The organism is Ruminococcus sp. YE71, assembly GCF_900119155.1.
GTDB lineage: Bacteria > Bacillota > Clostridia > Oscillospirales > Ruminococcaceae > YE71.
On sequence record NZ_FPIR01000003.1, the window covers coordinates 57,672 to 173,014 of the forward strand.

At 54.5% G+C, this 115,343-nt stretch carries 94 protein-coding genes and 1 tRNA gene (2 of these 95 cut by a window edge); 41 read left to right on the plus strand and 54 right to left on the minus strand.

Features of this window, described 5'->3' with window-relative positions; genetic code table 11:
• The 5 genes in view from BT142_RS03395 to BT142_RS03415 are tightly spaced (at most 18 nt apart) and all read right to left on the minus strand, a layout consistent with a single transcriptional unit that may run on beyond the window.
• Positions 1–608, minus strand: the 5' end (the start) of a protein-coding gene (locus BT142_RS03395) for a glycoside hydrolase family 3 protein (protein ID WP_072416803.1). It extends 2,131 nt beyond the left edge of the window; only the first 608 of its 2,739 coding nucleotides appear in the window; the start codon lies at positions 606–608; its stop codon lies off the left edge, out of view.
• Positions 609–626: 18 nt separating this feature from the next.
• Positions 627–1,403, minus strand: coding sequence for an EAL domain-containing protein (locus BT142_RS03400; protein ID WP_347497631.1), 777 nt, complete (start codon positions 1,401–1,403; stop codon positions 627–629).
• 15 nt (positions 1,404–1,418) lie between these two features.
• Positions 1,419–2,561, minus strand: coding sequence for a hypothetical protein (locus BT142_RS03405; RefSeq protein WP_207647520.1), 1,143 nt, complete (start codon positions 2,559–2,561; stop codon positions 1,419–1,421).
• An 11-nt stretch (positions 2,562–2,572) separates the two neighbouring features.
• Positions 2,573–5,239, minus strand: coding sequence for a DegV family protein (locus BT142_RS03410; RefSeq protein WP_072416806.1), 2,667 nt, complete (start codon positions 5,237–5,239; stop codon positions 2,573–2,575).
• Between the two features lie 3 nt (positions 5,240–5,242).
• Positions 5,243–7,720: a hybrid sensor histidine kinase/response regulator gene (locus tag BT142_RS03415; RefSeq protein ID WP_072416807.1), complete on the minus strand. Its 2,478-nt coding sequence runs from the start codon at positions 7,718–7,720 to the stop codon at positions 5,243–5,245.
• 224 nt (positions 7,721–7,944) lie between these two features.
• Between BT142_RS03415 and BT142_RS03420 the strand changes: the two genes are divergently transcribed.
• Positions 7,945–9,171: a UTP--glucose-1-phosphate uridylyltransferase gene (locus BT142_RS03420; RefSeq protein WP_072416808.1), complete on the plus strand. Its 1,227-nt coding sequence runs from the start codon at positions 7,945–7,947 to the stop codon at positions 9,169–9,171.
• 330 nt (positions 9,172–9,501) lie between these two features.
• On the opposite strand, the gene ptsP is transcribed toward BT142_RS03420, so the two are convergent.
• The 6 genes from ptsP to BT142_RS03450 all read right to left on the minus strand — a co-directional run bounded on the left by ptsP (position 9,502) and on the right by BT142_RS03450 (position 16,973).
• Complete coding sequence (ptsP, locus tag BT142_RS03425; protein ID WP_072416809.1) at positions 9,502–11,136, minus strand: phosphoenolpyruvate--protein phosphotransferase; 1,635 nt, start codon at positions 11,134–11,136, stop codon at positions 9,502–9,504.
• Between the two features lie 21 nt (positions 11,137–11,157).
• Entirely contained in the window at positions 11,158–11,418 is a 261-nt protein-coding gene (locus BT142_RS03430; protein WP_072416810.1) for an HPr family phosphocarrier protein, read from the minus strand.
• Between the two features lie 47 nt (positions 11,419–11,465).
• Complete coding sequence (locus tag BT142_RS03435; protein ID WP_072416811.1) at positions 11,466–12,428, minus strand: carbohydrate kinase family protein; 963 nt, start codon at positions 12,426–12,428, stop codon at positions 11,466–11,468.
• Positions 12,421–13,776: a glycoside hydrolase family 32 protein gene (locus BT142_RS03440; RefSeq protein WP_072416812.1), complete on the minus strand. Its 1,356-nt coding sequence runs from the start codon at positions 13,774–13,776 to the stop codon at positions 12,421–12,423. Before BT142_RS03440 ends, BT142_RS03435 begins: the two co-directional genes overlap by 8 nt.
• Before the next feature lie 158 nt (positions 13,777–13,934).
• Entirely contained in the window at positions 13,935–15,809 is a 1,875-nt protein-coding gene (locus BT142_RS03445) for a PTS sucrose transporter subunit IIABC (RefSeq protein ID WP_072416813.1), read from the minus strand.
• A 168-nt stretch (positions 15,810–15,977) separates the two neighbouring features.
• Positions 15,978–16,973, minus strand: a complete 996-nt coding sequence (locus BT142_RS03450; RefSeq protein WP_072416814.1) for a LacI family DNA-binding transcriptional regulator — start codon at positions 16,971–16,973, stop codon at positions 15,978–15,980.
• A 259-nt stretch (positions 16,974–17,232) separates the two neighbouring features.
• On the opposite strand from BT142_RS03450, the gene BT142_RS03455 reads away from it, so the two are divergent.
• The gene (locus tag BT142_RS03455; RefSeq protein ID WP_084659309.1) at positions 17,233–17,946 is read left to right on the plus strand and encodes a sugar transferase; all 714 of its coding nucleotides are present in this window, start codon (positions 17,233–17,235) and stop codon (positions 17,944–17,946) included.
• An 805-nt stretch (positions 17,947–18,751) separates the two neighbouring features.
• Here the strand turns inward: BT142_RS03455 and BT142_RS03465 are convergent.
• The 25 genes from BT142_RS03465 to BT142_RS03585 all read right to left on the minus strand — a co-directional run bounded on the left by BT142_RS03465 (position 18,752) and on the right by BT142_RS03585 (position 45,214).
• A complete protein-coding gene (locus tag BT142_RS03465; protein WP_072416816.1) occupies positions 18,752–20,347 on the minus strand; it encodes a peptide chain release factor 3 in 1,596 nt (531 codons plus the stop codon).
• 254 nt (positions 20,348–20,601) lie between these two features.
• Positions 20,602–20,832, minus strand: a complete 231-nt coding sequence (locus BT142_RS03470) for a hypothetical protein (protein WP_072416817.1) — start codon at positions 20,830–20,832, stop codon at positions 20,602–20,604.
• Positions 20,833–20,915: 83 nt separating this feature from the next.
• Complete coding sequence (locus BT142_RS03475; RefSeq protein WP_072416818.1) at positions 20,916–21,908, minus strand: HD domain-containing protein; 993 nt, start codon at positions 21,906–21,908, stop codon at positions 20,916–20,918.
• A 24-nt stretch (positions 21,909–21,932) separates the two neighbouring features.
• Complete coding sequence (locus tag BT142_RS03480; protein ID WP_242871908.1) at positions 21,933–24,419, minus strand: LTA synthase family protein; 2,487 nt, start codon at positions 24,417–24,419, stop codon at positions 21,933–21,935.
• A 176-nt stretch (positions 24,420–24,595) separates the two neighbouring features.
• Complete coding sequence (locus BT142_RS03485) at positions 24,596–25,108, minus strand: hypothetical protein (protein WP_072416819.1); 513 nt, start codon at positions 25,106–25,108, stop codon at positions 24,596–24,598.
• 75 nt (positions 25,109–25,183) lie between these two features.
• Positions 25,184–25,801, minus strand: coding sequence for a sporulation protein YunB (locus BT142_RS03490; RefSeq protein WP_072416820.1), 618 nt, complete (start codon positions 25,799–25,801; stop codon positions 25,184–25,186).
• A gap of 102 nt (positions 25,802–25,903) precedes the next feature.
• Positions 25,904–26,845 (minus strand): transketolase family protein, encoded by a 942-nt coding sequence (locus BT142_RS03495; RefSeq protein ID WP_072416821.1) that lies wholly within the window; start codon positions 26,843–26,845, stop codon positions 25,904–25,906.
• A gap of 20 nt (positions 26,846–26,865) precedes the next feature.
• Positions 26,866–27,705, minus strand: coding sequence for a transketolase (locus tag BT142_RS03500; RefSeq protein WP_072416822.1), 840 nt, complete (start codon positions 27,703–27,705; stop codon positions 26,866–26,868).
• 145 nt (positions 27,706–27,850) lie between these two features.
• A complete protein-coding gene (locus BT142_RS03505; RefSeq protein ID WP_072416823.1) occupies positions 27,851–28,687 on the minus strand; it encodes an HAD-IIB family hydrolase in 837 nt (278 codons plus the stop codon).
• A gap of 1 nt (position 28,688) precedes the next feature.
• On the minus strand, positions 28,689–29,600 hold the full coding sequence (locus tag BT142_RS03510) for an RluA family pseudouridine synthase (protein WP_072416824.1): 912 nt from the start codon (positions 29,598–29,600) through the stop codon (positions 28,689–28,691).
• Positions 29,590–30,078 (minus strand): signal peptidase II, encoded by a 489-nt coding sequence (gene lspA / locus BT142_RS03515; protein ID WP_072416825.1) that lies wholly within the window; start codon positions 30,076–30,078, stop codon positions 29,590–29,592. The genes BT142_RS03510 and lspA overlap by 11 nt, the downstream gene beginning before the upstream one ends.
• Positions 30,078–30,860, minus strand: coding sequence for a DivIVA domain-containing protein (locus BT142_RS03520; protein ID WP_072416826.1), 783 nt, complete (start codon positions 30,858–30,860; stop codon positions 30,078–30,080). The genes lspA and BT142_RS03520 overlap by 1 nt, the downstream gene beginning before the upstream one ends.
• 13 nt (positions 30,861–30,873) lie before the next feature.
• Positions 30,874–31,656, minus strand: a complete 783-nt coding sequence (locus BT142_RS03525) for a YlmH/Sll1252 family protein (protein WP_084659310.1) — start codon at positions 31,654–31,656, stop codon at positions 30,874–30,876.
• Positions 31,656–32,348 (minus strand): cell division protein SepF, encoded by a 693-nt coding sequence (gene sepF / locus BT142_RS19510; protein ID WP_072416827.1) that lies wholly within the window; start codon positions 32,346–32,348, stop codon positions 31,656–31,658. The genes BT142_RS03525 and sepF overlap by 1 nt, the downstream gene beginning before the upstream one ends.
• A 58-nt stretch (positions 32,349–32,406) precedes the next feature.
• Complete coding sequence (locus BT142_RS03535) at positions 32,407–33,114, minus strand: YggS family pyridoxal phosphate-dependent enzyme (protein WP_072416828.1); 708 nt, start codon at positions 33,112–33,114, stop codon at positions 32,407–32,409.
• Complete coding sequence (locus BT142_RS03540) at positions 33,056–34,357, minus strand: biotin/lipoyl attachment domain-containing protein (RefSeq protein ID WP_072416829.1); 1,302 nt, start codon at positions 34,355–34,357, stop codon at positions 33,056–33,058. Before BT142_RS03540 ends, BT142_RS03535 begins: the two co-directional genes overlap by 59 nt.
• Positions 34,358–34,400: 43 nt before the next feature.
• On the minus strand, positions 34,401–34,637 hold the full coding sequence (gene hfq / locus BT142_RS03545; RefSeq protein ID WP_072416830.1) for an RNA chaperone Hfq: 237 nt from the start codon (positions 34,635–34,637) through the stop codon (positions 34,401–34,403).
• A gap of 91 nt (positions 34,638–34,728) precedes the next feature.
• Positions 34,729–35,691 (minus strand): tRNA (adenosine(37)-N6)-dimethylallyltransferase MiaA, encoded by a 963-nt coding sequence (gene miaA, locus BT142_RS03550; RefSeq protein WP_072416831.1) that lies wholly within the window; start codon positions 35,689–35,691, stop codon positions 34,729–34,731.
• 387 nt (positions 35,692–36,078) lie between these two features.
• Entirely contained in the window at positions 36,079–38,220 is a 2,142-nt protein-coding gene (gene mutL, locus BT142_RS03555) for a DNA mismatch repair endonuclease MutL (protein WP_072416832.1), read from the minus strand.
• 21 nt (positions 38,221–38,241) lie between these two features.
• Positions 38,242–40,845 (minus strand): DNA mismatch repair protein MutS, encoded by a 2,604-nt coding sequence (gene mutS, locus BT142_RS03560; protein WP_242871909.1) that lies wholly within the window; start codon positions 40,843–40,845, stop codon positions 38,242–38,244.
• 225 nt (positions 40,846–41,070) lie between these two features.
• A complete protein-coding gene (locus BT142_RS03565; RefSeq protein WP_072416833.1) occupies positions 41,071–41,478 on the minus strand; it encodes a YlbF/YmcA family competence regulator in 408 nt (135 codons plus the stop codon).
• A gap of 23 nt (positions 41,479–41,501) precedes the next feature.
• Positions 41,502–41,924 (minus strand): GNAT family N-acetyltransferase, encoded by a 423-nt coding sequence (locus tag BT142_RS03570; RefSeq protein WP_072416834.1) that lies wholly within the window; start codon positions 41,922–41,924, stop codon positions 41,502–41,504.
• Positions 41,924–42,583 (minus strand): hypothetical protein, encoded by a 660-nt coding sequence (locus BT142_RS03575; RefSeq protein WP_072416835.1) that lies wholly within the window; start codon positions 42,581–42,583, stop codon positions 41,924–41,926. The genes BT142_RS03570 and BT142_RS03575 overlap by 1 nt, the downstream gene beginning before the upstream one ends.
• Entirely contained in the window at positions 42,584–43,978 is a 1,395-nt protein-coding gene (gene miaB, locus BT142_RS03580; protein WP_072416836.1) for a tRNA (N6-isopentenyl adenosine(37)-C2)-methylthiotransferase MiaB, read from the minus strand.
• Positions 43,979–44,179: 201 nt separating this feature from the next.
• Positions 44,180–45,214 carry a fibronectin type III domain-containing protein gene (locus BT142_RS03585; protein ID WP_072416837.1) on the minus strand — a complete coding sequence of 345 codons (1,035 nt, stop codon included), beginning with the start codon at positions 45,212–45,214 and terminating at the stop codon, positions 44,180–44,182.
• Positions 45,215–45,988: 774 nt separating this feature from the next.
• On the opposite strand from BT142_RS03585, the gene BT142_RS03590 reads away from it, so the two are divergent.
• Positions 45,989–46,909 (plus strand): S1 RNA-binding domain-containing protein, encoded by a 921-nt coding sequence (locus BT142_RS03590; protein WP_072416838.1) that lies wholly within the window; start codon positions 45,989–45,991, stop codon positions 46,907–46,909.
• 169 nt (positions 46,910–47,078) lie between these two features.
• Here BT142_RS03590 and BT142_RS03595 read toward each other — a convergent pair whose 3' ends face one another.
• The 3 genes from BT142_RS03595 to BT142_RS03605 all read right to left on the minus strand — a co-directional run bounded on the left by BT142_RS03595 (position 47,079) and on the right by BT142_RS03605 (position 50,242).
• Positions 47,079–47,924, minus strand: coding sequence for a hypothetical protein (locus tag BT142_RS03595; RefSeq protein WP_072416839.1), 846 nt, complete (start codon positions 47,922–47,924; stop codon positions 47,079–47,081).
• Between the two features lie 45 nt (positions 47,925–47,969).
• The gene (locus tag BT142_RS03600; RefSeq protein WP_072416840.1) at positions 47,970–49,235 is read right to left on the minus strand and encodes a replication-associated recombination protein A; all 1,266 of its coding nucleotides are present in this window, start codon (positions 49,233–49,235) and stop codon (positions 47,970–47,972) included.
• A gap of 164 nt (positions 49,236–49,399) precedes the next feature.
• Positions 49,400–50,242: a ComEC/Rec2 family competence protein gene (locus BT142_RS03605; protein WP_072416841.1), complete on the minus strand. Its 843-nt coding sequence runs from the start codon at positions 50,240–50,242 to the stop codon at positions 49,400–49,402.
• A 515-nt stretch (positions 50,243–50,757) separates the two neighbouring features.
• Here BT142_RS03605 and BT142_RS03610 point away from each other — a divergent pair.
• The 5 genes from BT142_RS03610 (at position 50,758) to BT142_RS03630 (ending at position 56,105) form a co-directional block, all read left to right on the plus strand.
• On the plus strand, positions 50,758–51,213 hold the full coding sequence (locus BT142_RS03610) for a hypothetical protein (protein ID WP_072416842.1): 456 nt from the start codon (positions 50,758–50,760) through the stop codon (positions 51,211–51,213).
• Positions 51,214–51,355: 142 nt separating this feature from the next.
• Positions 51,356–52,300: a 1-phosphofructokinase gene (gene pfkB, locus BT142_RS03615; protein WP_072416843.1), complete on the plus strand. Its 945-nt coding sequence runs from the start codon at positions 51,356–51,358 to the stop codon at positions 52,298–52,300.
• Positions 52,297–53,265 carry a glycosyl hydrolase gene (locus BT142_RS03620; RefSeq protein WP_072416844.1) on the plus strand — a complete coding sequence of 323 codons (969 nt, stop codon included), beginning with the start codon at positions 52,297–52,299 and terminating at the stop codon, positions 53,263–53,265. The genes pfkB and BT142_RS03620 overlap by 4 nt, the downstream gene beginning before the upstream one ends.
• Positions 53,266–53,548: 283 nt before the next feature.
• A complete protein-coding gene (gene feoB, locus BT142_RS03625) occupies positions 53,549–55,897 on the plus strand; it encodes a ferrous iron transport protein B (protein WP_072416845.1) in 2,349 nt (782 codons plus the stop codon).
• Position 55,898: 1 nt separating this feature from the next.
• Positions 55,899–56,105 (plus strand): FeoB-associated Cys-rich membrane protein, encoded by a 207-nt coding sequence (locus BT142_RS03630; protein ID WP_072416846.1) that lies wholly within the window; start codon positions 55,899–55,901, stop codon positions 56,103–56,105.
• A 229-nt stretch (positions 56,106–56,334) separates the two neighbouring features.
• Here BT142_RS03630 and BT142_RS03635 read toward each other — a convergent pair whose 3' ends face one another.
• On the minus strand, positions 56,335–57,624 hold the full coding sequence (locus BT142_RS03635; protein ID WP_347497628.1) for a 2-hydroxyglutaryl-CoA dehydratase: 1,290 nt from the start codon (positions 57,622–57,624) through the stop codon (positions 56,335–56,337).
• Positions 57,621–60,590, minus strand: coding sequence for an acyl-CoA dehydratase activase (locus BT142_RS03640; protein WP_072416847.1), 2,970 nt, complete (start codon positions 60,588–60,590; stop codon positions 57,621–57,623). The genes BT142_RS03635 and BT142_RS03640 overlap by 4 nt, the downstream gene beginning before the upstream one ends.
• Positions 60,591–60,821: 231 nt before the next feature.
• Between BT142_RS03640 and BT142_RS03645 the strand changes: the two genes are divergently transcribed.
• A tRNA-Leu gene (locus BT142_RS03645) sits at positions 60,822–60,905 on the plus strand.
• Between the two features lie 46 nt (positions 60,906–60,951).
• Here the strand turns inward: BT142_RS03645 and BT142_RS03650 are convergent.
• From BT142_RS03650 to fucO, 3 genes are all read right to left on the minus strand, one after another.
• Complete coding sequence (locus tag BT142_RS03650; protein ID WP_242871910.1) at positions 60,952–63,210, minus strand: ABC transporter permease; 2,259 nt, start codon at positions 63,208–63,210, stop codon at positions 60,952–60,954.
• Positions 63,211–63,222: 12 nt separating this feature from the next.
• Complete coding sequence (locus BT142_RS03655; RefSeq protein ID WP_072416848.1) at positions 63,223–63,921, minus strand: ABC transporter ATP-binding protein; 699 nt, start codon at positions 63,919–63,921, stop codon at positions 63,223–63,225.
• Positions 63,922–64,532: 611 nt separating this feature from the next.
• A complete protein-coding gene (gene fucO, locus BT142_RS03660) occupies positions 64,533–65,681 on the minus strand; it encodes a lactaldehyde reductase (protein WP_072416849.1) in 1,149 nt (382 codons plus the stop codon).
• 570 nt (positions 65,682–66,251) lie between these two features.
• Here fucO and prmA point away from each other — a divergent pair.
• Together prmA and BT142_RS03670 are read left to right on the plus strand one after the other, a co-directional pair.
• On the plus strand, positions 66,252–67,220 hold the full coding sequence (gene prmA, locus BT142_RS03665) for a 50S ribosomal protein L11 methyltransferase (protein WP_072416850.1): 969 nt from the start codon (positions 66,252–66,254) through the stop codon (positions 67,218–67,220).
• A gap of 132 nt (positions 67,221–67,352) precedes the next feature.
• The gene (locus BT142_RS03670) at positions 67,353–67,703 is read left to right on the plus strand and encodes a P-II family nitrogen regulator (protein ID WP_072416851.1); all 351 of its coding nucleotides are present in this window, start codon (positions 67,353–67,355) and stop codon (positions 67,701–67,703) included.
• Positions 67,704–68,562: 859 nt separating this feature from the next.
• On the opposite strand, the gene BT142_RS03675 is transcribed toward BT142_RS03670, so the two are convergent.
• Positions 68,563–70,095, minus strand: coding sequence for a C40 family peptidase (locus BT142_RS03675; RefSeq protein ID WP_072416852.1), 1,533 nt, complete (start codon positions 70,093–70,095; stop codon positions 68,563–68,565).
• A 340-nt stretch (positions 70,096–70,435) separates the two neighbouring features.
• Between BT142_RS03675 and coaBC the strand changes: the two genes are divergently transcribed.
• The 6 genes from coaBC to BT142_RS03705 all read left to right on the plus strand — a co-directional run bounded on the left by coaBC (position 70,436) and on the right by BT142_RS03705 (position 79,170).
• A complete protein-coding gene (coaBC, locus tag BT142_RS03680; protein WP_072416853.1) occupies positions 70,436–71,638 on the plus strand; it encodes a bifunctional phosphopantothenoylcysteine decarboxylase/phosphopantothenate--cysteine ligase CoaBC in 1,203 nt (400 codons plus the stop codon).
• Positions 71,635–72,453 (plus strand): RluA family pseudouridine synthase, encoded by an 819-nt coding sequence (locus BT142_RS03685; RefSeq protein ID WP_072416854.1) that lies wholly within the window; start codon positions 71,635–71,637, stop codon positions 72,451–72,453. Before coaBC ends, BT142_RS03685 begins: the two co-directional genes overlap by 4 nt.
• A 238-nt stretch (positions 72,454–72,691) precedes the next feature.
• Entirely contained in the window at positions 72,692–74,758 is a 2,067-nt protein-coding gene (locus BT142_RS03690) for a dynamin family protein (RefSeq protein ID WP_072416855.1), read from the plus strand.
• A 21-nt stretch (positions 74,759–74,779) separates the two neighbouring features.
• Complete coding sequence (locus BT142_RS03695; RefSeq protein ID WP_072416856.1) at positions 74,780–75,760, plus strand: M48 family metalloprotease; 981 nt, start codon at positions 74,780–74,782, stop codon at positions 75,758–75,760.
• Positions 75,757–77,526, plus strand: coding sequence for a dynamin family protein (locus BT142_RS03700; RefSeq protein ID WP_072416857.1), 1,770 nt, complete (start codon positions 75,757–75,759; stop codon positions 77,524–77,526). Before BT142_RS03695 ends, BT142_RS03700 begins: the two co-directional genes overlap by 4 nt.
• A 45-nt stretch (positions 77,527–77,571) precedes the next feature.
• Entirely contained in the window at positions 77,572–79,170 is a 1,599-nt protein-coding gene (locus BT142_RS03705) for a cellulase family glycosylhydrolase (protein WP_084659311.1), read from the plus strand.
• 73 nt (positions 79,171–79,243) lie between these two features.
• Here BT142_RS03705 and BT142_RS03710 read toward each other — a convergent pair whose 3' ends face one another.
• Positions 79,244–80,074, minus strand: coding sequence for a VanW family protein (locus tag BT142_RS03710; protein WP_072416859.1), 831 nt, complete (start codon positions 80,072–80,074; stop codon positions 79,244–79,246).
• Between the two features lie 313 nt (positions 80,075–80,387).
• Here BT142_RS03710 and BT142_RS03715 point away from each other — a divergent pair, with 313 nt between their 5' ends.
• Together BT142_RS03715 and BT142_RS03720 are read left to right on the plus strand one after the other, a co-directional pair.
• On the plus strand, positions 80,388–80,900 hold the full coding sequence (locus BT142_RS03715) for an SH3 domain-containing protein (protein ID WP_072416860.1): 513 nt from the start codon (positions 80,388–80,390) through the stop codon (positions 80,898–80,900).
• Positions 80,900–81,586, plus strand: a complete 687-nt coding sequence (locus BT142_RS03720) for a M48 family metallopeptidase (protein WP_084659312.1) — start codon at positions 80,900–80,902, stop codon at positions 81,584–81,586. The genes BT142_RS03715 and BT142_RS03720 overlap by 1 nt, the downstream gene beginning before the upstream one ends.
• A gap of 44 nt (positions 81,587–81,630) precedes the next feature.
• On the opposite strand, the gene BT142_RS03725 is transcribed toward BT142_RS03720, so the two are convergent.
• On the minus strand, positions 81,631–82,005 hold the full coding sequence (locus tag BT142_RS03725) for a metal-dependent transcriptional regulator (RefSeq protein WP_072416861.1): 375 nt from the start codon (positions 82,003–82,005) through the stop codon (positions 81,631–81,633).
• A gap of 57 nt (positions 82,006–82,062) precedes the next feature.
• On the minus strand, positions 82,063–82,857 hold the full coding sequence (locus tag BT142_RS03730) for a helix-turn-helix transcriptional regulator (protein ID WP_072416862.1): 795 nt from the start codon (positions 82,855–82,857) through the stop codon (positions 82,063–82,065).
• A 137-nt stretch (positions 82,858–82,994) separates the two neighbouring features.
• Between BT142_RS03730 and BT142_RS03735 the strand changes: the two genes are divergently transcribed.
• The 12 genes from BT142_RS03735 (at position 82,995) to BT142_RS03790 (ending at position 99,272) form a co-directional block, all read left to right on the plus strand.
• Positions 82,995–83,798 carry a hypothetical protein gene (locus tag BT142_RS03735; protein ID WP_072416863.1) on the plus strand — a complete coding sequence of 268 codons (804 nt, stop codon included), beginning with the start codon at positions 82,995–82,997 and terminating at the stop codon, positions 83,796–83,798.
• Positions 83,799–83,840: 42 nt separating this feature from the next.
• A complete protein-coding gene (locus BT142_RS03740; protein WP_072416864.1) occupies positions 83,841–85,319 on the plus strand; it encodes an alpha-N-arabinofuranosidase in 1,479 nt (492 codons plus the stop codon).
• 718 nt (positions 85,320–86,037) lie between these two features.
• Positions 86,038–86,808, plus strand: coding sequence for a polyphosphate polymerase domain-containing protein (locus tag BT142_RS03745; RefSeq protein WP_072416865.1), 771 nt, complete (start codon positions 86,038–86,040; stop codon positions 86,806–86,808).
• A gap of 73 nt (positions 86,809–86,881) precedes the next feature.
• Positions 86,882–87,568 carry a DUF4956 domain-containing protein gene (locus BT142_RS03750; protein WP_072416866.1) on the plus strand — a complete coding sequence of 229 codons (687 nt, stop codon included), beginning with the start codon at positions 86,882–86,884 and terminating at the stop codon, positions 87,566–87,568.
• A 119-nt stretch (positions 87,569–87,687) separates the two neighbouring features.
• Positions 87,688–89,739 carry a carbohydrate-binding domain-containing protein gene (locus tag BT142_RS03755; RefSeq protein ID WP_072416867.1) on the plus strand — a complete coding sequence of 684 codons (2,052 nt, stop codon included), beginning with the start codon at positions 87,688–87,690 and terminating at the stop codon, positions 89,737–89,739.
• Positions 89,740–90,273: 534 nt separating this feature from the next.
• Positions 90,274–90,693, plus strand: coding sequence for a 30S ribosomal protein S12 (gene rpsL, locus BT142_RS03760; RefSeq protein ID WP_072416868.1), 420 nt, complete (start codon positions 90,274–90,276; stop codon positions 90,691–90,693).
• A gap of 204 nt (positions 90,694–90,897) precedes the next feature.
• Positions 90,898–91,368, plus strand: a complete 471-nt coding sequence (rpsG, locus tag BT142_RS03765) for a 30S ribosomal protein S7 (RefSeq protein ID WP_072416869.1) — start codon at positions 90,898–90,900, stop codon at positions 91,366–91,368.
• 18 nt (positions 91,369–91,386) lie between these two features.
• Positions 91,387–93,495 carry an elongation factor G gene (fusA, locus tag BT142_RS03770; protein WP_072416870.1) on the plus strand — a complete coding sequence of 703 codons (2,109 nt, stop codon included), beginning with the start codon at positions 91,387–91,389 and terminating at the stop codon, positions 93,493–93,495.
• A gap of 162 nt (positions 93,496–93,657) precedes the next feature.
• Positions 93,658–94,857, plus strand: a complete 1,200-nt coding sequence (gene tuf / locus BT142_RS03775) for an elongation factor Tu (RefSeq protein ID WP_072416871.1) — start codon at positions 93,658–93,660, stop codon at positions 94,855–94,857.
• Between the two features lie 130 nt (positions 94,858–94,987).
• A complete protein-coding gene (gene cobT / locus BT142_RS03780; protein ID WP_072416872.1) occupies positions 94,988–96,037 on the plus strand; it encodes a nicotinate-nucleotide--dimethylbenzimidazole phosphoribosyltransferase in 1,050 nt (349 codons plus the stop codon).
• Between the two features lie 24 nt (positions 96,038–96,061).
• On the plus strand, positions 96,062–98,530 hold the full coding sequence (locus BT142_RS03785; protein WP_072416873.1) for a heavy metal translocating P-type ATPase: 2,469 nt from the start codon (positions 96,062–96,064) through the stop codon (positions 98,528–98,530).
• A 181-nt stretch (positions 98,531–98,711) separates the two neighbouring features.
• Positions 98,712–99,272 carry a type II secretion system protein gene (locus BT142_RS03790; protein WP_072416874.1) on the plus strand — a complete coding sequence of 187 codons (561 nt, stop codon included), beginning with the start codon at positions 98,712–98,714 and terminating at the stop codon, positions 99,270–99,272.
• 55 nt (positions 99,273–99,327) lie between these two features.
• On the opposite strand, the gene BT142_RS03795 is transcribed toward BT142_RS03790, so the two are convergent.
• The 4 genes from BT142_RS03795 to BT142_RS03810 form a co-directional block, all read right to left on the minus strand.
• Positions 99,328–99,843 carry an NUDIX hydrolase gene (locus BT142_RS03795; protein WP_072416875.1) on the minus strand — a complete coding sequence of 172 codons (516 nt, stop codon included), beginning with the start codon at positions 99,841–99,843 and terminating at the stop codon, positions 99,328–99,330.
• On the minus strand, positions 99,836–100,327 hold the full coding sequence (tadA, locus tag BT142_RS03800; protein ID WP_072416876.1) for a tRNA adenosine(34) deaminase TadA: 492 nt from the start codon (positions 100,325–100,327) through the stop codon (positions 99,836–99,838). The genes BT142_RS03795 and tadA overlap by 8 nt, the downstream gene beginning before the upstream one ends.
• Positions 100,324–101,472 (minus strand): CPBP family intramembrane glutamic endopeptidase, encoded by a 1,149-nt coding sequence (locus BT142_RS03805; RefSeq protein WP_072416877.1) that lies wholly within the window; start codon positions 101,470–101,472, stop codon positions 100,324–100,326. The genes tadA and BT142_RS03805 overlap by 4 nt, the downstream gene beginning before the upstream one ends.
• Before the next feature lie 788 nt (positions 101,473–102,260).
• Complete coding sequence (locus tag BT142_RS03810; protein WP_072416878.1) at positions 102,261–103,541, minus strand: O-acetylhomoserine aminocarboxypropyltransferase/cysteine synthase family protein; 1,281 nt, start codon at positions 103,539–103,541, stop codon at positions 102,261–102,263.
• Positions 103,542–103,991: 450 nt separating this feature from the next.
• On the opposite strand from BT142_RS03810, the gene BT142_RS03815 reads away from it, so the two are divergent.
• The 10 genes from BT142_RS03815 (at position 103,992) to pyrF (ending at position 112,167) form a co-directional block, all read left to right on the plus strand.
• Entirely contained in the window at positions 103,992–105,008 is a 1,017-nt protein-coding gene (locus tag BT142_RS03815; RefSeq protein WP_072416879.1) for a type I phosphomannose isomerase catalytic subunit, read from the plus strand.
• Positions 105,009–105,012: 4 nt separating this feature from the next.
• Positions 105,013–105,198, plus strand: a complete 186-nt coding sequence (locus tag BT142_RS03820) for a hypothetical protein (RefSeq protein ID WP_072416880.1) — start codon at positions 105,013–105,015, stop codon at positions 105,196–105,198.
• 3 nt (positions 105,199–105,201) lie between these two features.
• The gene (locus BT142_RS03825) at positions 105,202–106,155 is read left to right on the plus strand and encodes an ROK family protein (RefSeq protein WP_072416881.1); all 954 of its coding nucleotides are present in this window, start codon (positions 105,202–105,204) and stop codon (positions 106,153–106,155) included.
• 73 nt (positions 106,156–106,228) lie between these two features.
• The gene (locus BT142_RS03830; RefSeq protein WP_072416882.1) at positions 106,229–106,762 is read left to right on the plus strand and encodes a nucleoside/nucleotide kinase family protein; all 534 of its coding nucleotides are present in this window, start codon (positions 106,229–106,231) and stop codon (positions 106,760–106,762) included.
• A 124-nt stretch (positions 106,763–106,886) separates the two neighbouring features.
• Positions 106,887–107,372, plus strand: coding sequence for a hypothetical protein (locus tag BT142_RS03835; RefSeq protein WP_072416883.1), 486 nt, complete (start codon positions 106,887–106,889; stop codon positions 107,370–107,372).
• Positions 107,373–107,439: 67 nt separating this feature from the next.
• Positions 107,440–109,113, plus strand: a complete 1,674-nt coding sequence (ilvD, locus tag BT142_RS03840; RefSeq protein WP_072416884.1) for a dihydroxy-acid dehydratase — start codon at positions 107,440–107,442, stop codon at positions 109,111–109,113.
• A gap of 36 nt (positions 109,114–109,149) precedes the next feature.
• On the plus strand, positions 109,150–109,713 hold the full coding sequence (locus tag BT142_RS03845; protein WP_072416885.1) for a hypothetical protein: 564 nt from the start codon (positions 109,150–109,152) through the stop codon (positions 109,711–109,713).
• Complete coding sequence (locus tag BT142_RS03850; protein WP_072416886.1) at positions 109,713–110,984, plus strand: dihydroorotase; 1,272 nt, start codon at positions 109,713–109,715, stop codon at positions 110,982–110,984. The genes BT142_RS03845 and BT142_RS03850 overlap by 1 nt, the downstream gene beginning before the upstream one ends.
• 1 nt (position 110,985) lies before the next feature.
• Positions 110,986–111,225, plus strand: coding sequence for a hypothetical protein (locus BT142_RS03855; protein ID WP_072416887.1), 240 nt, complete (start codon positions 110,986–110,988; stop codon positions 111,223–111,225).
• A gap of 3 nt (positions 111,226–111,228) precedes the next feature.
• Positions 111,229–112,167 carry an orotidine-5'-phosphate decarboxylase gene (gene pyrF / locus BT142_RS03860; RefSeq protein ID WP_072416888.1) on the plus strand — a complete coding sequence of 313 codons (939 nt, stop codon included), beginning with the start codon at positions 111,229–111,231 and terminating at the stop codon, positions 112,165–112,167.
• Positions 112,168–112,386: 219 nt separating this feature from the next.
• Here the strand turns inward: pyrF and BT142_RS03865 are convergent, their stop codons facing one another.
• A complete protein-coding gene (locus BT142_RS03865) occupies positions 112,387–113,652 on the minus strand; it encodes an O-acetylhomoserine aminocarboxypropyltransferase/cysteine synthase family protein (RefSeq protein ID WP_072416889.1) in 1,266 nt (421 codons plus the stop codon).
• Positions 113,653–113,678: 26 nt separating this feature from the next.
• Positions 113,679–115,343: the 3' portion of an Hsp70 family protein gene (locus tag BT142_RS03870; RefSeq protein ID WP_072416890.1), read on the minus strand. Its footprint extends 456 nt past the window's final position; only the last 1,665 of its 2,121 coding nucleotides appear in the window; the start codon falls outside the window, past its right edge; it ends in the stop codon at positions 113,679–113,681.

Genomic DNA, 115,343 nt, shown 5'->3' on the forward strand with positions numbered 1-115,343 from the left:
ATGCCGCCCTGCCAGATGTACAGCACCGCGTCGGGGCTGTAGTCGTCCACAAAGCTCATATCTATAGTATTGCCCACGTTGAGCAGAACAGTCATGGTCCTGAAGTGCTTTCTCACGGCGGCGAGCATATCCCGCTCCCCCTGCGACAGCAGGAACGAACCTTCGTCGGCGGTGTTGTCCTGTTCCTCGCCTGCCGTGCGCCCGATGATGACCACCGCCGTATCCGAACGCGAAGCGGCGGCGCTCACAAGCTCGTCGGTCAGGGGCATCTCCTTCTGCGACCAGGGCTCGCCGCCCCAGCTCTCACCCAGCTCGAAGGGATTCTCTGCCGTCCAGCTGCGGTAGGTCTCAAGAAGCTCGGTGTCGAGCTTCGCGCCGAGTTCTTCGAGCCCGTCGATGACACCCGTCACCTTTGAAACATTCACCATGCCGCCCGAACCCGTTCCGCTCTTGTAGTAATCGAGCTGTATGCGCCCGAACACCGCGATGGTATCATCCCGCGAAACAGGCAGTGCGCCGTTGTCGTTTTTTAGCATTACGATGCCGTCTGCGCAGACCTCGGCAGCCTTTTCGATATATTTGTCCCAGTCAAGTATTCTTTCAGCCATTTATTTCATCCTTTCAGGTCAGTCGTTATGTCTGTGACCTACTGTTATTTCTTCAAGCTCATCCTTCGTGAGCGGCCCCGAATAGAACTGCCCCTGTATCAGACCGCAGTCCATTTCCGAGAGCATATTTGCGGTATCTTCATCGTCGGCGCCCTGCGCCATCACTTCGAGGGGGATGTCCTTCACCATCTCTATCATGCCGCGAAGTATCGCTCTGCCGCCGCCCGAACCTGCCGAACGCACGATGTTCTTATCGAGCCTCGCCACCCTGACAGGCATATCCAGCAGCCGCTGGACGTTCGAGTAGCCGTGTCCGAAACCATCCAGCACAAGGGTGTAGCCCTGCGCGGACAGCTTTTTCAGGTTCTCGTTGAACACACGGCTCATGTTCTCGTATGAGGATTCCCTTATAATGAACGCGATGTGCTGGGGCGCAGTCATCGAGCGTTCGCGGAGATTCCAGATTATATCGGTCAGCTCCATTCGCATACACTGGGTGACCGACAGCCCCACGTATATCTGCGAAAGTCCCGTCCTCCTGAAGGTCTCGCTCCCTGCGAACCCGAACACCTCTTCGAGCACGCGGCTGCCGAGACAGACGCTCAGACCGCGCTCCTCCGCCGCCGTTATCAGCAGCTCCGAGTCGATGTCGCCGTACACCTCGTCGGAAAGGGCGATGACGGCTTCCGCCGAAACGAACCGCCCCTCGCTCACCGACCGTATGGGCTGATACCTGACGCTCAGTCCGCCCGAAGTCATGGCGCGGTTGAGTATCTCGTCAAGGTGTGCCTCTATCTGGTAGGAGCGCTTTTAGGTGATGTCAGTAGCGCGGCTGAACACGCGGCTGTAATCGGCAAACCTTGAGAAGTTGTGTCCGAACCGCAGCAGCTCGTCAAGGCTGTCTATCTCCTTCGGGAAGGTCACCGTCACCACGCGGGTGTTCGGGGTCGCGCCCAGCTCGAAGATCTCGTTGCTGTTCTTCCTAACACGGTCGCGCAGTTCGGGGACAGCCTGCACGGGGTTGTACTTCTCGTCGTCGAGTATGATGTAGAAGGTGCCCGGCTCTTCAAAGTACAGCTCATACGGCACCTTCTCGCGCCGCGCAAAGACGCGTATCTCGCCGTCGATAACGTGCAGATAGGCGTAGTAGGCTTCCTTCAGGTAACTTCTCATCTCGGCGGCGTTCCGGATATTCACTATGACTATCTGCGTGTCGTGACCCGTGACCTTTATCTTTCCCATCTCGTTGCAGAACGCCCTGTAGGCAGGCAGTCCCGAACTCATGTCCACCTGCAATTCGGGACGCTGTACGAACAGCACCACGAACAGCACCGTCAGCGAGGTCGCAAAGGACTCGATGAGATAGTGGGGATAGACAAGCTGGAACATTACTGAACCCACATTTATAAAGTACATCGCCATCAGCGAGTACCACGCTCCCCTGTCGAGGGTGTACCTGTGCAGGACAAGGTAGGTCGTTCCCACCAGAAGATAGCAGGCAGCCATAGCGTACACCAGCAGTATCAGCGAACCTCTCACATAGCCGTCCTCATCGTTCACCGTGAACACACAGCCCGTAGCCTCGTTCATGGCGAGCATCGAGATCACCACAAGGTAGGGCAGCAGAAGCAGCAGCTTCTTCCAGAAGGGCTTTATCTTGTACCAGGTCTTTGTCATGGAGATAACAAAGAAAAGATAGGCGACGTTCACGGCGTTGCGCGTGATGAAGTAAAGGTACTCCGACATCTTCACCCAGACGACGAAACCCATATTCAGCGTGTAGCCGTAAAACGCGAACTGCTCCACAAGCTCGCACAGGTCGGCGGCGAAGGAAAGGCTCGCCACCGCAAGGTACAGCCTGTTCGACCTGCCCTTCGTCATGCCGCGGAAAAGCGTCGTGACGATTATTATAAGGTACACAGGTACGGCGCATATATCAAAATACAGTATCATACCTTTCATGGCTATTTCCTCGCAAACATCAGTCCGAAGGTGCCTGCGCCGCAGTTGGCGCATATCGCAGGCGACGCCTTCTGCAAATACACGTTGTCAAAGCTCACGTATTCCGAGACCATGTCCCTTATCTCTTCTATCTCATCCGTCCTCATGCCCGCGTAGGTTATGAAGAGGGTGTCCCTGCTGATGCTGCCCGAACGCCTGAGCGTGCGCCTGATGTACTTTCGGTGAGACCTCTTGCGGCTGCCGAAAATGACGCGCCCTACGTTCATGGAGCTGTCCTTCATGACGATGACGGGATGCACCATGAACGCGTTGCAAAGCCTGTTCATCCGCTCCGACAGTCTTCCGCTGCGGCAGATATACTCGGTATCCCGCAGGATGAAGCTGGTCTGTATCGTGCCGCGCATCAGCTCGATGCTGTTTTTCAGCTCCTCGGCGTCGGCGAAGGGGGTCTGCTTCATCTGCATGACCGCATCCAGCACCAGCAGACCAGTACCGCTCGACAGATGCCCCGAATCCACCACGTTCACGTTGTAGAACGCCAGCGCCGCTTCGCAGGCGTTGGCGAAACCGCCGCTGGCACGCTTGGAGATGGTTATATGTATGATGTGCTGAGCACGTGAGAGCTGCTCGGCGAAGAATTCCTCATAGTCCTGCACCGAAGGGCAGTCGCTCCTGACGACCGTCTTTTCCTCTTCCATACAGCGGATGAGCACATCGCCGTCGGTCTCAAGATTGTCGTCGAACAGACCTGTGTCCGTGTATACTTTATAAGGTATCACAGGTATGTCGTAGGTGTCCAGCAGTTTTTTCGGCAGATCCGCAACGCTGTCGGTGGTGATGAGAAGCGGGACTTTCCGCTTAGAGCTGCGTATGAACTCCCCTGTCTCATACCGCGTGACGCCCACGCCCTTTATCTTCACGAGCTCATCGGGCAGGACGTTCAGCAGCGTTTCTTCGAGGACGGCGGCATCTATGGGCTTGAGCAGATACGCATCGAACCCCGACCGCTGATAGAGCAGCCTGTCCTCACTGCCCGCATTCGCGGTCAGCACCACCATCGGCGTTTCTCGGCATAGACCGCCCGACTGCGCCCTCACCGCGTTCATACATTCGATGCCGTCCATGACGGGCATCATGTGATCCATGAATATAGCGTCGTAATGGTTTATCAGCGTGAGCCGCAGACATTCCTCGCCGCTCTCGGCGGTATCGGTCTGCACCTTCGTCCTGCGCAGCAGCTTTTCCGCCACCATGAGATTTGCGCGGTTGTCGTCCACTATGAGCACTCTCGCTCTCGGGGCTTCAAAGCTCTCACCGCCGAGGACGGAACTTCCCGACGTCCTGAAACGTCCCGTGCTGAACACGCCCAGCTCTTTGTCGTCCACCGTCTCCTGTTCCAGCGTGACCGCAAATGCCGAGCCTTTTGTGTAGATACTGTTGACGGAGATCTCGCCGCCCAGCAGGTCTACCAGCTGCTTCACTATCGACAGTCCGAGACCCGTGCCTTCGATCGACCTGTTCTTTTCCTCGTCCACACGCCTGAAGGCGTCGAAAAGGTGGGGAATGTTCTCCTTGCGGATACCGATGCCCGTGTCCTCCACCGAGTAGGTCACGAGCGCCTTGCCCGTGCCCGTCCTGCGGCAGTGTACCGAGAATTTCACGCTGCCTGCCCGAGTGTATTTCACCGCGTTGTTCAGCAGGTTTATGACTATCTGCTTTATGCGCACCTCGTCCGACAGCAGCTGTGAGGGCATGGTGGGGTCAACGTCCACGATAAAGCGCAGACCCTTCGCGTCCGCCATTACCGAGACCATGTTCACGATGTCGGTGAGCATTTTTCCCACGTCGTATACAACGGGGACGATCTCCATCCTGCCCGACTCCATCTTCGACATATCGAGGATGTCGTTTATCAGCGAGAGCAGTATCTTCGACGCCGAACGGATGTTCTTCGCGTCGTCGGCTACCTCCTCGGAGATATCCTCGCGCAGTATCATCTCGTTGAGTCCTATTATCGTGTTTATCGGCGTGCGTATCTCGTGGCTCATGCTGGAGAAGAAGCGGTTCTGAGCCTTGTTCAGTTCCTCTATCTTCCTGCTCTGTTCCTCCGAACGCTCCTTTTCGCGGCGGAGAGTGTGTATCTCGAACCCGACGATGAAGCTCAGCATCGTGCCGACAAACACCATCGAGATGAAAGAGTCGATGAACGCCGTCTTGTCGTTGTGCTCGGTCATCAGCGAGGGCACTTCGTAGGCGACGATGTAGCAGGCTGCCGCGACTATCGCGTTGGTGATGAGCAGGAAATACTTGAACCTGCCCTCCATTATCATGCTGATAAACAGCGTGCAGAACACGAACCACAGCGGCGAGCCGCCGTATATGCCGCCGCCCGAGAAAAAGGTCAGCGGCAGCAGCAGGATTATCATGAACACCGAGATAACGCCCGAAATGACGTTGTACTTCCGCGTCCTGATGCCGATGAACATGAGAAGCACGAATATAACGAAGCTCACCACAAGGGTCAGCAGGTCGTACTGATCCTCACGGGTGAGTATGCCCACCACGATTATGGCGAGCATCGCCGTCAGCCCGAGAGTTCCGAGCAGCAGGAAAATACGCTCATTCATCGAGCGCTTTTCATCAAGTACCGCATTGATGAGCTTTCTCATAAGTCAAGCCTCCTTGCTGTCTCCCGTCAGTTCGTTTATTAGCTGCAAGAGCCTGCCGTAGTCCTTTGCAAACGCCTCATGGTTCTCCGCGATGAAGCGTTCGTCTCCCGACTTCGCCGCCGCTTCGAGCCGCTTTGCCGACTCGGACAGCGCGTCCGCGCCGATGGTCTTGGCTGTGCTCTTTATCGAATGAACACGGATGGCGTAGTCTTTCAGCGCCTTGTCCGCAAAATAACCGTTCAGTTTGCCGAGCTTTTCCTCTCTCCTGTCCGCAAATTCCGCGAGTATCTCGCGGTAGAAACCCTCATCGTTCTGACAGTAGCCCATGCCCTCTCCGATGTCCACCCCGAACTCCCGAAGCGCACGGTAGGGGTCGGCAGGGACAGGCGGTTCGGTATCATCGCCGCTGTCAGCCGAAAGCGGGTCGTAAACTATCGCCGAGCGCGGCAGCACACGTTTCAGCACCCTGTCGAGCTCCATCAGGTCGATGGGCTTCGGCAGGAACGCGTCGAACCCCTCGGACAGGAACATATCCTTAGCCGAACTGCTCACGTTGGCGGTGAGCGCGACTATGCAGATGTCCCTGCCGAGCCTGCCTGCGCTCTGCCGTATGCGCTTCGCGGTCTCGACGCCGTCCATCTCGGGCATCATGTGATCCATGAAGATGATGTCGAAATCGTCCGCCATGCACATCTCTATTGCTTCCGCGCCGCTGAGCGCTGTGGAAACGCGCATACAGTAAGTCTCGAATATGCCCTTTGCGACGTGCAGGTTCATGGGTTCGTCATCCACCGCCAGAACCCTGATGTCGGGGCAGAACATACGCTCCTTCTCCGCCTTCGGACTGCTGACGTAGGTCATCTCCAGATAGTTCGCCAGCTGTGCGCCGCTGAATGGCTTTCTCAGCACGGCGATGTTTTCGCCGACCTCGCCTCGGAAATCCCTGTCCTCGATGAGAACCACGTTCATCTCCGCCGCGAGCAGGTCGATATAGTCCTTGTTCTCGATATACTCCCCCGTGCCGACGAACAGGTGTGTGATACTGCTGTTCACCACGAGCCTTTCGAGTTCGCCGAGAGAGCTGACCCTGCGGAAGGACACGTCGGTCTTAGTGACGAAGTTGGTTATCATCTCCATGTAGAACTCCTTGACGCGGGGTTCTTTCGTGGTCAGAAATCCGAAGAAGCCTGCCGCCAGCACGCTGTCCCTGTTGGCGACGGTGATGCAGGGCGAGCCGTCAGAGATCTCCTGCGGTATGCTGACCCTCACGACCGTTCCCTCCTCGGGAGCGCTCTCGATATGCACGAAGCCGTCCATCGCCCTCGCAAGGCCGTTCACGATGGGTATGCCGAGACCGAGACCGCCCGCAGTCCTCGAACGTCCCGAATCCGCCTGATAGAATTTCTCGTAGATGTGCTCTATCTCACTGCCCGACATCCCGATGCCCGTATCCGTCACCTCAAGGATGAGGTTGATGCCGTAATCGCGCTTCTTGGTGCAGATACGCACCCTCACGCCGCCCGACCTCGTGAACTTGAAGCCGTTCGTGATGAGGTGTCGGAGGATCTTCTTTATCTTGCCGCAGTCGCCGATAAGCTCGGCAGGCACGTCGGGGGAAAGGTCTACCACAAGGTCGAGCCCGTAGTCCTCGGTGAACCTAAGCTGTGTGATTATATCGCCCACCACCGAGTTTATCGTGTACCGTTCCCTGCTGACCGCCAGCTTCTTCATGTCTATCTCGGTGTAGTCCATGATGTCGCCCACCTGGTCGGCGACGCGGTGGCCTGCCTCTGCGATAGCCGAAACGTTCCCCCTGAAACGCTCGGGAACATCCTCTTTTTCCATGATGGACGCAAGACCCATCACGGCGTTGACGGGCGTGCGTATCTCGTGGGAAACGTTGGCGAGGAAGTTGTTCGCCCTCTCGTTCTCTTCGAGGATGTCGTCTATCCTGTGTCGGTACTGCTTTTCGGTGTTGAACCATGCCGAGGACATCCTGTCCGCAAGCACTGCCCCCAGCACTATGAGCAGGAACTGCCACGCCGACCTGACGATGTTCGACGCGTCGAGTTTCAGTTTGCCCTCACCGCCTGCTATCAGCAGATGAAGTATCATGCCCGCAAGTCCGCCGCAGGTAGTGACCGCCACAAGGAACCGTTCCCCCGACATGGAGAAAATGAACACCATTATCACGATCAGCGCGGTGCTGTCGTAGAGGGTGTTGATGCTCACGGCATAGTAAAACGTCTCGAAAATGAGGAACACCGCGTAGCAGTATATCCGCGTCCTGCCCGAGCCTTTGCCCGAGATGTGTACACTGAGACACAGCAGCAGGCCTGCGATTATAACGGGTATCATCCATTTTTCCCAGTCAAGGATGATGTCCAGCAGGATAAGCACCCCCGAAAAGACCGTCATGGTGATTATTGTCACAAGGTGAGATAAAAAGTGCATCTCCTTGTCGATACCGCTGTCTTTCATTGTATCACCATCCTTTTGCCTTAAATGAACGTTCACAAGAATTTCTTATATTCTTTATTATTATACCATAATATACGATACAAATCAATAGTTTCTGACAAATATCATGAATTTAAAGCACTTTTCATTCATACCGTGCATATTTTATTCAAAACCGCTTGAAATCCGCGTTAAAATATGATATAATAGAATATGTTCACACGCAAAAAAAGGAGGATAACACTATGACACTTGAAAACGCACAGAAAAAACTCGCAGACTTCGGTCAGGAGCACCTGCTGAAATACTATGACACCCTCTCCGACGAGAGCAAGTCTGCACTTCTCGCACAGATCGAAAAGACCGACTTCGGCATGATCTCCCATATCGCCGACTTCGGCAAGAACGACGGCAGAGGTGTGTTCTCTCCCCTCGCCGCTATGCAGCGCGATGAGATAGTCCGCCGCGAGGACGAGTTCCGCACAGAAGGCATTAAGGCCATCAAGGAAGGCAAGACCGCCGCTCTCCTGCTGGCAGGCGGCATGGGCACACGTCTCGGCTCGGACAACCCCAAGGGTATGTACGACATCGGCGAGACAAAGCACGTCTACATCTTCCAGCGCATAATCGAGAACCTGCTGGACGTCGTTAAGGAAACAGGCACCTGGATCAGACTTTTCATCATGACCAGCGAGAAGAACAACGATGCCAGCGTCAAGTTCCTCAAGGAACACGATTTCTTCGGCTACCGCGAGGACAAGATCAGCTTCTTCACACAGGATATGGCTCCTGCCTGCGACCGTAACGGCAAGATCTACCTCGAAGCTCCCGACCACCTCTCCACCTCGCCCAACGGCAACGCGGGCTGGTACTCCTCGCTCCTGAAAGCAGGCCTCGGACACCTGTTCAAGGACGAGGGCATCGAGTGGATAAACATCTTCGGCGTGGACAACGTTCTCCAGCGCATCTGCGACCCCGCATTCATCGGCGCGACTATCCTCGCTGACGTTTCGGTGGGCGCGAAGGTCGTCCGCAAGGCTGCCCCCGACGAGCGCGTGGGCGTTATGTGTCTCGAAGACGGCAAGCCCTCTATCGTTGAGTACTACGAGCTCTCCGATGAGATGATGAACGCTAAGGACGCAAACGGCGACCCTGCCTACAACTACGGAGTTATCCTGAACTATCTCTTCCGCGTGTCGGCGCTCGAAGCTGTCGCTGACGACAAAATGCCCCTCCATGTGGTCGAGAAGAAGATACCCTACATCGACGAAAACGGCGACCTCGTTAAGCCCGAAGCCCCCAACGGCTTCAAGTTCGAGCAGCTCGTGCTCGACATGATACACCAGCTCGACACCTGCCTGCCTTACGAGGTCATCCGCGAACACGAGTTCGCACCCATCAAAAACGCTACAGGCGTTGACTCCGTCGAGACCGCTCGCGCCCTCTGCAAACTCAACGGGATAGTGCTTTGATTTTTCATTAGTGCAGGTCTTGTCTTGGGGGAAACCTTTCTGAAGAAAGGTTATCCCCCAAACCCATTTCCAAAGACTTTTAATGCTTTTTGGCTTGTGGTGCTTCTTCACTATTTTGTATTGATTGGGAAGATCGTGGTTCTACTGTTATATAGTTCGCACTTGCCAAAAAGACGTTCGATAGTGGATAACGCTTCAATTGCGGAATTTATCAGATAGTCACTCTTGAAGCGGTGATAGTCTATCTTTCCGACTACAAACCCGCACTCCCACCGAAAAAGCCCCCCGCCGCGGCAAGAGACTGCCGCGGCGGGGCTTTTGGTTTGTGTATTATTTGGAGAGGTCAATATTTCTTACTTGTTCTCTGAGGGGGAGGACAAACGGGGCGGAGACGCTGAGTTCGTCGATGCCCATTCTGAGGAACGCTTCGGTCAGCGAGGTATCGGCTGCGAGTTCGCCGCAGATGCCGATCCATGCGCCGTGCGCGTGGGCGTTCTTTGCCGCCATCTCAATGAGTCGCAGAATCGCTTCGTGGTGGGTATCCACGAAGGCTTCGAGCTTTGCGTTCTGGCGGTCGCAGGCGAGGGTGTACTGGGTGAGGTCGTTGGTGCCCACCGAGAAGAAGTCCACCATCGGTGCGAGCCTGTCGCTTATCACGGCGGCGGCGGGGGTCTCGATCATGATGCCCACCTCAACCTTATCGCTGAACGGGATGCCCTCAGCCGCGAGTTCCTTCTTCGCTTCCTCGCAGGCAGCGAGGCACTTCTCGACTTCGGGAACGCCGGTTATCATCGGGAACATGATGCCGAGGTCGCCGTATGCCGACGCGCGGTAGAGGGCTCTCAGCTGCGTTTTGAATATCTCGGGTCGGGTCAGGCAGATGCGTATCGCGCGGAAACCGAGGGCGGGATTGTCCTCCTTGTCCAGCTTGAAGTAGTCGATCTGCTTGTCCGCGCCGATGTCGAGGGTGCGGATGATGACCTTCTTGCCTGCCATGCTTTCGAGCACCCGCTTGTAAGCCGCGAACTGCTGTTCCTCGTCGGGGTAGTCGCTGCTTTCAAGATAGAGGAACTCGCTTCGGAAAAGTCCGATGCCGCCCGCGTCGTTCGCAAGCACCGCGCCGATGCCGTCAACGCCGCCGATGTTCGCGAATATCTTGATGTGAGTGCCGTCCTTTGTGACGTTTTCCTTGCCCTTGAGCTCCTGTAGGAGAGCTTTCTTGCGGGCGTCCTGTGCCTGCCTGTCGAGGCAGGTCTTTACGGTCTCATCGTCGGGGTCGAGGATGACCGTGCCCGTGTGACCGTCAACTATCATCCTGTCGCCGTCCTTTATCTGCGCGAGGAAATCCTCGCCGACGCTGATGACCGCAGGAATGTTCATGTTTCTCGCCAGTATCGCCGTGTGGGAGTTGGACGAACCGAACGCCGTCACGAACGCCAGCACCTTGTCCTTATCGAGGGACACTGTCTCGCTGGGAGCGAGGTCGTCGGCGCACACGATCATCTTGTCGAATGCCGCCGCACCGCCTGCGCCGCCGCCCGAAAGACACGCGATAACGCGGTTCGAGATGTCGCGCACGTCAGCAGAACGCGCCTGCATATAGGCGTCGTCCATCGAAGCAAACATATCGGCGAAGTTGTCGGAAGTCACAGCCACCGCGTACTCCGCGTTGACCGACTGGGTCTCGATGATGCTCTTTATCGAGTCGTTGTAGTCGTCGTCCTCGATCATCATCATGTGTATCTCGAAGATCTGCGCGTGGGTCTCGCCCACTTCTTTCAGCGCCTTCTCGTATATCTCCGAGAGCTGTGATATCGCCTGTGCCTTGGCGTTTTCGAGCCGTTCAAGCTCGGCAGCGGTATCATCGATATGAACGCGGCGGACCTGAGCCTCCTGCCGCTTGAACACAGAAACGCTGCCTACAGCTATCGCACCGTAAACGCCCTTGCCCTGAAACTTTTTCATAAGTCCGCCGCCTCCTTTATATCAAAGATTTGCCGACATGAACTCCTCGACCGCTCTTGCAGCCGCGACCTCATCGCCGCCCTCGATGTTGAAAGTAACGGTATCGCCGCACTTTACGCCGAGTCCCATGAGCATCATGAGCTTCGTTACGTCAACGGTCTTTTCGCCCTTTGTGACGGTGACCTTGGTGTCCGCGAAGCCTTTTACGAGCTTGCCGAGATTGCCTGCGGGTCTTGCGTGGATGCCGTTTGCGTCCTTGATAGTGTAGGTGAATGTTTTCATGATACATCTTCCTTTCGTGTATAAAATATCTGCTCTCTGATGAACAGTTATGGTTCGTAGTCTCTGATGTCGGGGTAGGATGCTATCGCCCCTGCCGACTGCACGCTTATCGAGCAGAACTCGTTCGAGAAGCCGAGTGCTGTCCTCAGCTGAGCGTCGCTCACGTCCGCGAGCTTTTCGCTGCCGATACCCATCTGACAGAGCTTCCACAGGAACGACCCGATGAAGCCGTCGCCTGCGCCCGTGGTATCGACTGCCCTGACCTTTTTGCCCTCCGCGAACGCCGACGCCTTCTTCGTGAACGCATAAGCGCCGCCGCTGCCGCAGGTGTAGACCACCAGCTTCACGCTGCCCGTGAACAGCTTCGGGAGCGCGTCCTCGACAGCCGTTTTTCCCGTGATGAATTCAAGCTCCTCGTCCGAGACCTTGACTATATCCGCCAGCGGGATGAAGCTCGTGACCGTCTGTTTCAGCGCCTCGCGGCTGTCCCACAGCTGAAAGCGCAGGTTCGGGTCGAAGCTGACCAGCGCTCCCCTGCTGCGTGCGGCGGTTATCGCCGCCATGTGCGCCTCCCTCATGGGGAAGTCACCCAGGTCAACGCTGCAAAAATGCAGGGCGTATGCGCCGTCGAAGTATTCCCCGCGCACCTTTTCGGGGGCGTAGAGCATATCCGCCGACGGCTTGCGGTAGAAGGAAAAAGTCCTGCCGCCGTCCGCTTCAAGGCTCACGAACGCCAGCGCGGTGTTCGCCTTGTCGGTAAGGCTCACGCAGCTGATGTCGATGCCGCAGCCTTCCAGCTCGCGGAGTATCTTGTGGCCGAAGGGGTCGTCGCCCAGCTGGGTCAGGAGCCTTGCCCTGCCGCCGAGCCTTGCGAAAGCTCCGCATACATTGGTCGGTGCTCCGCCGACCTTCGGCGAAAACGCGCCGACCTCATCGAACGAACATCCCGTCTTGTCGGGTATGAAGTCGATGAGGGCTTCGCCTATCGCCACTATCATATCATTAGACATCGGCTTTCACCTCCATAGCTGCAAGCGGATAAACGCTTCCGCCTGTTCCCTGCGCCGTCAGCGCGAGTGCGGTCTCACGCGGATAGAACCGCGTGCTCATTACCTTTTCGCCGCCGTTCAGATAGACCTCCACTGAGGACATATCCGCTATCATCTCCATGCCCGTGAACTTTCCGAGCTTCACACGGCGGACATCTCTGCCGCCGCTGACTTCCATGTCGGTGAACCGCATCGTGAAGATGCCGTCCCCGTAGGAAAGTTTCAGCACACCGCCAAGGTCGAGTGTGAACCTCTCACACGGCGAGAGCGACGCGAAGTAGAACGGAAGCTCTGTCGTGACCATTCCGCCGTCCTTCAGTTCGGCGGGGCTGCCTTTTCTGCCGTTCAGCTCCCATACGGGGCGCTGACAGATGCCGCCGTCCTCACGGAGCGTCAGCTCTCTCGGGAAGGTCAGGCAGTGCTGCCACCCGAGTTCGGCAGTCGGGTTCGAGTAGGGGATGTCGCCGATGCCCATCCAGCCGATGAGCAGCACCCTGCTGCCCTGCCCCCTGCCGTCGGGAGCGATGAAGCTCTGGGGCGCGTAGAAGTCGAAACCGTAGTCCCACTCCTCGAAGTCACGGAGAGTGTCGTCGTATCTGAAATAGCCCGAGCTGTAGACGTTCTGGTGTTCGGTCTCGCCGTGGGGCATACCTTGGGGCGAGATGCCGAGGAAGCGTTTTCCGCCGACGTCGATGACATCGGGGCACTCCCACATATAGCCGAAGTCGGGGACGGACAGCTCGTAGTCAAATGACCAGTCAGTCAGGTCGTCCGAGCGGTAGAACAGCACGCAGCCCTTGTCGTCAAGAGTCCTCGCGCCGAGCACCATGCGGTAAACTCCGTCCTCTTCCCAGACCTTCGGGTCGCGGACATGGCAGGAGCAGTAGTCGGGGTAGTCGGCGTTTCTGAGGAGCGTCTGTTTTTCGCTCATGGTCACGCCGTCGGCAGTGGTGACGCGGATAACGTTCGCGCCGCGCCCCGAGGTGATATAGTCGTGGTCGCCCTCTTCCTTGACGTTGCCCGTATAGAAGAGGTTCAGCAGCCCGTCCTTTACGAAACCGCAGCCCGAGTAAACTCCGCTGCGGTCATCGGGATGGTCGGGACGCATCACTGCTCCCGTGAAGCGCAGGTGAATCAGGTCTTTGCCCGACCAGTGGCCCCAGCATTTGCCGCCGCTGCCGTATGCGCTTTCGGGAGAGTACTGGAAGTAAATGTGATATTCGCCGTTAAAGAAGCTCAGACCGTTGGGGTCGTTGAGCCATCCGCTTTTCGGTTCTAAATGGAGCTTTTGTCTCCAGTCATTTTTCATGGGGCATCAGTCCTTTAGCTGTTGTGACCCCTGCGGCGGCGGAAGTTTCGCTTCACTGCTTCCGCCTGTTCAGAGGTTTGTCCGCGGCTGCCGTTATTATTCAAGAATCGGTATTACATTTTGCGTATTGAAGCTGGTTTACGGCCTGCCGCAGATGTTCACTTGGTGGTGCTGATAAGTTCGTCGAGCAGATCAACGTGTCCGTCTGCCATGAGCGAAATATCCGAATAATCGTCTGCATTGGTGATGATAACGGGAGTGATGGTCTTATAGCCCTTGCTCTCGATGAGATCCTTGTCGAAGCTGATGAGAGTCTGACCTCTCTTGAAGCGTTCGCCGTCGCCAACGTGAGCAGTGTAGCCTTCGCCGTTGAGTTCAACGGTATTGATGCCGATGTGTATGAGCATCTCCATGCCGTTGTCAAGGGTGAGGCCTACAGCGTGGTGAGTATCGAACAGCATTGTAACTATGCCGTCAGCGGGAGCAACTACCTTACCGTCGATAGGCTCAACTGCTGCGCCCTTTCCGAGAACTTCGGTCGCGAAGGTCTCATCGGGAACGTCTGCCATAGCGATAGCCTTGCCGCAAAGCGGAGAGTATACGATAGTGTCGTCAAATTGTCTGCCTGCGGTATAAGCCGCGTTCTTTTCTATCTTGTGGTCAACGTCGTCCTCTTCGTCCTGATACAGGAAATAAGAGATCACGAAAGCTACTACAGCCGCGATGATGAAGGTGAGCAGATAGCCGACGAAAGTCTCGGTAGTGATAAGGAATCCGAATACGCCTGTAACGCCGTTAGCGGTAGCGTAAACGCCTGTCAGCGAAGCCGCAGCCGCGCCGCACGCGCCGCCTATCATACCAGCGATAAGGGGCTTTACGAAACGAACGTTTACACCGAAGATTGCGGGCTCGGTGATGCCGAGGAATGCGGAAAGGGATGCGGGAAGTGCCAGCGACTTGATCTTCTGCTGCTTGGTCTTGAATGCTACTGCGAGTGCAGCCGCGCCCTGTGCAACGTTTGCAGCGGTAGCGATAGGCATCCAGGTGTTCTTTCCGTCGTCAGCGAGCATCGCAAGCTCGATGGCATTGTACATATGGTGAACGCCTGCAACAACGGTAGGTGCGTAAGCGCCGCCCATGAGGAATGCGCCGACGCCGAAGGGGATAGCGATAAGTGCCTTTGCTCCGCTGAGTACCCATGTCTCAAGCTGCGAGAATACAGGACCGATAACGGTCATGGTAAAGAAGCCTGTAACGAGTACGGTAACGAGCGGAGTAACGAACAGGTCGATGACCTCGGGAACTCTCTTGTGAAGCCATTTTTCCAGCTTCGACATGAGGAGGACAGAGATGACTACGGGGATAACGTGACCCTGATAGCCCGTGTTCTGTATATTCCAGAGACCGAACCAGGACCAGAGGGTCGAGGTCTCAGCGCCTGCTGCCGACCATGCATTGATGAGACTCGGGTGGATCATTATCATACCGATGACCGCGCCGAGGTAGATGTTGCCGCCGAATATCTTCGCCGCGCTGACCGCGATGAGTATCGGGAGGAATGTGAGAGCTGCATTGGAGAAGATGTCCAGCAGCCCGAAGAGATGCGAACCTGCCATTTCCGGGAAAGCCTTCGACAGACCGCCCAGCAGTCCGCAGAGAAGACCCGTAGCCACGATGGCGGGGATGATAGGAACGAAGATGTCGCCGATGGTCTTTATCGCACGCTTGTAGAACGGACCTTTTGCCGCAGCTACAGCCGATGCGTCATCCTTCGAGGCAGCTTCCACGCCCGAGAGCTTGATGAACTCGTCATAGACCTTGTTTACCGTGCCGGTGCCGATGATGACCTGAAGCTGACCCGCAGCCTCGAAGACACCCTTAACGCCTTCAACGTTATCGAGCGCTTTTTTCTGCACCTTGCTGTTGTCTGCAATAACGAGTCTCAGTCTCGTTGCACAATGGGCTGCGCTTACAATATTGGTCTTGCCGCCTATAGCGGTAAGTATCTCATACGCGCACTTGTTGTAATCCATAAAATCAACTCCTTAAAAAGGTCGCGGTCTCGATGCGGTCTTACGCCCAGCATCGGATTTGTATCTTAAATAGATTATAACACACTATTCCTGAAATGTCTATTGACGGACTGCGAGAATTTCACACTTTCATTCAGTTGGTTTCACACAGTTTCATACTCACTTTTGTCAAAAGTCGCTAAATAGCGTACTTTCTCTCTCGATAACAGTATAGTCGAGCCGAAGCGTCCTGCTCACCCCGTCGCCGTGGCGCAGGTCTCTCAGCAGAAGCTCCGCGGCATTGATGCCCGAAGTCTTGTAGTGAAAGTGCGCCGTGGTCAGCGAGGGGGCGGACACCCTGCCGAACTTGCTGTCGCCCACCGAGCACATCATGATATCCTCTGGTATCCTGATGCCCGACTCACGGCAGTAGAGGACTGCACCCAGCGCGATGGTATCGGTGGCGCAGAAGATGCAGTCGGGTCTGCTCCTGCCCGAAAGCAGGTGCTTCGCCTTTTCGTAGCCCGAGTCCATGTTGAACTGTGCGGTCTCAAAGAAGTGCGGATCGACCGTGAGACCTGCATCCCTCACAGCCGCGTCGAAGCCGTCACGCCGAGCCTTCCCTGCCGCGAGGTCTTCAAGCGTAACGCCGATAAATGCAGGCTTTTTCGCGCCTTTCCCGAGCATGAGCGAAGTCAGTGCGTAAGCCGCGCCGTAGTCGTTGTGGCACACGCAGTTGAAACCGCTCAGCTCCTGGCCGACTATCACCACGGGCACCCTCATCTTTTTCAGCACCGACATATGCAGTTCGGTGAATATGGTCGCCAACAGGATAACGCCGTCAACGCGGTTGTTGTGGAACAGGTCGAGCGACGCCACCTCACGCTTGTAGTCGTTGGCAGTGTTGACCAGCAGCAGCTCGTAGCCCTCGGCTTCGAGCACATCGCTGATGCCCTCGACCACCCTCGCGCAGCTCTCGCTCGACAGCTTCGGGATGATGACCCCGACCAGCTTTGTCACGCGCTTTTTCGACGATCTGGCGGTGATATTCGGGGCGTAGCCCGTCTGTTCAATGGCTTTTTCGATAAGTTCGCGTTTGTCGTCACTGAGGTAGCCGTTATTGAAGTATCTGCTGACAGCCGACCTGGAGACACCCGCGATCTCTGCGAACTCTGATATGTTCATATGAAACCCCCTTATGAAACCGATTCCCATAATCACATTATACCACATCCCGTGCAAAAAATCAAGCCCAAAAAGCACGACATTCTGTATAATTTCCCAATCACTTTTTTGTTGACATTTCTTTTGCTATATGATATAATAAAAAGGTAAGCACTGTAACGCAGGGTTTACGTGACTGTCGAACCGTTTACGGCAAGACACGACAGCAATTCTTTGGTGTACAGGACAAGCAGCGAAGTGTTTTTTTGAGGTGATACCAATGCCGCAGACAGCCATAAGACGCCTGCCCGAGACCGAGCAGCGCGCCGAGATACTCATGACGAGGGCGAAGAAGCATGATGATACAGTTCCTCCGCTCGATTTCGTGTATGAAGAAAAGCCGCTTTACGAAGGCGCGAAGAGACTTTTCGACATCATCCTGTCGCTGACGGCGCTGATACTGCTGTCGCCTGTTATAATGATAACGGCGGCTATGATAATGATCCGCGACCCCGGCAACCCGTTCTTCTCGCAGGACAGAGTCGGCAAAAACGGCAAGCATTTCCGCATTTACAAGATGCGTTCGATGTACAAGAATGCGGAGAGTGCGAAAGCGGCGCTGATGGCGCGTAACGAATCTGAGGGCTGCAACTTCAAGATCAGGCAGGATCCGAGGGTGCTGGGCAAGCTGGGCAAGTTCATCCGCAGTTCTTCGATCGACGAGCTGCCGCAGCTGCTGAACATACTGAAAGGCGAGATGTCGTTTATCGGGCCGCGTCCGTTCATCCCGAGGGAGCAGGAGCAGCTGACAGCTGACAGACTGCTGGTAAAGCCCGGGCTTTCGTGTTACTGGCAGGTAAACGGAAAGAATTCGCTTTCGACAGAGATGAGCGAGTATTGTGACAGGAAGTACATTATGGACAGGTCTATCATCACCGACCTTGGAATCGTGATGAAGACGCTGTATATAGTAATGAACAACAGAAATACGTAAAACCAAGCGGTGTTCGTAAAGAGCACCGCTTTTTTTGCAAAAAGCAACAACGTCCCGACCTCGCCAGAGACTCAAAAAGTTTAGGAGGGGTCTGGGGAGACCCTTTTCAAAGGGTCCCCCAGCAGGGGCTCGGGGACGGCGTCCCCGCCAAGGGAATAAGGCTTTGAAGCCAAAGCGCACCAACATCCCCCCACCAACATAAAATCGGCAAATCCCGAACCAAACATCCAAAAAGGCGCAGACCCAAAAGTCCGCGCCTTTCTCTAAAGAACAATAGATTTGCCGATTTTATTTTCGCGAGAGAGCGCAAGCGATTCGAGTGAAACACCCCATCGCACCGAAGGTGCGACAAAGCTACATCTCAAAGCACTCGGTTTGTGCAGTTCGGAGAAATCGCTGGCGCGATTTTGGGGGCTTTGCCAAAAGTCGCTTCGCTCTTTTGGCAAAATAAAATCGGCATTTCACGCTTCGAGGGTTTGTTTGAACTCGTCTTTCATGTTGAGTTCTTTTCCTCGGGTTTTCGGGAAATGCCGATTTTATTTTTGGTCGGGGCGTTTGTGCGCTTTGGCTTCAAAGCTATGTTCCCAGGGCGGGGACGCTGTCCCCGAGCCCCTGCTGGGGGACCCTTTGAAAAGGGTCTCCCCAGACCCCTCCTAAACTTTTTGAGTCTCTGGCGAGGACGGGACGGAGACTCTGTCCCTGAGTCACTGTTTTGGGAGCCTTTGTAGCCGTGCGCAGCTAAGGCGGGGGTCTCCCTCCCTCCTAAACTTTTTTCTGCCCTGGCGAGGACGGGACGTGGGTTGGGTTACTGTAATTCTCCTCTGCTGAATTCGCTCAGCTCAAGTCCCTCATTTCTCTCAAGCGCCCAGCGGATGTTCCACTCGCTCGTGAAAAGTAACAACGGACGCTCCCTCATGTCATTCACTACCTTCGTGTCGGAACTCAGCTTCAGATCCTTCGGCTCGGCAGGCGACTTGTCTATCCATCTGATGTACGAATATCCCAAGCCTTCCTTTATCATGTCCACACCGTACTCGTTCTTCATGCGGTACTCAAATACGTCGAACTGGAGCACGCCGACAACGCCGACAATGACTTCCTCCATGCCCAGCAGCGGCTCGCGGAAGATCTGTATCGCACCTTCCTGCGCTATCTGCGTGATGCCCTTCACAAACTGCTTGCGCTTCATCGTGTCCTTCGAGCGGTAACGCATGAAATGCTCGGGCGCAAACGTCGGGATGCCCTCGAACATGAACTTCTTCGATGGTGCGCAGACCGTGTCGCCGATCGAGAAAATGCCGGGGTCGAACACGCCGATGATGTCGCCTGCATACGCTTCGTCAATGATCTCACGCTCCTGAGCCATGATCTGCTGCGGCTGCGACAGACGCATCTTCTTGCCGCCCTGAACGTGCAGTACGTCCATCTCCTTGTCGAACTTGCCCGAGCAGACACGCAGGAACGTGATGCGGTCGCGGTGCGCCTTGTTCATGTTCGCCTGTATCTTGAACACGAACGCCGAAAAATCGGGCGAGAACGGGTCGATGACTCCCTCGGTAGAGGTTCGCGGCATCGGCGGCGGCGTCATTTGCAGGAACTTTTCGAGGAACGGCTCAACACCGAAATTCGTCAGCGCCGAACCGAAGAACACGGGCGAAAGTCTTCCGCTGTGTACCGCTTCGAGGTCGAGCTCGTCCGACGCGCCGTCGAGAAGCTCGATGTCGTCGCGCAGAGTCTCGTAGTTGGTGTCGCCTAGTATGTCAGCGAGTGCGGGGTCGGACAGGTCAGCCTCGTTCGCGCTGACCTTGTGGCTGCCGCCCGTCGGGTCGAACCATATAACGCGGCGGCTGTTTCTGTCGAACACGCCCTTGAAATCCTTGCCCGAGCCGATCGGCCAGTTGATGGGGCAGGTGGGCATACCAAGCTCGTTCTCGATCTCGTCGATGAGGTCGAAGGGGTTCCTCGCCTCACGGTCGAGCTTGTTGATGAACGTGAATATCGGGATGTGTCTCATGGCGCAGACCTTGAACAGCTTTCTGGTCTGGTTCTCGACACCCTTTGAAGCGTCGATGACCATGACCGCCGAGTCAGCCGCCATAAGTGTACGGTAGGTATCCTCCGAGAAGTCCTGATGACCGGGAGTGTCGAGGATGTTGATAACGTGGTCGGCGTACTTGAACTGCATTACCGAGGACGTTACCGAGATACCTCTCTGCTTTTCTATCTCCATCCAGTCGGAAACTGCGTGACGGGAGTTTTTCTTGCCCTTTACAGCGCCTGCCTGTGCGATAGCACCGCCGTACAGCAGGAACTTCTCGGTAAGTGTCGTCTTACCTGCGTCAGGGTGAGAGATGATGGCGAAGGTTCGCCGTCTGTTTATTTCTTTTTCGAGTTCTGTCATATTTTCCTCCGTTTATTTCGTGAATACATACATTGCTATTATAGCACGCTATCCTCGGGAAATCAATGGATATTGTGTAAATATGAGCCATAGCGCAGCCCGAAAACACCGTGATACCGCGAAAACAAACGCAGTCCTCAGGGCGGCGTACACCCTGTCATCCCGACATTATCCCCGTACATGATCTTTTCCGCTCCTTTTCGCCGCACTTTTCGTTTCAGATAAAAACCTCTCCGACGGGGAGAGGTTTTCTATCATACGATCTTTGAACTTGTCTGAGTCAGCAGGAGCTGCTTCGAGAATCCTGTGTCGTCAATGATCTCAAATCTGCCCATAGCGATATCTGCGATCGAAATGGTCAGCAGAGACAATCCCTTGCGGAAGATCACACAGATGTGGCTGTAGATCTTCACCTCGTCAAAATCAGTCAGGATCGGTGCGCCGTTCTTCAGAAGCTGACCGTTCTCAAGATTAAAATGCTGCATTGTAAATTCACCTCCGAACGAGTGTCCTTTACTATTATATCACACTCTCCCGAAAAACGCAATAGCTTTCAGAGAAAAATCCCTCAGCCGCGGTCGGGTCTGTAGAAGCTCGTACCTATCAGGCGGTTCTTATCCGAGATAGCACCCGGCTCAAGCTGTGCGATATTCTTTTCATACATATACATTTTCGCGTCGAGGTCGTCTATCATGCTCAGCACCAGCGCTTCGGGAACAGCGGGCAGCGTTATCGCGTCGAATTCCTTCTTGCCGTGGTGTGAAGCTATCAGGTGTTTGAGCAGCCTGTACGCTTCCTCTTCAAGCTCGCCCTCGTAGGTCAGCCTGAACTCGTTGAGCATCTCGATACCGAGCAGCAGGTGCTCGAACAGCACCCCGTCGGAGGTGTAAGCCGCCATCCCCAGCTCGCTTGTGGTCATCGAGCGGAGCTTGCCGATGTCGTGTATCGCAGCCGCGCTCACAAGAAGCTCGGCATCCAGTGCGCTGTAGACCTTCGTCATGCAGATGGCAGCCATCGCCATGCGGAAGCTGTGATAAACGAGACCGCTGCGGAGGTCGTGGTGCATCTTCAGCGCCGCGGAGGACTTTATGTAATCCGCCTTGTTCGCTTCAAGAAACGCGCAGACGAACTCGCCGAGGCCGCTCCTTGCACCGCATCTCTGTTCGGCGGTCTTGTCGGCGGAGTGGCGTATCATCTTCAGTATCTCGGCGTACATTTTCTCGGGGTCGTGAGGGGGCATCGGCACCAGCTGAACGAGTGCCGAGCTGTCGTTGCTTTCGAGCCTTATGTCCGAGAAGGTGTAGCTCCTGCCGTTGAAATCCGATACCTCGACCTTCGCGCTTATGACCGAGCCCTCGCGCACCGAAATGCCCTCAAGCTCCTCTGCCGTAATGCTGAACGCCTTGCCGCTGACCATAGCCTCGCCGTCCATCACCGTGATGTCGATGTAGGGCTTGCCGTTCTTCGCGACGCCGCAGTTCTTGTAGGACGCAACCGCCAGCGTCACCTCTGTGGTGCTCCCCTTCGCGATGGGGAGCGTGGATAATTTCACTTTGTTCATATCATCACCGCTGTGAGTTTCCCGTCATGCCGCCATCGGCCGTTTTCTGTCGGCAACAGTCGGCGGAGTAAAGGGTATATCGGCAGCCGAGCTGGACTCGTCGGTAGGTATCTGCTCTCGGAAGCTGCCGTCCTGTATCTTGTCGATAAGGTCGTAGTAGATTATCGAGTTCGATACCTCGATGCAGTCGGAAGCGTATTCCGCCCTGACCCTGATATACTGGTCGTCAACGACTCCGTCGTTCTTATGGAGCGCGGCGTTCGCGGCTGAGTAATCATTCTCCGCAAACTTGTACAGACCGTGTTTCTCGTCGTTGTACATGGGTATCGGGTCGTCCTTGTATTCCTGATTGCAGGAAGCCACCGCCGCAACGTTCACGTAATCCTTATGGTCGAAGTAGGTCTCCTTCTGAGCGTCGTAGTAAACGCTGTCGGTCATGAAGTTGCCGTTCGGGAAGATAACGATATTCTCTTCGCCCTCGGCTATCGAGAAGATGTCGTGACCGAGCGCGTAGTTGTTCGACCATCCGAACATATTTCCGATAGTCGGCTGGATATCGTACATACCCATCACGGTCTTTATCTCCTTCGGCTCATAGCCGCCGTCCTTCGACCAGATGATGAAGGGGGTCTTGCGGTTGAGGTTGTAGTAGAAGTCGTCAACGGGGATGTAACCGGGGTCGTCCTCGGTCAGCACCTCATCGGTGAAGGGGTTGTAGTTGAAGTAGTATTCGTACTGGTCTTCCTTGATCTTCGCGTCGTGGTCGCCGTAGAGCACCAGAACGGTATTGTCCAGCAGACCTGCCGCGTCAAGGTCGGTCATCAGCTGACCGAGAGCCTCGTCGGCGTAGTGGGCGCTCTTGAAGTAGCTGCCCAGCTTCTTGCCGTTGAGGAAGCTGCGGCGTACCTCTTCGTACATACCCGTTTCCTCGTTGTACTGCTTGAAGCGGAAGCTGACGTCGAAGTCGCTCACGCGCTCGATATCGGTGAAGGGGGTGTGGTTGGTGAGCATCAGCAGTGCGCCGTACCAGTTGCTGTAGGCGCCGTTGATCTCCTTTATCTTCGGAACGAGCTGACGGAAGAAGGACTTATCGGAAAGTCCGAGGCCTATCGTCTCGTCTATCTCGAAGTCGGTGGTGTAGTTATAGAGCCTGTCGTATCCGAGGGACGAGTGCAGGTTGAGTCTGTTCCAGTAGGAACCGTTGTTGCCGTGCATGGAGAAAACGTAGTAGCCCTGCTCCTTGAACTTCTTCTGCATGGTCACGTAGTCTCTGTCCCAGTAGTTTACGGCTACCGTACCGCTCGACGCGGGCATCAGCGAAGTCGCGAGGGTGAACTCACTGTCCGAGCTCGTGCCCACCGACTCCTGTGCGTAGAAGTTCGAGAAGTACAGGCCTTCCTTGGCCAGCTTCTGAAGATTCGGCGCAACGGGCTCGCCGTTGAAGTAGGTGTCGAGACAGAACTGCTGCATACTCTCACAGTGGATGACCAGTACGTTCTTGCCCTTGAATATATCGGAGTATTCGTTAGCCTTTTCCTTGGTCTTTTTCTTCTCCTTGACGGGAGTTACCTTGCCCGTGTTCTCGGAGTCGTTCTTCGATTCAAAGAACTCGTCGAACTTCTTCTTGCTCTCCTCGTAGCCGAACATCATGTTGACCTTAGCGTGTACCGAGCTGACAGCGTCGCTTATCTGGTAAACGTACATACCGAAGCTGGACATTACCGACTCTCTGTTCCACTGCTTCACAAGTCTTGAACAGTCGGTCTTTGTGAGCATGGTGGAGAAGACGAGTCCGCTTCCCAGCGCGAGTATCAGCGCCGAGCCTGCGTAGCCCGAGAGCACAGCCTTGCTCTGTTTCTGCATGGTGTAAGCCTTGCCGCGCTTTTTCTTGAGAAGTATGTAAGTCAGCGCAACGAATACCATCGGCAGCAGCAGCAGGAAGTCCTTGGGTCTGACGATGTTCGCAACAGCGTCCATAACGCCGCCCAGCTGTGACGCGGTCGAAGCCTGCGACACCGAAAGGAACGACTTGTAGTTGCGGTAGAATATCGAGTTGCCCGTGGCGAGTATCGAGAATATCACCGTCCAGGTCATGAGATACGCGAATCGCGCCTTCTGCTTCCTGAACAGGAATCCTACGGTGCCAATGACGATGACGGCCGTGAAGTCCGCGAGCATCGGCTTTACGACAGCCTTCACCATGTCGGCGGTGTTTGCGGCGTCGCCGAAGCGCACCGTGAACAGCCTGAGCACCAGCGAGTCGATAACGAGCGTTATGACGAACACCAGGAATACGGAATTGTTCACGATGAGATCCTTTATCCTGCCGAAAAATCCCGGCTTTTTCGCCGCCGCCGAGGTGTTATCTGTCTTCTCCGCCACGGCTTCGGACGAGGCCTTTTCAGCAGTCTCCGCCTTCTCTTCCGCTGTGTTTTCAACAGTTTCGGCGGCGGTCGTTTCTGTTTTCTCCACATCAGCGGAGAGCTTTTTCTTTTTGTTCTTCTTGCTCAATTTATGTTCTCCTTTTTGTATAATTCATCTAAACAACGTACTAATTATATTTTACTACAAACCGCCGAAAAGTCAAGGCAAAATGCCTGTTTTTCAGAACGATTTCACATTCGTAACAAAAAAATCACACACGTATCGCAAAGTTTTCTGCAATATACCGTACTTTCTGCCGACTCTCACGCACTGCTCTGCTGTTTCATTTTTCCGCATAGAAAGTCGAGGACGCCGTCTGGCATATCCGCTCTGTTCATGAACACCCGTGCGCGGTTGCCTGCGACTATGGTAACGAGGTCGTCCAGCTCGGGGACCTTCTGAACGTTCGGATAAGTTATCGTCTCGTTCCTGCCGCCCCCGTCCGAGAACACTATCCTGTCCTCATAGAATCGTATGCTTTGCCGAAGCTCTTTATCACCAGACCCGAACACCTCGGAGCATATCTGATTTTCCTGCCGCCTGCCTGCGGTGAATGCAGGGTAAGCCGCGAATCCGCCCACCAGCAGGCAGACTATCCATATGTACATATCGTCGAAACTGTCGAGGGTGAATATCTTATACAGCGCGAATGCCGCGGCACAAAGGCACACCGCCGCGAACACCCACGCCGCCCATCGGCGCTGTCCCGTGCGTATCCCTCGCCGAAGCTGTTCTTCTGTCACGCGGGAATCGACTTTAAATCTCGGTCTTTCCATGCCGCTGTCACATCCTCTCACCTTATATTATATCATATTTTTTTCATAATTTCAAGATGGAATTTTAATTTTCCGTCAGTTTCCCGCCCCGAAAAGCGGTCTGCCGACTATCACCGTATCCGACACGATATACTCGTCAGTGACCGTCACCGTCTGCGGTCTGCCGCCCAGCACCGCCAGTATCTCGACGTTTATCGCCAGCGTCAGCCGACATCGGGTCTGGTTCACGCCTGCGGTGGAGAACTCGCTTTCGAGCTTCACGTCCGCCGTCCCGTGCTGTTCGAGCCCTATCCTGAGCCTGTGACCCTTTCCGACCAGCGGCGCAAAACCCGTCAGCGTCCCGACTGGCACGCCGACCTCGCTGTTGTACAGCTCCGAGAGCGCGGCGTTTATCTCGCTTTTGAGTCTGTTCTCAAGGATGTTCACCGCGGCAGCGTCGGTCTCGGCGGAAGTGACGTTACCTTCTCTGTCGCGGCTGATGACGATACATTCTCCCGCGTCATCTCCCACCGCCCTGTTCACCGCCTCGGCGATGACCCTGTTGGCGTCCTGCCTGACCTCGAACCCGAGGACTTCCCGAGTGTGTGCGAGCATCTGCGCGTACACCGCCGCGCACAGCAGCGCTGCCGCCGCCACCGCTCCGCAAAGTATGTAAGACACCGTCACCGACCTGCTGCATCTGTCCGTCCGCATAGCATCGCCTCCCTTTACATGATAAGCGGCTGCCTGCGAATGCGTGAAAAAAATCGGCAGCGTCCGAAAACACTGCCGATGGATGCTTATCAGCTAAAGAGCTTACTTCACGAAGTCCTCAACGGTCTTTACGATGTTGTCAGCGCACAGACCGAACTCCTTGAGCAGGTCAACTGCGGGACCCGAGTGACCGAACTCGTCGTTCACGCCGATCTTCCTGACCTTGGTGGGGCAGGTCTCTGCGAGCACGTCGCAAACTGCCGAACCGAGTCCGCCGATGATGCTGTGCTCCTCAACGGTGACTACCTTGCCAGTCTTCTGAGCGGTAGCAGCGATGAGTTCAGCGTCGATAGGCTTGATGGTGTGGATGTTGATGACCTCAGCGTCGATGCCCTTGTCGGCAAGTGTCTTTGCAGCCTCGATAGCCTCAGCTACCATCAGACCGCTTGCGATGATGGTAACGTCCTTGCCGTCCCTGAGCTTGACGCCCTTGCCGATCTCGAACTTATAGGTAGCAGCGTCATTGAAAACGGGCACTGCCAGTCTGCCGAATCTCATGTAAACGGGACCCACATACTTGATAGCAGCCTCAACTGCGGCTCTTGCCTCAACGTCGTCAGCGGGGTTGATAACGGTCATACCCGGGATGGTGCGCATCAGAGCGATATCCTCGCAGCACTGGTGGGTAGCGCCGTCCTCACCAACGGAGATACCTGCGTGGGTAGCGCCGATCTTGACGTTCAGGTGGGGATAACCGATAGAGTTGCGCACGATCTCGAAAGCGCGTCCTGCCGCGAACATCGCAAAGGTGGAAGCGAAGGGTATCTTGCCGGTAGCCGCAAGACCTGCCGCAACGCCCATCATGTTAGCCTCAGCGATACCGCAGTCGAAGTGGCGCTCGGGGAACTTCTTCTTGAAGATGCCTGTCTTGGTAGCGGCAGCAAGGTCTGCGTCGAGAACGTACAGGTTTTCATACTTATCACCCAGCTCGGCAAGAGCGTTGCCGTAGCTTTCACGGGTAGCTATCTTCTTTACATCAGCCATTTTTACTCACCGTTCCTTTCTCACGCTTCAAGTGCGGCGAGCTGTGCTTCGAGCTCGCTCTTTGCCTGTGCGTACTGCTCAGCGTTGGGTGCAGCGCCGTGCCACGATACGTTGTCCTCCATGAAGGAAACGCCCTTACCCTTGATGCTCTTCTGAATGATAGCCACAGGCTTGCCGGAGATGCTTGCAGCCTCGGCAAAAGCCTTGTCGATAGCGTCAAAGTCGTGAGCGTCGCACTCGATAACGTGCCAGCCGAACGCCTTGAACTTGTCAACGATAGGATACGGGGACATAACATCGGAAACTCTGCCGTCGATCTGGAGACCGTTGTTGTCAACGACTGCGGTCAGGTTATCGAGCTTATAGTGAGCTGCGAACATAGCAGCCTCCCATACCTGACCCTCCTGGATCTCGCCGTCACCGAGAACGGTGTATACCTTGTAGTTTTCGTTCGATATCTTAGCCGAAAGAGCCATACCGCAGGCAACAGAGATACCCTGTCCCAGCGAACCCGAGGACATATCCACACCGGGGATGTGGATGCAGGGGTGACCCTGGAGCATAGCACCGATGTGGCGCAGGCTCTTGAGCTCCTCAGTGCTGAAATATCCCTTCTGGGCAAGTACGGAATATAAAGCGGGAGCGGTGTGACCCTTGGAAAGAACGAAGCGGTCTCTCTTGGGATCGTCGGGGTTCTTCGGGTCAACGTTCATTTTGTTGTAGTAAAGATAGGTAAGCGTATCTGCGATCGAAAGTGAGCCGCCCGGGTGTCCCGACTTGGCGTTGAACACGCCTTCGAGAATGCCCAGTCTTACCTTGCAGGCTGTGATCTCAAGCTGTTTTTTCAGCGTAGCATCCATAGGTTTTATACCTCCAAATATTATATTGAATTTGTTACCGTAAACTTTTAATGGGAGATCGTTTTCGGGTCGCAAATTGTTGGCTTGGTTTGTTTTTGTGTGATGGTGGGGAGTTGCGCCTTTGGCGCTCACGAGACTATTGTGGTTATTTTTTCTTCGTTTCAGTTACTTTTTGGAATATATATTCTACTGCTGCGGCTATCGCACTTTCCTCACAGGATACGTCCAATTCTATATCGGCAGCAGCTTTTACGTCCGCGGCGGCATTCGACGGGCATATGCCCACATCCGCCTCTCGGAGCATCTCGATGTCATTATTATAATCGCCTGCCGCTACGACTGTGAAGTCTTCCATACCGCAGGCCTTTTTCAGCTCTTTTAACGCATACCCCTTTGAAATATTCTTCGGGAGCATCTCATAGTACATCGGCGCCGAAATGACAAAATCTATCTCGGGATAATACTCGCGCACCTTGTCCACACTGCCGATTATCTCATGCAGATGCTCGGGCTCACGCGCAAACAGCACCTTATACCAGTTCTTCGGTATCTCGTCCACAGGGCACTCCACAGGCGTCACCTGACAGATGCCGCAGTGCGCACGCTCCATCTCGGTCATCTGCGGAACGTACACGCCCTCTATCGGCAGGCACTCGCACCCGACCTCAGGATGCATGGCGAGAAGCTGTTTCGTCAGCTCCCTTGCGCTGTCGGGAAGATACACGTCAAATATCTGTTTTTTCTCGGCAAGGTCGTATACCATGCCGCCGTTGCACATGATTATCGGGCAGTTCACCCTCACCATGTCAAAATAAAGCATAGAAGCCTGCAAGCTCCTGCCCGTCGCTATCGAAAACCTGCCGCCGGCGTTCATCAGACGCTCGACAGCCGCGATGTTTTCGGGAGAGGGTATCTTGCTCGCAGGGAGAAAGGTGCCGTCCATATCGGTTATGAGCAGTACCTTTGAGATATCTTCAAACAAATTATTTCCTCAATTCCTCAAGAATCTTCTGAAAATACTGCGGCAGTTCGGAGTCGAACTCCATATACCTGCCGTCGGGGTGGACAAAGCCTATCTTCTTTGCGTGAAGGCACTGTCCCTCGATGCCTTTATAGGGTTTGCCGTACACGTCATCGCCGAGGACTGCGTGTCCCTTGTAGGCGCTGTGTACTCTTATCTGGTGAGTCCTGCCCGTTTCCAGCGTGAACTTCACCCAAGAATAGCCCTTGAAGCGTTCTATAGTTTCGTAGTGCGTAACGGCGTTTTTTGAGTTCTGCTCGGTGACGCACATTTTTTTCCTGTCGTATCTGCTTCTTCCGATGGGCGCGTCGATAGTGCCGTTTTCGGGGGCGAAAGCGCCGCAGACTATCGCGTTGTATTCCCTCGTGAAGCTGTGTTCTTTTATCTGCTCTGCGAGACAGCGGTGAGCCTCATCGGTCTTTGCGACCATGAGAAGTCCGCTGGTCAGCTTGTCGATGCGGTGAACTATCCCGGGGCGCACCACGCCGTTTATCGACGACAGCCGTCCCTTGCAGTGGAACATCAGCGCGTTGACAAGTGTGCCGTCGGGGTTTCCTGCGGCGGGATGCACCACCATTCCCTTCGGCTTGTTTACCACGAGGAGCTGTTCGTCCTCGTACACTATCTCGACGGGTATATCCTGGGGTTCGGCGGTAAGCTCCTGTGGTTCGGGTATCTCGCCCGTGACCGTGTCATCGCGTCTGAGCTTCATGCTTTTTGACGCTTTGCCGCCGTTGACCGTGACCGCCCCCTCAGCTATAAGCCCTTCTATCCGCGAACGCGAAAGTTCGGGCAGCTGCAAAGCGAGCCATTTGTCGAGCCGCATCCCTGCGCTCTGTTCATCCGCGAGCAGTTCAAAACGCTCACTCGCCATCGCTCTTCTCCGTTTTCTTCTCCTTCTTCGGCGATTCGTCGAAGAAGAACATATACACGCAGAACAGGACTGCCCCGATGACCACGCAGATATCCGCGAAGTTGAATATCGGGAAGTTGAACAGTTCGCATTTCAGGTAATCTATGACCTCGTGCATCCTCACGCGGTCAATAAGGTTGCCGATACCGCCGCCGAGTATGAGACCCAGCGAGATAAGGCAGAGTTTCGAGCCGTGACGGTTGCGGTACATATACCACACCGCCAGCGCTATGACGACGCAGGGCAGCGCGATAAGGAACCATGTCTTGCCCGCCATCATGCTCCATGCCGCACCCGTGTTGCGGATGTGGGTTATGCTGAGCACATGGGGGATGAACTTTTTGACCTCATTCAGCCCGAAATTCGAGTTGATATACAGCTTTATCAGCTGGTCGATGACCACCGATACAGCCGCAATAATGAGCGATGCTATGAACATCAGCGCTTTTCATCGGCGGAGTTTCTGCCAAAGCGCAGCTCCGACGTATTGGTGGGCAGATTTATAACGGGAGTGAAGGAAGCGGTATTGATGACCTCATCGTAGTGCTTCTGCTTCTCGGCTTCCTCGTCGAGAGCCGCCTGCTCCTCGTCGTAGTATTCCTCGTCGTCCTCGTAGTACTCTTCATCATCGTAGTACTCGCCGTACTGTGTCTCATACTCATCGAGCTCCTCATCGGACATCTCGGGCACTTCGGTGATGAGCTTTATCTGCTGAGTATACAGGTCGAGCAGGGTGCTCTTGAAGTATGTGGTCTCAGCCTTTGCTCTTGCGAGCTCTATCTGCTCAGCGGTAAGTTCAGCCTTGATGCTCTCGATCTCGGCAGAAGTCTCTTCCTTGAGCTGTTTGAGAAGAGCGTCAACGTTGGCGTGATGCTCTTTCTTGATGCGTTCGATCTCTTCGGAGTTGGTCTCCTGAAGTCTCACCTGTTCGGTCTTAGCCGAGTCGATAAGGTCTCTCGCCTTGGCCTTGGCGTCGTTTATCAGCTTGTTCGATTCCTTCTGGGCGTGTATCATCGCCGACTTGATAGCTTCCTCGTCGTCGCGGTACTCGTTGATCTTCTCAACAAGCTTTCTTATCTTCTCTTCATTCTCGGCATTCTGCGCTCTCAAACGCTCTATCTCATCCGCACAATCCGCCAGAAACTCTGTAACGTCAACGGGATTAAGACCGTTCTTGGCAGTCCCGAAGCGTTTGTTTCTGATCTTATCGGGTTCAAGCATCGTAAATAGCCTCCTAAACAAATTTCTTGATAGTGATGAATAATCTTTCCTTTTTCGTACTTCCCCCGATGCTGTCGAGGATGAATTTCCCCGAACCGCGCACCGTAAAAGTATCTCCCTCGGCGAGCTTTTTCGCACCCGAGGCAAGCTCGTTTCCTCTGACGGCGACCGCTCCCTGAGCTATCAGCTGTTCGGCGCGTGTGCGTGAGCACCGCACTGCCAGCGCCAGCACGCAGTCAGCCCTCAGCGATGAGACCGTACCCTTTATCTCGGCGAACTCTCTTTTCGGCAGGCACTCGGGGTCGAAGCCCTGTGTGATGCCGATGCCTGCTCTGCCGATCTTTGCAAGTTCACGCTCTGCGGTCTCAGCGGCGATCTCTGTCAGGAACACCACCGCCCTGTCCTCGCTCACGAGGATATCGCCGACGCTGTCTCTTGTCAGTCCGAGACCCATCAGCGAGCCGAGCACATCCCTGTGGGTCAGCCTGTCCTGCTTTCTGAAGCTGAAAGTCAGCGCCCGTATGGGAAAGCTCTCCGCATCGGGCTCTTCGTAATCCGAAAACGCGCCGAGCATCACCCGATCCGCGTCCCCGTATCCTCCCCAGAGCAAATATCTGCCGAAGCGGTATGAAGCCGCGATCTTCACCGCGAGCTCTGCCCTGCCCTCCGAGAGAAAGCAGGTGAATCCGCTCCTGTCCTTATGTACAGCCGCCTCTATCCTGTCGGCGATACTGCCTGCAATAAAGCTGTCCTCTTCACTGAGTCCGTGAAGAAAGGAAAGCTCTGTCCGTGACATCAGAAGCTGTAGCCGTTGTTCTCAAGCTCGCTCACGAGGTCAACGCCCGAGAAGTTCACCGAGCCGGGGATGATAGCGTAGGTCTTCTGAGCCATCATCTTGATCTCGCACTGATTTGCGAAAGCCACGCCCCAGATAAAGTCGAGTATTCTGGTAGCGTCCTCGCTCTTAACGAGTTCGAGGTTAAGTATAACGGTCCTGCCGTTGTTGATGTCGTTGCCTATCTTCTCAACTTCCTTGAAGTTGTTCGGTCTTGCGAGTACAAGGTCGAACGAGGACTGATCTGTGGTTGCCATATGGATATCACTCTCTCTTTCGTTATTTCTTCTCTGACTGCCGTAAGCGTCATTTCTGCCGCCGGCATTATTGAAGCCGTCTCCGCGGTTAGCGCCCATGCCTGTGCCTGTGCCTGTACCCGCGCCTGTGCCGCTGCCGCGCTCGTTCCTTGCAGCCGACTGATAAGCGGTCTGCTGCTGTCTGCGGGATGAAGCGCCGCCCTGAGCCTGCGATCTTCTTGCCGAAGCCGCCTCGTCCCTCACGGCCCTCTCCTGGTCAGCCCTTTCGGACTGCGGAGGCGGAGCCTGTTCGGGCTGCGGTGCAGCCGCCGACTTGGGCGTATAATTAGAGTAGATCTCTTCGTCTATCTCATCGTCTCCGACAAACATACTTTTAAAGCCCTGCCATAATCCCATTTCTGATACCCCTCCGTATCTGTTATTTTTCAGGTGGACCGTACAGTGGTGTGCGGTATCACCTCGAATAATCTCTTGCTCCGAAGAGCCCTGTTCCTATCCTTACGAGTGTCGAGCCATGCTTTATAGCCATCTCATAGTCGCCCGACATTCCCATCGACAGCACCGAGATATCGGTGTTCGGCAGTTTCTTTGCCGCGAGAGCCTCATATAGCTCTCTCATCTGAGCGAACACTTCCTCGCCGCAGCCTATAGGCGGTATCGCCATCAGACCTCTCAGGCGTATGTTCTCCAGAGCCGCAGCCTGTTCGGCAAGTTCAAAAAGAGCGCCGCGGTCAACACCGCTCTTGCTCTCCTCACCGCCGATATTGACTTCGAGCAGCACATCCATGACCCTGCCGTTTTTAGCGGCGAGCCTGTTTATCTCATTTGCGAGCTTCAGGCTGTCCACCGACTGTATCATGGTAACGTCATTAATGATATACTTGACCTTATTGGTTTGCAGGTGACCTATGAACTGCACCTCGGCGCGTTTGTCATAGCTGTCCTTTTTGGACATGAATTCCTGCACTCTGTTTTCTCCGAGCAGCGTGATGCCGCATTCAACGGCGAAGTTTATCTTATCAGGCTCGACCGTTTTGGTCACTGCCATGATCTGTACCGTTTCATCGGAACTGCGGTACTTAGCCGCCGCTTCTCCTGCCCTTTCAGCTATCTCCCTCAGATTGTCCGCTGTCTGCGGATATCTCGGATCCGTCGGGATCATCAGCTTCGGGAATCGATTCTGACTGTACATCTTCTTCACTCACCACCTCCAGCAGGATCTGGTCATACAGCAGCAGGTGATCCTCCTCGGCGGTGTTTCTCGAGATAACGAAACCGTCGCCGTTGTAGATCTCATCGATCTTCTTGAAGGTGATATTCTCGCCGAGTATGACGTAAACGCCCTTCTGTCCGTCCTTGAACCTTATCGCGGACGAGGGCACCATTATGCCGCTGTACTCATCGAATATCAGCTGCATAGCCTGCACACGCTGTGTGCAGATATTTTCGTCAAGGCTGTCGCAGGACAGTATCACGACGGATTTGCCCTCTTCGTCAGCCTTTCTTACCGACACGACCTTAACGGAATAAGTCTTATTGGACGCATCGAGCATCAGTTCGAGCTTTGCGTCCTCCGTCACTCTCTTGTCGTCGTCGATGACGCCTGCTATCAGGCAGGTATAGTCATCGAACATTTTGCCTATCGCGTTTTTCGAGACACCCTGACGCACGGCAGGTGCGCCGTTGATTATCTCTTCTATCTCACCCTGAGTGAGCGTCATGGCTTTATTCTTGTCAAGTCTCGACTCATAGCCGTCGCAGAAGGAAACGAAATACCCCGTCTCGTTTGCCGTAATGCTGTCCCTGACCTTATTTGCCTGTGCCTGAAGATATTCCGCATCCTTGTTCAGAAGAGCTATCCTTCCGTCGTAATTCGCGGATATCCCCGAGATTATGTTATAGATATTGAGCACCAGCGAGATGTTTTGCTTCTGCTCGGCAAAGCCCTCGTAATCGCCGCTGTTCGAGCAGACGATGAGCTGTTTGTAATACTCGTCGATCTTCTTGTTTATGGATTCGGGCTGAACGTAGTCGATAGTGCCCGGGCTCTGAGCCTTTTCGAGCTGAGCTATCTCGTTCGTGACCTTTTCGAGCTTCCTTTCGGCGTAAGCCTCATCGGTATTTGAAAAGATCTTCGCCACAACATCCCCCTTCGAGACCTTGCTCCCGTCGGGGTAGGTATAGCTGATAACGCCCTCGCCGCCGTAGTCGATCTCGCGCTCGTTCCTGATGATGACGCCCTCAAAGGAAATGTCCTCATTGATGGTGCAGAGCGCAGCCTCCATAGTATCGTGACGGTCGTTCACATAGCGGTACACCTGTCCGCCTATGATAAGAACAAACAGCACCGTGATAAGCAGTATAAGAACTCTCGTGGTGATCTTATTGAACAGACCCGATCTCATACGCTTTTATACTTTCCCTTCTTTCCTGTCGGAACGCTCTCTGTCAGCCCTTGTCCGCGCTGTCGAGGATGTTTATCGCACGGGTCGGGACGATGGTGGAGATAGCGTGCTTGTATACCACGTTCTGCTTACCCTCGCAGTCGAGGATAACGACGTAGCTGTCAAAGCCCTTTACAACGCCCTTGAACTGGTAACCGTTCACGAGTATCATCGTAACGAGCACCTTTTCTTTTCTTGCCTGATTCAGAAAAATGTCCTGTAAATTGAGATTCTTGTTCATCCTTAGTCACTCCTTAAGAAATTACCTTTTCTTGAAATGTTTGCTTCTTATATTTTTTATTTTTTTATACAATATCCGACTTTTCGGATATTCATCTTTTATTATAACACAAAAAAACCGATTTGGCTATAGATTTTTCCACATTTTCATAAAAAATTTTATTATCCCCGTCCTTCGGGAAGAAAACCGTCGTAATACCGTCGATCCTGCGGAACCATGTGAGCTGTCTTTTGGCGTAGTGCCGTGTTCCGAGGCGGATATTTTCGGCACATTCTTCCAGCGGCTTCTCTCCTCTAAGGTAGGGGATGAGCTCCTTGTAGCCTATCGCCTGATAAGCGGTGGCAGGGTCGCTGTTCTCATAGACCCGTCTTGCCTCGTCCACCATGCCCTCTTCGAGCATGACCCCGACGCGCCTGTTCACGCGGTCGTAGAGATCGCCTCTGTCCTCAAAGCCTATCGTCAGCACAAAAGCGTCATAGGGACTGTCGCCCTTCAGGTTCTGACGTCTCTGTTCGTAGAATCCCCGACCCGTGCTCTCACAGACCTCTATGGCTCTCACCACACGCTTGACGTTGTTCTCATGTATCTCGGCGGCGGCTTCGGGGTCGAGAGCGCTGAGCTTTTCCCAGAGCGCGTGCCGTCCGTTCTCCTCGGCGAATTTTTCCAGCTGTCCGCGGCGCTCGGGGTCGGCGCCCCTGTCCTCGAACACGATGTTGTCGAGAAGCGTGCTGATGTACAGCCCCGTCCCTCCGCAGACTATCGGCAGTTTCCCACGCGAATGTATGTCCGCGATGCAGGCTCTTGCCATGTCAGCCCACTCTGCCACCGAAAAGCTCTTCTCCAGCGGCAAAAATCCTGTCAGATGATGCGGGACTCCCTGCATCTCCTCCTCGGTGACCCTCGCCGTGATTATCTGAAAATCCTTATACACCTGCATCGAGTCGGCACAGACCACCTCGCCGCCGAGCTTCTTTGCAAGCTCCACCGAAAGCGCAGTCTTGCCCGAAGCCGTAGGCCCGCCGATCACAAGCAGGGGTATTTTTCTTTCTGCCATGTTCACGTCCTTATCTCTCTCTTTATAAAACCGCGGGTGCTCTTGGGGGAAACCCTTTTGAAAAAGGGTTATCCCCCAAACCCCTTTCCTAAAACTTTTAATACTTTTTGGCTTTTGGGTGATTCTTTCTTAGTTCGTGTTGGTCGGGAAGATGGTGATTCTACTCTTCAATTGTGCGTCCCTTGCCAAAAAGACGTTCGATAGTGTTTTACGCCTCATTTGCGGAATTTTTTCAGATAGTCACTTTTGAAGCGGTGATAGTCTATCTTCCCGACCACACCCAACAAACGACATATTAAAAGTCTTTGGAAGGGGGTCTGGGGGAGAACCTTTCTTCAGAAAGGTTTCCCCCAGTAAAACCGCAGTCAGCACCGTCCGCAGTCTGCGTCACACTATTCGTCTGAAGTGTTTTTCTATCTCGTACTCGCTCATTTCGAGGCGCACGGGTCTGCCGTGGGGGCAGTAGCGCAGGTCTTCTTCGTAGACCAGCTCTGCCAGGTGCTGCAATTCCTCGATAGTGTTGTCGTCGTGGGCTTTGACGGCCGCCTTGCACGCCATCGAGCGGTATATGTCATCGTAAAGCTGGGGCATAGCACTTCCGCCTGTTATCAGCTTCTGGGCTATCTCGACTATCATCTCGGTGGGGTTGTACTGTTTGAGCAGCTGAGGCAGAGCCTTCACCGCCACCGCAGGCGCGACGTCGGGCTCGATAACGAAGCCGAGCTTTTCGATGCGCTCTAAGTTCGCCGACACCGCGTCGTACTCATCAAATGACAGCATAACCATTATCGGTTCGAGGAGCATCTGCGCCGTGACCGTCCTTGCGTCGAAGCGTATCTGCTCGTAGATGTGGCGTTCGTGGGCGGCGTGCTTGTCGATGAGCACCATCTGATCGCCCACCTGCGTCACGATGTAGGTCTTGAAAAGCTCGCCTATCACGCGGGGCTTTTCCTTCGGCTTCGGCTGTTCGCTCTCGGGGATGGGGTCTATCCTGACGGGGCGGCGCTGTTTCATGTCCTCCGCCGTCACGAAGCTGAAATTCTCAAGCAGCGTTTCCTGCTGAACAGGCTCGTCCGCGCTGACGGGCTTGTCGAGCATATCCGCCGAGTCCGAAGCGCCTTCGTCAGCCGTTTCGGGCACGTCCGCCGCCTGCGGCACGCTCTCCTGCGGCTCGTCCGTAACGGGCGGCAGGGGGAGCTCTTCCTCCTCGGCAGCCTTTGCCGCGGCGTTCAGCCCGTCGAGCATTTTCACGAATTCATCGTCGTCAAGACTGCCACCCTTGGGCTGTTCGGAAAAGCCTATCTCGTCGTAGGGGATCGGCTTGACCGCGCTGACCTGCTTTGTGTCAAGCGATTTCAGGAACAGGTCATCGCCCGAGGTGTCGGGCTTTGCGGCTGCGGGCTGATTGTAAACGGGCACCGCTATCTCGGGCTCCTCGGGAACGGAAAAGACCATCTGCTCCGCCTTCGGGGTGTTGTCAGCGTAAAGCTCGCTGTCCGAGAAGCGCTTCTGCCTGTCGATGGTCAGCCGCGTGGGCTTGTCCTGCTCTTCGAGAGCCTGCCGCGCCGCGAAGTACACCGAGTCGTACACGAACCTGTTGTCCGAGAACCTCACCTCTGTCTTGGCAGGGTGAACGTTGACGTCCAGCATATCGGGCGGAAGCGTGAGCTTCATCACGCACATTGGGAACCTGCCTATCATGATGCGGCTCTTGTAGGCTTCTTCAAGCGCCTGTGAGCAGACCTCCGAGTGGACATATCTGCCGTTGACATAGAACACCTGAAATTTCCTGTTGGTGCGTGCGTCGAGGGGTTTCGAGACATAGCCCTCGGCGCTGAAACTGCCCCTCTCGTAGCTGACGGGCAGAAGTCCCTTCGCGAAGTCGCGCCCGAATACGGAGTATATCGCGGAATAGAGCTTTCCGTCGCCTGCCGTCACGAACACGGGCTTATTGTCGCGTATCAGCTTGAAGCTGATGTCGGGATGGGACACCGCAAGGCGGCTCATAAGCTCCTGTATGCGGTTGGCTTCCGTCGCGTCTTTTTTGAGGAATTTCAGACGTGCGGGCACGTTGTAGAACAGGTCGCGGACGATGACGCTCGTACCCTCGGGACAGCCCGTCACGTCGTAGGTCTTCTGTTCCGAAGCGGCTATCTCGTAGTGAGTGCCGAACATCTCGCCGCGCAGTCTTGTGAACATCTCGACCCTTGCCACCGCGCACACCGAAGCCAGCGCCTCGCCGCGGAATCCCATGGTCATGATGTGTTCAAGGTCGGCTTTCTCGGCGACCTTGCTGGTGGCGTGGCGCAGAAAAGCCTTCGGCACGTCCTCGTAGGCGATGCCGACGCCGTTGTCCGCCACCCTGAGAAAACTCCTGCCGCCGTTCTTTATCTCGACAGTGACGGAGGACGCATCGGCGTCGATGGCGTTCTCGATAAGCTCCTTGACTATCGAAGCAGGGCGCTCTATCACCTCACCTGCGGCTATCAGCTCATAAACTTCCTTGTCGAGCAGATTTATCTGCGGCATTTTTTCTCATCTCCTATCTGTTTACAGGTACTTGTACAGCTCGGTCACGAACTCGCGGAGCTCCGTGTCGTCCATCTCACCGATGTTCGTTTCGCGCAGTTTCTGCTTCACCACGCTGTCTCCGATGGCGTCGAAGGACATCTGACTGTCGTCCTGCTTTGCGGGTCTGACGGCGGCGGCTTCGCTCTCCATGTCCTTGAGCAGTTCCTTCGCCCTCGTGATTATCTTCGGCGGCAGACCTGCCAGCTTCGCTACTTCGATACCGAAGCTGTCGTCCGCTCCGCCCCTGACTATCTTTCGCAGGAACCTGATGTCGTCGCCCTTGCGCTTGACGGCTATCGAGCAGTTCTTCACGCCTTTCAGCTGACCTTCAAGGTCGATGAGCTCGTGATAGTGCGTTGCGAACAGCGTCTTGCAGCCCAGACCCTTCTGGGAGCAGATGTACTCGCACACCGACTGCGCGATGCTGATGCCGTCGAAGGTCGAAGTTCCTCGTCCAACCTCGTCGAGGATGACAAGGCTCTGCTTTGTGGCGTGCTTCACGATGTCCGCCACCTCGCTCATCTCCACCATGAAGGTGGACTGACCCGAAGTCAGGTCGTCCGACGCGCCGATACGGGTGAATATCTGATCGACCACCGATATCTTCGCCGAGGACGCAGGCACGAAACTGCCTATCTGCGCCATCAGCGTAATGAGCGCAGTCTGTCTCATGTAGGTGGATTTACCCGACATATTCGGGCCCGTGATTATTGTCATTCGGTTGTCGGTCAGGTCGAGGTAGCAGTCGTTCGGCACGAACACCTCTTCGGTCTGCATGAGCTCGACCACGGGGTGTCTGCCGTCCTTGATGTCGATAACGCCGTCGATGGCTATCTCGGGCTTGACGTAGCCGTTCGCCACCGCGATGTTCGCAAACGAACAGAGCACGTCTATCGCCGCCACCGAATCGGCGGTCTGCTGAACGGTATCGAGCTGGAGCGCTATCGCCTTGCGTATCTCGGAGAATATCTCGGTCTCAAGGCTCACGACCTTTTCCGACGCGCCGAGTATCGAGTTCTCGGCTATTTTCAGCTCCTCGGTGATGAAGCGCTCGCAGTTTTTGAGGGTCTGCTTTTTGATGTAGCTGTCTGGCACGAGGGCAAGGTTCGTCCTCGTGACCTCGATGTAGTAGCCGAACACGCGGTTGTAGCTGACCTTCAGGCTCTTGATGCCCGTCCGCTCGCGCTCTCTCGCCTCGATGTCGGAGATGATGTCCTGTCCGCCTGCGATTATGCCGCGCAGACCGTCCAGTTCGTCGTTGTAGCCGTCGCGGATGACGCCGCCGTCCTTTAACTGAACGGGCGGTTCGTCAACGAGAGCGTTCTCGATGAGGTTCGAGATGGGTTCGAGGGTGGACATCCTCCTTGCCAGCGAATCTATCAGCTTGCAGGGAACGTTCCCGAGCAGTTCTTTCAGCGCGGGGAGTTTCAGCGCCGTCAGCGAAAGGGATTTCAGGTCTCTCGGCGTGGCGGTCTGATACATGACCCTCGTCATCAGGCGCTCGATGTCGTAGATGCCCTGCAACTGCGCGGTGATGTCCCCCAGCGTCACGGGGTCTTTGGTCAGCGCTTCGACGGCGTTCTGCCTGTCCATGATCGCCGTCGGGTTTACGAGGGGCTGTTCCAGGTACTTGCGGATAAGCCTGCGTCCCATCGAAGTCTTGGTCTTGTCCAGCACCCACAGGAGCGAGCCCTTCTTCTCCTTGGTGCGGAGCGTTTCGGTCAGCTCAAGATTGCGGCGTGCGGTGAAGCCTATCGTCATGACGGGTTCGCCGCCGTCCTTTATCAGCCTTGTGAACCTCTTCACCAGCGCGAGCTGTGTCGCATGGATGTAGCCCATGAGTCCGCAGAGTGAATACGCTTCGACGGACATGGGGTTGACGCCCATCTCCTCGATGCTCGCCGCTTCAAACTGTGCGGCGGCTTCGTCGGCGTGCAGCTCGGGCAGGAAGTCGTTCTCGTCCAGCAGCTGAACGGTGGTCTTCAGCGTCTTTCTCACGAAGGTGCTGACCTCGCGCATGGCAAGAAAGCCCTCGTTGATGAGCAGTTCGCTCGGCATGAAACGCGAGAGCTCGCTTATGGAGCGGTCGGTCATCTCCTTGCCCGAAAAGCTGTAGAGCCTTGCCTCGCCCGTGGAAACGTCGGCGAAAGCCAGTGCGCACTCGTCGCCGCGGGAATAGAACGAGCAGATGTAGTTGTTTGAATCCTCGTCAAGAAGGTCGCCGTCGGTGATAGTGCCCGGTGTCAGCACCCTTACCACCTCGCGCTTTACAAGACCCTTTGCCTGTGCGGGGTCTTCGGTCTGTTCGCAGACCGCCACCATGTAGTTCTTGTCAACGAGCTTCTTGATGTACACGTCTGCGGCGTGATGCGGTATGCCGCACATGGGAGCGCGTTCGTCAAGACCGCAGTCCTTGCCTGTCAGCACGAGCTGTAACTCGCTCGACACCCTCACCGCGTCCTCAAAGAACATCTCATAGAAATCGCCTATACGGTACAGCAGAATGTGCTTCGGGTACTGTTTCTTCACCGCGAGCCACTGCTGCATACCCGGCGAAAGCCTGCTCTCATCAATTTCGGGCAACAATTAGTCGTCAGCTCCTTCTTCTTCGGATAATCTTACAAAAATAAAAAATCGGAAAAAGACAAGGATGCGTCCGCACAGCGGACACAATATCCCTGATCTCTCATCTCTTATCTGAAACGCACTTACGCATTACAATATCTCACTCCTGATGACCCCGAGCCGCACAAACTATCTTTTATCTGAGATTTTTGTGCGAGGGCATCGGGCTGTCCGCCCGAGGACTCAGCCGCAGCCGCCGCAGGTCGCGCAGCTGCCCGAGCAGGTAGGTGCGGTCTCGGGGCATGTGGTCGGGTCGCCGCCCTCGGCAGCGGTCGCGATGATGAAGTTGACGCTCTTTACCAGCTTGTCGAACTCTTCCTTTGCTGCGTTGAACTCCTCCATAACGGGCATAGCCATTATCTCGTCGTACACGGCTCTGATGTCGTTGTCGAGCTGGGTCAGGCGCTCGCCGTCCTTGTCCTCCTTAGCCATTTCGAGGCTGAGGTCGCGTCTGAGCATATTGAACTCGCCGATCTTCTTCTGAACATCGGCGTCTGTGTCGGTCTTTGCGGCAGCAGCCTGCATCTTGACGTATCTCTCGTCGCACTGGATAGCTCTGCCTAATTCTCTTGTCATTTCGATAATGGTCATTTTACTTTACTCCTTTTGATTTTTTACCTGATATTATACATAAGTTTAAGCCGCTGCGAATCATTCGTATCGAAGCCGAATTTTTCATAGAACGGTATCTTATCGGGCGCTGCCGCGAGCTCGACAAAAACATTCGTTCCACTGATGCCGTTCGCTCCGATAAACCCGAATATCTCGTTTATCAGCAGCCTTCCGATGCCTTTTCCCTGATATTCGGGGCGCACCACCACATCCTTGATGTAGTAGTCAAGTCCCATATCGCCTATCGTCCTTGCCATCGCGACTATCCTGCCGCCGTCGAACACGGACACACGGAAAAGCGTGTGCTCCATCGCGAGCCGCGTCTGTTCGAGCGGCGGTCCGTCGCCCCAGACCGTCTCCCACAGCTCGATGAACTGCTCGGCAGTCAGCTCGTTGTGTCTTACTTCAAGCCCGTCCGTCGGCATCAGTCGTATTCCTCCGCTATAAAGTCAAAGTCCTCCGCCTTGTCCAGCTCGTCACACGCCGAGCGCACCGCTTCGGTCATTATCTCGACGCTCATTCCCATCAGCCCGATGCTCATGCCCTTTGGCAGACAGCGGAGCATAACCGAGAAGCGTGCGTTGTCGGCGCATATCTTGTTTTCGTGGCTGTACTCGCCGCTCATGTTGATGCAGTCCTCGTCCTCAGACCTCGCCGCGACCTGACACAGCTCCTTTTCGGGAGCGACTATCGCGCCGAAATCAAAGCCCTCGGCATCCTTGTGATACTCGACGAACACTCTGCCGACCTTGCCCTCTGTCGCCGCCACCTGTGCAGCCACGCGCTTTCCGTTCTCGTCCGCAAGGTCGCGTATCGCAGACCATGCAGCGCTGTCGTCGGCGTAGTTTATGAACACCAGCCTGTCCCCGAAGGTGACCTCTGTCAGTCTCCACTCCTCGTCGTAGTGAGCGGTCAGCTTGTCAAGCTCGTCCTCGCTGACTTCGTAGACCGTTATCTCCGTGCCGTTATGCACGTAAGTTATCATACTGCGATCCGCCCTCATGACGAATTCGCCCGTGCCGCCCTTTATGCCGACTGCGGGAAAATCGCCCGTTTCGTGACGGACAGGTATCTTTATCTCCATTCAGACCAGCTCTCCTTTCACCGCCCAGTTCATGGCGTCGGTTATCTTCACATCACAGAATCCCCCGATAAGGCTCTCGTCCCCCGCGAAATTCACGATGATATTCTCGTCGTTCTTGCCCGTGAGCGTGCCGTCCTCCTTGCCCTTGCCATCGACCAGCACGCGGCAGGTCTTACCCACGAACCGCCGCATCCATTCCGACGCGACCTCGCGGTTTTCGAGCAGCAGCTCTCTGAGCCACAGACCCTTCTGCTTTTCGCTGACGGGGTCGTCGAGCTCCGCCGCCTTCGTTCCCGAGCGCGGCGAGTATACGAACGAATATATGTTATCGAACTTCACCCGCTTGACAAACTCCTTCGTCTCACAGAATTCCTCGTAGGTCTCCCCGGGGAATCCCACGATGATGTCGGTGGAGAAGGAAAAATCGGGGCGCTTCTCTCTCGCGTAATCGACTATCTTCATGTAGTCCTCATGAGTATATCTGCGGTTCATGGCTCTGAGCACTCTGTCGCTGCCCGATTGCAGCGCAAGGTGCAGATGCTTGCAGACCTTGTCGCACTCAAGTATCGCGTCGATAAGTTCATTGGTGGCGTCCTTCGGGTGGCTGGACATGAAGCGTATGCGGAAATCCCCCTCGATGGCGTTGAGCCGTCTGAGAAGTGCGGGGAAACCGTAGCTGTAGCTGTTCACGTTCTGTCCCAGCAGGAATATCTCCTTGTAGCCCTTTCCCACAAGCTCCCTGACTTCGGCTTCCACCGACTCGGGGCTGCGGCTGCGCTCCCTGCCCCTGACGTAGGGCACGATGCAGTAGGTGCAGAAATTGTTGCAGCCGTACATTATCGGCAGGAACGCCGAAAAGCTGCTTTTTCTCAGCTGAGTGAAGGGCGCGTCGGGGTCGGAGGGCTTCTCCTCGATATTGAAGATGCGCGTCCTGGAGCGGATGACCTCGGCGAGCATCGCGTAAAGCTCACCCGTCGCGAAGGTACCGAAGATAAGGTCTATCTGTCCGTAGGTCTCCAGCAGTTTTTTCGCGCTCTTTTCCTCCTGCGCCATACATCCGCAGATGCCGAGTATCACATCGGGGCGCTGTTCCTTGAACTTCTTCAGGTCGCCCAGCACACCCCTCACCTTGTCCTCGGCGTTCTCACGCACCGCGCAGGTGTTGAAGATGATGAGCTGTGCCAGCCTGTAGTCCTCGGTGGGCTCGAAGCCTGCCTCGGAAAGTGCGCCGAGCAGACGTTCGCCGTCGCTGACGTTCTGCTGACAGCCGAAGGAGTGTACCATGCAGAGAGGCGGCACTCCGAACTTTTCGGCGTGCGAAGCGGTGTACTGCCTGAGAAAAACAAGCCCCTCCTGCTGACGTTCCTCACCCGAAAAATCGGTCTGTATTTTCATGTCATCCCCTCCTCTGCGGCTTTGTGAGCGCAATAGTGCATTCTAATATATTATACTACACAAACCCATGCTTGTCAACCTTTTGGAAAAAATATGCACCGCTTCCCACCCCCGTGATACCGACTGTATCCCCTGTTATGAAGAGCAAAAAAGCAGCACACCGATGCTCTCGGTATGCTGCATATTTATCTTTTCGGGTTATCAGCCCCAGTACTCTCTCCAGATAGCGAAGTAACCGCCCCACGGGATCTTGTAGGCATAGGCTACCTTGTAGCTCGAAGGATAGTAGTAGGTGTTGCACCAGAAGAATACTTTTCTGTCGTGCGGGATGTTGTCTACCTTGATCTTGTCGTAAACAGCACCGTATACAGCGTTTCTTACCAGCTCGGTAGTGTTTGCGTAGGTCGCGCCGTCATAAGCAAGACCTGCATCGCTCATGAATCCGCCGCTGTAGTAGATGATGTTCTGGATGCTGGTGTAGTTCTTGTAGTAGGGAGCCCAGATCGGGTCGTTGAGGTACTTCGCACCCTCATACTGGTTTACGATGCAGTCTGCAACGTGAACGATAGGCTCGTTCCACATCTTGTCGTTAACACCGCCGACCTCGTGGTAAACGATGCGGCACATAGCTTCCCAGCCTGCCTTGTCGAAATCTATTCTTGCGGTCTTGAGGGTCTGAACATCCGAGTATGCGCCGTAGCAGCCCGAATAGGATGCTCTTACCTTGAACTTGTACTGGGTATCTCTGTAAAGATTCTTAACGGTGAAAGCGAGCTTGTCGGAAGCAAGGGTCTTTACCTTGGTCCACTTGGTGTACTGACCGCCGTATGCCCATACTTCGTAGTTGTCAACTCTGTCTACAGCGTTCCATCTGATCTTGAGGGAGTTCGTCTGAGCGCCCCAGGGATGAGTTTCGCCGTTGTTGTACTTTATTTCGCCTCTGAGCTTTACCTTATCGACCGAAACGTATTTTCTTCTGACAATAATCATGTTGGGGCCGTCAACACCGAGCTCTGCGGCTTCGGTCTCGTCAACAGTCTCGTCGGCATTCTCGCTGACAGTCTCATCAGCAGCCGATTCACTGCGATCCGCGTAAACTACGCTCTCGGTCTCGTCCACAGCCTCGGCTGCCGAAGCGCCCATCTGTGTCTCTGCCGCAAAGACAGCGATCATAGCAACAGCCATAGCTGCTGTAAATGTTCTTTTCATCACGTTCTTGATCTCGTTATTACCCATGCAATTTGCTCCCTGCGCTTTTATTTTTCTTGCGCGTTCCGTCCGATATTTGTCTTGCGGACTGAGGAGCTGACTCACGACCTTTCTGAAATTTAAAATTTTTTGTTGCCTTTTGTAACACTTTTCCCGAATGGTTACGGGTCGGTTACAATTTACTACGTCATTGTAACATCAATTCGTCATTTTGTCAAGCAAATAAAAAAATATTTGGCGATTTCGACTAATCTTATTACCATCATGCGGAACTTTTATGCAACATCCACGCAAAAACCCGCTATTTTCACCCCCAAGTCATAACTCCCGATCCCCCCGCATATAGTTAGATCAGAGCAAAAAAACACGCGATACAGCGATTTTTTATCAAGCTCCCGCCCCCGCTCGCGTGCCTCTGCGTCTGCGTTTTATCTTAGTGACTGCGGGTATTACCGGAGGAAACCTTTCTGAAGAAAGGTTCTCCCCCGGACCCCCTTCCAAAGACTTTTAATATTTTTTTGGCAAGGGGTATGCTCGTTTCAGAAAGAACTGCAAACTTCCGAATCTGTACTTTCTCGGGAAGAATGATACCCCTTGCCAAAAAAAAACATCAGAAGTTTTAGGAAAGGGGTTTGGGGGAGAACCCTTTTTCAAAAGGGTTTCCCCCAATAGTATCCGCAGACACCAAGACAAAGAGCAGGCACAAAGGCACGCGAGCGGGGTGAGGGAGAAAAAATAATGCCGCAGGTTGGGGTCGATGGGTTTTGCGGTCGGCTTTTCTGCGGAGAAAGAGGCATAAAAATGCAGAGATACTACCCCGAAGGAAAGCTGTGTACGGAAAAAGCCTGCGCGAGGACTCTTGCTTCTCCCGAGCTCATGCGGCAGGCGATGGAGGAGGGCACGGTGCTTGAGTCGCACGCGCTGATGTGCGGCGCGTCCCACGACCTTTTCGTTGACATCCCCCACGCGAAAGGCATCATCCCACGCGAAGAGGGCGCGGTCGGCATCCGCGAAGGCACCGTCCGCGACATCGCGCTCCTCTCACGGGTAAACAAGCCCGTCTGCTTCGTCGTGACCGACATCCGCGAGGAAAACGGTCTGCCGCTCTACATACTTTCCCGCGAACGGGTGCAGCGCCGCTGTCTCGACGAGTACATCAGCAGTCTTCGCGTGGGCGACGTCATCCCTGCGCGCGTCACCCACATGGAACCCTTCGGGGCGTTCGTGGACATCGGGTGCGGCATACCCTCGCTGATTCCGATCGACGCCATTTCGGTCTCGCGCATCTCCCACCCGAACGACCGCTTCTACAACGGACAGAACATTTTCGCGGTGGTGAAAAGCATCGACGGCGGCAGGATATGCCTGTCTCACCGCGAACTTCTCGGCACATGGGAGCAGAACGCCGAGCGCTTCGAGGTAGGGGCGACCGTGCCGGGGGTCGTGCGCTCGGTGGAGAGCTACGGCATCTTCATCGAGATAGCGCCGAACCTTGCGGGGCTCTCCGAGCTTCGCCCAGGCATCGAACAGGGGCAGAGCGTTTCGGTGGGCATCAAGGCTATCCGACCCGACCGCATGAAGGTAAAACTCACCATAGTCGATGTCATTCAGGGCAGGGCGCCTGCGTCGGCGTTCGACTACTACATCACCTCGGGACACATCGGAAGATGGCAGTACAATCCCGACTGCTGCACCAAGACGGTGGTCACCGAATTCGACTGAAAAAGTATATTTTAACAGTACGTTTTTATGTACACATACCATAAATTGTCATCTGTTTCTAGTGCGAACAGAATTTATTCATAGTTAATCAATCTTATCGAACATATGTTTTATACTATTATAATAGTAACAGCGCATAATTCGACAAAGAGAACAAAAAATCGGACAGTTACGTCCGATTTTTCTTTGCCTGTATTTTCTTCTTCTCCAAAAGATCCGTAATAGCGCGTTTTTCGGCTTCATCGTGAAATCCGATGTACAGACCGCCCTTTCTGCCGCCTCCGCACTCTATGTAGACGAAGTCCTTTTTCACGTAGACCTCCCTGATATTCGTGTAAAAAAAGTAGGTCATCGAGGGTTTTTCGGGCATATATTCCACGATGCCTTCCTCAAGCAGGATGACCTCGTTTCGGTAGCCGCCGCTCTCCGCGATCTTCTTCGAGAGCTTGTACGCCTTCCAGTACATATCGCCGATGATGAGCAGTCCCGCGCCCGAGACCATCATCATCTGCGGACGGAAAAACGCCGCCATGAGCATCACCGCCACCATCATGAAGAGTATCCTTCGCGTCTGTGCGAGCCGCAGTTTCGACCTCGCCGTGAAAGCGGCTCTGAACAGCGCCTTCTCGTCGAAATCGGTGCCGCTCTTCTGCACGACGGTGTAGTGCGCCTTCGTGACCTCGTCGGGCAGCGGAACGAATTCAAGGCTGTAGGGCTGCTCGCCGAAACGCTTTATCACTACCTTGTCGTAGAGTTCCTCGAACCCGTCGTACATCACGCCGCAGAAACTCCCCGTGTAACCGAGCTTTTCAAAGCGCGCCTTGTCGCAGGCGGCAAGCAGCATACCGCTGCCTTTTTCCCGTGCGGTGCGCTCCGTTTCGCCGACAAGCTCCGCGAGCTCTTCGTCGCTGCAATCCACCTCGGTTATCACGAACGCCGCGGAATCTCCGCCGCATTTCAGCGCAGTGAGCTTTCCTCCGTTTTGGCTGCTCAGTTCAAAACCGTTTTCGGTCATGTCAGTCCCTCCTTTTGTATACAGTCAAGTATGATATTTCGTCACTTATTTGTCACCGTTTCTCCCCTTGATGCGCTCCCAGTAAGCCTTCGCAGCCTGCTCGGTCTTGTTCTCGCCGTAGCTGTAGTAGACGTGTCCCGCCAGCGCGTCGGGCAGGTACTGCTGCTCGACCCAGTGGTTCGGGAAGTCGTGGGGATAGAGGTAGTGCTGCCCCCTGACCGCCGCTTCCTCGCCGTCGAAGTGCTTGTTCTGCAAGTGTCTCGGGAAATCCAGCGCACCTGCCGTTTGCAGGTCGTCAAGGGCTGCCGCTATCGCCTTGTAAGCCGAGTTCGACTTCGGCGCGGTGGCGAGCAGGATGACCGCTTCGGCAAGAGGTATCCTCGCTTCGGGAAGTCCCAGCTGCATCGCGCTGTCAACGCACGCCTTGACTATCGGGACAGCCTGCGGATACGCGAGCCCCACGTCCTCCGACGCGATGACCAGAAGCCGCCTCGACAGCGAGATGATGTCCCCCGCCTCGATAAGCCGCGCCGCATAATGTATCGCCGCATTCTCGTCCGAACCGCGTATCGACTTTTGCAGGGCGGAAAGAATGTCGTAGTGCTGGTCGCCGTTGCGGTCGTAGCGCATATTGCTCCGCTGGGTCAGCTGCTTCGCCGTGTCAAGGGTGACCTTGCCCCCGTAAGAGGACATCACGCAAAGCTCGGCGGTGTTTATCGACTTGCGGACATCGCCGCCGCAGCCGTGGGCGATATGCCCGCACACGCCGTCCTCGATTGACAGCTTCGTGCCAAGTTCCTCCCCGAAAAGCCGAAAGGCTCTCTCAAGCGCGGGCACGACATCCTCGGGCTCCACAGGCTTGAACTCGAACACCGTCGAACGGCTGATTATCGCATTGTACACGTAGAAATACGGGTTCTCGGTGGTCGAGGAGATAAGCGTTATCGAACCGTCCTCGATGTATTCCAGCAGGCTCTGCTGCTGTTTCTTGTTCATGTACTGTATCTCGTCCAGATAGAGCAGCACGCCGTTCGACCCGAAAAGACTCTGCGAATCGGCGATGACCTGCTTTATGTCGGCTGTCGATGCGGACGTGCCGTTGAGCTTGTACAGCGTCATCCCCGCGTTTTCCGCGACGATTCGCGCAACAGTGGTCTTGCCTACGCCAGACGGGCCGTAGAATATCATGTTCGGGATGCGCCCGCCCTCGATTATCCGCCGCAGAGGTCTGCCCTCCCCTAACAGGTCGCGCTGCCCCACAACATCATCAAGCGTCGCCGGACGTATCTTGTCGGCTAACGGTGAACTCATGCTCATCCTCCCTCTCGGTATGGTCGCCCCTACAATTATACCACAAAACAACACATTTGTAAAGAATGTTCTCCGTGAGGTTTTCTTTGGGGAAACCCTTTTGAAAAAGGGTTATCCCCTTGCCGTGCGCAGCTAAGGCGGGTTGCCCCCGGCAGATCCCGCACTCATGAAGTCTTAACGTACTCAGCGTCGAGTTTGCTGCCGTTGCAGGTCAGTTTGACTGCGGCTTTGCGGGTGAGGAAGACCTTGGCGCCTGCCTGTTTGAGGACGGCAGTGGTCTTGGCGTCTTCGGGTTCTTTGACCGAGCAGGTTATGACGGCGTACTCGGGGTCCACGTTTTTGACGAAGCTGTCGAGGCCGTACTGGTAGTGGCCGTGGTAGGGCACCTTTAGGAAGTCATAGTCGGTCTTGTTGTCGGATATGAACTCCGCCATGCGCTCGTCCTTCGCGTCCCCTGCGAAAAGCAGATGGCAATCCCCTGCCTCCACCGTTGTGATGAGGGAAGAATTGTTGCTCGGGTCGCGGTCGTAGGTCTCTTTTTCGGGCGGGTCGATGGTGTACTTCACATCGCCGAAGTTCAGTTCAAGCGGCTCCCGAACCGTCACGGGGGTGATGCCGCACTCGTCAAGACGCTCGATATAGCGTTCGTACTCGCCGCTCTCCTTCGGGCTGTTGCTCTGAATGACCTGCCCGACCTTCACCGAACCGAGTATCTTTGCCGCACCGCCGACGTGGTCTTTGTCAAAGTGCGTGATTATCATGCAGTCGAGCGCCGAGATGTCATTTTGTTCCATAAATTCCAGAATTTCTTTTCCGAAACCCTTTTCGCCGCAGTCGATGAGCACCGCATGAGTGTCGGTATATATCATCGCAGCGTCCGCCTTCCCAGCGTCGAAAATGTACACGTTCAGCTCGCCGTCGGTCAGCTCGGGTGCGGACTTTTTCGGCGTACAGCCGCACAATAGCGTCACTGCCGCAACAAGAACAGCTGTCAGCTCTTTTTTCATAACGCTCACCGCCTTTGTTAGGATTATAGCACAGCCCTTGCCGATTGTCAAGCATAATTTATCCGAAGGTCAGCGAATGGCCAGCGTAAACGTTTTAGGTTAATATTGTTACACCAAACGGCCACAGGCAAGATATATGACAAATATGTTACTTCAAAGTAAACATTCTGCGCAAAAATCGCACCTGATTTTGATAGTAAACGTTTACAAGAGATTTTCCTGTGTTTTCAACCGTTTGCGCCATGTCGGGCGGCAGAAAACGTTTTCTGTGCAACTTTGCGCAAAAATATACACTTTTAGTCCGATTAGTCATAACTAACAAATCGAAATGTCGCGATATGTCAGAAATGTAGAAAATACGGGGTTTTGTGAGATGTTAATATACTCTCTTGATTTCGGCTTTACTTTCATGTATAATATTATTGGCATGAAGGAGTAGCATATATGTCAAATCATATGGCTCTTCTTAAACGATTTCGGACACAATTTATACTGAAAGGAACAAGGTGAGCACAATGCAGAACACAACGACCGAAAAACACAGCATCCTTGGAATAGTTTACCCGCTTTCGTTCGGCCTTTACGCGCTGATCTTCGCACTGATGAACCACATCGGCGACCTTGCCGCAGCACTTTGTACTGCCGCTCTCCTGATATTCCAGCTGAGCTATATAGTAGTACTGAGAAAACTCGACAGGCTCCCGTTCCGTGAGGCATTCATGAAGGGTGCGGTTTCCTCGGTATCCGCTCTCGCGGTAGTCATCCTTGAGATGTACATCGATTTCTTTGTATGCGGCATGAGCACGACCAACGCCATCACAGGTGAGATGAAGCTCGTAACGGGGCTCGACATCTTCAGAGTGAACGGCACGGACAAGCTCATGAATGTATTTTTCGTAACACTGTTCGTTGTATGCGTTGCATTCGCGGCGGTTTACGCACACACCTACCACAGAAATCACAAGAGCTGAGAACATACATACCTCCGCATGGGCAGCAGGCACGGGAAACCGTCCTGCTGCTTTTTTCGTCTTTACAATTCAGGACTGTTGTGATATAATAGAGAACGGAGGCCTTTTTTTCAAGGCAACGGCGATCATACGGAGGTAATTTATGATCTATACTGTGACTTTCAACCCTGCGATCGACTATGTGGTGCATACCGACGCGTTCACGCTCGGTGAGACCAACCGTTCAAAGGGCGAAAATATGTTTTTCGGAGGCAAGGGCATCAACGTTTCGGCGGTGCTGAAGGAGCTCGGCCTGCCTTCCGTAGCCCTCGGTTTCGTGGCAGGCTTCACGGGGGAGGCTATCGGGCGCGGACTTGAAGAGATGGGGCTCGACACCGATTTCGTGCGGCTCGCAAGCGGCAATTCGCGCATCAACGTCAAGATCAAAGCCGATTCCGAGACCGAGCTCAACGGTCAGGGTCCCGACATCAGTGCGGAAGCGCTGGATGAGCTGTTCGCAAAGCTCGGCAGGCTCACCGACGGCGACACCCTCATCCTTGCAGGTAGCGTGCCGCCCTCCCTGCCTGCCGACATCTACGAGCGCATCCTCGCGAAACTTTCGGACAGGAAGGTCCGCACCGCGGTGGACGCTTCGGGCAAACTGCTGCTGAATGTGCTGAAATACAAGCCCTTCCTCGTCAAGCCGAACCTCGCCGAGCTGGGCGATATGTTCGGCTTGAAGCTCACGAACGCCGACGAAGCCGAGGTCTTCGCGAAAAAGCTCCGCGAGATGGGCGCTGTGAACGTGCTTGTCTCGATGGCGGGCGACGGTGCTCTGCTGATCGACGAGTACGGCGCGTCCCACCGCTGCGGAGTCTGCAAAGGCACGGTCAGGAACTCTGTCGGGGCAGGCGATTCGATGGTCGCGGGCTTCATGGCGGGCGTTCTCTCGCAGGAAAACCGGGACGAGGCGATGACCGTCGATTACGGCTACGCCCTGCGTCTCGGCACTGCGGCAGGCGGAGCAACCGCCTTTTCCGACGGTCTCGCCGACAAGAAGACCATCGAACAGATGCTGGGACAGCTTTCCGAAAGGGGGCGCACATGAGCGGCAAGATATTCACCCCATGCGACCCGAACGCTCAGCAGTGCGTCAGGAACGTACTGAAATACCTTTCGGACATCACCTGCGAAAAAGTCCTGACGGGTCAGCACACTCAGACAATGGCGATGGAAGAGCTCCACCGCATCGAGGACGCGACGGGGAAACTGCCCGCGCTCCTCGGGTTCGAGCTGCTCTCCTACTCGCCGAACATCAACTATCTCGACACCGACGCCGAGTGCATGACCGAGGTCGAAGAGAACTTCGGCACGCTGAAACGCGCATGGGAATGGGCGGACAAAAAAGGGCTCATAACCTTCACATGGCACTGGTTCTCGCCGCTGGGCGGACGGTCGAAGTCGTTCTTCACCGAGAACACCGACTTCGACGCTTCGCAGGCGGTCATCATCGGCACCCCCGAAAACGCAGCGCTCCTCGCCGACCTGGACGTTATGGCAGGACTGCTCCGCCCCTTCCGCGACAGGAAGATACCCATCCTCTGGAGACCCTTCCACGAGTGCGACGGAACTTGGTTCTGGTGGGGAGCGAAGGGCGCGGATACCGCAAAAGAGCTCTACCGCCTGATGTTTGAACGGTTCACGAAGGTGCATCGGCTGGGGAATCTTATCTGGGTGTGGAACGCCGCCGACGGCAGTTTCTACCCTGGGGACGACTGCGTAGATGTCATTTCCCGAGATATGTACCCCGAAAAGCACAGCCACACCAGCTGCGCCGAAATGTATCACGAGCTCGTGAAGGTGACCGACGCGAAAAAGCCCGTCATCATCGGCGAAACAGGCACCCTGCCCGACGTCGCCGCCGTCTGCCGCGAAAATATCGGCTGGGCAAGCTACATGACCTGGTCAAAGGAGTTCTGCCTGTCGGAAGAATACACCGACTCGGACACCCTCAGGCGCGTCTACAGCGACCCCCACGCCGTGACCCTCGACAAACTGCCTGAGCTTTACTGACAATTTTGTACCTTGTCTGCGGGTTATATTGGGGGAGACCCTTTTGAAAAAGAGTCCTCCCCTTGCCAAAAAGACGTTCGATAGAGCGTAACGCACCATTTGAACGTATCTGTCAGAAGTCATCTCTTGAAATGTCAAGGGACTATCTTCCCGACCACAACAAACGAACAACATATTAAAAGTTTTAGGAAAGGGGTCCGGGGGAGAACCCTTTTTCAAAAGGGTTTCCCCCGGTTAAAACCCGCAGATACACCCGCACAAACCATCAAATTGGAGATACGATATGCAGACACTAAAGGACACCGCTCTTGGCGAGAGCGTGAAAATAGAAAGGCTCGGCGGCGACGGTGCGCTGAGGCAGCACTTTCTCGACATGGGACTCATCCCAGACACAGAAGTCACCGTCGTGAAATACGCGCCGATGGGCGACCCCATCGAGCTTCGGCTGAGGGGCTACGAGCTGACCCTTCGGCTTGCGGATGCAGAGCAGATAGAAGTCTGTCCCATCGAGGCAAAGCAAGCAACGGAGAAGCAGACTTTGCCTCGCAGGAAGAAGGAGCATCCGGGTCTCGGCGAGGGCGGACGTTTCCACGCAAAGGACGACGGCGACCCCCTGCCAGACGGCACGGTGATACGTTTTGCGCTGGTGGGAAATCAGAACTGCGGAAAGACCACTCTGTTCAACAAGCTCACGGGCTCGAAACAGCACGTCGGCAACTTCCCCGGAGTCACCGTTGACCGCAAGGACGGCGAGATAAAGGGTCACCCGAACACCCTCGTCACCGACCTGCCGGGCATCTACTCCATGTCGCCCTTCACAAGTGAAGAGGTGGTATCGCGCAGCTTCGTGCTGGACGAAAAGCCCCACGCCATCATCAACATCGTGGACGTCACCAACATCGAGCGAAACCTTTACCTCACGATGCAGCTGCTGGACATGGACATCCCCATGGTCGTGGCTCTGAACATGATGGACGAACTCACCTCAAACGGCGGCAGCATCGACGTGAACGAGCTGGAGATACAGCTCGGCGTGCCTGTCGTTCCCATATCGGCGGCGAAGAATGAGGGCGTTGACGAGCTCATCAGCCACGCGCTGCACATCGCACAGTATCAGGAGCGCCCTGTGCGTCAGGATTTCTGCGACAAGTCCGCCAACGGCGGCGCGGTACACCGCTGCCTGCACGGCATCTCGCACCTGATAGAAGACCACGCCGAGAAGGTCGGGCTTCCGATACGTTTCGCGGCAAGCAAGGTCATCGAGGACGACCCGCCCGTCATCGCGGCGCTGAAACTCGACCAGAACGAGTTCGAGACCCTCGAACACATCATCACCCAGATGGAAAAGGAGCGCGGTCTCGACCGAAGCGCCGCCATTGCGGACATGAGGTTCTCGTTCATTCAGCGGCTCTGCGAGGAGACGCTCACAAAGCCCTCGGAGAGCAAGGAGCACATCCGCAGCCGCCGCATCGACCGCGTGCTGACGGGCAAATATACAGCTATCCCCGCGTTCATCGGGATAATGGCGGCAGTCTTTTTCCTGACCTTCAACGTCATTGGTGCGTGGCTCCAGGGGCTTATCGAAACGGGCGTTGACAAGCTCACCGCCGCCGCCGACAAGTCGCTGACGAACATGGGCGTGAACGAAGTCCTGCACGGACTGATAATCGAAGGCATCTTCAAGGGCGTGGGCGGCGTTATCAGCTTCATGCCGATCATCGTCACGCTGTTCTTCTTCCTGTCGATGCTCGAAGACAGCGGCTACATAGCGCGAGTGGCGTTCTTCATGGATAAGCTGCTGAGAAAGATCGGTCTTTCGGGGCGAAGCATCGTGCCGATGCTCATCGGTTTCGGATGCTCGGTGCCTGCGGTCATGGCGACCCGCACCCTGCCTTCCGAGCGCGACCGTAAAATGACGATACTGCTCACCCCCTTCATGAGCTGCACCGCGAAACTGCCTATCTACGCATTCTTCGTGAACGCGTTCTTCCCCCGAAAGGGCGGGGTCATCATGGTGGGGCTCTACCTGCTGGGCATCCTGTCGGGCATAGCCGCGGCGCTGATCTACAAAGGCACGGTATTCAAAGGCGAAGCAGTCCCCTTCGTGATGGAACTGCCGAACTACCGTATGCCTGCCGCACGAAACGTGGCACAGCTCCTCTGGGAGAAGGCGAAGGACTTCCTGCAAAGGGCGTTCTCGGTCATACTCATCGCGTCGGTAGCGGTGTGGTTCCTCAAGAGCTTCGATATGCGCCTCAGCCTGACCGCCGATCCCGAAAAGAGCATCCTCGCCATGACGGCAGGCGCTCTTGCACCCATTATGAAGCCGCTCGGACTCGGCGACTGGAGGATACTCGTATCCCTGATAAGCGGTTTCATGGCGAAGGAAAGCGTAGTCTCGATGCTCGAAGTGCTGTACGTCGGCGGCGTTGAGACCGCCCTCTCGACCCTCTCGGCAGCGTGCCTGCTGGTGTTCTCGCTGCTGTATACCCCCTGCGTCGCCGCGATAGCCGCCATCAAGCGCGAACTCGGCGGCAAGTGGGCAGCGGCTGTGGTCGTGCTCCAGTGCGCCTGCGCCTGGTTCGCAGCTCTGTTCGTTCACATCATCGGTATGCTGATAGGAGTTGGTTAAAATGAACGCAGCCGACATAGTCCTCACCATCCTGATAGCAGCAGCTGTCATCCTCGCAGCCCGCGCCCTCGTCAAACGCTCCCGCAAAGGCGGCTGCGGCTGCGGCTGCGACACCTGCACCGCCAAGTGTTCTCAGTGCGGGTTTGTAGCTGGGGGAAACCTTTCTGAAGAAAGGTTCTCCCCCAGACCCCCTTCCAAAGACTTTTAATATATCGTTTGTTTGTTGTGGCGGGTAAGATAGGCTCTCACCGCTTCAAGAGCGCCACTCTTCCCGACCTGTACAAATTAAGGAAGAAGCACCACAAGCCAAAAAGTATTAAAAGTTTTAGTGAGGGGTTCGCCTTAGCTATGCACGGCAAGGGGAAGACCCGCACTCTCCCTCCCCCGTAGAAAGCAAAAAAGGCACTTCTGTCGTGTTTGACAGGAGTGCCTTTTGGTTATTTTGGTTGGGTTTTGGTGCGGGCGTTGGCGAGCATCAGTTTGATGCGGTTTTCCTGGTTTACCTTGGTCGCGCCGGGGTCGTAGTCTATTGCGACGATGTTGGCTTCGGGGTAGGCCTCCTTGATGACGCGGCTCATACCCTTTGCGACGATGTGGTTAGGCAGGCAGCCGAAGGGCTGAGTACAGATAATATTCTCGGTACCCGTTTCGGCGAGCGCCGCCATTTCGGCTGTGATGAGCCAGCCCTCACCCATCTTTACGCCCTGATTCATGTACTTATCGGCAGCTTCGCGGAGATGCTCGAAGTCGTGGGGCGGGAAGAACTCCTCGAACCCTACGCGGCTGTTATGCTCTTCGATGATCTTTATCTGTTCCTTCTGGAACTTATACAGCACATCGTAGCCTATCATGTAAGCATAGGTGCGCATAGTCTTCTTATCGTAAAGACCTGCGTCGTTGATGAGGTCGGACGCGCAGTAGAGCACGAAGTCCAGCAGACCGGGCACGTTCGGCTCACAGCCCTCAGAGATAAGAAAGCTGTTCAGGTCGTTGTTCGCGAGGGGGGAATACTTGACGTATATCTCGCCCACGATACCGACTCTCGGCTTCTTCTCCTTAGAGCGCGGCAGTGCGGAGAAATCCCTCAGCATAGCGCGGTAGATGCTCTTGGTCTTCATGAAGCGGGTCTTGTCCTCCATCAGCTTGCCGAGGCGGTGTTCCCATCTTGCGAGGAGCTCGTCGGTGGAGTTGGCGTTGAGCTCATAGGGCTTGCACTGGTTATACAGCAGCATGAGCATATCGCCGTACATCACGCAGTAGATAAGGCGTGTGATTATGGGCACGGTCATGGGGAACGCGGGGTTCGGTTCAAGTCCCGAGAAGTTCAGCGAAAGCACGGGGACCTGCGGGAACTCGGTAGCGATAGCCTTGCGTATCAGGTAAATGTAGTTTGAAGCACGGCAGCCGCCGCCCGTCTGAGAGATGAGCAGAGCCACCTTGTTCACGTCGTATCTGCCGCTTTTCAGCGCCTCCATGAACTGTCCGATGACCAGCAGCGCGGGGTAGCAGGTATCGTTGTGGGTGTTTTTCAGACCCTCGTCGATGACGACGCGCTCGCGGTTGGTCAGCAGCTCCATCTTGAAGCCGAAGTGTGCGTAAGCCTTGATTATCAGATTGAAATGGATCGGCAGCATATCAGGCACGAGGATGGTGTAATCCTTCTTCATATCCTCGGTAAAGGTCGTGCGCTGCACGCGGTCGGAATACTGCTTTGTCTCCTTACTCAAAACGATGCTGCCTCCTTACGTGAATTATTAGCCTTCTCCTCAAGAGCCGCCGCCAGCGAACGCAGGCGTATCTTTGCCGCTCCGAGGTTTGTTATCTCGTCGATTTTCAGCTGAGTATACAGCTTGCCCTTTTCTTCGAGTATCGCCCTGACCTCGTCGGTGGTGACGGCGTCGATACCGCAGCCGAAGGACACCAGCTGTACCAGCTGCATATCCTTGTTGCGGCAGACGTACTCAGCCGCACGGTAAAGTCTCGAATGGTAAGTCCACTGATTGAGCACGTCGAGGGCAGGCGTATTCACCAGATTCGCGACGCTGTCCTCGGTGATGACCGCAAAGCCCAGCGAAGCTATCAGCTTATGTATGCCGTGGTTTATCTCGGGGTCAACGTGGTAGGGTCTGCCTGCCAGCACGATAATGTTCTGACCCTTGCTCCGTGCGTCGTGTATTATCTCCAGCGCCTTCTGCTCGTTCTGCTTCTTGAAGCGCACCTGCTCGGAGTAAGCGGCGTTCAGAACGCTCATTATCTGCTTTTCGGTGACGTTGTATACTTTAAGAGCCTTCGCCAGGTTCTTCGCGGTGTTGCGCTTGTAGTTGATGTCGAGGTATGGCGCGATGAAGTTCCTGTCATTCAGCTCGGGGATGTTCGCTTTCAGAAGTTCGGGATAGTAAGCGACTACGGGGCAGTTGTAGTGGTTATCCGACTGACCCTCGTCGATATTGTAGCTCATGCAGGGGTAGAAGATGAAGTCCGCACCCTTGTCCAGCAGGTCGAGCACATGACCGTGAGCGAGCTTTGCGGGGTAGCATACGGTATCCGAGGGGATGGTGTGCTGACCCTTGTAGTAGGTGTCTCTGGTGGAATTGTCCGAGAGTATCACCTCAAAGCCAAGGTCGGTGAACAGCGTGTGGAAGAAGGGCAGCATATCGTACCAGCTGAGGCACACGGGGAAGCCCACCTTCGCACGGACGTAGCCCGTGGGCTTTATCTCGCCGTAGGCACGCAGCTTTTCCAGCTTGTACTCGAACATATTCTCGGTCTTGTTTTCGAGCTTGATGCCTGCTCCCTTTTCGCAGCGGTTGCCCGAAACGTAGCGTCTGCCGTCGTTGAAGCGGATGATAGTGAGGTTGCAGTGAGCGGTGCAGCCCTTGCACTGGGCGTTCACCGAACGGTATGCAAAGTCCTGAAGCTGTTCAAGAGTCAGCAGCGTTGTGGGCGCCTGCTCCCTTTCGTACTTCTCCTTTGCGAACAGCGCACAGCCAAACGCACCCATGAGACCTGCTATCGCGGGTCGGATAACGTTCCTGCCCAGCTCCTGCTCGAAGGAACGCAGCACCGCGTCGTTGAGGAACGTGCCGCCCTGAACGACTATGTTCTTTCCGAGCTCGTCTATGGACTTCGCACGGATGACCTTATAGACCGCGTTCTTGATGATGGACGAAGACAGACCTGCCGAGATGTCCTCAACAGAAGCGCCGTCCTTCTGCGCCTGCTTTACCGAGCTGTTCATGAACACGGTGCAGCGCGAACCAAGCTCTACGGGGTTCTTTGCGAACAGTCCGAGGTTCGCGAAATCCGCTATCTCATATCCCATCGCCTGAGCAAAGGTCTGTATGAAGGAGCCGCAGCCCGAGGAGCAAGCCTCGTTGAGCATGATGGAGTCGATAGCGTGGTTCTTTATCTTGAAGCACTTGATGTCCTGTCCGCCGATGTCGATGATGAAGTCAACGTCGGGGCAGAAGAACTCAGCCGCCTTGTAATGCGCCACCGTCTCGACGATGCCGTGGTCGATGCCGAGTCCCGAGCGGATGAGCTCCTCACCGTAGCCCGTTACCGCCGAAGCGCGGATGTTCAGCTTCGGGTTCGCGAGGTGGTATATCTCTTCCAGCTTTGCCGAGATGATGTCGAGGGGCTGACCCTTGCTGGAGCAGTAGTGCTGATACAGCAGTTTTCCGTCGGGGGTGATGAGCACCAGCTTTGTGGTGGTGGAACCTGCGTCGATACCGAGGTAAGCGTCGCCCTCGTAGGTCTTTATGTCCTCATATTTCAGGTCGGACTGCTTGTGGCGGTGGATGAACTCCACGTACTCGTCACGGTCGCTGAACAGTCTCCTGCCTATAACGATATTGTCGTTGGTCTTTGCGTTTGCTATCTTTTCGAGGGTCTCCTCGATGGTCTCGGGCTTTGCTATCTCTGCCGCACGGAGCGCCGAGCCGTAAGCCATGAACACGGGGGCGTTCTCGGGGAAGAAAGCGTGTTCTTCGTCAAGCCCCAGCGTTTCTGTGAAGGCGTGTCTCAGACCCTTGAGGAAGCTGAGCGGTCCGCCAAGAAACAGCACCTTGCCTTCGATGCGTCTGCCCTGTGCGAGTCCCGAAACGGTCTGGTCTACCACCGCCTGAAAGATCGAAGCGGCGATATCCTCTTTCTTCGCGCCCTGATTGAGCAGCGGCTGTATATCCGATTTTGCGAAAACGCCGCAGCGCGACGCGATGGGGTAGAGCTTCTCGCTGCGAAGAGCCATCCTGTCCAGCTCGTCCGCGGTCACGCCCAGCAGCTGTGCCATCTGGTCGATGAAAGCGCCCGTACCGCCTGCGCAGGAGCCGTTCATTCGCTGTTCAACGCCGCCCGTCAGGAAGATTATCTTCGCGTCCTCGCCGCCGAGCTCAACGACAGCGTCTGTGTCGGGATAGCTCTTGTTCACGGCGATGAAAGCCGAGTAGACCTCCTGCACGAACTCAACGCCGCTTGCCTGCGCGATACCGAGTCCTGCCGAGCCTGTTATGGCAGTGCGGAACTTTCTTCCGGGAAATTTCCCTGCTATCAGGGAAAGCTGAGCCGTAACAGTCTCACGCACCTTTGAAAAGTGGCGTTCGTACTTCGAGTATATAATTTTTTCTTCTTCAAGTATCACGGTCTTGACGGTGGTCGAGCCAACGTCGATACCGAGATCGAGTATCTCGCTCATTCTCATTTTCCTTTCGCAAGTTCTGATGATACAGTTTATTAAAACACTATAATATTATATTATAACACATGAACCGACTTTTGAAAAGTGGTTTTTTATTAAATTTATAGGGCAAATTCGGGATTGTGTCCTATCTGTGCGGAAGGGCTCTGCTTGGTTTTAACAGATAATTCATATTTAGTCTCTTGACTTTTTTTGCCTTCGACTGTATAATATTATAGTTGATATTATGCCGCTGTGGTGGAATAGGCAGACACAAGGGACTTAAAATCCCTCGGAGTAAAATCCGTACCGGTTCGACCCCGGTCAGCGGCACATAAAGAAAAGCCCCGAGCTGATCGGGGCTTTTTGTTTTGCGTTTTTACTCAACGTTCTTGAGCGCTTCCGCAAGGTCAACGCGCTTTACCTTACGGTTCAGCAGCACCGAGATGAGCAGGTAGGACGCGATGCCTATGGCGCAGGTCTCGGCAAGGGTGAGCACCGAAACGTCGTAGGCGAAGTAGCCCGAGTAGCTCATGAACACCACCTTGAACAGCTTGTCAAGCATCACGCTGGCGAGGGGCACGGTGAGCACTATGGACAGCACCGCCACTATCGTCGTCGAGTGGACGTACAGACCGCTGACCTCACGGTCGGTGTAGCCGAGTATCTTCGCTACCGAGATGGGTCGTGCGTTCTTCTCGATGATTATCTTTGCAAGCAGGTAGATAACTATCATGAACATCACGATGCCGAAATACTTGAATACCACCATCATCGAACCCATCGAGCGCATGAGCTGGCGCGAGGTCTTGGTGAGGTCGGATTCGCCTATCTTCGAGTAGATGAGAGTATCGTCGATGTCGGTTATCTCCTCGTCCGAGAAGTAGATGTCCGAGCCCTTCTCAAAAGTCTCGCCGAACTGTGTCTTGTCCATGAAAACGGCTATGGTCGCAGGGTAATCGTACATACCCGCCACCTCGAAGGTGTACTCCTTGTCGGTGTACTTCTCTTTGAGGGTGATGGACTCCCCTTCCGAGATGCCGTACTTGTCGGCATACGCGGTGGAGAGATATACTCCCTTGCCCTCATGCCCGATTTTCACGTATCTGCTTCCCTCTTCGATGCCGTATATCGAAACCTGTTCCGCCTTGTATTTCTTGTAGGTGGTCTCAAGGTCGGTCATGACTGCCTTTTCGGCGGACGGCACTTCGGTCTCGGCAGGAACCTTCAGCACGTAGATGTACTTTGCGAGCATATTCTCAGACACCGTGTTCTGGAAGTTTACGAGCATCGGCTCGAACACCATTCCGAACATAAGTATCGTATTGGCGAGGAAGGAACCCACAACTATCGTGATGTAGTTGGGCAGGTTCTGGAAGATGATGCGCAGACGGTAGCGTATCATTATCGGTATCTTCGTGTTGAGCCTGAAGGACTTCTTCTTTCCGCGGCGGCTCAGGTCACGGCGCAGGAAGCGCAGCGGCGAGAGTTTCAGCTTCGCGGCAAGGGCGGCGATATTTATCACGAGCATCGTCGCCAAGGGGATGACCGTGGTCTCGATCAGTGCTTCGGGGTTGAATATCACCTCGTAAGAAGTGAGGGAATATGTCCCGAGGTACGCATCCGCCATATACTTTTCGAGCAGGGTGTAGCCGAGGATGTTGCCCACGACGGCGCCGCATACAAGGGTTATCATCGGGGGCATCAGGTAGTGGCGGAGAAGCTCTCCCCTGCTGTAGCCCGAGGCTCTAAGCGTGCCGATGACTCCCGATTCGGCGAGTATGGTGCTGTCGGCGGTGATAGCCGTGATGAACGCGAGTATCACGACCGTGATGTAGAGAAACACCGACATACCCGCACGGTCGCCGTGGATATCGTCGCCTGCAAAGACTATCGCCTGATTGACGTACTCGGGGATGAAGCCTGTCAGCACCGCGTGCTTCGAGACGGTCTTGACGAGCTCCTCGGACATTTCCTTTGCTTCTGTCTCATCCTTTGGCTTGCTGTTGTACAGCCACGAATATACGTAGTGGATGTGGTCGTCACGCAGGGCTTCAAAGCCCTCCTTTGTCATGACGCCGATGCCGAAAGCCTTGTTGTCGAATATCAGCTCGGAAGGGTTCTCGTACAGTGACGAGTAATCGGGAAGCGCCGCGATACCGCTGACGGTAAGCTCCGCGCCCCCTGCGATACGGATGGTGCTGCCCTTTTCGAGCTTGTGGTTCTGCGCATAGAGGCGGTCTATGGCTATCTCGTTTTTCTCCTTCGGCATATCGCCCGAGAGCAGGCAGACCTTGTTCACCTCGTTTCGTTCGCCGAACATTCTCAGCTTGCTCTCGAAGTCCTCGGTCTCCTCCTGCTTGAAGTAGTTCTCGTACAGGCGGATGTCCGCGTCTTTTTCTATATCCGCGACGATATTTTCGTCGGGTCTTTCGGCAAGCTCGAAGTTGCCGTCCTCGATGTTGTACTTCTCAAAGCTCTCGTCATAGCTCTTCGCAAGGCTGTCGCAGCTGATGAAGTACCCCGACGCGCCGCTGATTATCAGCGCGAAGAAGAGGAATATCACAAGATGTCTCGGCAGGTCGGATCTCAGCTCGCGCAGGACACGTCTGCGCAGCGGGTCGCGCATCCTTTTCATGACGCCACCCCCTTACCATTCGAGGTCGGCAGCGGCAGTTTTCTGCTCGTTGACGGTATTGTGGCGGATAACGCCGTCACGCAGTCTGACCACCCTGTCCGCCATCAGCTTGATAGCGTCGTTGTGAGTTACCATGATGACGGTGCTGCCGTACTTTTCGTTGACCTCGGCTATGAGTTTCAGTATCTCCTTCGAGGTGTTGTAGTCGAGAGCGCCCGTCGGCTCGTCGCAGAGAAGGATATCGGGATTCTTGACTATCGCTCTGCCGATGGCGGTGCGCTGCTGCTGACCGCCCGAAAGCTGATTCGGCAGCTTGTGGCGGTGCTCGTACAGTCCGAGGGTCTTCAGCAGGTCGTCAACATCCAGGGGCGCATCGCTGAGGTATGCCCCCACCTCAACATTCTCCTTGATGTTCAGGTTCGGGATGAGGTTGTACTGCTGAAAGATGTATCCGAGATGCTTTCTGCGGTAGCGTGTGAGCGCCTTTTCATTCATGTCGGCGGTCTTTTCGCCGTTTATCGAGATGTAGCCCTCATCGGCGGTGTCGATGCCGCCTATGATGTTGAGAAGTGTGCTCTTGCCCGAGCCGGAAGGCCCGAGAAGCACGCATATCTCGCCTTTTTCCACGCTCAGGTCGATGCCTTTGAGCACCTCCTGTCTGCTCTCCCCTTCGCCGAAGTGTTTCTTTATGCCCGATATCTCCAGAAACATAATGTCGTCCTCCCTTTTAGTTAGCGTATGCTATCCTGATGAAATCAAAAAAGGGCGCGGCTTTGAGAGTCTGTATCTTTGATCCGCAACCCTGTTGCTTTAATAAGGATAACATTTCAGACATAATATGTCAACAAAACCGTTCCCCGTCAAATGGTCTGTGAACCTCTGACAAGTGGAAAAGTTCCAATGAACCGCAGGTTCGGTCATACGAGCTTCGGGCGGAAGTATCGCCGTCCGTGTTCTGCTCGATGCTTTATATGAACCATTGTTCATATATTCATTATATCACATATGCCCACAAAGGTCAATACCCCATGCGAAAAAACTTCCACAAATAACCACATACCCCCAAGCACATCCTATGTAAAAAATGACAAAAAAAGAGAGCCGCAGCAAATACGCTCTGCGGCTCCAAGCTTTACCCCTTGCCTGCTTCCCCCTCGAAGCAGTATTTCGTCTGATAATAATATAACACTTTATCACGGAGAAATCAAGTGTTTTTGCAAAATTTAAACGTTTTCGTGCGGAAATAACAAAATGTCTTTTTTTAAAATATTGCGCCCTCGCCCGAAACGTGCGGTATCATGCAGTTTTTTTCACCCCGTTCGTCAGAAGGCTTTTTTGTATATCTCCAGTATCGACTCCACGGTGCAGGGTCTCGGGTTTCCGCCCGTACACACGTCCGCGAAAGCCGACTCCGCCAGTGCAGGCAGGTCTTCTTCCTTAACGCCTATCTCGTGCAGCTTCTCGGGGATGCCGACATCCTTCGACAGCTGTCGCACCGCGTCCACCGCCGCTTTTCTGTAGGCGGCTTCATCCATGCCCGACGTGTCAACACCCATAGCCTCGGCGATGTGCCTGAACTTATCCCCCGTGAACTCCGCGTTGTACTCCATTACGTACGGCAGCAGAACCGCGTTGGCGATACCGTGCGGCGTGTCATAGAACGCACCCAGCGGATGCGCCATGCCATGCACCACGCCCAGACCAACGTTCGAGAAGCCCATTCCTGCGACGTACTGTCCCAGAGCCATGTCCTCTCTGCCCTTGGGGTCGTTGGCGACCGCGGCTCTCAGCGATCTGCCGATGATCTCGATAGCTTTGAGGTGGAGGGTGTCGGTCAGCTCCCACGCGGCGAGAGTGGTGTAGCCCTCGATGGCGTGAGTCAGCGCGTCCATGCCCGTCGAAGCGGTCAGACCCTTCGGCATGGTGGTCATCATGTCGCTGTCAACCACCGCAACAACGGGGATGTCGTGGGGGTCAACGCAGACGAACTTGCGCTTGTTCTTCTCGTCGGTGATGACGTAGTTGATGGTGACTTCGGCGGCTGTGCCCGCAGTGGTGGGGACTGCGATTATCGGCACGCTGGGGTTCTTCGTGTCGGCGACGCCTTCAAGGGAGACTACATCCGAGAACTCGGGGTTCGAGGAGATGATGCCTATCGCCTTCGCCGTGTCCATCGCCGAACCGCCGCCGACCGCGATTATCGAATCGGCTTCGCTGTCCCTGAACGCCTCAAGCCCCGCCTTGACACAGAACACCGTCGGGTTCGCCTTGACGTTCGAGAATACTTCATAATCTATCCCCGCCGCGTCGAGCAGAGCCGTGACCTTGACCGTCACGCCGAACTCCAGCAGGTCGGGGTCGGTGACCACGAGGATCTTTTTGAAGCCGCGCTTGTTTGCCTCGTTAACGATCTCGGTAATAACTCCCGCACCGAAATATGAGGTCTCATTGAGGATCATCCTGTTAGCCATAGCATTACTTCCTTTCCAAAAAGCGGACTCACCGCCCGCGATGCCGTTGCTTGTAACACTATTGTACCACATTTTCGTCGCAATTGCAAGCATTTTTTGAACATTTCTCCCGATTTCTGAGTGATATACACAAATGGCAGGCTTTTCTTGGGGGAAAACCCCCGCCTTAGCTTCGCACGGCTAAAAAAGGGTTATCCCCTTGCCGTGCGCAGCTAAGGCGAACCCCTTTCCTAAAACTTTTAATGCTTTTTGGCTTTTGGTAGTTCTTCTTTAATTTGTGCAGGTCGGGAAGTTTGTGGTTCTATTTTTCAATAGTCTGCTCCTTGCCAAAAAGACGTTCATGAGAGCGTAACGCACCAATTGAGCGTATTTGTTAGTTGGTATCACATGAAACAGTGAAAGCATTTCTTCCCGACCACAACAAACAAACGACATATTAAAAGTCTTTGGAATGGGGGCGGGTTTCCCACAGGAAAATCTTTTGTTAAATTTGCAGTAAGAAGGGGGTTTACAAATTATATTTTTTATGTTATAATTATTTTGATACTATTTCGTAAAGGACTGATGGATATGGATTGGGCAGAGGTCAGCATTTACACCTCTACTGATGGTGTTGAGACGGTCACGGGAGCGCTGACCGAGCTTGGGATCAGCGGCTTTGTCATCAAGGACGCTAAGGATTTCGAGGCGTTCCTCAACGACAAGACGGGCAACTGGGACTACATCGACGACGATCTCATGGGGCTGAAAAACTGTGAGACGACCGTCACGCTTTATCTGCAAAAGGACGACGAGGGCGCGGCTCTGCTCGAAACGGTAAAGAAAGCGATAGCCGACCTCAAAGCCGCCGACACGGACGGCAGGTTCGGCAGGCTGGAGATCGACACGGGCAGCATCCGTGACGAGGACTGGGCGAACAACTGGAAGCAGTATTTCAAGCCCATCGAGATCGGCGAGAAGCTGCTCATCAAGCCGTCATGGGAGGACGTTCCCGAGGGCGAGACGAGGAAGATACTGGAGATAGACCCTGCTTCGAGTTTCGGAACGGGTCAGCACAACACCACGCGTCTTTGTCTTGAAATGATCGAGAAGTACATCAGCGAGGGCGACCGTGTGCTCGACCTCGGCTGCGGAAGCGGCATCCTCTCGGTGGGTGCGATGCTGCTGGGCGCATCGGAAGTCACAGCCGTGGACATCACGGACGACAGTATGCGCATCACGAAAGAGAACTTTGAGAAGAACGGTTTCGGCGAGGAGACGCTCACCTGTTTCTGCGGCGACATCACGTCGAGCGAGAGGCTGCGCGAGAAGATAGGCGGCGGATTCGACATGGTGTGTGCAAACATCGTTGCAGACGTACTCATAGCCATGAGCCCGTATTTCGCCTGCTTCATGAAACCGCAGGGCAGGCTGACGGTATCGGGAATAATCGATGCGCGGCTTGACGAAGTACTGGAAACGATAAAATCGAAAGATTTCGAGCTCATCGAGCACCGTCGTCTGGACGACTGGAACGCGGCTGAGTTCAGGCTCAGGTAAAGCCCGCGAGCGAATACCGACATTATTGAGATAACGCATTCGCGTGGGTACGAGCGGCTGTTTCGCGAGACAGAGCAAGGCAAAGCAGCAATTTCACAAGGCAAATCTATGAACGGAAAGGACTGATACATAATGCAGGCAGTATTTTTTGTATTAAAACAGTTGGAGCTGGTAGACAGCATAATGGAAGCGCTTGCGGACGCAGGCATCAAGGGTGCAACGGCGATCGATTCTGAGGGAATGGCGCGTTCACTGACAAGGCTGAACCAGAATTCCGCGATGGTACATCTTTTGAAGGGCATACTTTCGGGCGAAGATGAAGCGCACAAATCGAAGACCATCTTTGTGATAGTTGAGGAAGAGCAAGTTGAGGAAGTAAAAGCCGCGATAAAGAGTGTAACGGGCGAGTTAACGAAGCCGAATGCAGGCATTATGTTTGGTATCCCTGTAAGTTTTGTAGAGGGGTTTTCAAAGAAGATGTAATAATCAGCAGTACCGTCAAGGCGGTACTGTTTTTTGCAAGTAAGCAGCCGACGTCCCGTCCTCGCCAGAGACTAAAAAGTTTAGGAGGGGGTCTGGGGGAGACCCTTTTCAAAGGGTCCCTCCCAGCAGGGGCTCGGGGACAGCGTCCCCGCCAAAGGAACATGGCTTTGACCCGAAAGAGAGCCATCATCCCCCCCACAAAAATAAAATCGGCATTTCCCAAGAATCGAGGAAAAGAACTTCGCATGAAGTCAGCTCTCAAACCAACCCTCGAAGCGTGAAATGCCGATTTTATTTTGCCAAAAGAGCGAAGCGACTTTTGGCAAAGCCCCCAAAATCGCGCCAGCGATTTCTACAGCCCAGCGCAAAAATATGTAGTCCTCGCGCCGTTTTGTCGCACCTTCGGCGCGATGGGGTGTTTCACTCGAATCGCTTACGCTCTCTCGCGAAAATAAAATCGGCAAATCGGTGTGTTCTTGGGAGTTTGTGATAGTCTTTCATGTTGCGCCTTTCGGGACGGGCTTTCGGGATTTGCCGATTTTATGTTGTGGGGAAGATGGTGCGCTTACGGGTCAAAGCCATGTTCCCTGGGCGGGGACGCCGTCCCCGAGCCCCTGCTGGGGGACCCTTTGAAAAGGGTCTCCCCAGACCCCTCCTAAACTTTTTAGTCTCTGGCGAGGACGGGACGGAAACTCTATCCCTGAGTCACTGCTGGTGGAGCCTTTGTAGCCGTGCGCAGCTAAGGCGGGGGTCTCCCTCCCTCCTAAACTTTTTTCTGCCCTGGCGTGTACGGGTTGTTTGTTAGAACTAAAAAAGCCACAGCGTTCCGACTTCCGTCAGAATACTATGGCTTAATTTCTTATATCAGACGCTTCATGCAGGTGATGTTGTTGTACATCGCTACCGAACTCAGATAACTGATGACTATTCCCGTCGCTGTCGATTCCGCGTGTACTATTTTGCCGTCGCCTATGTACATCGCAACATGATATATCGACGAATAACTCGACCCGCCAAAGAATACCAGATCTCCCGGCTGTAGATCACTGTACGAAACACTCGTTCCATACGATGCCTGCGATGCCGCAAAGTGCGGCAGATATATGCCTATCTGCCTGTATGACAACATTACAAGCCCCGAACAGTCCGTCGCTCCATACTGCTCGCCTGCCCATACATAACTTCCGCCGACCATTCCCTTCGCATAGTTCACTACTATGCTCCGCTTCGTCTCCTTGTCGTCATCATAGGTCACAGGTGGCTCGGGATCGTCGGCAACCGTCGTTGTTGTGGTGGTAGTAGTGGTTGTCGTAGTGGTCGTAGTGGTAGTGGTCTGGGGCGGCTCGGTGGTCGTCGATGTCGGAACATCGGGCTCGGTCGCCTTCGTGGTGGATGTCTTTCCCGTATCATCGGTGGTCTTGGGCTCGTCGGGATCGTCCGTGGTCTTCTTGGTGGTCGTGGACTTGCCCGTGCCTGTGTCGCCGTCGGTCTTCTTCGTGGTGGTGGTCTTGCCGTCCGTATCGGATGCGGCGGTTGTCGTCGCGGCAGTCGTCGTGGTGGTAGTGGTGGTCTTGGCCTTCTCACTTACCTTGCCGTACTCGTCCGCGATGAGCGCGGCTTCGTTGGTGTAGCCGCTCAGGTCGCCCTCAAGAGACTTGATCTTGTCGCCGTACTCCTGCTTCAGCTTCATGAGCTCAGCCTGCTGCTCAACGAGGTCTTTCTGCTGCTTTGCATACTCGGCGCTCTTGGTCCTGAGCTTCTCGCTCTCGCTGTCAAGCTCCGCCTGATAGGCTTCTATCTTCGCCTTCTTCTCAAGCAGCTCGTCGATAGTCTCGTTATCGTGCGCAGCCACACGCTTCACGAGCTCCACGCGCATCAGCACGTCGTAGAAGCTCTCCGCGCTGAGAAGCACCTCGGGATAAGTGCCGCTGCCTGCGACATACATAACGCGGAGCCTGTCCTTGAACTCGCCGAGACCCTTGGTGATGTCCTCCTCGCTCTTTTCGAGCTCGAACTTTGTGGCGCGCATCTCCGCGTCAAGGTCGCACATCTCGTCTTCGAGCTGCGAAGCCTTCTTCGAGACCTTGTCTATCTTCTTCTTTATGGTAGCAGCCTTTTCGTTGACCGCGTCGAGCTTTTCCTGCTGACCCTTAATATCGCTGCCTGCCGCAGCTATCTTCTTATCGAGCTCAGCCTTCTTTGCTTCAAGCTCCTTCAACTGTTTTTCGTAGGCAGCGTTCTCGTCATCATCAGCCGAAGCGACCGCAACTGCCGGCGAGAGCTTTGTTTTATCTTTGATGCCGCTCATTCCGAACGCCGACGCAGACACGGTAACAGCCATAACGGCCGCCGCCAGTCTCTTGAACGTATATCTTCTGCCGAATGCGTTCATAACGACTCTCCTTTTTTTTGACTCAAAAATGTATTCCGCATAGTAACCTTTTAGTTACCATATTGTAATTAATTATACCGCATTTTGCCATGAACGTCAAGCAAGGGGGTGTTTTTTCGTCAAGCTGTACAAATCATTTTATACGCTTTCACAAAGGGCTGTGAAAATTTCAGCAGGCAGGTGAAAGCCCCGTGATAATGTAATGATTTTTCAATTATTTAGTTTGTGATTTAAACAAATGATTTTTTTCATAAAAACTATGGAAATCCCGTCCGCGATGTGTTATAATAGATGTGTTGACCATACATCCATACAAAAACGACTGTAAGGAGAACCCACCATGCTTAAAGGAAAGACCGTCCTCATCGGCGTTACGGGAAGTATCGCCGCTTACAAAATGGCTGACTGCGCCCGCGAGCTGACCAAGATGCACGCCGACGTACACGTTCTCATGACGCAGAACGCGACTCAGTTCATAAACCCCATAACATTTGAAACGCTCACTCAGCATACCTGCCTTATCGACACCTTCGACCGCTCGTTCCAGTACAGCGTCGAGCACGTCGCGCTGGCGAAGGCTGCCGACATCGTGCTCGTCGCACCAGCTTCGGCAAACGTCATCGGCAAGATAGCGAACGGCATCGCGGACGATATGCTGACCACCACAGTCATGGCGTGCCCCTGCAAAAAGCTCATCGCACCTGCCATGAACCACAATATGTTCCACAACCCGATCGTTCAGGAGAACATCGAAAAACTCCGCCGTCACGGCTACGGCATCATCGACCCGATAAACGGTATGCTCGCAAACCGCGACATCGGTGACGGCAAGCTGCCCGACATCAGCGTGCTCCTCGACTGCATCATTCATGAGATCGCAAAGCCGAAGGATATGAGCGGCATGAAGGTCCTCTGCACGGCAGGCGCCACCATGGAAGCCATCGACCCCGTGCGCTACATCACCAACCACTCCACGGGCAAGATGGGCATCGCCCTTGCAAAAGCCGCGTCCATGCGCGGAGCGGATGTGACCCTCGTGGCAGGCAGCTGCACCGAGCCCATGCCGCCCTTCGTGAACGTGGTCAGGGTAAAGAGCGCCGAGGAGATGTTCAATGCCGTGACCGAACGCGCTCCCGAATGCGACATCATCGTAAAGGCGGCGGCAGTGGCGGACTACACCCCCGAGACTACCGCCGACAGCAAGATAAAGAAGTCGGACGGCGATATGTCGATACCGCTGAAACGCACGAAGGACATCATCGGCTACCTCGGTTCCCACCGTCCCGAGGGCAGAAAACAGCTGCTCTGCGGCTTCTCGATGGAAACGGACGACCTCATCGCGAACTCCACCGCCAAGCTGACGAAAAAGGGTCTTGATATGGTCTGCGCCAACAGTCTCCGCACCGAGGGCGCGGGTTTCGGCACGGACACCAACGTCATCACGCTGATAACCGCCGACGGCACCACAGAGCTGGAGAAGATGTCCAAGCTCGACGCCGCCGACCGCATCTTCGACAAGCTGCTCGGGCTGTATAACAAATGAGATACACCCTCACCGTCACCGCCGAACAGTCGGGCAGACAGCTGGGAGAGATACTCCGTCAGAACGGCTGGTCGAGACGGCAGGTAACTTCGCTGAAACGCACTGAGGGCGGCATACTTCTCGACGGAGAACACGCACGGACGGTGGATGTCTGCCGCGAGGGTCAGGTCATAACCCTCGAACGCGCCGACAGCACGTCCCCCGACCCGAATCCCGACCTCAGAGCCGACATCCTCTACGAGGACGGGCACATCATCGTGTTCGACAAGCCCTCGGGGATGCCGACCCACGAATCCCACGGACACCGCGGCGACGCGCTCTCAAACCTGTTCGCGGCGCACTGCGGGGGGCTGACCTTCCGAAGCGTCAACCGCCTCGACCGCGAGACTTCGGGCTGCGTCATCGTCGCAAAGGATGCCCACGCGGCACTCACGGCGGCAAAGACCGTCCGCAAGATATACTGCGGAGTCTGCGAAGGGGTCCCCGAACCGAAGTCGGGTCGGATAGACGCCCCCATCGCACGGGAACGGGAGTCGGTCATCATCCGCTGCGTCCGCGGCGACGGCAAGCCCTCGGTGACGCTCTACGACGTGACCGAGGAGAACGGCAGCTCCGCACGGTGCGACTTCACCCTGCTGACGGGGCGCACCCATCAGATACGGGTACACATGGCTCACATCGGGCATCCCCTCCGCGGAGACAGCCTGTACGGAAACGGCGGCGGCACACTGGCGCTCTGCTGCCGCGAGGTCGGCTTCACAGCCGCGGACGGCAGAGAGATAGTCTGCCGCTCAGCCCTTATCCCCGAGCTGTAATGAGGGGCGCGTTGCTCAATTGTTCAAAAAAAAGGATAATTCTTTGTGCAAAGGGGCAATTTTATTGTCCCTTTCTGATTAAACTATTGACGGAATGTTTAAATGCGTGCTATAATTAATTATGTATGAAATGCGAAAAAATGATTGTGTACATTTTTCGCTTAGGAGAGAATGGAGCGAGCTTCATTTTTCTAAACGTCAGATAAAAATACATTTTAGTAAAATCGGAGGTCGCCAGATGGAGCAGACAGAGAAAATGATAAACTATACGACCTATTCTTCCTACAAGGAAACGGTCGCGTCTCTGACAGAGGATCTTAAACAGCTTCTGAACTTGAGCGAGGAGATATCCCTGTCGAACACTGCGGATTCTATCCGCGAGACTATCGAAAAATCAGCCGACGAGCACTTTGAGGTAGCTATAGTCGGCGAGTTCAAGCGCGGCAAATCCACGCTCATCAATGCTATGCTCGGACAGGACGTACTGCCTGCGGACGTACTGCCCGCAACTGCCACGCTCAACCGCGTCACCTACTCGGAAGAGCCCTTCGTTCAGGTGGAGTACAAGGACGGCAGGTCGGAGCGCGTAGATATCGACCAGCTCGAAAACTACGTCACAAAGCTCACCATGGAGTCGGAGGAGGTTGCCGAGACAGTAAAGGAAGCTACCGTTTACTACGATACCGACTTCTGCCGCAACAACGTTGACATCATCGACACTCCGGGTCTGAACGACGACGAGCAGATGACCAACGTGACACTCTCGATACTGCCGAAGATAGACGCGGCGGTATTTGTTATCAGTGCAAACAGCCCCTTCTCACAGTTCGAGAAGGACTTCCTTGAGAAGAAGATGCTGACTTCCGACGTGGGACGCATCATCTTCGTGGTAAACTGCTTCGGCACATTCTCGCCCGACGACGAGAACAAGATAGTCGAGACCGTCCGCACACGTATCACAAAGTACGTCATGGACAAGGCTAAGGCTGTCATGGGCGAGGATTCGAGAGAGTTCGCCGTTTACAAGCGCAAGATCGGCACACCGAGAGTTATCGGCGTGTACGCAAAACGCGCCCTCACCGCAAAGAAGATCGAGGATCAGGGTCTGCTTGAGGATTCAAACTTCCCCGAGTTTGAACGCGCCCTCGAAACTCTGCTGACCAAGGAGCGCGGCGCTATCACTCTCCAGATACTCGCGAACAAGATCACGAATTCGGGTACGGAGATTCTGCGCTCTGTTGTAATGCAGGAGAACGCCCTCATGATGGCGAACGACGAGTTCATGGAGCGCTACGACGCGGCTATCGAGGAGATAGACGACATCCGCAACAAGAAGCGCATGGAGTTCGTAAAGATCAACAACGCCGCAAATCAGGTGTTCGACGACCTGAAACCCGTGCTGGACAGCTACTGGGACAACATCGAGGAAGCGGCCATGAAGGTCATCGACGCTTACCCGATGTCGAGCAGCGACTTCAAGCGCGACCAGCTGAAGATAGTTACCGCAAAGCTCACCGAGCGCATCCGCGACGGTATCCAGGACAGAGCACAGATAATCTGCGAGCAGATACAGAATTCCATCAACATCGCTGTCAGCTGTGAGGCTGAGCGCTTGCAGGCGTTCGAGGACGAGTTCTTTGCGTCCGTTACCAAGATACAGCGTATGTTCATCCTCCCCGAGAAGATCTCGAAGAACGGCACTGCCGCCGACAAAGGCATCGGCGCCGTACTGGGTTCCTTCGGCGTGGGCGCGGCATTCCTCGGCTTCCGTGAGGCGGGCGTGAAGGGTGCGCTCCTCGGCGGATTCACGGGTCTTGTCAGCTTCTCGTCGATATTCTTCACGGCGATACTCGCACTGTCCCCCGCATGGCCTATCGCACTTTCGCTGATGGCCGTGGCAGGTCTTGCAGGTACCTTCGTGTCGGGTCTTGCCATCGACAAGCTGCTCCTCAACGAGCGTATCGACAAGTATAAGACCAACTTCAAGACCCAGGTGCGCAAGCAGTTCCACGAGATGCGACTTACCAATGATTTTACCGAGACCGTCCGCCGTCAGGTTTACTCTGCATTCGACGGTCTGAAAGCACGCATAGAAGAAGAGACCGAGATAATCCTGCGCGATACTCAGGAGACTCTCGACAACCTCAATGCGCTCAAAAACGAGAAGAACGACGTTTCCGAGCGCGAGATGGACAGACTGCATAACATAGCACAGAAGGCAAGCTCCATAGTTGCCGATGCTTACGCAGTCAGAAAGGCGGTAGCAGAAACGAACGAAGCACAGGTGCAGACTGCAAACAGCTAATAAACAAGGAGGATACAAAGCATGAGTGAGACTGTTTTACCGGTCAATCCGCTTTTGTCTATAGATACAGGCTTCCGCAGCTATCTGAATGCTTATACACGTTCCTTTCAGAACCATGTTATCGACGGTCAGCTCGACTATGCGTTCGACTCGGATTTTGCTATCCGACAGAAACTCATAGGGCTTTCGGGCTGGGGAAAGCTCTCAAAGGCGATCAATACGACGGATATCGCGGCAGAGGCCAAACTGCTCTTCTTCAAGTGCGAGCAGGCAGGTTCGCTGAAATATCCCGAGATCTATGATATACTGAAGCGCTGCTGCGAAAGGCTGGAGCTCAATCAGCCGATCGTACTGGTGCGCAAGGATTTGGAGAAGCCGCTGATCTACTCGATCGCGAGCGATGTTCTCGAACCCTGCATAATCATCACAAAGCCGCTGCTGGATATGTGCAACACGGATGAGCTCGAACTGCTCATCGGCAGCGAATGCGGCAGGATACAGAACAACCACTGCGTATACAGCTGGGCGTTCACTTACCTTAACTACAACAAGAACACATTCAAACCGTCCGAGCGGAGCTACAAGGGCGCTGTCAACAGTCAGGTGGTCGCGACCCTTATCGACTGGGTGAGATACGCCGACGTGACAGCCGACCGCGCAGGCATGATATGTATGTCGCGCCCGGGACGCTTTGTCGAGATATTCTGCGGCATCATGCAGAAGGAATATGTGGACTTCTTCGGAAGGAGCAACCCGAATCTCGACCGCGTGAAGCTCGAAAGACTGCTCGACAGGAACCATACCATCGCTGCAAGAGGATTGCAGCATGACCCGTCCCTCACAGAGCTCGAACGCAGAGTGCTCGCTTCGGCAGAGTTCCTCAGCTGCGATTCGCTGTTCAGGTGGAGGAGGGATATCGAAGCTCCCGACGTACACACCAGCACAGGTCAGGTGTGTGATGTCCGCTCGAATATCATACTATCGGGAGGGCAGGGAATATGACAGAACTCAATAACACCGCAGCCCACCGCGATATAGAAAAGATCAGGGAGATCTTCAAAAAGCTCTCCGCGGACAAGGAACTCGGCTCGATAATGGGCAGGGATTTCACAGAAGGTCTTGCAGACTGGAACGCGCTTATCGACAAGCGCTGCGACGAACCGTTCACACTCGTGATACTCGGCGACTTCAAACGCGGAAAGAGCACGATAATCAACGCTCTTCTTGGACGCGAGATCGCGCCTTCGTCCGTTTCTCCCGAGACCTACACGATAAACGAGATCTCCTACGGCGACGTTCAGGACGCCTGGGCAGTGCTCGAAAACGGTCAGCGCGTGCCGATGCAGATGTACGACATCACACGCGACAGGCTCGAACGCATCATGAAAATGCTCCCCTCAAAGGTGGACTATATCGAGATACACGACAACGCGCCTATCTTAAAGGAGATACGCATCGTCGATACACCGGGTCTTTCCGACCTCGACGACCTTGACAGACAGGTGACGAAATACCTTATCAACGCCGACGCCATCATGTACGCCGCCAACTGCCTGCTCCCCTTCTCGGAGTCGGAACAGCTGTTCCTCGCGGGACACGTCCAGCCGAGAAGATTCGGTATGCTGTATGTGCTGGTCAACATGATAGACGCACTCAACACCCGTCAGGATGTTGACAAGATACTCAAGCGATTCAACGTGCTGAGCGAGAAGATAGTTCCGAACTCCTTCGTTTACGGCATCAGCGCCGCAGACGAGCTCGCACGCAAGCTCGGCAAGCGCCGTCCACCCGACAAGGGTACGAGAGACTTCTACGAAACGCAGTTCATGCAGTTCGAGATGTCGCTCCAGAGGGACATCATCCTGAAAAAGGACATCATCCGCACAGACAGAGTGCTGACCATGCTGGATGATATGGCGAACGAGACTTCCGCGAAACTGCATATGTTCGCGGAGATGGCGGAGCTCGACTACAAAAAGCTCGAAGACAAGGCAAAGGACTTCGACGACGAATGCTCACAGCTCGAAGCCGCTCTCGAAAACTGCAAGCCCGTTCTGAAGCTGACTGTCACAGAGATGCAGCAGGAAGCCGAGACATGGATGTACGAATTCTTCGCGAAGCTCAGAAAGAGCATCCTCGAACTGCGCGAGAAGGACGAGAACGGCGAGGACATCTACCCGCCCGAAGAGATAGAGAAATACTTCTACTCCTACCTCATGGAAAAGGTGGGCGAGGCTTACCGCACCTGCATAGAACATCACCGCGACAGGCTCAACGAGCAGGTGGACAAGATGAGCAGACAGCTTGCGAAGAAGCTCGGTATCGAGGATCTTTCGCAGGTGACGCAGGTCACTTCGGTGGACAGGATAATGCGCTCGCTGGGCAAGAAGGTCACAAAACAGGTGATGGGCGTGAAGCTGTTCGGCACTTCCGAGACTTTCCCGCCTGCTACCATGTCGGCATTCAGCAACATCCTCGGACGCAAGAAGCAGACCGACATCATCGACATAGCCCTCGAAAACTACGACGACATCAGAGGCAATATCGTCAAGGACATAAAGTCGGTATATCAGGATCTGGAGATAAAGGCGCTCGAACAGCTGGACAGCATCTACCGCTATCAGGCGGAGCTCGGCAGAGAGACACTCGGTCAGGCAAAGCAGATGCTCGAAAGCTCCGACCGCGAGAATATCGCGAAGACCCTTCGCGAAGCTATCGACATGATCGGAGAACCGATGGCGATACTGGAAAAGTACAAAAGGAAATAAATACAGTAAAAGGAGATGACATTATAAAGACCATTGGAGGTTGATATGATGTTCAGATTTAAGAAACCGATAGCGGCGGCAGTATCACTGCTCGCGGCTGCGCTTATGATAGGCTCGGCAGGCGAGACTCTTTCGGGCGGCAGCTTACCGCCAATGACAGCTCACGCTTCCGTTATACAGCAGGCAAAGGCTATCTCAAGCTGCACAGTAACAGTCAAGACGACCAAATTTGCTTACAACGGCAAGGAAAGAGTACCGCAGGTCATAGTCATGGACGGCACTACAAAACTCACACGCAATACCGACTACACACTCAAATACACAAACAACAAGAACCCGGGCAAGGCCACCGTCGTCGTTACGGGCAAGGGCAATTACTCGGGCACGGCTTCGGCTTCGTTCATCATCACCCCGGGAGCCATAGCTTCGGCATCGGCTTCGTCGGTGACCGCGACTTCCGCAAAGCTCACATGGTCGAAAACGAACGGTGCGACGGGCTACAAGATCTACGCCTACAACAAGTCCAAGAGCAGATGGGAGATAAAGAAGACCATAGCTTCCGCCGCCACCCTGTCGGAGACCCTCACGGGACTTACCGCCAACACCACCTACCTTTACAGGGTCAACGCCTACATCTCGGCGGACGGCAAATCCTACATCGGCGGTTCAAAGCAGGTCGGCTTCACCACTCCGAAGCAGTCAACTGGCACTACCCCCGTGGCGGTGAACGGCAGACTCAAAGTCTCGGGCGCAAATATCGTCAACAAGAACGGTCAGAAGTTCCAGATAAGAGGTATGTCCACCCACGGTCTCATGTGGGAGGATTTCTCGAACATCACTTCCACCGCTTCCCTCAAGACCCTGCGCGATGACTGGGGCGTGAACACCATCCGCCTCGCCATGTACACCGAGGAATGGGGCGGCTACACCAAGGGCTACGCTACTCAGGCAAAGAACAAGGTCAACACGGGCGTTGCGAACGCTACCTCCCTCGGTATGTATGCCGTCATCGACTGGCATATCCTCAACGACGGCGACCCGCTGAAGCACAAGGACGAGGCTGTGGCATTCTTCACCGAGATGGCTCAGAAGTACAAGAACAACGAGAACGTCATCTACGAGATATGCAACGAACCCAACGGCACAGGCATCACCTGGACAAATAACGTGAAGCCTTATGCCACCGCCGTTGTCAGCGCTATCAGAAAGTATGACAAGAACGCGATAATCATCGTGGGCACTACCAACTGGTCGCAGGACATCGACAAGGTTGTCAACAGCAGACTCAGCGACACCAACATCGTTTACTCGCTGCACTTCTACGCCGACACCCACAAGCAGTGGCTCAGAGACCGCTTCACCAACTGCTACAACAAGGGTCTGCCGATACTCGTTTCCGAGTTCGGTACCTGCAACGCAAAGGGCGCAGGCAACGTAAACACCACCGAGACACAGACCTGGCTGAAACTTCTCGACTCGAAGAACGTGGGCTACATCAACTGGTCTGCCTGCGGAAAGGCTGAGACAGCTTCCGCATTCAAGTCGGGTACCAACCTCTCGAACATCCCCGCAGGCGAGAGCGCTCTTACCGAGAGCGGAAAACTCGTCCGCAAGTGGTACAGGTCAAGAGCAGGATTAAAGTGACAATAATCTGCAAACAAAAAAGCATCGGACATCACAGAGGTGTCCGATGCTTCATTTTTGCCCGACAGCCGTATCAGACGGCGGCGGACTCCCTTATCTCCAGTCCGTCGGTGTCATAGCATACCCTTGCATGATTGTGACGGATAAGCTCCTTTGAAGTGTGGTCGCCCGTCACGCGGTCTACCTTTATCCTGTAGACATCGCCGTTGCGGTAGACTACGCCGTCCTCACGCGAGAAAAACACGTTCTCCGCCTCGATATGGTACTTGTATCTCTGGCGCTTGTCCGCCCTCAGCTCTCCGCAGAGATACTCGTCGGTCGTATAGATGATGAGCTGATATGTAATGTCGGTGTCGTTGCGGAAACGGTAGTCGAGATAGTTGAACATTATGCTCGTACCCGTCCCGAAGGGGATGGTGCGGTTGAAATCGGGGAACAGGTCTATCTGGTCGTGGTGATGATGCTCGGTGATGGTAAGCTCGGAGTGCAGTATCATCCAGTGGATGAGGTTAGTCATCTGGCACATTCCGCCGCCTATGCCCGACGAGGGATGGTCGGAGAATATCGTCAGACCCTCACGGTAGCCGTCCTTTTCGGAAAGACTGCCCACCAGATACCAGAACGAAAAGGTCTCGCCGGGACGGATGAGCACCTTGTTCACCTTCGGCGCGGAGAGCGAAAGGTTCACCGCCTTGTTCTCCTGAAGAAGCATATTCACGTTGCCGAGCCTGCGTCTTATCAGCGAATTGTGCTTGTAGATGACATATTCGAGCTTTTCCTCAGACCTGGTCTTTGCAAAGCTGTGAGCGTCAAAAATGTTCTTTACGGCACGCATCGCCACACATTTCTTCTCCGAGATAGCGTATGTGAGCGGAGAGATCTCACAAAATAATTTACGTTTCATATTCTGCATCCTTCCTTCGGTCCATTATCTATAATAGTCTGCTAAAACAGATCTTTATAATAATAGACTGTTATTTCGCCAAAAAAGTTATATACCGTTTATTAAACGATTGTAAACTTTATGTAACGCGTCATTCGTACACGCCTGACCGACAACACGCCGTATTGTGAAAACAAAAGGGTGAAATATGAAAAATTTCGGGGTTATTGTTTTATTGTGTTGACAAAATCGGAAAAATCGGTTATAATATATAATGAGTTATTATATTGACGGCATAGGAATCTGACATCCGTCATGAGAAGGATCTGATAAAATGAGCAGTTTTAACGACAGAAGCAGCGGACCCGCCGAGAGGATAACCCTCGCAGGGATAGCCGCGATAATAGTAGTAGGAGTTTTCGTGGTGTGCGTTGTACTGATACTCGCGAAAAGCCTCTTCCCGTCCAACGACAGCAACGTTACCGATGAGGTGTTCACGGGTACGAAGGGCTCTTCCAGCTCGGTGGCACAGACGGTCTCCGAAACTTCCGAGGACAGCTCTTCCGAGGGCGGAAAGATAATCGATGAGAGCGCAGCTTCCCTCGACTCCGCATCCGTCAGCGATTCGAGCAGCCACGACGATACCTCTTCCGTAGTTTCGGGCGAGGTCGCTTACCTTACCCAGACCGCTTACCTGCGCTCCGCAGGCGACGAGAACGCTGACCCGATACTCTCCATCGCGGCAGGCGAGGAAGTTACAGTTATCGACAGACCCGCAGGCAGCGAGTATGTTCACATCAACTATATCGGCTACGACGGCTACGTTTGGTACGGCTACCTCGGCTGATGAAAAAGCTGTGTACGATAGAGCTTGAGAGCGGTACGCTCGACTACCTGCTCGACATCGGAAAGCGGTCGAACGCTTACCTGAACATCCGCGACGGCGTTGTGACGGTGAGACTTCCGCTGAGCGGCAAGCCTTCCGACGCGGAACGGCTGATACGCTCCCACGAAAAATGGATACGCGATAAACTCGGCAGCCACAGCGAACGCTCACGCCTGCCGAAGAGCTTCGAGGACGGCGAGGTGCTGTCACTGCTCGGCAGGAAATATACCCTGCGGATAGCCGAGAGCGCCGAATACCGCGAACCCGAGACCGAGGGCGATACGCTGACGGTCTACGTGGCAAAGACCATGACCCGCGCCGACGCGGAACGGTTGTTCTCGCGGTACGTGTACGGCATCTGCGAAAAATGCGTGATGAAGGCGTTCGAGACCTACACCCAGCGGCTCGGGCTCCGACCGAAGAAGATCACCTTCAAGAAAATGACTTCGAGGTGGGGGAGCTGCTCTTCAAACGGCAGTATCTCGATAAACGTCGGGGTCGTCTGCTTTGAACAGGAGTGCATCGACTACGTGGTGATACACGAGCTGTGCCATCTGAAATACATGGATCACAGCGAGAATTTCTGGAGACTGGTATCCACCTGCTGTCCCGATTACAAACGGCTCCGCGAAAGAATGAAACACTGAAAACAAAAAGGAGTGCCCTGCGGCACTCCTTGATTTTTTTATCATCACTTGTTCTTCTCGATGAACTCCTTTATCTTTGCGAAGCTCTCGGCGCTGATGTCGTGTTCGAGACGGCAGGCGTCCTCCGCCGCGGTCTCTTCGCTGACACCGAGACTTACGAGCCATTCGGTGAAGAAACGGTGACGCTCATAAATGGTCTCCGCCACCTGCTGACCCGCTTCGGTCAGGGTGATATATCCGCCGCCGTCGATATTGATGAACCCGCCTTCGCGCAGGATGCCCATGGCACGGCTGACGCTCGGCTTTGAAAGCTCCATCTCGTGAACGACGTCTATTGAGCGCACTTCGCCCTGTTTATGACGGAGAATAAGGATAGTTTCCAGATAATCCTCTCCCGATTCGTGCAGCTGCTTTGCCATAACGATTCCTCCCTTTTTCGAGTTGTATTATATTATACCACAGATATTGCAAAAAAGTCAAGTACTGTTTTCATCCACCCGCCGCGCTCCCGAGCGCCTGTATCCGCTTGGGGTCATGCCCGTTCTGTCCTTGAAGCGGTGCAGGAAGCACGCCGTATTCGCATAGCCGCACAGCCGCGCTATCTCGCCGACGGTCAGCGAAGTGCTGCTGAGGTAGTACTGCGCCGTGCGTATCCTCGCGGTCAGAAGATCCTCATAGCAGCTTATGCCGAACTGCATACGGTAAAGCTGCTGAAAGTGCGACGGCGAAAGGTTCACGCGCTCGGCAAGGGACGCCACCGACCCGAACTGTGCAGGGCTGCTGTACATCTGCGCCCTCAGCTCGTTGAGCACCGCCGAGTGATGTATCATGCGTTCCTCGCGGCGGTCAACGGGCGGCTCGGAGAGTTTCAGCAGCAGCATCTCGATAAGGCGGGATATGTAACGCTCGCGCTTTTCCGACCGTGAGAGCTGTTCGCGGCTGAGCATCCTCATGAGGGTCTCGGCCTCGGCGATGGTGTCGGGGGTCAGCAGTCTGCCGAACGACACCCCTTCAAGCTCGCTTTCGTCATCGGTGTCGAAGTGCAGGAAATGATTGATATACCTGCCCCCCGACGGTCGGTAGAACTGCGGCTCTCCCCTGTCGAAGATGACGGCGCTGTCGGGTCGGACGGGCTGTTCGGAACCGTTCAGCGTGAGCAGAGCGTCGGTCTTGAATATTATCAGCAGCCTGTCACCCGAACCCTCGGGGCGGTCGATGCAGAAATCCGCCGAATGCTGGGTATCCATTCCGAGCGCGTTGAGACGTATCATTTTCTCACCTCAAAATCGTAGGATTAGTAACTATAATAGTATTATATAGTATTGAATCCTGTTTGTCAATATGGTATAATTTACTGAGCGGTCCGTGTTCGGACACGGCCTGTATCATTGTGGGAAGGAACATTATCATGAGAGGAACAGTAATCAAAGGTATCATCGGCGGAACGGCAGCAGCCGCGGGAGCTTATGCGGCAGGCAGACATCTTTTCCGCACCGAAGCGAATACGAAAAATATGTACGGCAGCCTTGACTACGGGCTGACTGCCCTGAAGAGCCGCTACAGCGTCAGACAGCTCGACGCGGGCAAGTTTTCCGACCTGAAAATGAACCCGCTGATGAAGTTCCATGTCGATCAGTACGATATCGAAGGTCTCGGGAACCTTGCGGTCATGACCACGAAGATGAAGCCGATGCAGATGTGCTCCTTCGTGCTGACCCCCTGCGGAGTCAATGTTCCGCTCATGTCCCTCGACCTCATATACATCATGGGAAAGCGCAAGTTCATCGTTGAGTTCTACGACCTTGTGGGCGACACCGAAACGGAAGAGTACCGTCAGGTGGTCTCCGAACTGTCCGTGCTGCGCGATGAATTCTCTGACCTTGCGGACGAGAAACCGAAGAAAGCCGAGAGCGGCGAATGGCTCAAGTCCGAAAGCTCCCTCATAATGCACAAGGAATTCCCCGCCGCAAAGGACGAGCGCGGAGCGGCTCTGGTCAGAAGAGCCCTCGACATCTACCTCGGTGCCGCCGAAAAAGCAGGAAGAGCTTCCGACGCCGACAGAGACGCACAGCAGGCCGCCACTAACGCATACGTCGAAAGACTGCTGGGCGACGGCGGCGTTTCTACCGAAATGTTCATAAAGTCCTTCGGCAGAGAAATGACCGAGGACTTCTACCGCAAGGTATTTTTCGCCTGCCCAAACGCAGGATAACACGATCTCTCAACTCCATGTCGCATGAAAGGAAACAACAGCATGAAAAATTTCAAAATGGTAATAAACGCCTGTGATAAGATCGGGCACATCAACCGCGAGATATACGGCCACTTCTCCGAACATCTCGGAAGATGCATCTACAACGGCATCTACGTCGGAGAGAACAGCCCTGTCCCGAATATCCACGGCATCCGCACCGATATCGTCGAGGCATTCAGGAACATCCGCCTGCCCGTACTGCGCTGGCCCGGCGGATGCTTCGCGGACGAATATCACTGGAAGAACGGCATCGGAGAAAAATCGAAACGCGCAAAGATGGTGAACACCAACTGGGGCGGCGTCACCGAAGACAACAGCTTCGGCACTCACGAGTTCATGGAGCTCTGCGAGCTGGTGGGCTGCGAACCCTACATCTCGGGCAACGTGGGCAGCGGCACGGTCAGAGAGCTTTCCGAATGGGTGGAGTACATGACCTTCGAGGGCGTTTCCCCGATGGCTGACCTTCGCCGCGAGAACGGCAGAGAAAAACCCTGGAAACTGAAATACCTCGGCATCGGCAACGAGAACTGGGGATGCGGCGGCAACATGAGCCCCGAATACTACGCGGAAGTGTACAGACAGTACGCCAGCTTCTGCAAGAACTACAACGGAAATCAGCTGTACAAGATAGCCTGCGGTCCCAACAGCAGCGACTACGACTGGACAGAGACCATCATGAAGAGACTCTTCCACGACCACCGCTGGCAGGCAAACGGCATATCGCTCCACTTCTACTCGATACCCGACTGGAACAACAAGGGCTTTGCGGTGGAATTCGACGACGAGGATTACTACACACTGCTGGCGACCACCAACTTCACCGAATCGCTCATCACCCGTCACGCCGAGATAATGAACCGCTACGACCCCGACGGAAATATCGGGCTCATCGTTGACGAGTGGGGCACATGGTACGACGTCGAGAAGGGCACGAACCCCGGATTCCTCTATCAGCAGAACACGATGCGCGACGCTATGGTCGCGGCTGTCTCGCTGAACATCTTCAACCGCCACTGCGACCGCGTGAAGATGGCGAACATCGCGCAGGTCTGCAACGTGCTTCAGGCGATAGTCCTGACCGAGGGCGACAAGCTGGTGAAAACGCCGACCTACCACATCTTCGACCTGTTCAAGAACCATCAGGACGGCGAGTGTGTATACTGCTGGTCGGAGAACGAGGACCTCTGCGAGGGAAAGAATATCCCGATGATAACAAGTTCCGCATCGTTGAAGGACGGCGTCATGACGATAACCGCCGCGAACGTTTCGCTTAAAGAAGAAGCCGAGATAAGCTGTGATATCGTTGGTTTTGAGGGCAAGGAAGTAAGTGTGAGACTGCTGACGGGCGACGCACATGACCATAATACCTTTGAAGCCCCCGAAGCGGTAACGATAAAGCCCCATACCGCAGAACTGAAAGACGGCAAACTGACAGTAAAACTCCCCGCCACCTCAGCCGCAGAAATAACAATACGCTAAAAAGAAATGCTCCTCTGTCCCAGAGGAGCATTTTTTATAAGAAAACCCACACACCCGCCCCGTCCTCGCCAGAGACCAAAAAAGTTTAGGAGGGAGTCCAGAGGGAGACCCTTTTCAAAGGGTCCCCTCTGGCGAGGTTTGGAGCAGAGCTCCAATTTGCGCCAAAGGCGCAACAAACCAAACCCCATCACAAACACCCCGAAAAACCCCACCCATAAAATCGGCAAATCCCGACACCCCACCCAAAAAAGCACAAAGCAAAACCCCCAAACCATCCCCCGAAAACACACAGATTTGCCGATTTTATTTTGGCGAGAGAGCGAAGCGATTCGAGCCAAAGACCGATTTCGCCGCAAGGCGAAACACCCCCGACCACCCCGAAACCGCGAAAATCTTTTCATAATGTTAATAATATGCCGCTTAATACAATTGTGTAATATGATATAATTAACTCATAAAATGCGGATTTTTATGTGCAAAACCTCTGCATCAACGCCAAAAAGCAAGGTTTCATATCTTCGCATCAAGCGCATTTCTTCTGAATGATATGTAAAATCAACAAATCAAAGTGTAAACAAAGCCGACAATTAGTGCAACTGTACAAAATTTCGGTTTAAAGTAAACTTAAAGGATAATATAAGGTTCATTTAAGTTACGGCATATATAATTGATTACAGAAACAAGGAACAGACAAAACGACCGACACACGAAAGGGTGAATGAATATGGCACAGGAAGTGTTCAAAAGAACAGAAAAGAAATACCTCCTTACTAAGGAACAGTTCGAGCGGCTGAGTGCAAGACTCGATGAATATATGAAAAAGGACAGGTACTTCGAGAGCGATATAATGAGCGTATATTACGATACTCCCGACTACAGACTGATACGCGCTTCCCTCGATAAACCCGTGTTCAAGGAAAAGGTCAGACTCCGTACATACGGCGTTCCGACAGGCGACAGCACAGCGTTCCTTGAGTATAAGAGAAAGTACAAGGGCATCGTCTACAAACGCAGGACTTTCATGGAACTCAATGAGGTGCTGAGATTCATCGACGGCGAGAAGGTCAGGGAAAATAACCCCCAGATAGAAAATGAACTCAGATATGCGTTCAGGGTCTACGAGGGTCTCGCGCCGAGAATGCTGATAAGCTACCACAGACTCGCTTACTCGGGTATCGAGGACCCGAACCTCCGCATAACTTTCGACGACAGGATAATCTACCGCGGCTACGACCTCGACCTCAGAAACGGTATCTACGGCAGAGAACTCCTTAAAGACGGTCAGAGACTTATGGAGATAAAGATTCCCAACGCGATGCCGCTGTGGCTTTCGCATATCTTAGACGACCTGAAAATATTCCCCTCGTCCTTCTCGAAGTACGGCAAGGCTTACACCACGCTGATGATCGAGAACAGACTTAACGGCAGAGACGGTCTTTCGGCTGAAAAGACCACCTCAAACCCTAAGCGGTACAAGACGGCGATCTGAACGCCGACACAGCCCTTAACAGGACATATCGGAAAATATCACATATAGTAATATACAGAAAGAGGAAACGACCATGAATTACTTTACTTCGGATATTTCGAGCCTGTTCAAATTCTCGACAGGTTCTCTCACACTCAGCACTATGCTGATATGCACGGCAGTCTCGCTGCTGATAGGCGCAGTCATCGCCTACGTGTTCGGCAGAGGCGAAAAGACCTCCAAGGGCTTCGCGATGACCCTTACTCTCCTGCCCGCTATCGTTCAGATGGTCATCATGCTGGTCAACGGCGACGTCGGAACGGGCGTGGCGGTAATGGGCGCGTTCGGACTGGTAAGATTCCGCTCCGCACCCGGCTCGGCTAAGGAGATATGCGCGATATTCCTCGCGATGGCGGCAGGTCTCGCCACCGCTACCCAGCACCTTCTTGCGGCTATCATCTTCACGGCAGTCATCTGCGCGGTGAGCATGGCTCTGACCGCACTCGGCGGAAAGGCTTCCGAGGAAAAGACGCTGAAGATCACCATCCCCGAATCCCTCGACTACAGCGGCGCGTTCTCGGATATATTCGAGAAGTACACCGCGAGCAATTCCCTCGACGAGGTAAAGACCTCCAACATGGGCAGCCTCTACAAACTGAGCTACACCATAACCCTTAAAGATCCTTCTCAGGAAAAGCAGATGATCGACGAGCTGCGTGAGCGCAACGGCAACCTTGAGATCGCCTGCGGCAGACCTGTCACCAACAGCGACAGACTCTGATAAACAAAGACCTATCAAAAACTCTCCCTTATCATTATTTTTTCCGACCTGCTTGCAAACTCTGTAAGCAGGTCGAAAAACAAAATGGGGTAAATTTAAAAATGAAAGGAAGATCCTATATGAAAAAAATGAAGATAACAGCAGCTGCTCTGGCGGCGATAATGACAGTGAGCTTCGCGGGTTGCTCCGCGGCTGACGATAACTCGGGACTGACACAGAAGACCAATGCGGCGGCTTCAAACGATATTTCGGTATCCTCCCTCTCTCAGGAAGACATTTCCGTTTCCGCCGAGGACAAGGACGTGGGCTACGAAGAGACCGACTCCACTGCCATCGCACTCAGCGGCTCCGATGCCGAGATAAACGGCTCGGGCGCGGAGATCTCCGACGGGGTGCTCACCATCTCGGAAGCAGGCACCTATGTCCTCTCGGGCAGCTTCAAGGGTCAGATATACGTTAAGAGCAAGGGCAGTGAGATCAAGCTCGTGCTCAACGGCGTGACCGTTACGAACGACACCCACGCCGCACTCCTCGTTGACAAGGCGAATAAGGTCACGCTGACCGTGAACGAAGGCACGGAAAACAGCTTTACCGACGGCAGTTCCTACACGCTGACAGGTGACGACGACAACACCGACGCGGCAATATTCTCGCGGTCCGACCTCACCATCAACGGCGGCGGTACTCTGACCGTCAACGGCAAATACAAGCACGGCATCGTCTGCAAGGACGAACTGGTCATCACGGGCGGCGACATCACCGTTGACGCGGCTTCGTCGGGCATCAAGGCGAAGGATGACGTGAAGATAGGCGGCGGCACGATAAACATCACCGCAGGCTCGAACGGCATCGCGGCAACCAACGACGAGGACGAGACAAAGGGCTTCATCGCAGTAACGGGCGGTACCGTAGTTATCAGCTCGGCAGGCGACGGCATTCAGGCTGAGACTACGCTCCGCATCGAGGACGGGACCCTCGACATCACCACGGGCGGCGGCTCGGCAAACGCCAGCATGAAGTCCGACGGTCAGCCCAACGGCGGCTGGGGAAACTGGGACAAGGGCGACTTTACACCTCCCGACGGGTCTGACGGCAAGATTCCTCCTAACGGCATGACTCCTCCCGACGGTATGACTCCTCCCGACGGGTTCGACGGCAAGACTCCTCCCGATGGCATGACACCTCCCGACGGGTTCGGCGGCGGAAACGGAAATACCGCCGTGGAGACCGCAGCCATCACGCAGACTTCGGACACGTCTTCCTCGAAGACTTCCGCCGACAGCGGATCTTCCGATTCGGCGAAGGCGCTGAAGGCAGGCAAGGCGATAGAGGTCGCAGGCGGCAGCATCACCATCAACAGCTCGGACGACTCGGTACACTCGGACGGCAGCGTCTACATCAGCGGCGGCACGCTGACCGCAAACTCGGGCGACGACGGTATCCACGCAGGCAGCGACCTTGAAATAGCAGGCGGCACGGTGGACATTCAGAAGAGCTATGAGGGCATCGAAGGTCTGAACATCACCGTTTCGGGCGGCGACGTGAAGGTCACCTCGTCGGACGACGGCTTCAACGCGGCAGGCGGCAGTGACACAGGTTCGGCTGACCGCATGGGCAGAGACAGCTTCAACACCTCCGACGGCGGAAGCTACAAGCTGACCATCTCGGGCGGCACGGTATACGTCAACGCTAACGGCGACGGTCTCGACTCGAACGGCGACCTGTACGTGACAGGCGGTGTCATCTGCGTGGACGGTCCGACCAACGGCGGCAACGGCGCACTCGACTTCGGCGACTTCGGAAGTACGGCGCAGATAACGGGCGGCACCATCGTGGCGCTTGGTGCGCAGGGCATGGAAGTCGGATTCGGCGAGACCTCGACGCAGTACAGCATACTGCATAACTTCTCCTCGACCGCGGAAGCAGGCACGGAATTCACCGTGACCGACGAAAGCGGAAAGGTGATATTCACATTCACGTCGGCGAAGAGCTGGCAGAGCGCGGTATTCTCAAGTGCAGACCTGACCACAGGCAAATACACGCTGACCGCAGGCAGTCAGAGCGATACAGTCGAAGTAAGCTCAATCGTGACCTCGAATTCGACAGGCATGAGCTTCGGCGGCGGCGGATTCGGCGGCGGCAACGGCAAAGGCGGCTTCGGCAGAAGATAAAAAAGAACACACAACACCCCACGTCCACGCCAGAGACTCAAAAAGTTTAGGGGGTCCGGGCGACCCTTTTCAAAGGGTCCCCGGCAGGGGCTCGGGGACAGAGTCCCCGCCCTCGGAACATGGCTTTGAAGAAAAAGCGCACAAACGTCCCGACCAAATATAAAATCGGCATTTCCCGAAAAACGAGAAGAAGAACTCCGCACGAAAGCAGAGCTCAAAAGAACCCTCGAAGCGCGAAATGCCGATTTTATTTTGCCAAAAGAGCGAAGCGACTTTTGGCAAAGTCCCCGATGCCGCAAAGCGGCATAAAAAGCACACTTCAAAAAAGCCACCCTCAAAAAAACTGAACCCCCCACCAAACCGACCCCAAAAACCGAATAATAAACAAACACAGCACCCCAACTGTCCGAATAATTAAACAATATGTAAAACTTTCATTCGGGCGCTTGACAAGGAAAATAATGAAGTGTATAATAGATTAGTGTGCAGGCGAAGTGTCTGCATACGTAAATCTATCGCGAAAGGAGAGAGAATATGCCAACCTTTAACCAGCTCGTAAAGAAGGGAAGAGACAGCTTCGAGACCAAGTCGACCGCACCTGCACTTCAGAAGGGTTACAACTCCAAGAAGAAGAAGGTAATCGACCAGAGCTGCCCCCAGAAGAGAGGCGTCTGCACCGCAGTTCGTACCGCTACCCCTAAGAAGCCTAACTCCGCAATGAGAAAGATCGCAAGAGTTAAGCTGACAAACGGCACCGAGGTAACAGCTTATATCCCCGGTATCGGTCATAACCTCCAGGAGCACAGCGTTGTTCTTATCAGAGGCGGCCGTGTTAAGGACCTCCCCGGTACTCGTTACCACATCATCAGAGGCACCCTTGATGCTCAGGGCGTTGCAAAGAGAATGCAGGCTCGCTCGAAGTACGGCGCAAAGAGACCTAAGGCAGGTAAGTAAGCCGAAAAGTCTTTTTAAAGCGTGAACGCACTTTAAGTGCAAACATTCAAAAAGGTTAAAACTCATTGTCGCATTGCTGCGAAGACCACAGTAATGGCGGACGGATAATATATATATCCTTGCCGCTTAATACTGAACGGGGTCACGGGGAAAGCCCGTGAAACGAGTACCTGTGAATTCATTTTTGTGAAGGAGGGAATTACAGTGCCAAGAAGAGGTAAGGTTACTAAGAGAGACGTGCTCGAGGATCCGGTATACAAGTCCAAGCTCGTAACTCGTCTCGTAAACAACATCATGCTCGACGGCAAGAAGGGCGTTGCTCAGAAGATCGTATACGGCGCTTTCGAGATCGTTGAGGAAAAGACGGGTCGTCCCGCACTCGAGGTATTCGAGGAGGCTATGGAGAATATCATGCCTGAACTCGAGGTAAAGGCTCGCCGTGTCGGCGGTGCTACCTATCAGGTTCCTATGGAGGTTCGTCCTGACAGACGTCAGACTCTCGGACTCCGCTGGATAACCAAGTTCTCCAGAGAGAGAAACGAGGATACCATGAAGGAGAGACTCGCAGCAGAGATCCTCGACGCTATCAACGGTGTCGGCGGTTCCTGCAAGAAGCGTGACGAAACTCACAGAATGGCTGAAGCTAACAAGGCTTTCGCTCACTACAGATGGTAATTCGTATAGGAGGATATTATGGCAAGAGATTGTTCCTTGCAGGATACCAGAAATATTGGTATCATGGCGCACATTGACGCCGGTAAGACAACTACGACCGAACGTATCTTGTTCTATACGGGCGTAAACTATAAGATCGGTGAGACGCACGACGGCGCTTCCACAATGGACTGGATGGCGCAGGAGAAGGAAAGAGGTATCACCATCACCTCCGCTGCGACCACAGCTTACTGGACTCCTACCTACGACAAGGAAGCCAAGAAGCGTTACAGAATGAACATCATCGATACCCCCGGACACGTGGACTTCACTGTAGAGGTTGAAAGATCTCTCCGTGTTCTCGACGGTTCGGTTACCGTTCTCTGTGCAAAGGGCGGCGTTGAGCCGCAGACTGAGACCGTTTGGAGACAGGCGGATAACTACAAGGTACCGAGAATGGTATACGTTAATAAGATGGATATCATGGGCGCTGATTTCTACAACGTTCTTGATATGCTTCATAACAGACTCAAGACCAACGCAGTCGCTATCCAGCTGCCTATCGGCGCTGAGGACGACTTCCAGGGTCTGATCGACCTGCTCGAGATGAAGGCGTACATCTACACCAACGATCTCGGTACTGACATCCAGATCACCGATATCCCCGAGGATATGCAGGAGAAGGCTGAGCAGTACAGAACTGAGCTTATCGAGCACCTCGCTGAGGTTGACGATGAGATCGCAGAGAAGTACTTCGCTGATGAAGAGATCACCATCGAAGAGATGAAGAAGGTCATCAGAAAGTCTACTATCGACAACACTATGGTACCGGTTTGCTGCGGTACTTCCTACAGAAACAAGGGCGTGCAGAAGCTGCTCGACGCTATCGTTGACTATATGCCTGCACCTACCGATATCGCTCACATCAAGGGTGTTAACCCCGAAACTGACGAAGAGGTAGAGCGTCCTTCCAGCGATGACGAGCCGTTCTCCGCTCTCGCATTCAAGATCGCTACCGACCCGTTCGTTGGTAAGCTCTGCTTCTTCAGAGTATACTCCGGCGTTCTTCAGGCAGGTTCCAGCGTTCTAAACGCAACCAAGGGCAAGGATGAGAGAATCGGACGTATCGTTCAGATGCACTCCAACCAGAGAAAGGATATCGAGCAGGTTTACGCAGGCGATATCGCTGCTGCTATCGGTCTCAAGAATACCACCACAGGTGATACTCTCTGCGACCCCAAGAACCCCGTAATCCTTGAGTCTATGGAGTTCCCTGAGCCTGTTATCCAGCTCGCTATCGAGCCTAAGACTAAGGCAGGTCAGGAGAAGATGGGTATCGCTCTGTCCAAGCTGGCAGAAGAAGACCCGACCTTCAGAACCTACACCTCCGATGAGACCGGTCAGACCATCATCGCAGGTATGGGTGAGCTGCACCTCGAGATCATCGTTGACAGACTGCTCAGAGAGTTCAAGGTAGAGGCAAATGTCGGCGCTCCTCAGGTTTCCTACAAGGAGACTATCAGAAGCAAGGCAAATGTGGACTACAAGTACGCTAAGCAGTCCGGCGGTAAGGGTCAGTACGGTCACGTTAAGATCAACGTTGAGCCGAACGAGTCCGGTAAGGGCTATGAGTTCATCAACAACGTTGTCGGCGGTGCTATCCCGAAGGAGTACATCCCCGCAGTTGACGCAGGTATCAAGGGCGCTATGGAGAGCGGCGTGCTCGCAGGCTATCAGGTAGTTGACGTTAAGGTTGAACTGTATGACGGTTCTTACCACGAAGTTGACTCCTCTGAAATGGCATTCAAGCTCGCAGGTTCTATGGCATTCAAGGAGGCTATGCGTAAGGCAGACCCCGTAATCCTTGAGCCTATCATGAAGGTTACCGTAATCGTTCCTGACGATTACCTCGGAACCGTTATCGGCGACCTGAGCTCCAGAAGAGGTCAGATCCAGGGTCAGGAGACCCGCCCCGGCGCTATCCAGGTAGACGCACTCGTTCCGCTGAGCGAGATGTTCGGCTACTCCAACTCTCTGAGATCCAATACTCAGGGACGCGGTCAGTACACCATGGAGCCTCACAGCTACATCGAAGTACCGAAGAATATCGCTGAGAAGATCATGTCCAGCCGCAAGAAGGAAGACTGATCTACACCAAATATCAAACATTAACAGAGTTTTTGAGGGGAATTAGGCAAAAAAATTCAAAAAAATTTGCTAAACCCCTTGAAAATCTGTTTAAAGTGTGTTATAATAGCTTTATACACTTGTATAGCTAACTCTATATTCTATTTTTAAGGAGGAATTCCCATGGGAAAGGCTAAATTTGAAAGAACCAAGCCGCACGTTAACATCGGAACCATCGGCCATGTTGACCACGGCAAGACCACTCTTACCGCTGCTATCACCAAGACTCTCGCTATGAAGGGTCAGGCTCAGTACGAGGCTTACGATATGATCGATAAGGCTCCTGAGGAGAGAGAGCGTGGTATCACAATTAACACTGCACACGTTGAGTATGAGACTGACAAGCGTCACTACGCTCACGTTGACTGCCCGGGACACGCTGACTATGTTAAGAACATGATCACCGGTGCTGCTCAGATGGACGGCGCGATCCTCGTTGTTGCTGCTTCTGACGGTCCTATGGCTCAGACTAGAGAGCACATCCTGCTCGCTCGTCAGGTTGGCGTTCCTGCAATCGTTGTATTCATGAACAAGGCTGACCAGGTTGATGATCCTGAGCTGCTCGAGCTCGTTGAGATGGATATCCGTGAGCTGCTTTCCAGCTACGATTTCCCCGGCGACGACACCCCGATCATCGTTGGTTCCGCACTTGCTGCTCTTGAGGCTCCGGACGATCTGTCCAACGAGGCTTACAAGCCGATCCTCGACCTCATGGAGGCTGTTGACGAGTTCATTCCTTCTCCTGAGAGAGACGATGCTAAGCCCTTCCTTATGCCTATCGAGGATACTATGACCATCTCCGGCCGTGGTACCGTTGTTACCGGCAGAGTAGAGCGCGGCAGACTGAACGTTAACGAGCAGGTTGAGATCGTTGGTCTTTCCGACGAGAAGCAGACCACTGTTGTTACCGGTCTTGAGATGTTCAGAAAGACTCTGGACTTCTGTGAGGCAGGCGATAACGTAGGCGCACTGCTCCGTGGTATCACCAGAGATCAGGTTGAGCGTGGTCAGGTTCTTTGCAAGCCCGGCTCCATTCACCCCCACACCAAGTTCGCTGGTCAGGTTTACGTTCTGAAGAAGGAAGAGGGCGGTCGTCATACTCCTTTCTTCAACAACTACAGACCTCAGTTCTATTTCAGAACTACTGACGTTACCGGCGTTATCACTCTTCCTGCTGATAAGGAAATGTGCATGCCTGGCGATAACGTAGCTATGGACGTTGAGCTCATCACTCCTATCGCTATCGAAGAGGGTCTCCGCTTCGCTATCCGTGAGGGCGGCAGAACCGTAGGTTCGGGCGTTGTTACCAAGATCAACGAGTAATTTTTCGCTCATACAGGAGCTTGTCTTAGGACAAGCTCCTTTTTTTGCTTGATTTTATCAGTATTGTGTGGTATAATAGTATTCGGATCAATATCATAGCTGAACGTACAGCGAAAGTAAGGTGTTAAATATGGAACGTATAGTCAATATCACTCCCGTAGACAAAAACGCATATCAGGAGGCAAAGGCTCGCTGGGACAGCATCGCCAAGCCCCTCGGCAGCTTCGGCCATCTCGAAGATATGGTCTGTCAGCTGGCGGCTATCCAGGAGACAAGTGACGTCAGACTCAGAAAACGCGCCGTCGTCGTAATGTGCGGCGACCACGGCGTTGTCGAAGAGGGCGTTACTCAGTGCGGAAGCGAGATCTCGGCTATCTGCGCCGACGCTATCGCGGACGGCAGATCGAATATCAACGTCATCGCAAGGACAGTGAACGCCGATGTTTACGCCGTGGATGTGGGGCTTTCAAACGAAGCCTACAGCGCGAGCCTTATCAGAAAACACGTTGCTGACGGCACCGCGAACATCACTCAGGGGCCTGCCATGACCCTCGAACAGGTGCGTCAGGCTATCTCGGCAGGTATCGACATGGTCGAACTGCTGAAGGAGGACGGCGTGGATATCATCGTTTCGGGCGAGATGGGTATCGGAAACACTACCGCTACCGCCGCTATGACCGCCGCTCTCACAGGGCTGTTCCCCGAACAGGTGACGGGTCGCGGCGCAGGTCTCTCGGATGAGGGTCTCGACCGCAAGTTCAGCGCCATCAACCGCGCACTTGAAGCCAACCGCGACAATATCGGAGATACGTTCGGCATCCTGCGCTGCCTCGGCGGCTATGAGATCGCCGCCATGACGGGTCTGTTCCTCGGCGGCGCATACTACCATATGCCCATCGTTATCGACGGCGTGACTTCGCTGGCGGCAGCCGCGGCGGCGGTCGGCATCTGCCCGACTACCGCGGACTATATGTTCGCGAGCCACTGCTCCAACGAGCCTTCCGCAAAGACCCTGCTGGCTTTCGTGGGTAAACACGCTGTCATCGACGGCGGTCTGCGTCTTGGCGAGGGAACGGGCGGAGCTCTTCTGCTGCCGCTTCTCGACGGCGCACTCGCACTCTACCACGAGTCGCACAGCTTTGAACAGGAGAACATCGCACAGTACCAGCCGCTGGGATAAGCCGCGGCTTATAAAGGAGGTATCATGCAGTCACAGAAATTCAACGTCGGCGGGATGACCTGCTCGGCGTGTCAGGCACACGTCGAAAAAGCAGTCAGAGAGCTTGACGGAGTGCGCTCGGTGAACGTCAGCCTGCTGCAAAACACCATGCAGGTCGAGTTCGACGAAGCCGAGTGCTCGGTCGGGAATATCATCACAGCGGTGGGGAATGCAGGCTACACAGCCGCCGAGAAAGGCGCCGAGCCTGCCGCTCCCGCCGCCGATAAGCTCGGCAGTATGAGGAAAAGGCTTGTCTGGTCGGTGGGATTTCTCCTGCCGCTGTTTTATCTCTGCATGGGGCACATGATTGGTCTGCCGATACCTCTGATATTCACGGGTCATGAGAACATGATGGTCTTCGCGCTGACCCAGCTGATGCTGACCATCCCCATAATCGCCCTCAACACCCACTATTTCAGGAACGGCTTCAAGACGCTGATACACCGCGCCCCGAACATGGACAGCCTTATCGCCCTCGGCGCCACGGCGGCTTTCGGGTACTCGCTGCTCGGGACTTTCCGCATGGCGTATCTCATCGGCCACGGCGACATGAACGCGGCACACAGCTGCATGATGAACCTCTACTACGAGTCCTGCGGCATGATACTCACCCTCATCACCGTCGGGAAATACATGGAAGCCCGAAGCAAGAACAGGACGACCGAGGCGATAAGCAAGCTCGCAGACCTGGCGCCCAAGACCGCTCAGGTCATCCGCGGCGGCGAAGAGGTCACGGTGGCGGCTTCGGAAGTCGGGGTGGGCGAGATTTTCCTGCTGAGGGCAGGCGACTCTGTACCCTGCGACGGCGAGGTCGTCGAGGGCAGCTGCACCGTTGACCAGAGCGCACTGACGGGCGAGAGCCTGCCTGTGGAAAAAACGGTCGGCGACAAGCTGATGAGCGCATCGGTGACATCGGGCGGTTTCGTGAAATGCCGCTGTGAACGCGCCGAAAAAGACAGCACACTCTCGCGCATGATAGCGCTGGTGGAGGAAGCCGCCGCTTCAAAAGCCCCCATCGCAAGGCTTGCCGACAGGATAAGCGGAATTTTCGTGCCAGTGGTCATCGGCATCGCGGCAGTCTCCTTCGCGGCGTGGCTCATCGCGGGAAAGGACATCGCCTTCGCGCTGAACATGGCTATATCGGTGCTGGTCATCTCCTGCCCCTGCTCGCTGGGGCTCGCGACCCCGACCGCCATCATGGTGGGAACGGGCAAGGGCGCACAGCTCGGCATCCTCGTCAAGTCCGCCGAGAGCCTTGAGACCGCCCACTCGGTCAGCACGGTGATACTCGACAAGACAGGCACCTGCACCGAGGGCGTACCCGCCGTCACCGACGTGATGGCGACAGGCGGCAGGGACGAGCTTCTGCGGCTCAGCTGCTCCCTCGAAAAAAATTCCTCGCACCCCCTCGCGAAGGCGTTTGCCGACTATTGCAGGGAAAACGATATCGAAGCGCTCCCCTGCTCCGACTACGCCGAGACCGCAGGCGGCGGCATCTCGGGTACGGTGGACGGCAGACGGGTGCTCATCGGCAACCGCAGACTGATGGAACAGCACTCGGTGTATGTGTCGGCGCTCGAAAGCTTCGCCGACGAGACCGCAAAAAAAGGCGGTATTGCGCTGTTTACGGCTGCCGACGGAAAAGCGCTCGGCGTTACCGCTCTCGCAGACCCCGTGAAGCCGACCTCGAAAGCGGCTGTGGCGGCGTTCAGGGAAATGGGCATCAGGACCGTTATGCTGACGGGCGACAGCGAACAGGCAGCGAAAACGATAGCGGCAGAGCTCGGCATCGACGAGGTCCACGCGTCGCTGCTGCCCGAGGACAAGACTTCCCTGCTGCGTGAGCTGCAAAAACAGGGTACGGCGGCGATGATAGGCGACGGCGTGAACGACGCTCCCGCACTTGCGGCGGCGGACGTGGGCATCGCCATAGGCGCAGGACGCGACATCGCGGTGGATTCGGCGGACATCGTGCTGATGAAGAGCGACCTCCGCGACGCGGCGGCAGCAATATCCCTCAGCCGCGCAGTCATGCGCAACATCAGGCAGAACCTCTTCTGGGCGCTGATATACAACTCGGTGGGCATACCCGTGGCGGCAGGACTTCTCTACCCGTTCTTCGGGCTGAAGCTCGACCCGATGTTCGGCGCGGCGGCAATGAGCCTCAGCTCATTCTGCGTGGTGACCAACGCCCTGCGGCTCAACCTGTTCAAGCCGCCCTTCGCAGCCGAGACCGCCGAAGGGACGCTGGTCATGAAGATAGGCGGCATGATGTGCGAAAAGTGTACCGCCCACGTCAGCGAAGCCCTGAACGCCATCGACGGAGTCCGCGCCGAGGTGTCTCTCGAAAACGGTTGCGCCTACATCACCCTCGACAAGGACACCGATGAAAGCGTCCTGAAAAAAGCCGTATCAGACGCGGGATACAAGCCCAAAAGAATGAAATACCGCTGAAATGTAACAAAAATACCTACCTCGGTTTGTCTAAAAAGCAGAAAATGGATATGTATAAAACATATTTATTCTCGCCGTCTTGACAACAGAAAACGTTTGTGGTATAATCACAATAGGTAATTATACCATACAAACACAACTTAACACAGCAGTAGTCAAATACAAGAGGGGGTATTTTACTATGAAAAAGGCAAACGGTTTCACGCTTGTCGAGCTTGTGGTTGTAATTGCGATTATTGGCGTACTGGCGGCTATACTTGTTCCGTCTATGCTTAATTACGTAAGAAAATCACGGCTCAAGACAGCAAACGGTAATGCTAAGACCGCATACAACGCAGTTGCGGAGTTCATTACCATGCAGGATGCAGAGAAGGGTCAGTCGCTGAGCGACACTCTGGACGATTACGGCGACAATATCATTGACTGCCGAAATCCTCCCATCCTTCCGCAGAACGCTAACCAGAAGGCAGTATTCGAGATGCTCGCACAGAACGGCATCAGCTCGGGACTCGTATGGGTAGCAGGCGCTACCATCAACGACATTGACAGCTTCTATGTTCAGTGGTCGGGTTCGTATGACCCTGAGACTGAGGATAACCCTGTTTTCGGACAGTATCCCGATCCTATTTCCTGGGAGAACTACAAGGACAAGAAAGTTATCTGGAGAGTCTATAACGACGCTAATGGCGCTACCGCTGCTCAGGCTGTACCTCTCGGAGGAACAGGCAACAACGGCAACTAAGACTGACTAACTAACAAAAGACAAGACCGATCATCTTCACGGTGATCGGTCTTTTTTACAGGAATCCTTCCTGCATAAGATAGTCATACAGCTGATGATACCGCCTCGCCACGGGGAACGCTACCCTTCGGCGGGCGATAAGGTTCTCAAACTCGGCGCGTGAGACCCATCGGGCGTCCGAAGTCTCGCCCTCCTGAAGGGTCAGCTCTTCAAGCGCCGCGTCGCGCCTTACGAAATAGCAGTCGATGAAGGCGGTGCTCTCCTTGACGGTCATCAGCAGTTCCAGCTCTTCGGGACGGACTGCGATGCCCGTTTCCTCCCTCAGCTCCCTGACCGCCGCCGAAAGGCTGTCCTCGCCTGCGAACACCGAACCTGCGGTGAACTCCCACACGTTCGGGTAGTTGCTCTTCTGCGGCGAACGCAGCGTGCAGAGCACCTGTCCGCGGGAATTCATCGTGACGATCATGACCACTACGTGATACTCTCCGCTCATCGGATCCATGCCGCCGCGGATCACCGTCCTGCCGAGGGGTCTGCGCTCCTCGTCAAAAAGATCCCAGTATTCAGTCATTCACGTCACCTCCCCTTGACCTGCGCTTGCCGCGCTCACGCAGCTTCCTGAAAAAAGACTTTAGCAGTGCCGCGCACTCGTCCGCGAGCACTCCGCTGCGGACTGCGGGCGTGTGATTGAACCCCAGCGAAAACAGGTCTATCTTTGAGCCGCACGCCCCGAACCTCGGGTCGGAAGCACCCCATATCACCTCATCAACGCGGCTGTTTATCACCGCCCCCGCGCACATGGCACAGGGTTCGAGCGTCACGTACAGCGCACAGTCGGTCAGATGCCATCCGCCGAGGGTCTCCGATGCCTGTTTTATCGCCATCAGCTCGGCGTGCGCCAGCGAACATCCGTCAGCCTCGCGGCGGTTGTACCCCTCGCCGACTATCTCGCCTGACGAACGTCTCACGACCACCGCACCCACGGGCACATCGCCGTTCTCCGTGGCTTTTTCCGCCAGTGCGATGCAGCGTCTCATTATCTCTTCGTCAGTCATACGAACTCCACCGAAAGTATCATCGCCAGCATTACGCAGATAAACCAGATGACCGCCACAGGCGCGTTCACGAACTGTCTCAGCTTGCTTTTGAAGGTGAGCTCGGTACTGTCATGTTCGAGCACGAAGGGCTTTTTTGAACGGACTCTCATGGCGAACATCAGAGTAAAGGCTACCATGAGCACGCCGATGCTGATGATATTCGAGGTAATGAGGTTGGCAGCATCGTAGCGCTCGTTCGACAGGTTGTTGAGGAAAAGGATAAGGTTCAGCGACACCACCCTGAGTATCATCGAAAGTATGATATTGCCCGACTTTATCGCAACAACGCCCAGGAGCGCGGAAATGAGGAACATCATCATGATCTTTGAAGGCTCATGATAACAGCACGCCTGCGCCAGCGCGGCAATGAATATCGCGTAGAAGTCCCCGAACTGACGGAAAAGCTGCAATATAATCCCTCGGAAAAGTATCTCCATGAGTATCGGTATCACCACCATCTCGATGGCTATGTAAAGCACCTGCGCAGGCAGCTCCGCGCCCGAGCTGTAGAGATAGTACTGACTGTCGATGCCCAGCTTTCCCATGAACGTGCAGAGCCCGATGTCGGCTGTGTGCAGTATGATGACCGCCACAAAGAACACCGAGATGAGATACACCGCTTTTTCGGGCGGCTGTTTCTCCGCAGGCATCACGACCTTCGCAGGGAGCCTCAGCAGCATCAGCGGTATCACTATCATGGCGACCGCCATCAGCACTCTCAGCGAACAGTACAGGTACAGCTCGTCGGAAATGACATACGGCTGTATGCCGCGGTCGGAAAAGTATATCCAGCCCAGATGCGGCTTCTCGAACATTACCTTCATGGCAAGGTACACCAGCTGCTCCAGCAGAAAATACAGTATCATCAGACTGCCGAGAAGTTGCAGACAGGCATGGAGCGACCTCAGCTCTGCCGCACGGCACTGCTCGTCCGCAAAACCCTCACCGTCAACATAGGTGTGCTCACGGCTGTCGTGAACAAAGCTGTAGCCGAAACGGTTCTTCGCCGCATTTCTCCACTCAGTGAAAGCCTTGCGATAACCCTCGGACTGATTCTGATAGACCCTCTCAGCAGCGGCATCTATCAGATATTCTTTTTTCACCGTCACATCACCCCCGTGTTATACGCATACTACGATATTTATTATATCACGAAATGCCGCGTTCGTCCATAACAGAGCGCATTTTTTAACTTTTTCTTAACAATCGCAGTCAAAAGCAAAAACACCGCCTGCCGTTTCCGAGCAGCAGACGGTGCTTTCAACTATATTCCGAAAGGTTGGCTTGTATGTCTTGTTTATTCGCTGTACGCCGTGGGGTTTCTCTTGGGGGAGACCCTTTTGAAAAAGGGTCCTCCCCCAAACTCCCTCACTAAAACTTTTAATACTTTTTGGCTTTAAGGCAATACCGCACGACCATTGTGCGTCAGATGCGCCGCACCAGCGAAGCTGGTGCCACAGATTTTTCGTCAGATTGTCTAAATTCGACGCAGGCTTGCTGACACAAGTCAAGGAGAATTTGGGCAATATGACGGAATAATATGTGTATCAAGCTTATGCTTGATACGGCATATGACGTGCAAAGGCGCGAGCCGGTGGTTGTGCGGTGTTGCCTTAAGTGATTCTTCCTTACTTTGCAGAGGCAGAAAAGATTGTAGTTCTTCTGTTATTTAGCTTGATCTTGCCAAAAAGACGTTCAATGGTGGTTTACGCTTCATTTGCGGAAATTGTCAGATGGTCTCTTCTGAAATAACAAGGGACTATCTTCCCGACCACAAAAAACGAACAACATATTAAAAGTCTTTGGAATGGGGGGGCGCCTTAGCTTCGCACGGCAAGGGGAGAACCTTTCTTCAGAAAGGGTTCCCCAAGCTAAGCCCCGCACGCACTGTTTAGAAATCGAGAGCCTGCTTGAGGTCTGCGATTATGTCGTCGATGTGTTCGGTACCTATTGACAGGCGGATGGTGTTAGGCTTGATGCCCTGTTCTGCGAGCTCAGCTTCGTCGCACTCGGAGTGAGTCGTGGATGCAGGGTGGATAGCAAGGCTCTTTACGTCGGCAACGTTTGCCAGCAGCGAGAAGAGCTGGAGTCTGTCGATGAACTTCTGAGCCTCTTCGGAGCCGCCCTTGATCTCGAAAGTGAAGATCGAGCCGCCGCCATTGGGGAAGTATCTCTTATAGAGAAGCTGCTGCTTCGGGTCGGTAGAGAGGGACGGATGGCTCACGCTCGCTACCTTTTCGTGGGATGCGAGGAATTCTGCCACCTTGAGCGCGTTCTCGACGTGGCGCTCAACTCTCAGCGAGAGGGTCTCAAGACCCTGTAAGAAGATGAACGCGTGAACGGGAGACAGTGTAGCGCCTGTGTCTCTCAGCAGGATAGCGCGGATGTAGGTGATGTAAGCTGCTGCGCCGACGTCCTTAGCGAAGCTGATGCCGTGATAGCTCTTGTTGGGCTCGGTCAGCCAGGGGAACTTATCGGAAGCTGCCCAGTCGAACTTGCCCGAGTCAACGATAACGCCGCCGATGGTGGTGCCGTGACCGCCGATGAACTTGGTAGCCGAGTGAACAACGATGTCAGCGCCATACTCGATAGGTCTTACGAGGTAAGGAGTTGCGAAAGTGTTGTCCACGATCAGCGGGATGCCGTGCTTGTGAGCGATATTTGCGATAGCCTCGATATCAACGACCTCGGAATTCGGGTTGCCGAGAGTCTCGATGTGAACGGCTGTGGTGTTCTCCTGAATAGCGCCTTCAAGCTCTTCGAGGTTGAAGGGGTCAACGAAGGTAGTCTCGATGCCGTACTCGGGAAGAGTGTGCTTCAGAAGGTTGTATGTACCACCGTAGATGTTCTTTGCGGCTACGATGTGGTTGCCCTTGTGAGCTACAGCCTGGATAGCGTAGGTCAGAGCAGCCGCGCCCGAGCCTACACCCAGAGCAGCAAGTCCGCCTTCGAGTGCGGCGATACGGGTCTCGAACACGCCCTGAGTCGGGTTGGTGAGTCTGCCGTAGATGTTGCCTGCGTCTCTCAGACCGAAACGGTCGGCAGCGTGCTGCGAGTTGTGGAACACGTAGGAAGAAGTGAGGTATATCGGAACCGCTCTTGCGTCGGTTACGGGGTCGGGAGCTTCCTGTCCTGCGTGGAGCTGTAAGGTTTCAAATTTATAGTTTGCCATGATGATCTTTCCTTTCAAATTTAAGTTTTTTGGTTTATGATCCGTTAATGATAGTTCGGTTTTTATTGATGTTCGTGTTATAAAAGATCAGCGGCACATTCGCCTTGTATAAAGTTTCATATTTTCATTTCCCCTTTAGCAGATAGGTTTTGTGTGTTTGCTTTCGATGATGTAATTATATCACGTCTATCCTACTTTGTCAATAGGAATTATATCATTTCGGCAGTTTGAACATATCGGGAGCTATTTCATAGCGCTTTAGTAGGAATATTTTACAGTATGCCCCTGCTGCCCCCGTCATACAGCCTTTTTTTGCGAAAGTAGCGCTATTTCTATTGACATCTATAAGTATATTATGGTATAATAACTATGATTCAGGTCTTATGCGGATATGCTCTGCGTGTTTTTGTAGGGGCATTGAGGCATGGGCGAGAAAGGTTATGGTATATTATGGCTATTTTCAGGCTCTCCCCTGCTTTTAAGGATTACCTGTGGGGAGGAACAAGACTCCGCGATGAGTACGGCAAGCAGTGCGACTTCGACAAGGTCGCCGAAAGCTGGGAGCTTTCCTGCCACAAGGACGGCGCTTCGGTGGTCGCTGACGGCGAGGACAAGGGACTTACCCTTGAACAGTACATCGAAAAGCATGGCAGGGGCGTTCTCGGAACCGACTGCGATAAGTTCGAGAACTTCCCGATACTGATAAAGCTCATCGACGCAAAGGACAACCTCTCGGTGCAGGTACACCCTGATAACGATTATGCTCAGCGTGTCGAGGGCGAGTACGGCAAGACCGAGATGTGGTATATCGTTGACTGCGACGAGGGCGCAGAGCTTCTCTACGGCTTCAGGCACGAGATAAGCAAGGAAGAGTTCGCACAGCGCATCGCGGACAACACCCTGCTCGAAGTCACGAACAATGTTCCCGTCCACAAGGGCGATGTATTCTTCATCAAGGCAGGCACGCTCCACGCTATCGGCAAGGGCATCCTCATCGCCGAGATACAGCAGAACTCCAACACCACCTACCGCATCTACGACTACGGCAGAGTCGGCAAGGACGGCAAGCCGAGAGAGCTTCACGTCGAGAAGGCTAAGGACGTGACAAAGCTCGCACCTGCCGAGCAGTACCCCGATACCCCCGTTGAACAGCACGAGGGCTACACCTCGAAGCTGATGGCGAGCTGTGAGTACTTCACCACCTACGTGCTCGACATCGACGGCAAGGCTCACCTGACCGCCGACGCGACCAGCTTCAACAGCCTGCTCGTTTTAGAGGGCGAGGGCACGGTGACAGCCGACAGCGAGCTTGCGGTACAGCACTCCGAAAACGGCGGCAAGGTCTCCGAGAACGGTCTGCCCGAGGGTACGATAAAGCTCTACAAGGGCAACAGCGTGTTCATCACGGCAGGCACGGGCGGCTACACCATCGAGGGCAAGGCAAAGCTCGTACTCACAAAGGTCTGATACCATGAAAAACAGAACAATACTTTCGGTGATAATACCGCTCTTTGCGGTGAACGCGTATTTTACAGGTGCATTTCTCGCAAAGAACAAGGGGCTGAAACGGACTTTCGCGGCTATGGGCGCGTTATCTACGGTCCAGCTCATTATAGAGTTGATGATCCTTTTTAAAACCAAGAAATCGGAGGAATAATAAATGAAATACTACATCGGAATAGACCTCGGAGGAACCAACATCAAGGCTGGTGTCGTTTCCGAGGAATTCGAGATCGTTGCAAAGGCTACCTGCAAGACCAATCTGCCCCGTCCCGCTGAGGAGATCTGCGCTGACATGGCAAAGGTAGCACTCGAAGCTGTAAAGCAGGCAGGACTTACCCTCGACCAGATCGAGGCGGTGGGCATCGGCACCCCCGGTACCGCAAACTCCGCCGACGGCGTTATCGAGTACTCGAACAACCTCGGCTTCCTTGACTTCCACGTTGTGGAGCTGATGAAGACCTTCATCGACAAGCCCTGCTACGTCGAGAACGACGCTAATGCGGCGGCTTACGGCGAGTATGTGGCAGGTGCGGCAAAGGGCGCGAACAACGCGGTCTGCATCACCCTCGGAACGGGCGTCGGCGGCGGCATCATCATCGACGGCAAGATCTACTCGGGCTCGAACTTCGCGGGCGCGGAGATCGGTCACACCGTCATCGACCCGAACGGTCCCCAGTGTACCTGCGGCAGAAAGGGCTGCTTCGAGGTGTTCTCTTCGGCAACAGGTCTCGTGAACATGACCAAGGCGGCTATGGAAGAGGACAAGACTTCCATCATGAACAAGATGAGCGAGGAGATGGGCAAGGTCTCCGCACGCACCGCTTTCAACGCTATGCGTGAGGGCGACAAGGCAGGCAAGGCTGTGGTTGACAAGTACATATGGTACCTCGCCTGCGGCATCGCGAACACCATCAACATCTTCCAGCCCGACATCCTCTGCATCGGCGGCGGCGTCTGCAACGAGGGCGATCCCCTGCTGCTGCCCCTCAAGGAACAGGTGGCTAAGGAGATCTACACCAAAAACTCCAAGAAGAATACCGATATCGTTATCGCGAAGCTCGGCAACGACGCAGGAATTATCGGCGCGGCTTTCTTAGGCCTTGCCCACTGATCCGTATAAAAAAATAGTCCTTTTTTACTTTTGTGTTATTAATAGGAAAAATCGGAATTTATAGGAGCAGACAATGAAAATAATAGCAATCGGCGCCGTCACAGCAGGTGGAAAAACAACAGTCGTAAACGCTATAAAATCCAGACTTCCAAGAACAGCATCGCTTCACTTTGATGACTACTCATTCGACGGTGAACCCGATGACTTTACCCAATGGGTCTCGAAACCTGAGGAATTTTATAATGTATGGGATTTATCACCATTAAAAGCAGATGCTGACAGAATCATCAACAGCCGAGAGTATGATTATCTGCTGTTGGATTATCCGTTTGCATATAAGAATAAAATGATGAAGGATTATCTGGACTGCTGTATATTTATTGATACACCGTTGGACATCGCAATGGCGCGAAGAGTGCTTAGAGATATGAAAGAGTCTTCTGCGGATGATATTTGTAAAGAAATGAATACATATCTGAATTTTGCAAGACCTTGTTATGTTCAGATGCTGGAGAATATTTTACCGAATTCTGATTATGTGATTGACGGTGCAAAAGAACTTGAAACAATTATCAATGAAACTCTGGAAATCATTTTAAGGCTCTAAATTCTGATTTATCTTAGGAACACATTTGTAAAAAGGGAGAAAAAATAAAGCCCCCCGAGTACTCATCATGACAGAGGCGGCGGGGCGTCAAAAGAAAGGAATCAAAAAAAGGAGGAAAACGCACATGGGATTGCTTGACAAAGTCGCCGATCTGCTTGACGACGGTAAGCTCAACGGCTCGGCAGACAGAACGATGTTCACAAATAAAAAGAAAGAAGATCAGCTCTCCGATGAGTTTGAAGAGACCTCATCCTCCGACCCTAACGAGGTCGCTGCGGCAGGAACAGTTCTCGCAGTCAGCTTCGGTACGCCGTCGCCTGTCAATATAGGCTTCTCGGACGGTCACTTCGGCGTGAAGCTCAGCGGTGACGCGCTCTACAGCGTCAGCCGCGAAGGGATACTCATCACCGACGCGGAAAAAGAGGTCAGACAGATGCTGGTAACACTGATACCTCAGGCACTTCAGCACGCGGCGGACGAATACCGCATCAGCTCCGAACAGCGTGCGGAACAGACCGTCAGACTGCCGCAGGAGATCGCTCAGCTGTGGCATCATGACTACATCAGGCTCAATGCCGTCAACATCGGCTCCATAGTAAAATGCGGCTGAGATCTCGGCATAAGAAAACTGCATTATCCGTAAACAAAAAATATTTTATATAAAGAGGGTAATAAAAATGGCAAATGAAAACAGATCGTTCTTCTGCGACGGCGCGGATAAGGCTCCGCAGCGTTCGCTGTTCAACGCGCTCGGCATGACAAAGGAAGAGCTGAACAGACCTCTCGTAGGTATCGTTTCTTCCTATAACGAGATCGTGCCGGGTCACATGAACATCGACAAGATCGTTGAAGCCGTAAAGCTCGGCGTTGCGATGAACGGCGGTACTCCCGTTGTGTTCCCTGCTATCGCGGTATGCGACGGCATCGCTATGGGTCATCAGGGCATGAAGTATTCGCTCGTTACCCGCGACCTTATCGCGGACAGCACCGAGTGCATGGCGCTCGCTCACCACTTCGACGCTCTCGTTATGATCCCCAACTGCGACAAGAACGTGCCGGGTCTGCTGATGGCAGCCGCAAGAGTGAACGTTCCGACCATCTTCGTGTCGGGCGGTCCGATGCTCGCAGGACACGTTCAGGGCAAGAAGACCTCCCTTTCGAGTATGTTCGAGGCGGTAGGTTCCTTCTCGGCAGGCAAGCTCGACCAGGAAGGTCTTGACGAGTTCGAGAACAAGGCTTGTCCTACCTGCGGCAGCTGCTCGGGTATGTACACCGCAAATTCCATGAACTGCCTTACCGAAGTCCTCGGCATGGGTCTCAGAGGAAACGGCACTATCCCCGCTGTTTACTCCGAGCGCATCAAGCTCGCGAAGATGGCAGGTATGCAGGTAATGGAACTCTACAGAGCTAACATCCGTCCCCGTGACATCATGACCGAAAAGGCGTTCATGAACGCGCTGACCGTTGATATGGCACTCGGATGTTCCACAAACTCGATGCTCCATCTGCCCGCAATCGCTCACGAGTGCGGCATCGACCTGAACCTTGACATCGCAAACGCTATCTCGGCTAAGACCCCGAACCTCTGCCACCTCGCTCCCGCAGGTCACACCTACATGGAAGACCTCAATGAGGCAGGCGGCGTTTACGCGGTAATGAACGAGCTGACCAAGAAGGATCTGCTCAACACCGATATCATCACCTGCACGGGCAAGACCGTGGGCGAGAACATCTCGGGCGTCAAGAACCGCGACCCTGAGGTCATCAGACCTATCGAGAACCCCTATTCCCAGACAGGCGGCATCGCAGTTCTGAGAGGAAACCTTGCTCCCGACAGCTGCGTTGTAAAGAGAAGCGCTGTTGCTCCCGAAATGCTCAGGCATGAGGGCCCCGCTAAGTGCTTTGACTGCGAAGAGGACGCTATCGAGGCTATCAGAGGCGGCAAGATCGTTGCCGGCGACGTTGTTGTCATCCGCTACGAAGGTCCTAAGGGCGGCCCGGGAATGAGAGAGATGCTCAACCCGACTTCCGCTATCATGGGCATGGGTCTCGGCTCGTCGGTAGCACTCATCACAGACGGCAGATTCAGCGGCGCTACGAGAGGTGCGTCGATCGGTCACGTTTCGCCCGAGGCTGCGGTAGGCGGTCCTATCGCGCTCGTTCGTGACGGCGATATCATCTCCATAGATATAAACGCAAACACCATCAACGTCAAGCTCTCCGATGAAGAACTTGCCGCAAGAAAAGCCGATTGGCAGCCCAGACAGCCGAAGATCACCACGGGCTACCTCGCACGCTATGCTTCGCTCGTTACCTCGGGCAACACCGGCGCTATCCTCAAAAACAACTGAACCCATTGACCGACTTATGAAAGGACAGAAAAGACCATGAAAGCACTGAAGATCTTTTTAAGAATATTCTTCACGATATTCTTTATCTCACTCATTTTCCTTATAGTTATCGTTTGCACCTACGTGCTCGGTTCTCCCGATACCACCATCGGAACCGATTGCAGAAGACTTGTTTCGGGACCATGGACACAGGTCATGAACAAGGATCTTGACGAAGAAAAGGTTTACAAGCTCCTCTTCGACCAGGGCGGAAACTTCCAGATCGTTATAGGCAAAAAGGAGATTGCCAAGGGCTGGTACAAGTTCGACGAGAAGGGACACAAGTTCAAGCTCCTCATGAAGCCCGATGACTATTCCGAGGAATTCGCTCCCTTCGTTAAGTATAAGGTACTTTCCGAAGTTGCATTCTCGAACCTTGATTACAACCTGCCGAAGGATTTCAAGTCGGGCGACGAGATCGAAAAGGATATGGAGCCTACCTGCACCTTCCTTATCAGACCTGTTGACGCATCACAGGATTCCCTCGTTCTCGACTGCGAGATGAAGGAGTACACGCTCGACCTCTACAACTCCGAGCGTGACCTTACCAAGGACGCATAATGGAACTGCTGCTTAAAAATATCCACGCAGCCGACCCTCAGACAGGGCTCGACTGCGTGACGGATATTGCCGTTTCGGACGGCAGGATAGTTAAGATCGGCAGCGTGGACGAGCCTGCCGACAGAGTCATCGACTGCACGGGACTGTACGCAGTCCCCGGGCTGTTCGATATGCACGTTCACTGGCGCGACCCCGGGTTCACCGAGAAAGAGGATATCTTCACGGGCGCGGCGGCCGCAAAGGCAGGCGGCGTTACGGGCGTTCTGCTCATGCCGAACACAAAGCCCCCCGTTGACAGCGCAAAGACTGTCAGGTACATCCTCGAAAAGGGCGCTCAGACGGGTATCAACGTCTACACCTCGGCGTGCATCACGAAGGCTATGCAGAGCGGCGAGCTCTGCGATTACGACGAGCTTATAAAGGCAGGCGTTTTCTGCATCACCGATGACGGCAAGCCCGTCGAGAACGCCGAGCTTATGAGACAGGCGCTTGAATTGTCCGTGAAAAACGGTCTGTGCGTTTCGTCCCACTGCGAGGATCTGAAGATAATCAACGGCGGCATCATCAATAAGGGTGAGGTGTCGAAGGCTCTCGGCGTGAAGGGCATGGACAGGGCGAGCGAGGATTACATCACCGCCCGCGAGATAGCGCTTGCCGCAAGCTGCGGTGCGCATATCCACATCTGCCACGTTTCCACAAGGGGCAGCGTCAACATCATCAGGGCGGCTAAGCGCGACGGCGTGAATGTCACCTGCGAGACCGCTCCCCACTACTTCACCTACACCGACGAAAAGCTCTACAGCCGCGACGCTGACTACAGAATGTCTCCGCCGCTGCGTACCGAGGACGACAGGCAGGCTATCGAGGAAGCGCTTCTCGACGGCACTATCGACGCCATCATCACCGATCACGCCCCCCATGAGGCTGAAAAGAAGGCGGATTTCGAGACTGCGCCCAACGGCGTCGTCGGTCTTGAGACTTCCCTTGCGGCGACGCTCAGCCACTTCTATCACGGCGGCAAAATGAGCATCGCGGACATCGTGAAGCTGATGGCTGTCAACCCGAGACACATCTTAAAGCTGCCCGAAGTGAAGATAGCCGAGGGCGAGAGCGCGGAACTTTGCATCTTCGACCCCGAAATGAAATGGACTGTCGAGCCGCAGAAGCTGCACTCAAAGTCGAAAAACACCGTGTTCAAGGGCGAGACCTTCACAGGCAGGGTGGTATATACTATCTGCGGCGGAAAGATCGTATACGAAACAGGTGACTGATATGAGCCGAAAACCGCTTTACAAGGTCGGCGATACCGTCAGCTTCAACACAAAAAGCAGGGACGGCCGCAGCGTGACCGTTACGGGCGAGATACACGTCGTTGACGAAAGCGGCACGTTCTTTCAGACGAAAGAACCCTCGTATGACATATACGCGCCCGACGTTATAGGCGGCGGCGAAGTCAGCGCCCTGTACAAGCACATCCCCGAATCATGGGTCTTTCCCCCGAAAGGAGAATGAATAATGTCATTTGACAGACTTATAGAAAACATCGTAAAAACACAGAACCCTTCGGTAGTGGGTCTCGACCCCAAGCTGGAGTACGTTCCCCAGTTCATCATCGACAAGAAGATCGAGAAGCACGGCGCGAACCTCAAGGCGGCTGCAAAGGCTATCCTTGAATTCAACAAGGCGATCATCGACGAGATACACGACATCTGCCCTGCTATCAAGCCGCAGGCGGCGTACTACGAGATGTACGGCAGCGAGGGCGTAAAGACCCTCTACAAGACCATCCGCTACGCTCAGGAGCACGGTATGTTCGTCATGACCGACGGCAAGAGAAACGACATCGGCGCGACTATGGAAGCGTATGCGACCGCGCACCTCGGTCTGACCGACGTTGCGGGCGAACCGATAGCGGCGTTCGGCGCTGACGCGCTGACCGTCAACGGCTACCTCGGTACCGACGGCATCTCGCCCCTGCTGGAAAAGTGCAGAGCTTACGACAAGGGCATCTTCGTGCTGGTCAAGACCTCGAACAAGTCCAGCGGCGAGCTTCAGGATCTGAAGCTTGAGGACGGCAGGACCGTTTATGCGGCGATGGGCGATATGTGCGAGAAGTGGGGCAGCGAAGTGATGGGCAAGTACGGCTACAGCGGCGTAGGTGCTGTTGTGGGCGCGACATATCCCGAGCAGCTTGCAGAGATGAGAGCGGCACTTCCCCACACCTTCTTCCTCGTACCCGGATACGGTGCGCAGGGCGGCGGTGCCGAGGGCGTTGCGAAGGGCTTCGACGCGAACGGTCTGGGTGCGATCGTCAACAGCTCCCGTGCGGTAATGTGCGCATATAAGAAGGAAGGCTGTGACGAGCATGATTTCGCAAAGGCAGCACGCCGCGAAGTCATCCGCATGAAGGAAGATATAATCTCCTACCTGCCGAAACTGGCACTCCCCGAATAAACGAATCGGGTTCGCCTTAGCTTCGCACGGCTACGCGCTTGGCAGGAGATGGGGCGGCAGCCACATTCAAATCAAAAAACAACAAATGGAGATGACCTCTCAAACCGAGAAGTCATCTCCATTTTTCATGACCGCACCAAAATGCCGCAGACACACCTTTGAAAAAAGCCCGAACGGCGGCAAAGCCGCTCGTTCGGACTCAATTATCAGCAGTCAATATCAGATAACAGCAAACGCCTTTTCAAGATCAGCCAGAATATCGTCAACATTCTCCAGACCTACAGAGAATCTGATGAGACCCGGGTCAATGCCTGCCGCAACGAGCTGCTCGTCGGTCAGCTGACGGTGGGTCGCAGACGCAGGGTTCAGCACGCAGGTGCGGATGTCGGCAACGTGTACCTCGTTGGACGCAAGCCGGAGCGCATCCATGAACTTCACAGCCTTCTCTCTCGTGCCGACAGAGAAGCTGATAACGCCGCATACGCCCTTAGGCAGATACTTCTTCGCAAGCTCGTAGTGAGGGTCGCTCTCAAGACCTGCATACTTGATGGAGATGATCTTGCCCGTGGACTCGATGTACTTCGCTACCTTCATCGCGTTCTCGCAGTACTGGGGCATTCTTACCGCCAGCGTTTCAAGACCGAGGTTCAGCAGGAAGGAGCTGTTCGCAGCAGGATAGCATCCGAAGTCTCTCATCAGCTGCATTCTCGCCTTGGTGATGTAGGGAGCAGCAGGATACTTCTCGGTGTAGATGATGCCGTGATAGCTCTCGTCGGGCTCGGTCAGACCGGGGAACCTGCCCGAAGCCTTCCAGTCGAACTTGCCGCTGTCAACGATAACGCCGCCGACCTGAACAGCATGACCGTCCATGTACTTCGAGGTGGAGTGTACAACGATGTCAGCGCCCCACTCGATAGGACGGCAGAGGATAGGTGTCGCGAAGGTGTTGTCAACGATCAGCGGGATGCCTGCGCTGTGTGCGGCTCTCGCCCACTTCTCGATGTCGAGAACGGTCAGTGCAGGGTTCGCGATTGTCTCACCGAAAATGCACTTGGTGTTCGGACGGATAGCCGCCTTGATCTCCTCCTCGGATGCGTCAACGTCAACGAAGGTACACTCGATGCCCATCTTCTTGAAGGTGAACGCGAACAGGTTCACGGTGCCGCCGTAGATGGACGAGGACGAGATGAAGTGGTCGCCTGCGTCGCAGAGGTTCAGCACCGACAGCATCGAAGCCGCCTGACCCGACGACGTACACATAGCCGCAACGCCGCCTTCAAGTGCCGCGATCTTCTTCTCAACAGCGTCGGTGGTGGGGTTCTCGAAACGCGAGTAGATCATACCGAGGGTGGGGTCGTCAAAAACGTCCGCAACAGCGTCGGTGGAGTTGTAAACGTAGGTGGTGCTCTGGTAGATCGGCATTACTCTCGGTTCGCCGTTCTTGGGGCTGTAGCCCTCGTGCAGTACCTGTGTTTCGATCTTCATATTTATCATTTCCTTTCAGCGAGTTTTCACTCTATAGTTTTTTCATTTATTACCCTCGCGATGTTCGAGAGTTTGCTTTCGAGCTGTGTCACGTCGGATACCGACGCAAGGTCGCTCTTTGTGGATATCTCCTTGAGGAACTTCTCGTCCGCACGCCCGAAACCGAGTGCTATCAGCTCACAGCCTGCTTTCACGAATTCATTCTTCATGTTTCTGGAAATCTTGCAGGGGTCGGATGCCCAGCGTCCGTCGGTCAGCACGATGCCGCAGAGGAACGGCTCGTCACTGTATTCCGAGAGCTCGTCATATATCGCGGTCACGGGCTGTGACGTGTTGCAGGCGCCTGTCATGCCCACTTCAAGGCTGTCGATAGCCTTGCTTATCTTCCTCTTTTCCGAGGTGGCGTTGCAGAGCACTTTCACGCTGTCCGAGAAGGCTATGATGCCTATCCTGACGCTTTTCAGGTCGAACTGCTTGACGAAGTTGTGCATCGCCTTCATCGCAAGCTCCATCGGCTTGCCCATCATACTTCCCGAAACGTCCAGCGCAAGATACATCACGCCCGTCACGGGGATGCCCCTGCCCGCCGAAGCGAAGTACTCGTCGGGGCGCATATGCACCCAGCTCATATCCTCGGGAACAGGCAGTTCCTCATACGCGAGTTCCCTGCCCGTCTCGGTCTGAACGGCGCGGATGTCGATGGTGCCGTTGCCCGTGTAGGAGTAGGTGATGTCTATCTGTGACTTTCCGCCCTCGACACAGGGTATCTTCGAGAACCTGTAGTGCTTTGCGACGGTGCAGTCGAGAGGGTCGATGGGGTCGCCCTGCAACATGAACAGCTCCATCTCGTTGAGTTCCTCTTTCGGGCTGACCCTGAGCTCGCGGCGTTTTGTCACCGAAGCGTCCCTGATGGGGGTGTTCCTGCGTATCATTATGTCGTTTATGAAACGTTCGCCGTCCTCGCTGACCGAGATCATACCCAGCGAATGCGCGATAACGTCGTTTATCTGCTTTGCTCCGGGGATGTCCTCCAGCTGAAGGACATTCGGTGCCGCTTCGAGGAAGCCGAGTATCTTCCTGCCCTTTGAAGCGGTCTCCATCGAAGCCTGTATCGCCGCGCCTATGGCGACAGCCTCGTCGGGGTGAACGCCGCTGAGGGGCGGCTTGCCCGTCATCTGCTGTACGTACTCCTTCACCATTTTCATTCTGGTAGAGCCGCCCACGAGTATCACGCCGTCGATGTCCGCCCAGCCCAGCCTTACGTCGGCGAGCAGTTCGTCGATAGTGCGCCTTGTGATGTCGAGCAGGGCGTCGGTGCAGTCACGGAATTCCTGTTCCGTCAGGCGGTATTTGCCCGTCAGACCGTCGTATTCAACGGTTATATCCGTATACGGCGCGGAGGACAGCGCCCTCTTCGCCTTTTCAGCCCTTACCATCAGCATATTGAACTCGTCGGGGTCGTCCGCAGGGGAAATGCCGAACTCTTCCTCAAAGCGCTCGATGACCCAGTGGCAGATAGCCTCGTCCCAGTTCTTGCCGCCGAGGAAATGCTTGCCCGACGAACCGATAACGTCTATCGCGCCGCCCGTGACCTTCGCCAGCGTAACGTCGAAGGTACCGCCGCCCAGATCGTAGATGAGAACGTTCCTGTCCTCGCCCCCGTCGCGGAGCCCGTAGGCTATCGCCGCGGC

What these genes read in the sequence shown, in the direction of transcription:
- BT142_RS03535 (WP_072416828.1), bottom strand. Translation starts at nt 33,114, where the DNA reads ATGATCCCGACGGATCCGAGATATCCGCAGACAGCGGACAATCTGAGG.
- BT142_RS03700 (WP_072416857.1), top strand. Translation starts at nt 75,757, where the DNA reads ATGACAGAACTCAATAACACCGCAGCCCACCGCGATATAGAAAAGATC.
- BT142_RS03685 (WP_072416854.1), top strand. Translation starts at nt 71,635, where the DNA reads ATGAGATACACCCTCACCGTCACCGCCGAACAGTCGGGCAGACAGCTG.
- BT142_RS03675 (WP_072416852.1), bottom strand. Translation starts at nt 70,095, where the DNA reads ATGAACGCATTCGGCAGAAGATATACGTTCAAGAGACTGGCGGCGGCC.
- prmA (WP_072416850.1), top strand. Translation starts at nt 66,252, where the DNA reads ATGGATTGGGCAGAGGTCAGCATTTACACCTCTACTGATGGTGTTGAG.
- BT142_RS03655 (WP_072416848.1), bottom strand. Translation starts at nt 63,921, where the DNA reads ATGTTTCTGGAGATATCGGGCATAAAGAAACACTTCGGCGAAGGGGAG.
- BT142_RS03410 (WP_072416806.1), bottom strand. Translation starts at nt 5,239, where the DNA reads ATGAGAAAGCTCATCAATGCGGTACTTGATGAAAAGCGCTCGATGAAT.
- BT142_RS03855 (WP_072416887.1), top strand. Translation starts at nt 110,986, where the DNA reads ATGAGCCGAAAACCGCTTTACAAGGTCGGCGATACCGTCAGCTTCAAC.
- BT142_RS03610 (WP_072416842.1), top strand. Translation starts at nt 50,758, where the DNA reads ATGCAGAACACAACGACCGAAAAACACAGCATCCTTGGAATAGTTTAC.
- BT142_RS03470 (WP_072416817.1), bottom strand. Translation starts at nt 20,832, where the DNA reads ATGCAGCATTTTAATCTTGAGAACGGTCAGCTTCTGAAGAACGGCGCA.
- BT142_RS03440 (WP_072416812.1), bottom strand. Translation starts at nt 13,776, where the DNA reads ATGAAAAATGACTGGAGACAAAAGCTCCATTTAGAACCGAAAAGCGGA.
- BT142_RS03735 (WP_072416863.1), top strand. Translation starts at nt 82,995, where the DNA reads ATGAGAGGAACAGTAATCAAAGGTATCATCGGCGGAACGGCAGCAGCC.
- BT142_RS03640 (WP_072416847.1), bottom strand. Translation starts at nt 60,590, where the DNA reads ATGAGCGAGATACTCGATCTCGGTATCGACGTTGGCTCGACCACCGTC.
- BT142_RS03630 (WP_072416846.1), top strand. Translation starts at nt 55,899, where the DNA reads ATGAACGCAGCCGACATAGTCCTCACCATCCTGATAGCAGCAGCTGTC.
- BT142_RS03725 (WP_072416861.1), bottom strand. Translation starts at nt 82,005, where the DNA reads ATGGCAAAGCAGCTGCACGAATCGGGAGAGGATTATCTGGAAACTATC.
- fucO (WP_072416849.1), bottom strand. Translation starts at nt 65,681, where the DNA reads ATGGCTAACAGGATGATCCTCAATGAGACCTCATATTTCGGTGCGGGA.
- BT142_RS03845 (WP_072416885.1), top strand. Translation starts at nt 109,150, where the DNA reads ATGAAAGCACTGAAGATCTTTTTAAGAATATTCTTCACGATATTCTTT.
- BT142_RS03690 (WP_072416855.1), top strand. Translation starts at nt 72,692, where the DNA reads ATGGAGCAGACAGAGAAAATGATAAACTATACGACCTATTCTTCCTAC.
- miaB (WP_072416836.1), bottom strand. Translation starts at nt 43,978, where the DNA reads ATGAAAATACAGACCGATTTTTCGGGTGAGGAACGTCAGCAGGAGGGG.
- sepF (WP_072416827.1), bottom strand. Translation starts at nt 32,348, where the DNA reads ATGGGATTATGGCAGGGCTTTAAAAGTATGTTTGTCGGAGACGATGAG.
- BT142_RS03820 (WP_072416880.1), top strand. Translation starts at nt 105,013, where the DNA reads ATGAAAAACAGAACAATACTTTCGGTGATAATACCGCTCTTTGCGGTG.
- BT142_RS03565 (WP_072416833.1), bottom strand. Translation starts at nt 41,478, where the DNA reads ATGACCATTATCGAAATGACAAGAGAATTAGGCAGAGCTATCCAGTGC.
- BT142_RS03815 (WP_072416879.1), top strand. Translation starts at nt 103,992, where the DNA reads ATGGCTATTTTCAGGCTCTCCCCTGCTTTTAAGGATTACCTGTGGGGA.
- mutL (WP_072416832.1), bottom strand. Translation starts at nt 38,220, where the DNA reads ATGCCGCAGATAAATCTGCTCGACAAGGAAGTTTATGAGCTGATAGCC.
- BT142_RS03710 (WP_072416859.1), bottom strand. Translation starts at nt 80,074, where the DNA reads ATGAAACGTAAATTATTTTGTGAGATCTCTCCGCTCACATACGCTATC.
- BT142_RS03415 (WP_072416807.1), bottom strand. Translation starts at nt 7,720, where the DNA reads ATGAAAGACAGCGGTATCGACAAGGAGATGCACTTTTTATCTCACCTT.
- coaBC (WP_072416853.1), top strand. Translation starts at nt 70,436, where the DNA reads ATGCTTAAAGGAAAGACCGTCCTCATCGGCGTTACGGGAAGTATCGCC.
- BT142_RS03575 (WP_072416835.1), bottom strand. Translation starts at nt 42,583, where the DNA reads ATGGAGATAAAGATACCTGTCCGTCACGAAACGGGCGATTTTCCCGCA.
- BT142_RS03790 (WP_072416874.1), top strand. Translation starts at nt 98,712, where the DNA reads ATGAAAAAGGCAAACGGTTTCACGCTTGTCGAGCTTGTGGTTGTAATT.
- BT142_RS03490 (WP_072416820.1), bottom strand. Translation starts at nt 25,801, where the DNA reads ATGCGGACGGACAGATGCAGCAGGTCGGTGACGGTGTCTTACATACTT.
- BT142_RS03650 (WP_242871910.1), bottom strand. Translation starts at nt 63,210, where the DNA reads ATGAAAAGGATGCGCGACCCGCTGCGCAGACGTGTCCTGCGCGAGCTG.
- BT142_RS03835 (WP_072416883.1), top strand. Translation starts at nt 106,887, where the DNA reads ATGGGATTGCTTGACAAAGTCGCCGATCTGCTTGACGACGGTAAGCTC.
- BT142_RS03445 (WP_072416813.1), bottom strand. Translation starts at nt 15,809, where the DNA reads ATGGATTACAACAAGTGCGCGTATGAGATACTTACCGCTATAGGCGGC.
- BT142_RS03825 (WP_072416881.1), top strand. Translation starts at nt 105,202, where the DNA reads ATGAAATACTACATCGGAATAGACCTCGGAGGAACCAACATCAAGGCT.
- BT142_RS03420 (WP_072416808.1), top strand. Translation starts at nt 7,945, where the DNA reads ATGACACTTGAAAACGCACAGAAAAAACTCGCAGACTTCGGTCAGGAG.
- rpsL (WP_072416868.1), top strand. Translation starts at nt 90,274, where the DNA reads ATGCCAACCTTTAACCAGCTCGTAAAGAAGGGAAGAGACAGCTTCGAG.
- BT142_RS03750 (WP_072416866.1), top strand. Translation starts at nt 86,882, where the DNA reads ATGAATTACTTTACTTCGGATATTTCGAGCCTGTTCAAATTCTCGACA.
- tuf (WP_072416871.1), top strand. Translation starts at nt 93,658, where the DNA reads ATGGGAAAGGCTAAATTTGAAAGAACCAAGCCGCACGTTAACATCGGA.
- BT142_RS03520 (WP_072416826.1), bottom strand. Translation starts at nt 30,860, where the DNA reads ATGCTTGAACCCGATAAGATCAGAAACAAACGCTTCGGGACTGCCAAG.
- tadA (WP_072416876.1), bottom strand. Translation starts at nt 100,327, where the DNA reads ATGACTGACGAAGAGATAATGAGACGCTGCATCGCACTGGCGGAAAAA.
- BT142_RS03785 (WP_072416873.1), top strand. Translation starts at nt 96,062, where the DNA reads ATGCAGTCACAGAAATTCAACGTCGGCGGGATGACCTGCTCGGCGTGT.
- BT142_RS03405 (WP_207647520.1), bottom strand. Translation starts at nt 2,561, where the DNA reads ATGATACTGTATTTTGATATATGCGCCGTACCTGTGTACCTTATAATA.
- BT142_RS03510 (WP_072416824.1), bottom strand. Translation starts at nt 29,600, where the DNA reads ATGGCGAGTGAGCGTTTTGAACTGCTCGCGGATGAACAGAGCGCAGGG.
- BT142_RS03595 (WP_072416839.1), bottom strand. Translation starts at nt 47,924, where the DNA reads ATGACCGAAAACGGTTTTGAACTGAGCAGCCAAAACGGAGGAAAGCTC.
- BT142_RS03830 (WP_072416882.1), top strand. Translation starts at nt 106,229, where the DNA reads ATGAAAATAATAGCAATCGGCGCCGTCACAGCAGGTGGAAAAACAACA.
- BT142_RS03475 (WP_072416818.1), bottom strand. Translation starts at nt 21,908, where the DNA reads ATGAACAAAGTGAAATTATCCACGCTCCCCATCGCGAAGGGGAGCACC.
- miaA (WP_072416831.1), bottom strand. Translation starts at nt 35,691, where the DNA reads ATGGCAGAAAGAAAAATACCCCTGCTTGTGATCGGCGGGCCTACGGCT.
- BT142_RS03740 (WP_072416864.1), top strand. Translation starts at nt 83,841, where the DNA reads ATGAAAAATTTCAAAATGGTAATAAACGCCTGTGATAAGATCGGGCAC.
- BT142_RS03730 (WP_072416862.1), bottom strand. Translation starts at nt 82,857, where the DNA reads ATGATACGTCTCAACGCGCTCGGAATGGATACCCAGCATTCGGCGGAT.
- BT142_RS03745 (WP_072416865.1), top strand. Translation starts at nt 86,038, where the DNA reads ATGAATATGGCACAGGAAGTGTTCAAAAGAACAGAAAAGAAATACCTC.
- hfq (WP_072416830.1), bottom strand. Translation starts at nt 34,637, where the DNA reads ATGAACAAGAATCTCAATTTACAGGACATTTTTCTGAATCAGGCAAGA.
- BT142_RS03850 (WP_072416886.1), top strand. Translation starts at nt 109,713, where the DNA reads ATGGAACTGCTGCTTAAAAATATCCACGCAGCCGACCCTCAGACAGGG.
- BT142_RS03495 (WP_072416821.1), bottom strand. Translation starts at nt 26,845, where the DNA reads ATGGCTGATGTAAAGAAGATAGCTACCCGTGAAAGCTACGGCAACGCT.
- BT142_RS03755 (WP_072416867.1), top strand. Translation starts at nt 87,688, where the DNA reads ATGAAAAAAATGAAGATAACAGCAGCTGCTCTGGCGGCGATAATGACA.
- feoB (WP_072416845.1), top strand. Translation starts at nt 53,549, where the DNA reads ATGCAGACACTAAAGGACACCGCTCTTGGCGAGAGCGTGAAAATAGAA.
- BT142_RS03605 (WP_072416841.1), bottom strand. Translation starts at nt 50,242, where the DNA reads ATGAAAAAAGAGCTGACAGCTGTTCTTGTTGCGGCAGTGACGCTATTG.
- BT142_RS03430 (WP_072416810.1), bottom strand. Translation starts at nt 11,418, where the DNA reads ATGAAAACATTCACCTACACTATCAAGGACGCAAACGGCATCCACGCA.
- cobT (WP_072416872.1), top strand. Translation starts at nt 94,988, where the DNA reads ATGGAACGTATAGTCAATATCACTCCCGTAGACAAAAACGCATATCAG.
- pyrF (WP_072416888.1), top strand. Translation starts at nt 111,229, where the DNA reads ATGTCATTTGACAGACTTATAGAAAACATCGTAAAAACACAGAACCCT.
- BT142_RS03455 (WP_084659309.1), top strand. Translation starts at nt 17,233, where the DNA reads ATGCCGCAGACAGCCATAAGACGCCTGCCCGAGACCGAGCAGCGCGCC.
- BT142_RS03795 (WP_072416875.1), bottom strand. Translation starts at nt 99,843, where the DNA reads ATGACTGAATACTGGGATCTTTTTGACGAGGAGCGCAGACCCCTCGGC.
- BT142_RS03670 (WP_072416851.1), top strand. Translation starts at nt 67,353, where the DNA reads ATGCAGGCAGTATTTTTTGTATTAAAACAGTTGGAGCTGGTAGACAGC.
- BT142_RS03465 (WP_072416816.1), bottom strand. Translation starts at nt 20,347, where the DNA reads ATGACAGAACTCGAAAAAGAAATAAACAGACGGCGAACCTTCGCCATC.
- lspA (WP_072416825.1), bottom strand. Translation starts at nt 30,078, where the DNA reads ATGTTCATAGCATCGCTCATTATTGCGGCTGTATCGGTGGTCATCGAC.
- BT142_RS03540 (WP_072416829.1), bottom strand. Translation starts at nt 34,357, where the DNA reads ATGAGATCGGGTCTGTTCAATAAGATCACCACGAGAGTTCTTATACTG.
- BT142_RS03450 (WP_072416814.1), bottom strand. Translation starts at nt 16,973, where the DNA reads ATGAACATATCAGAGTTCGCAGAGATCGCGGGTGTCTCCAGGTCGGCT.
- BT142_RS03715 (WP_072416860.1), top strand. Translation starts at nt 80,388, where the DNA reads ATGAGCAGTTTTAACGACAGAAGCAGCGGACCCGCCGAGAGGATAACC.
- BT142_RS03865 (WP_072416889.1), bottom strand. Translation starts at nt 113,652, where the DNA reads ATGAAGATCGAAACACAGGTACTGCACGAGGGCTACAGCCCCAAGAAC.
- BT142_RS03600 (WP_072416840.1), bottom strand. Translation starts at nt 49,235, where the DNA reads ATGAGTTCACCGTTAGCCGACAAGATACGTCCGGCGACGCTTGATGAT.
- ptsP (WP_072416809.1), bottom strand. Translation starts at nt 11,136, where the DNA reads ATGAAAAAGTTTCAGGGCAAGGGCGTTTACGGTGCGATAGCTGTAGGC.
- BT142_RS03620 (WP_072416844.1), top strand. Translation starts at nt 52,297, where the DNA reads ATGAGCGGCAAGATATTCACCCCATGCGACCCGAACGCTCAGCAGTGC.
- BT142_RS03525 (WP_084659310.1), bottom strand. Translation starts at nt 31,656, where the DNA reads ATGTCACGGACAGAGCTTTCCTTTCTTCACGGACTCAGTGAAGAGGAC.
- BT142_RS03485 (WP_072416819.1), bottom strand. Translation starts at nt 25,108, where the DNA reads ATGGAAAGACCGAGATTTAAAGTCGATTCCCGCGTGACAGAAGAACAG.
- fusA (WP_072416870.1), top strand. Translation starts at nt 91,387, where the DNA reads ATGGCAAGAGATTGTTCCTTGCAGGATACCAGAAATATTGGTATCATG.
- BT142_RS03810 (WP_072416878.1), bottom strand. Translation starts at nt 103,541, where the DNA reads ATGGCAAACTATAAATTTGAAACCTTACAGCTCCACGCAGGACAGGAA.
- BT142_RS03695 (WP_072416856.1), top strand. Translation starts at nt 74,780, where the DNA reads ATGAGTGAGACTGTTTTACCGGTCAATCCGCTTTTGTCTATAGATACA.
- BT142_RS03585 (WP_072416837.1), bottom strand. Translation starts at nt 45,214, where the DNA reads ATGGGTAATAACGAGATCAAGAACGTGATGAAAAGAACATTTACAGCA.
- BT142_RS03590 (WP_072416838.1), top strand. Translation starts at nt 45,989, where the DNA reads ATGCAGAGATACTACCCCGAAGGAAAGCTGTGTACGGAAAAAGCCTGC.
- pfkB (WP_072416843.1), top strand. Translation starts at nt 51,356, where the DNA reads ATGATCTATACTGTGACTTTCAACCCTGCGATCGACTATGTGGTGCAT.
- BT142_RS03705 (WP_084659311.1), top strand. Translation starts at nt 77,572, where the DNA reads ATGATGTTCAGATTTAAGAAACCGATAGCGGCGGCAGTATCACTGCTC.
- BT142_RS03720 (WP_084659312.1), top strand. Translation starts at nt 80,900, where the DNA reads ATGAAAAAGCTGTGTACGATAGAGCTTGAGAGCGGTACGCTCGACTAC.
- BT142_RS03500 (WP_072416822.1), bottom strand. Translation starts at nt 27,705, where the DNA reads ATGGATGCTACGCTGAAAAAACAGCTTGAGATCACAGCCTGCAAGGTA.
- BT142_RS03570 (WP_072416834.1), bottom strand. Translation starts at nt 41,924, where the DNA reads ATGCCGACGGACGGGCTTGAAGTAAGACACAACGAGCTGACTGCCGAG.
- ilvD (WP_072416884.1), top strand. Translation starts at nt 107,440, where the DNA reads ATGGCAAATGAAAACAGATCGTTCTTCTGCGACGGCGCGGATAAGGCT.
- BT142_RS03435 (WP_072416811.1), bottom strand. Translation starts at nt 12,428, where the DNA reads ATGTCTAATGATATGATAGTGGCGATAGGCGAAGCCCTCATCGACTTC.